Origin of the sequence: Pseudomonas sp. 1928-m (assembly GCF_029269135.1) — a bacterium.
Lineage (GTDB): Bacteria > Pseudomonadota > Gammaproteobacteria > Pseudomonadales > Pseudomonadaceae > Aquipseudomonas.
The window spans coordinates 112,901-228,243 of the sequence record NZ_JARIXO010000005.1 but is presented as its reverse complement, the minus strand read 5'-3'; the positions used below and the strand labels follow the sequence as shown (position 1 = coordinate 228,243).

The following is a 115,343-nucleotide window of genomic DNA, read 5'->3' as shown; positions in this document are numbered from 1 at the left end:
ACCAACTCCATTGATTGAGATCAGCGTTACATGACTAGCCCAGTGAAAGCCTACCGCGCCGCCATCCTGCACAGCATTGCCGACCCTGCCGTGGTGGGCGTTGAGCAATCCTATGAGTATTTCGAAGACGGTGTGCTGGTCGTCGAGAACGGCCAGGTGGCCAAAGTCGGCCATGCCGCCGACCTGCTTCCAACGCTCAAGGGCGTTGAAATCACTGAGTATCGCGATGCCCTGATCACCCCCGGCTTTATCGACACCCATATCCACTACCCGCAAACCGGGATGATCGCCTCCTACGGCGAGCAGCTGCTGGACTGGCTGAACACCTACACCTTCCCCACCGAACAGCAGTTTGCCGACAAGGCCCATGCCGCCGACGTGGCCGGGATCTTCCTGAAAGAGTTGCTGCGCAACGGCACCACCACCGCGCTGGTATTTGGCAGCGTGCACAAGCAATCGGTGGACGCCTTCTTCGAAGCCGCCGAAGCGCTGAACCTGCGCATGATCGCCGGCAAGGTGCTGATGGATCGCAATGCCCCGGATTACCTGACCGACACCCCGGAATCCGGCTACGCCGACAGCAAAGAGTTGATCGAACGCTGGCACGGCAAAGGCCGTCTGCATTACGCGGTGACCCCGCGCTTCGCCCCCACCAGCACCCCGGAGCAACTGACTCTGGCCGGCAAGCTGCTGGGCGAGTACCCGGACCTGTATATGCACACTCACCTGTCCGAGAACCGCAAGGAAATCGAATGGGTCAAGGCATTGTTCCCTGAGCGCAAGGGCTACCTGGATGTGTACGACCACTACAAGCTGATCGGCGCGCGCTCGGTATTCGCCCACGGCGTGCACCTGTGCGACGACGAATGCAAACGCCTGGCCGAAACCGGTTCGGCCATAGCCTTCTGCCCGACCTCCAACCTGTTCCTTGGCAGCGGCCTGTTCGATCTGAATAAGCTGGAACAGCACGGCGTGCGCGTCGGCCTGGGCACCGATGTCGGCGCGGGTACCAGCTTCAGCCAACTGCAATCGCTGAACGAGGCCTACAAGGTGATGCAGCTGCAAGGCAAGAAGCTCGACCCGTTCAAGTCGCTGTACCTGGCCACCCTCGGCGGCGCCAACGCGCTGTACCTGGACGACAAGCTGGGCAACTTCGAAAGCGGCAAAGACGCCGACTTCGTGGTGCTCGACTACAACGCCACGCCGCTGATCAGCTACCGCATGCAACAGGCCAAGACCCTGGACGAACGACTCTTCGCCCTGACCATGCTCGGCGATGACCGCGCCGTGAAGGAAACCTTCGCCGCCGGCCAGTCGGTGCACCGCCGCGACTAAACCAGACAGGTTAAATCCCGGCCAAGAAAAAGCCCGCTCAGTTGAGCGGGCTTTTTGTTTATACCGATGACACCAATCAGCGGCTTGCGGCCTTCTTCTTACTGCCTGGCAGCAGGTGTGAGAACACCGCGTGCAGGTCATCGGAGGCGGTTTCGCCATCCAGGTTGAGTTTGGCGTCAACGCTGTCCATGTGGCGCATCATCAGGTCCACCGCCACTTCAACGTTGCCAGCCTCGATGGCGTCGATCACCTGGTCGTGCTCGGCATCCGAACAATGGGTGCGGCTGTTGCTTTCGTACAGGGCGATGATCAGCGAGGTCTGGGAAATCAGGCTGCGCAGAAAGCCCAATAGGGTCAGGTTGCCGGCCGCTTCCGCGAGTTTCAGGTGGAATTCACCGGACAGGCGAATGCCCATGCCGCGATCACCACGTGCGAAGCAGTCACGCTCATCAATCACCATCTGGCGCAGCGCGGCAATCTGTTCCGGCTTGGCGTTCTTGCAGGCCAGTTCGGTAATCGCCCGTTCGATCATGCGGCGCACATAGAAGATCTGCCGCGCCTCTTCCGCACCTGGGCTGGCCACTACCGCGCCACGGTTAGGCCGCAGCAGCACCACGCCTTCGTGGGCCAGGCGCGACAAGGCACGACGAATAATGGTGCGGCTGACGCCGAAGATTTCACCGAGCGCCTCTTCACTGAGCTTGGTGCCCGGAGCCAGACGCTGCTCGAGAATGGCATCAAAGATATGGGCGTAAACGACATCGTCCTGAGTCCCGCTGCGAGTGCTCTTGCCTTCGCGCGTCTGCTTCTTAAGGGGCTGCAATTGTTCGTTCATTGGGGCTCGCGTGATCAAGGTTCGGCGGTTGCTGATGCAACTCTACTGTGTATTACCCGCCCTCTGGCAAGCAGCACATCAGCAAAAGTCACAAATAAAAAGCCCTTGCATTGTACACAATGTGACCAGTGCGTACACCGTTAGCAGCACATAACGGCCGCGCAAACGGGCATTTGCGCGCGCTTTCCAGCTGCACTTTTCAGCCGCATAAGGCGCAGCCGGCAGATTCATTTCTTATATGCAGTGCTTTTCTTGTTCGAGAATCTGCTTAGCAGCGCTTAAACAATGGGCGCCGCTGCTCCGTCAAATATTAGCGAAACCCTGAGAACCACGGCGCTGTCAGCGCCTTACCAGGCTGTATTGACGAACGCTGCGGTACACAGCGTAAAAGTCACGGGTAATCCATAGGTGAAAAAACCGAGTACATACGGGATTTTAACCAGAAACATTATTTGCTTTTTTTGTATACAACATCATAATCGGCCTCAGTGTTATTTCTTGACCGTTAGGTCAGCTAAGCACGCCAGCAAGGCAAAAAAACACCACCTACCTCAAGAGTCGAGCAGTGCGCAGCACAGGCTCTGGGTGGCACACAACAAGAGATGAGGAGTACCCCTGTGGAAAGCGCTAAACAAGAACAACAGGCGACGCAGATGCAAGACCTGATCAAACCCGGTCTGCTTGACCGCTTCTTCAAGCTGACCGAACACCGCACCACAATCAAAACCGAACTGCTGGCGGGCCTGACGACTTTCGTCACCATGGCTTACATCATCTTCGTTAACCCCAACATCATGGCCACAGCCGGCGTCGATCACGGTGCGGCGTTTGTCGCCACCTGCATCGGTGCGGCCATCGGCTGCTTCCTGATGGGTCTGTACGCCAACTGGCCAGTCGGCCTGGCACCCGGCATGGGCCTGAATGCCTTCTTCACCTACACCGTTGTCGGTGAAATGGGCTATAGCTGGCAGATCGCCCTTGGCGCGGTGTTTATCTCCGGCGTGCTGTTTATGATCATGAGCCTGTCACGCATCCGCGAGTGGCTGCTTAACAGCATCCCCATGAGCCTGCGCTTTGCCATGGGTGCGGGGGTTGGTCTGTTCCTCGGGCTGATCGGCCTGAAGACTGCGGGCATTGTTGTCGACAGCCCGGCCACCCTGCTGACCATGGGCTCATTCGGTGAACCGAATGCAATCCTCGCCGCTGTGTGCTTCCTACTGATTGCCGTGCTCAGCCACCGCAACGTGTTCGGCGCCATCCTGTTCAGCATGCTCGGCGTCACCGCCATCGGCTGGGGCATCGGCATCGTTGAATACAACGGCCTGGTTTCCATGCCGCCAAGCCTGGCACCAACCTTGATGGCACTGGATATCGCTGGCGCATTCAACATTGCCATGATCAGCGTGATTCTGGCCTTCCTCTTCGTCAACATGTTCGACACCGCCGGTACCCTGATGGGCGTCGCCCATCGCGCCAACCTGGTGGATGAGGACGGCAAGATCCAGAACCTGTCCAAAGCGCTCAAGGCTGACAGTACCTCCAGCGTGGTCGGGGCCTTTGTCGGTTGCCCACCGGTCACCAGCTATGTGGAAAGTGCTGCGGGCGTTGCTGCCGGTGGCCGTACTGGTCTGACGGCTGTTGCGGTGGGTGTGCTGTTTCTCTGCGCGATGTTCTTTGCCCCGCTGGCTGGGATGATCCCCGCCTACGCCACCGCAGGCGCGCTGATTTATGTGGCAATGCTGATGATGAGCGGCATGGCGCATATCGACTGGAAAGATCACACCGACACCATCCCGGCGATCGTCACCGTGGTCATGATGCCGCTGACCTTCTCCATCGCCAACGGTATTGCCCTGGGCTTCCTGACCTACGCGACGCTGAAACTGCTGACCGGTCAGCGCGACAAGGTATCGCTGAGCCTGTACGTTCTGTGCATTATTTTTATCGCCAAGTTCGCCTTCCTGTAATTGAAAACTACTGCGCTCGACTATGCAGCGTTGAAGTCAGGCTCAAAATGCTCATGTACAGTCGTACACTCCGCTTTTTCGCCTGACTTCGCCTTGCCTAGTCATCGCTCGCTACGTTTTCAAAACAAAGGAACATGAACCAAGCAAAACCTAAGCCCTGACATGGCGTCGGGGCTTTTGCGCATCTGGAGAATCGCTAATGAGTCTGGAAACCTGGCTGTTGTTCGCAAGTGCTGCACTGGTGGTGATTCTGATCCCGGGGCCGCTATCACTGTTGATGGTCAGCAACAGCCTCAACTACGGCCTGCGCCGCTCGGCACCGGCCTTTATTGGTGGGGTGTCAGCTTCTATCTGTTTATTAAGTGCTTCGGCGCTGGGCCTTGGCGCACTGCTGCTGGCCTCCGAGCAGCTGTTCAGCCTACTCAAACTGGTCGGCGCGCTGTACCTGTTCTACCTCGCCTGGCAGAGCTGGCAGGAATCACGCAAAGCCGCCAAACCGGTGACGGCCGAAGAGCAGCCGGTCAACCCAGGCTTTCGCAGCATGTTCTGGAAGGCCTTCGGCTTGGGCGCCAGCAACCCCAAGGACATCCTGTTCTTCGCCGCCTTCTTGCCGCAGTTCATCAGCGCCGAGCGGCCTATGCTCAGCCAACTGCTGGTGATGATCGCCACCTGGGCGGTGTTGGACTTGGCCTGCAAGCTGTTCTACGGCCTTAGCGCCCAGGGCGCTGCGCGCTACCTACGTTCGGGCAAGGGCCAGGTATGGTTCAACCGCATCAGCGCTGCCTTGTTTGGCGGGGCCGGCGCAGCCTCACTGCTTAGCCGCTGACAGCGACAACCTGCCAAGGCTTATCCACGTCACGACCTGTAGGAGCGGGCCATGCCCGCGAACCGATATCGCGGGCATGGAACTGCGCGCCCCGCCCGCTCCTACTCCAGCGCTTGAAACCCGACAAATCGCAGGCAAAAAAAAGCCCGCAGTGTGTACGGGCTAAGGACTCTTAAATTGAGTCAGAGGGTGACAAGCATTCGGTTCAGCTACCGCGGTAGGTGGAGTAGCTGTAAGGGGAAATCAGCAGCGGTACGTGGTAATGCTCCTGCCCGGCATCGATGCCGAAACGCAGCACCACAACATCCAGAAAAGCCTGTTCAGGCAATTTGACGCCGCGCGCGCGGTAGTAATCGCCGGCATGGAAATGCAGCTGGTAAACGCCGCTGCGGTAATCGTCACCCTGCAGCACCGGCGCATCACAGCGCCCGTCGTGGTTGGTGACAACGCTATTGAGCAGCTCCAGCTGAGCCCCTTCAACGCGATACAACTCAATCTTCAATTCGCTGCCTGGGCAACCGTGGGCGGCATCCAGTACGTGTGTGGTCAATCGTCCCATCGCTTATGGGCACCTGTGCAGACAAGCCAACACAGACGCCGCACCTCCTCTACTTTTATTGAATTCGGCAGATTTATCAGGCTAAGCAGCCTCGACTGAGCTGAAGCATAGCATGCTGAAATTCAAAAATAAGACACTTTCATAAAAAACTGTACACAATAAATCGATCATTACGCCTGCTTAGCGCACCGTAAACGGGCAGCAAATCAGCCATAAGTGCTTGCGAGCACTGCTTTTGCACAGCAACAGCTGACGCACTGGACAGATTCAGCATTAAGGCAAAATTTCGCAAAATAAGTGAATTTTAGATTTACAAGATGCAAAGCACTTTGTATACAATTAGCCAATCACGGTCGTGCAACGCATTCATGCCTGCCCAATGACCGCCACAAACAGCAAGAAGGAAGACTGCAGTGAGCGCTGACTACCCACGCGACCTGATCGGTTACGCCAACAACCCGCCCCACCCGCATTGGCCGAATGATGCGCGCATCGCCCTGTCGTTTGTTCTCAATTACGAGGAAGGCGGCGAGCGCAACATCCTGCACGGCGACAAGGAGTCCGAGGCGTTCCTCTCCGAGATGGTTTCCGCGCAGCCGCTGCAAGGCCAGCGCAACCTGTGCATGGAGTCGCTCTACGAGTATGGCAGCCGTGCCGGCGTCTGGCGTTTGCTGAACCTGTTCCAGAAACACAACATCCCGCTGACCATCTTCGCCGTGGCCATGGCCGCGCAGCGTCACCCGGATGCGATCAAGGCGATGGTCGCCGCCGGTCACGAGATCTGCAGCCACGGCTACCGCTGGATCGACTACCAGAACATGAGCGAAGCCGAAGAGCGCGAGCATATGCTCGAAGCCATCCGCATCCTCACCGAACTGACCGGCGAACGCCCGGTGGGCTGGTACACCGGCCGCCTCGGCCCGAACACTCGCCGCCTGGTGCGTGAAGAAGGTGGCTTCCTGTATGACAGCGACACCTACGACGACGACCTGCCCTACTGGGACCCGGCCAGCACCGCGGCCAAACCGCATCTGGTGATTCCTTACACCCTGGACACCAACGACATGCGCTTCACCCAGGTGCAGGGTTTCAACAAGGGTGATGACTTCTTCGAGTATCTGAAAGACGCCTTCGATGTGCTGTACGCCGAAGGCGTGGCCGGCGCACCGAAGATGCTTTCGATCGGCATGCACTGCCGCCTGCTTGGCCGCCCCGCACGCCTGGCGTCACTGGCGCRGTTCCTTGAATACGTGCAGAGCCACGAAAAAGTCTGGTGCGCCCGCCGCGTCGACATCGCCAAACACTGGCACGCGACCCATCCGCTGCAAGAGCCATCCAAGGAGAGCTCGAAATGAGCCGTTTTCAAACCCTGACTCCATCCCGTTTGAGCCGTGAAGACTTCGTCAACGTCTTCGCCGACATCTACGAGCATTCGCCCTGGGTTGCCGAGAAGGCTTTTGACCTGGGCCAGGACGACAGCATTAACGAAATCGACGGCCTGCATCAGCGCATGGCCGACCTGTTGCTCAGTGCCAGCCACGCCGCACAGCTGGCATTGATCAATGCTCACCCGGATCTGGCCGGCAAGGCAGCCGTACGCGGTGAGTTGACCGCCTCCTCCACGTCGGAGCAGGCAGGTGCAGGCATTCACGCCTGTACCGCAGAAGAGTTCGCCCGCTTTACCGAACTGAACGATGCCTACAAAGCCAAGTTCGGCTTCCCCTTCATCATGGCGGTGAAAGGCAGCAATCGGCACCAGATCCTGGCGGCCTTCGAGGAGCGGATTCACAACTCCCCGGAGCAGGAATTCGCCTGTGCCCTGGCCGAGATCAACAAGATCGCGCTGTTCCGCTTGCAGCAGTTGTAGGCCGCAAGCCCACCGCCCTCCCCAACGCCATCATCTAAGGCAGACATTTCATGAAAGCTTACGCCGTACCCTTTGAGAAATACGTCAACCTCGCCGACGCACGCCTGGGCACCAAGGCCATCTCGGTCACCGACGACTGGTTCGCCGATGTTAATCGTCTGTTCCAGCCGACCCCGGCCGTATGGAAGGAGGGCGTGTTCGATGACAACGGCAAGTGGATGGATGGCTGGGAATCGCGCCGCAAGCGCTTCGAAGGTTACGACAGCGCGGTAATCCGCCTGGGCGTACCGGGCTCGATCAAGGGTGTGGACATCGACACCAGTTTCTTCACCGGTAACTTCCCGCCGTCGGCGTCCCTGGAAGGCTGCTTCGTCGCTGAAGGCGACCCGAGCGACGCCACCGAGTGGACCGAAGTGCTGGCCGCAGTCGAACTGCAAGGCAACAGCCACCACTACCATGAAATCGCCAATGCTCAGGCCTTCACCCACCTGCGCTTCAACATCTACCCAGACGGCGGCGTCGCTCGCCTGCGCGTTTACGGCGTGCCGTTCCGCGACTGGAGCAACGTTGGCGACAACGAAGAAGTTGACCTGGCTTCCGCACTGAATGGCGGTCGCGCCCTGGCTTGTTCGGACGAACACTTCGGCCGTATGAGCAACATCCTCAACCCAGGCCGTGGCATCAACATGGGCGACGGCTGGGAAACTGCACGTCGTCGTACCCCAGGTAACGACTGGGTGATTGTCGCCCTCGGCCATCCGGGCGAGATCGAGCGCATCGTCGTCGACACCCTGCACTTCAAAGGCAACTACCCGGACAGCTGCTCAATCCAGGCGGCCTTCGTCAAAGGCGGCACCGACAGCCAGATCGAAACCCAGAGCCTGTTCTGGCGCGAGCTGCTGCCAAGCCAGAAGCTGCAGATGCACGCCGAGCATGAGTTCAGCGAGCAGATCAACGCGCTGGGCCCGATCACCCACGTACGGGTGAACGTGTTCCCGGACGGTGGTATCAGCCGCCTGCGCCTGTTCGGCAAAGTCGCCAAGTAAAACGCGCAGATGCCTCTGTGGGAGGGGCTTCAGCCGCGATAGCTTGAAACGCTCGCGGCTAAAGCGGGATGCCGCCCAACCCCTCCCACACAAATGCACAAGCAACCGAACTAATAAACAGAAGACCAACATGCGCACATTGATCATCGAGCCGCTGAGCAAAGAAGCCTTCGCCCCCTTTGGTGACGTTATCGAAACCGAAGGCAGCGAATTCTTCATGATCAACAATGGCTCCACTCGCCGTTATCACAAACTGGCCACGGTCGAGACCGCACAGCCAGAGGATAAGGCGATCATCAGCATCTTCAGTGCCGAGGCCCTGGATATGCCGCTGACCATTCGCATGCTGGAGCGCCATCCGCAGGGCAGTCAGGCGTTTATTCCGCTGCTCGGCAACCCCTTTCTGATTGTGGTCGCGCCAGTTGGCGATGCACCTGAATCGGAGTTGGTCCGCGCCTTCCGCAGCAACGGCAGGCAGGGCATTAATTACCATCGCGGCGTTTGGCACCACCCGGTGCTGACGATCGAAAAGCGGGATGACTTCCTGGTGGTTGATCGCAGTGGCTCTGGCAATAACTGCGATGAGCATTTCTTTACCGACGACGAGCAACTGCTCCTCGCCCCCCACCAATAAGAGAAGCCCAGCACCGGCGTGTCGGCACTGGGAAAGAGGTACTGATTGTGGAAGCGCATTTGACTGAATGGCTGAACCTGGGTATCCGCTGGATCCATATGATCACCGGCATCGCCTGGATCGGCGCATCCTTCTATTTCGTCTGGCTGGAAAACAACCTCAACCGCAGCAATCCCCGCGAAGGCCTGTCTGGTGACCTGTGGGCGATTCACGGTGGCGGTATCTACCACCTGGAAAAATACAAACTGGCCCCACCAAAAATGCCGGAGAACCTGCACTGGTTCAAATGGGAGGCCTATGCCACCTGGCTGTCGGGCGTGGCCTTGATGCTGGTGGTCTACTACCTCAACCCAAGCCTGTACCTGGTCAAACCGGGTGTTGATCTGGCGCCGGAAATGGCCATTGCCATCGGTTTCGGTTCGATGGTCGCCGGCTATGTGGCCTATCACTTCCTCTGCGATTCGCCGCTGGGCAAGCGCCCGGCCCTGCTTGGCGCCGTGCTGTTCGTGCTGATCATTGCTGCCGCTTATGGCTTCAGCCAGATCTTCAGCGGCCGCGCGGCCTATATCCATGTCGGCGCGATCATCGGCACCATCATGGTCGGCAACGTGTTCTTCACCATCATGCCGGCCCAGCGCGCGCTGGTTAAGGCCATCGAAGACAACACCACGCCGGACCCAACCCTGCCGGCCAAAGGCCTGCTGCGTTCGCGCCACAACAACTACTTCACCCTGCCGGTGCTGTTCATCATGATCAGCAACCACTTCCCGAGCACCTACGGCAGCCAATACAACTGGCTGATTCTGGCGGGCATCGCGATGCTGGCGGTACTGGTGCGCCACTACTTCAACACCCGCCATGACAGCAGCAAGTACGTCTGGACCCTGCCTGCTGCGGCACTGGGCATGATCTGCCTGGCGTTCGTCACCGGCCCGAGCATGAAGGCTGCTGCACCGCAGGAGCCAAAAGCCGCAGTGATCAAATACGCCCCGGTACCGGCCACTGGCATCAGCGGCCACCCGGAAGTTGCCGCCAAGGCTGCCGAAGCCGCTGCCAAACCGGCAGAAACCGCAGCGGCCCCTGAGGCCAGTGCTCCAACTGAAGCCGCAGCTGGCGCGGGCGACTTTGCCCAGGTCAACAGCGTGATTCAGGAACGCTGCAGCGTGTGCCACTCGGCCACCCCGAGCAGCCCGATGTTCAGCGCGCCGCCTGCTGGGTTTGTCCTCGACACGCCGGAGCAGATCAAGGCGCAAGCCGCGAAGATCCACGCGCAAAGCGTTGCTTCGCAGATCATGCCACTGGGCAACATCACCCAGATGACTCAGGAAGAGCGTGAACTGATCGGAGCCTGGATCGATCAGGGCGCCCAGCTCAACTGATCCACCCAGATGCCGCGCCCGCAAGGGCGCGGCATTTGTTTATCTGCACCCTGCAAGAATTCTCCGGTACAGGCCGATAAAGGCCTGCGCCGAACAGCGACTTACAACAATAAAAGCGCCTGAGGTATTTGCATGACCCAGTTGAATTCAACTTCGACCTGCGCGGTCGACCAACGCCTACCCCTGCTGCAGATGATTCTGGTAAGCATGCAGCATGTGCTGCTGATGTACGGCGGCGCGGTTGCGGTGCCCTTGATCATCGGTGAAGCCGTCGGCCTGTCCCGTGAAGAAATCGCCTTTCTGATTACCGCCGACCTGCTGGTGGCGGGCATTGCCACCCTGGTGCAGTCACTCGGTATCGGCCCCATGGGCATCCGCATGCCGGTGATGATGGGCGCCAGTTTTGCCGCCGTAGGTAGCATGGTGGCCATGGCCGGCTCGCCCGGCATCGGCTTGCCGGGGATTTTCGGTGCGACCATTGCCGCAGGCTTCTTCGGCATGCTGATTGCGCCCTTTATGTCACGCATCGTGCATTTCTTCCCGCCGTTGGTGACCGGCACGGTGATTACCGCCATCGGTTTGTCACTGTTCCCCGTGGCGCTCAACTGGGCCGGCGGTGGCAGCGCTGCCACTGAGTTTGGCGCGTTGCAGTACCTGGCGATTGCCGCCCTGGTGCTGGGCACCATTTTGTTGATCAACCGCTTTATGCGCGGTTTCTGGGTCAATGTCTCGGTGCTGATCGGCATGCTGGTCGGCTACCTGGTAGCGGGCGGCCTGGGCATGGTCGACCTCAGCGGCCTTAATCAAAGCGCCTGGTTTGCCGTGGTCAAACCCATGCATTTCGGCATGCCGGAGTTTCATCTGGCGCCGATCCTCTCCATGTGTCTGGTGGTGGTGATCATCTTTGTCGAGTCCACCGGCATGTTCCTCGCCCTCGGCAAGATCACTGGTAAGGAAGTCACCCCGGTCATGCTGCGCCGTGGCCTGCTGTGTGATGCCGGTGCGTCGTTCTTCGCCGGCATTTTCAACACCTTCACCCACTCCTCCTTTGCGCAGAACATCGGCCTGGTGCAGATGACCGGTGTACGCAGCCGTTACGTTACTGCCGCCGCCGGGTTGCTGCTGATTGGCTTGAGCCTGCTGCCCAAAGCCGCCTACCTGGTGGCCTCGATTCCGCCGGCGGTACTCGGCGGCGCGGGGATTGCCATGTTCGGCATGGTCGCGGCGACGGGCATCAAGATTCTGCAGGAAGCGGATATTGCCGACCGGCGCAATCAGCTGCTGGTCGCGGTCAGCATCGGCATGGGCCTGGCCCCGGTAGTACGTCCGGAGTTCTTCGCGCACTTGCCGCACTGGCTGGAGCCGATCACCCACAGCGGCATCGCCATGGCCACCATCAGCGCGGTGCTGCTTAACCTGCTGTTCAATATCCTCGGCGGACCGGAACGCGCTGGCGCAACCCATCCACACCCGCAGCACTGACCCCCGTTGCTCACAAGAGCGCAGCCCGGTACGCCGGGCTGCTGGTCGCTGCGCGCCATCTGCAAAAACCAGTAAACCCGTCTAGAACAGGCCGCCTCAGCGCATAACGAGCTCGCTGCAGAGCTATCTGACTGACGGTTCATTTTTTGTGCACAATCTGAAAATAAATTGTTTTTATCACTGTGAACAAGTTGCTATAGTCGATTCATTCTGACCAGGTGGACAACTTCTACCCGGTACAGAACAGAGGCGCCGTGAAGCCTCGCCAAGCCCATGACCGTATAAAAACAACTGGCAGGCTCTGATATGACCACGACTCGCAGCACAGAGACCACGGCTCCGCCTGTGGCAAACAACGACCTGATCTACCAACTGCACGACACCCCGGCCTTTGCTCCGGCGATCTTCGCCGCGTTGCAGCACGTACTGGCCAGCTTCGTCGGCATCATCACCCCTACCCTGATTGTCGGTGGCGTCCTCGGCCTCGGCGCTTATGTGCCGTATCTGGTTAGCATGGCGCTGTTCGTGTCCGGCCTCGGCACCTTTATCCAGGCCAAGCGCATTGGCCCGGTCGGCTCCGGCCTGCTGTGCCTACAGGGCACCAGTTTCGGTTTTCTCAGCGTGATTCTCAGCGCCGGGTTTATCGTCAAGGGCCGCGGCGGCAGTGAGGAGGAAATTCTCTCAACGATCTTTGGCGTGTGCTTCTGCGCAGCCTTTGTCGAGATCGCCTTCAGCCAGTTCATCAACAAGCTGCGCCGGGTGATCACCCCGGTCGTCACCGGCACCATCATCTGTCTGATGGGCTTGTCGCTGATCAAGGTCGCGATGACCGATATCGCCGGCGGTTACGGCGCAGCGGACCTTGGCGCCCTGCACCACCTGGGTCTCGGCGGCCTGGTGCTGGTCAGCATCGTTATTCTCAACCGCTTCCCGTCACAGGTCGTACGCCTGTCGGCCGTGATCATCGGCTTGGTGCTGGGTTTCAGCGTGGCCTGGTTCACCGGCAAGGTGGACTTCGCCAACATGGCTCAGGTGCCGCTGATCAGCGTGCCGGTGCCGTTCAAATACGGCTTCAATTTTGACTGGGTGGCGTTTGTGCCGATTGCGGTGATCTTCCTGATCACACCGTTGGAAACTGCAGGCGACCTGACGGCCAACTCGATCATCTCCAAGCAACCGGTCAAAGGTCCGCTGTATATGCGCCGGATCAAATCCGGGGTCTTGGCCGACGGTTGCAACTCGGCCATGGCGGCGATGTTCAACAGCCTGCCGATGACCACCTTCAGCCAGAACAACGGGGTGATCCAGCTGACCGGCGTGGCCAGCCGCCACGTGGCCTTCTATATCGCCGGCATTCTGGTGCTGCTGGGCCTGTTCCCGGCGGTGGGTGCGGTGCTGCAGCTGATGCCAAAACCGGTTCTCGGCGGCGCCACGCTGATCATGTTCGGCACCGTGGCCGTGGCGGGTATCAAGATCCTTACCGAGGCCGGCCTGCACCGTCGAAACGTGCTGATCGTGGCCATCTCCCTGGGCCTCGGCCTGGGTGTTGCAGCCGTGCCGGAAGTGCTCTCGCAGATGCCAGATGCGCTGAAAAACATCTTCGGCTCACCCATCACCATCGGTGCCTTCAGCGCGATTCTGCTGAACATCTTCCTGCCGGAAGAGCATCTGCAGCTGGAAGAAAACGACTACGACCCCGAGGCGCACCTGCACACCGTGCTGCAAAACCCGCAGGACGACAGTACCGAAGATGCGCCCAACAGCAGCCGTAACGAGCTCAACGTGGCCCCGCGTACCAGTTGAGTCACCGCCCCTTTGCCTGACAGATCCTGCGGTTCGCCGCAGGTTCGAGAAACCTTGTAAGTCCAATAATAAGGAAACCATGATGAAACTGAAGCACCTGCCCCACGGCATCGCCCTCTCGGCTGGACTGTTTTCCGGTCAACAGGCCTTGGCCAGCGATGCCTTTCTCTGGCAAGACACCAGCCTCTCCTACCTCTACGGCAGCAACTTCCAGCGCTTGAACAATAACGCTGAAGAGCAGCGCTCGCAGACCACCTTCACCCTGGAAAACGCCAGCGGCTGGACCTGGGGCGACACCTTCTTCTTCCTCGACTACATCGACGCCGACAACGCCCAGGCACGCGGCAGCAACTTCGGCAACCTGAGCGTCAAAGAGAAGAACAGCTTCTATTACATGGAATTCTCGCCACGCGTCAGCCTCAGCTGGTTGACCGGCCAGGACCTCTCGGTAGGCCCGCTGAAGGATGTCTACGCAGCCTTCACCTATGAAAAAGGCAACGGCGGCCCTGGCACCGAAAACTACCTGTACGGCATCGGCACCGCCTGGAATGCCCCAGGCTTCGCCTACCTGAACGCCAACCTGTATGCGGTGAAGATCAATAACCACATCTTCTTCGACCATGGCTTCAAGGCATCGGACAAGGGCAACGGCCACACTTATCAGCTGACCGTAAGCGGCGCCTATCCGTTTGCCATTGGCGAACAGGACTTCGTGGTCGACGGCTATATCGACTGGCGCGCCCCATCCAAGGATGCCGGCACCCAGACCTCAGTCGGTTCCTCGATCCAGATCAAATGGGATGCCGGCAAGGCGTTGTTCGGTGAAGGCCGCAAGCTGTATGTCGGTACCGAGCTGAACATGTGGCACAACAAGTACGGTATCCGCCCAATCGACGGTTCCACCGATGGTTTCGATCAAACTGCCGTACAAGCGCTGGTGAAGTACCACTTCTAAGCCTATGCGCTTGATGCGGATCGCCGGGTAGGCGGCACCCGCACAAAAAGGGGATGGCCTTGTTGCCATCCCCTTTTTTATTGAGCCAAGGCCACAAGCAGCCTGCTATTGCGCGCAGAAAAAAACCGCTCACTGGAGCGGTTTTTGTTCGCTTAGCACATTACTGCGATTGTGCGTCTTTGCGCTTCTGCCGCTCGATAAACTCCAGCTTCCACTGCTCCAGGCCGATGCGCTCGGCATCCAGATTGGCCTCGACCTTATACTGGCTTTTCAGCGCGGCAATTTCACTCTGCTGCTCGATCAGGAAGCGGTCAAAACGCTGCATAAACGCCGCATGCTTGAGGGTCGACAGCTTGAAGCTGCCACGGTTATGCGGCAACTGTGCATCGAAAATCAGTGCGCCCGGTCGTGCGCGGATGTTGTCCAGATAATGGGTGGCCACCACCACGTTGAAGTAAGCGCCGTCAGTGTCCTTCTTCAGCGCCTGGCGAATCATCTGACGCAGATCATCGCTGTAGGTCAGCTCGATCTGCCCGGCATCAATCCGCTCCTGATAACCCCAGGGCGTCCAGCCATTGACCATAGCCAGGCGCTTGATCTGCTCAATAGGCTGACCATGGCGCTGCGGCGCCACCAGTACACCATCAACATACTCGACCACGCCCTGGCTGTAGCTCAGGGCCTTACCGGCCTTTTGCGCCTGCGCCCAGGTTTCGCTGTCGGGGTATTTGAAATCCACCTGGCCGCTGAGCAGCGCGGGCAACAGCTGCTCCACGGGCAGCACCTTGTAGCTCAGCTCCACCCCGCTGGTCTGTGCGAACAGATCAAACAGCTCACGGGCAAAGCCCTGGTACTGGCCTTGCGCATCGATGCTGTAGTGCGGCGCAAAGGCTAGTTTCTCTACACCAATCACATAGCTTTCAGCGCTGACCGCGCTGGAACAGACAACGGCGAACAAACTGCAGACGTGCGAGGGCTTCACAGCAAACCTCCTGTTTAAAGTGAGAGAGAGGAACGAATAAAACCGCCCAAGGCGGTGAGGAAGCGGCTAGGGGCTAGCCACCGGTCATGCTCATAAAGCGAATAACCTGCACCTGGGCATCGCTCTCGAAGTGATGACGCTCGGGTTTCAGTTGTAGGGCTTGCATCAAGGCTTCACTCAGGCGCTGGCTATCACCGGGGTGGGCACGCATCAGGCCTTTCAGGTCCAGGGCATTTTCATGGCCCAGGCAAAGCACCAGCTTGCCCTCGGCGGTGACCCGCACGCGGTTGCAGTCACCGCAGAAGTTGTGGCTGTGCGGTGAGATAAAACCAACCTGGGTATCGCTGCCGACCACCTGCCAATAGCGCGACGGCCCGCCAGTCAACTTGCTGCTGCGCACCAGGGCATAGCGCTGTTCGATGCGCTCACGCACCTCGTCGCTGGAGCAGAAGGTCTGTTCGCGCTGGTGGCTGGAAATACTGCCCAGCGGCATTTCTTCGATAAAGCTGATGTCCAGGCCGCGCGCCATGGCGAATTCGACCAAGTCGAGCACTTCGTCATCGTTGCGGCCTTTCTGCACCACGGCGTTGAGTTTGATCTTGCGAAAACCCGCCGCGCGCGCCACCTCGATGCCTTCCAGCACCTGGTCGAGCTTGTCGCGCCGGGTAAAGGCAGCAAAACGCTCGCGCTGCAGGGAATCCAGGCTGACATTCAGGCGCTTGACCCCGGCCGCTTGCAGTTGCGGCGCCAGGTCAGCCAGCTGTGAGCCATTGGTGGTAATGGCCAGGTCTTCCAGCTCCGGGCGCTGGCCCAGGCGGGTCAGCAGGCTCAGGAGGTTCTTGCGTACCAGCGGCTCGCCACCGGTGATGCGGATGCGTTTGACCCCGAGGCCGATAAAGGCGTCCGCCACTGCATAGAGTTCTTCAAGGCTGAGGATCTGCTCGCGCGGGGCGAACACCATGTCCTCACTCATGCAGTAGGTGCAGCGGAAATCACAGCGATCGGTAACCGATAACCGTAGATAGGTGATGCGCCGACCGAAGGGGTCAACCAGCTGATTACTCACTACGTGTCTCCTGGAGCTCAACGAGCCGAGACTTTTTGTTATGAATGCATAGGGCAAGATAAAAACAGAAAAAATAAATTTTGTATACAACAACCTGACCTGCAAGTCAGATAGCCCGCCAGAGCCCAGGCCACAAGCCTTGAGCGCCGCGCAAAGCCGGTGCTACCATCCCGGCGCTGCCCTGCGACGGGCGTTCGACAGAAGCAAAGAGGCTTATGACCAGTATTCGCGAGCGTAACAGAGAGCTGATTTTACGCGCAGCCAGTGAGGAGTTCGCCGACAAAGGCTTTGCTGCCAGCAAAACCAGCGACATCGCCGCCAAGGCCGGGGTGCCCAAGCCCAACGTCTACTACTACTTCAAGTCGAAAGAAAACCTCTACCGCGAAGTGCTGGAAAGCATCATCGAACCGCTGCTGGAAGCCTCTTCGCCGTTCAACCAGCCCGGCAAACCCGCCGACGTGCTGCGCGCCTATATCCGCTCGAAGATCCGCATCTCCCGCGAACTGCCCTCCGCCTCCAAGGTGTTCGCCAGCGAAATCATGCACGGCGCGCCGCATCTGTCCGCCGACCAGACTGCGCAGCTGAATGCCCAGGCCAAACACAACATTTCCTGCATCCAGGGCTGGATCGACCAGGGACTGATGGCCAAGGTTGACCCGCATCACCTGCTGTTCAGCATCTGGGCCGCAACCCAGACCTACGCTGACTTCGACTGGCAGATTTCCACTGTCACTGGCAAAGCCAGCCTGGATGAAGCCGACTACGAAGCCGCCGCGCAAACCATCATCCGCCTGGTGATCAAGGGCTGCGAAATCGACGAAACCCAGCCCAGCTCATCCGAGCAGGTCACCAACGCCTAAGCTTGGTTAGCCGCCCTGCCCCTGGCTTAAGGCAGCCATAAATAAAAACGGTGAATGCCGCAAAGCATTCACCGTTTTTTATTGCCTGCGAACACCGTGGGAGGCGCTTTAGCGGCGAGCTTTAAATCTTTGCAATCGCGGCTAAAGCCCCTCCCACAAACCCCGCACTATCAGGCGGCGATACCCGCATCCGCCTTCAGCCCGACCGACTCCACAGCGCTCACCGCGCACTGCTCATCGATATCAGAGGTATCGCCAGTGATGCCCACTGCGCCTATCACCTCGCCACGCTCATCACGAATTAGTACACCGCCCGGTGCCGGCACCAGCTGACCGTCTGCCAGGTTGTTTACCGCACCGATAAACGCCGGGCGCTGTTGCGCGTCGGCGGCGATCAGGCGCGAACCCTTGCCCAGCGCCAGCGCGCCCCAGGCCTTGCCGATGGCGATTTGCGGGCGCAGCAGGCTCGCGCCGTCTTCACGCTGCAGGCTGATCAGGTGTCCGCCAGCATCCAGCACAGCCACGGTCAGCGGTGCGGCGGAGATTTCCCGGCCGACGGCCAGGGCACGGTTACTGATGGTGGTGGCGATTTGCAGATTCAACGTACTCATGTTGGGTCTTCCTCGATGCTGATAAATCCTACGAAACACCCGGAACCACAGCGCCTGCAGGGCGATTGATAGTTACCGGGCAATCCAAAGCTCAACACCACTATCCCACTAGAAACAAAAAACTCAATAGACGAATACAATGCAAACACTATTTGTATACAGTTATTCACATGCGTTTCTGCAGCAGATCAAGCGCCCCAGCTAAAACGGTTGTTTTAAAAGATTTTTTGCCAGACAGCGCCTCGGCGACAAAACGTGTTGACCAGAAGGTCAGGCCATGAATAGAATCCAAGCCAGCTGTTTTGTATACAATCTGATAACAAACGAGGCACAAGACAATGGCCAAAATGAGAGCAATCGAGGCCGCCGTACTGGTGATGCGCCGCGAAGGCGTTGACACTGCGTTCGGCATCCCCGGCGCCGCCATCAACCCCCTGTACGCTGCACTGAAGAAAGTTGGCGGTATCGACCACGTCCTGGCTCGCCACGTCGAAGGTGCCTCGCACATGGCTGAGGGTTACACCCGCACCAATGCCGGCAATATCGGCGTGTGCATCGGCACCTCCGGCCCAGCTGGCACCGACATGGTGACCGGCCTGTACTCGGCATCGGCCGACTCCATCCCGATTCTGTGCATCACGGGCCAAGCGCCGCGTGCTCGCATGCACAAGGAAGACTTCCAGGCCGTCGACATCACCAGCATCGTCAAGCCGGTGACCAAGTGGGCGACCACGGTAATGGAGCCGGGCCAAGTGCCACGCGCCTTCCAGAAAGCCTTCTATGAAATGCGCAGCGGCCGCCCAGGTCCCGTGCTGATCGACCTGCCGTTCGACGTGCAGATGGCCGAGATCGAGTTCGACATCGACGCCTACGAGCCTCTGCCACTGGCCAAGCCGGCGGCCAACCGTGTGCAGGCTGAAAAAGCCCTGGCCATGCTGAATGACGCTGAGCGTCCGTTGCTGGTTGCCGGCGGCGGTATCTTCAACGCCGACGCGGCCGACAAGCTGGTTGAATTCGCTGAGCTGACCGGCGTGCCGGTTGTACCAACCCTGATGGGCTGGGGCGCGATTCCGGATGACCACAAGCTGATGGTTGGCATGGTCGGTCTGCAAACCTCGCACCGTTACGGCAACGCCACCCTGCTGGAATCCGACCTGGTATTCGGTATCGGTAACCGCTGGGCCAACCGCCACACCGGCAGCATCGATGTCTACACCGAAGGTCGCAAGTTCATTCACGTCGACATCGAACCGACGCAGATTGGCCGCGTGTTCAACCCAGACCTGGGCATCGTGTCCGATGCTGGCGCCGCTCTGGACGCCTTTATCGAAGTGGCCCGCGAATGGAAAGCCGCTGGCAAGCTGAAAGACCGCAGCGCCTGGGTTGAGTCCTGCCGCGAGCGCAAGCGCACCCTGCAGCGCAAGACCCACTTCGACAACGTGCCGGTCAAGCCGCAGCGCGTTTACGAAGAGATGAACGAGTTCTTCGGCAAGGACACCTGCTACGTCAGCACCATCGGCCTGTCGCAGATTGCCGGCGCGCAGTTCCTCCACGTTTACAAGCCGCGTCACTGGATCAACTGTGGCCAGGCCGGCCCGCTCGGCTGGACCATTCCGGCAGCGCTGGGTGTGGTCAAGGCTGATCCGACCCGCAACGTCGTGGCGCTGTCGGGCGACTATGACTTCCAGTTCATGATCGAAGAACTGGCTGTGGGTGCTCAGTTCAACCTGCCGTACATCCACGTCGTGGTGAACAACTCCTACCTGGGTCTGATCCGTCAGTCGCAGCGCGGTTTCGAGATGGACTACTGCGTGCAGTTGGCCTTCGAGAACATCAACGCACCGGAGATCAACGGTTACGGCGTCGACCACGTTGCCGTGGTGGAAGGCCTGGGTTGTAAAGCTGTGCGCGTGTTCGAGCCGAACGACATCCAGGCGGCATTGGCCAAGGCCAAGGCGCTGATGGAAGAGTTCCGTGTACCGGTGGTGGTGGAAATCATCCTGGAGCGTGTCACCAACATCTCCATGGGTGTGGAAATCAACGCGGTCAACGAGTTCGAAGAACTCGCCGAACGCGGCGCCGACGCCCCGACTGCGATCTCGTTGCTGGACTAAGACCAACCCCGTAGCCCGGATGCAATCCGGGGAGCTTTAAAGGCCACCCCCGGATTACATCCGGGCTACGAAAATAGGAGCATCACCATGCCCCGTTTTGCCGCCAACCTGTCCATGCTGTTCACCGAAGTGGATTTCCTGGACCGTTTCGACGCTGCCGCCACCGCAGGCTTCAGCGGTGTCGAATACCTGTTTCCCTATGACTTCGCTGCTGAAGTGATCAAGGCGCGCCTGGATGCCAACCGTCTGGAGCAGGTGCTGTTCAACCTGCCTGCCGGCGATTGGGCCAAGGGCGAGCGCGGTATCGCCTGCCACCCCGACCGCGTTGAAGAATTCCGCGCCGGTGTCGACCAGGCCATCGCCTACGCCAAGGTGCTGGGCAACACGCAGATCAACTGCCTGGCCGGTATCCGCCCGCAAGGTCTGGATTGCGCCACCGTCGAGCAGACCTTTGTCGACAACCTCAAGTTTGCCGCCGGCAAGCTCGAAGCTGCGGGCATCAAGCTGGTCATGGAAATGATCAACACCCGCGACATCCCCGGCTTCTACCTGAACACCACGAAACAGGCGCTGGCCATTCGCGACAAGGTCGCAAGCCCCAATCTGTACCTGCAATACGACATCTACCACATGCAAATCATGGAAGGTGACCTGGCGCGTACCGTCGAGGCCAATCTGTCTGTGATCAACCATGTGCAGTTGGCCGACAACCCGGGCCGCAACGAGCCGGGCACTGGCGAGATCAACTACCGCTTCCTCTTCGAGCACCTGGATCGCATCGGTTACCAGGGCTGGATCGGCTGTGAATACAAGCCGGCAACCACCACCGCTGCCGGCCTCGGCTGGATGAAAGCGCACAACGCAATCTGAATCAGAGGATATTTCTCATGGCAAAAATCGGATTTATCGGCACCGGCATCATGGGCAAGCCTATGGCGCAGAACCTGCAGAAAGCCGGGCACACCCTGTTCTTCTCCGAGCACTTCGACAAGGCTCCGGCCGACCTGCTGGGCGACAACGGCATCGGCCTGGCCAACCCGCGCGAAGTGGCGCAGGAAGCCGAATTCATCATCATCATGGTGCCGGATACCCCGCAGGTTGAAGACGTACTGTTCCGCGCTGACGGCGTTGCCGCAGGCGTGTGCGCTGGCAAAGTGGTGATCGACATGAGCTCGATCTCCCCTACCGCCACCAAGGTCTTCGCCGAGAAGATCAAAGCCACTGGTGCTGCCTACCTCGACGCGCCGGTATCCGGCGGTGAAGTGGGTGCCAAGGCGGCCACCCTGTCGATCATGATCGGCGGTTGCCCGAATGCCTTCGAACGCGCGTTGCCGCTGTTCCAGGCCATGGGCAAGAACATCACCCGCGTTGGCGGTAACGGTGACGGTCAGACCGCCAAGGTCGCCAACCAGATCATCGTCGCCCTGAACATCCAGGCAGTGGCTGAAGCCCTGCTGTTCGCTGCGAAGAACGGCGCCGATCCAGCCAAAGTGCGTGAAGCGCTGATGGGCGGTTTCGCCGGTTCGAAGATCCTTGAAGTGCACGGTGAGCGCATGATCAAGGGCACCTTCGACCCAGGCTTCCGCATCAGCCTGCACCAGAAGGACCTCAACCTGGCACTGGCCGGCGCGCGCGAACTGGGCCTTAACCTGCCCAACACCGCCAACGCCCAGCAAGTGTTCAGCACCTGTGCGGCCATCGGCGGCAGCAACTGGGATCACTCGGCGTTGATCAAAGGCCTGGAACATATGGCCAACTTCAACATCCGTGGTGAGTAAGTAACAGGTTTCAGGGCGGGGTCAGCCGCACTGAAACAACCCTTTCGATCTGTCCGGCAGGCGGTGTCACGGCCTGCCTGCCGGGTGGGTCGATTCTAGTGCGCAGCGTCTTGGCCCAGGGCGCTGCGCACTAGAATCGAATTTGCTTCAGTAATAAAAGCTGCTCCGGCCCTATCAAGAGAGATCGCCATGTCCATCGATCCGTCTTTCAACCCAACGTCTCTGCTGCGCGAGTTGTTCGCCAGCGCCATCGACGCCGCCCACCCGCGCCAGGTTCTGGCTGATTACCTGCCGGAAGATCGTAGCGGCCGCGTTATCGTGATCGGCGCTGGCAAAGCCGCCGCAGCCATGGCCGAAGTGATCGAGCAGGAATGGCAAGGCGAAGTCTCCGGCCTGGTGGTCACCCGTTACGAGCACGGCGCCAACTGCAAAAAAATCGAAGTGGTCGAAGCTGCGCACCCGGTGCCGGACGACGCCGGTGAACGCGTGGCACGCCGCGTGCTGGAGTTGGTCAGCAACCTCAGCGAAGCCGATAAGGTGATATTTCTGCTGTCCGGCGGCGGCTCTTCCCTGCTCGCCCTGCCCGCTGAAGGCATCAGCCTGAAAGACAAACAAGCAGTGAACAAAGCCCTGCTGAAATCCGGCGCCTCGATTGGCGAAATGAACTGCGTGCGCAAGCACCTTTCCGCCATCAAGGGGGGTCGCCTGGCCAAAGCCAGCTGGCCGGCCAGCGTCTACACCTACGCGATTTCCGATGTACCGGGCGATGAAGCCACGGTGATTGCCTCCGGCCCAACTGTGGCTGACCCGACCACCTCGGCTGAAGCGCTGGCGATCCTCGCGCGCTATAGCATCGAGATCCCGGCCAATGTGCGTAGCTGGCTGCAAAACCCAGCGTCGGAAACCGTCAAACCGGGCGACCCGTGCCTGGCGCGCAGCCACTTCCAGCTGATCGCTCGCCCGCAGCAATCCCTTGATGCCGCTGCTGCCAAAGCCCACGCCGCCGGTTTGCCGACGCTGATCCTTGGTGACCTGGAAGGCGAATCGAGGGAAGTCGCCAAGGTGCACGCCGGCATCGCCAAACAGGTGCGTCTGCATGGTCAGCCGATAAAAGCGCCCTGCGTGATTATTTCCGGCGGTGAAACCACCGTGACCGTGCGCGGCAATGGCCGTGGCGGGCGCAACGCGGAATTTCTCCTGAGTCTCACCGACAGCCTCAAGGGCCTACCTGGGGTGTATGCCCTGGCTGGCGATACCGACGGCATCGACGGCTCGGAAGACAACGCCGGGGCCCTTATGACCCCCGACAGCTATGCCCGCGCTGCGGCGCTGGGGCTAAGCAGCAGCGATGAGCTGGATAACAACAACGGCTACGGCTACTTCGCCGCCCTCGATCAACTGATCGTCACCGGGCCGACGCGTACCAACGTCAACGATTTTCGCGCCATTCTGATCCTAGAGACCCCTGCCAAATGAACGCCGACAAGAAAGTAAAAATCCTCGCCACCCTTGGCCCAGCGATCAAAACCATTGACGACATCCGCCAGCTGGTGGAGGCCGGGGTCAACCTGTTCCGCCTCAACTTCAGCCACGGCGAACACGCCGACCACGCCCAGCGCTTCGACTGGGTGCGCGAAGTCGAGCAGCAGCTGAACACGCCAATCGGCATCCTCATGGACCTACAAGGGCCGAAGCTGCGCGTCGGCCGTTTTGCCGAGGGCAAGGTCAACCTGCAACGCGGCCAGACCCTGCGCCTGGACCTCGACAGCACCCCGGGCGACGTTAATCGGGTCAACCTGCCCCACCCGGAAATCATCGAAGCACTGCAGCCGGGCATGAGCCTGCTGCTCGACGATGGTCGCCTGCGCCTGCAGGTCACCGCCAAGCACAGCGATGCGGTGATCACCGAAGTGATCGCCGGTGGTGAGCTGTCCGACCGCAAGGGCGTCAACGTGCCGGAAGCAGTATTGCAACTTAGTCCGCTGACCGAGAAGGACCGCCGCGACCTGAGCTTCGGCCTGGAACTGGGTGTGGACTGGGTGGCGCTGTCGTTTGTGCAGCGCCCGGAAGACATTATCGAAGCCCGCCAGCTGATCGGTGATCGCGCCTTCCTGATGGCCAAGATCGAGAAGCCGTCTGCGGTGATTCACCTGGAAGAAATCACCAAGCTGTGCGACGCGATCATGGTCGCCCGTGGCGACCTGGGCGTGGAAGTGCCGGCCGAGAACGTGCCGCGCATCCAGCGCGACATTATCCGCACCTGCCGCCAGCTCGGTAAGCCGGTGGTGGTGGCCACGCAGATGCTCGAATCCATGCGCTTCTCCCCTGCGCCAACCCGCGCCGAGGTCACCGACGTGGCCAACGCCGTGGCCGAAGGTGCCGATGCGGTGATGCTCTCGGCGGAAACTGCCTCCGGCGATTACCCGCTGGAAGCCGTACAGATGATGAGCAAGATCATTCGCCAGGTGGAAAACGGCCCGGACTTCCAGGCTCAGCTCGATGTCAGCCGCCCGCAAGCCGAAGCCACCGCCTCGGATGCGATCAGCTGCGCGATCCGCCGCATCAGCACCATCCTGCCGGTAGCCGTGCTGGTCAACTACACCGAATCGGGCAATTCCAGCCTGCGCGCCTCGCGCGAGCGGCCGAAAGCACCGATCCTCAGCCTGACCCCGAGCCTGGATACCGCGCGGCGTCTGAGCGTGGCCTGGGGCGTGTATTCGGTGGTCAACGCGCGCCTGCACAAGGTTGAGGAAGTCACCCGCACCGCCCTGGAAACCGCCCGCTCAGCTGGGCTGGCGAAAACCGGCGACACCGTGGTGATCACCGCTGGCGAGCCATTCGGTCAGCCTGGCAGTACCAACAGCCTGCGGATTGAAATCCTGCACTAAACAGCTACAGCCTCGTAGGGTGGATGACGCTTCACCCATCCACCAACCGCAAAGGTGGAGGAAAAAGCGTCATCCACCCTACAGCACTATCCCACGCTGGCTTTGCCAGTTTGAAGGCACTCACTGTTCCCGCGGTGGGTGCCTCTTTTTATTCCCGCACTGGTGATTGTTATCTGTATGTCGCCATTACCGCTCCCCACCCACGCCTTGCAGGGCTTTCGCGCCCTGCTTAACGGCTTTAGCCAGATCTTTCTGCAAACCCACCCCGGTTGCGGCCTGCTCGTGCTGCTGGCCATTGCCATTGGCGCGCCGCAGCTGCTCGGCGGCGCCCTGCTCGGTTGTCTTAGCAGCACGCTGACGGCGCAGCGTCGTGGTTATGCCAAAGCCGATATCGATCTCGGCTTATATGGCTACAACGGGGTGCTGCTGGGCATGCTGATCAGCCTGCAATTTGCCTGGTCGGCGTTGCTGCCACTGCTGATCATCGTCAGCGCTGGGGCTTCCAGCCTGTTGCTGGCGGCCTGGATGCAGCGCATGCGCAAGCGTCAGTGGCTGCCCGCCTTTACCTTCCCCTTTGTCGGTTTGAGCTGGTTGCTGTTGTGGCTGGCACCCGCTCTGCAGCTAGAGTTACAGCCGGCCGTGCCTAGCCAGACGCAACCGCTCGACTGGTGGGCCAGCCTGATCGCCATGGCGCGCGGCTTGGGCCAGGTGATTTTTCTCGATCAGCCGTTGGCCGGCGTTTGCCTGCTAATCGGCCTGCTGTTGGCCGATCGTCGCGCTGCCTGCTGGGCGCTACTGGGCTCCACCGGCGGCCTGGCTCTGGCGCTGTATCAAGGCTTGCCGCAGCACAGTGCGCTCACCGGCCTATATGGCTATAACGCCGCGCTGGCGGCTATCGCTCTCAGCCAGGTGCATCGCCGCCCCTGGTTACCGGCCCTCGGTATCGCCCTGGCGCTAGTGCTGCAACCCGGCTTTAGCGCCCTAGGCCTACCGGCGCTAACCATGCCGTTTATTCTCACCTGCTGGCTGATCAGCGCCACCCAGCGTCTGCTGCGCAAAGCGGCGGCAGACTGCACGCCGCTGCCGCCTAATGAGGGCAAAGGCTTGCATCAGCGGGATAAAACTCCCTAGGCTGCCTGCCTGTTCGCGTTATCGGCGAACACCGCATACGGAGCAGCCAGAGCACCATGGACACGCGGCAAAACCTCTACAGCATTATTTTCCACACCGACACACCCGCCGGGCAGCGCTTCGACCGCTACCTGCTGCTGACCATCATGGCCAGCCTGGTGGTGGTGATGCTCGACAGCATCGACAGTATTCACAGCCAGTACGCCGGGCTGCTGGCCGGTATCGAGTGGGGCTTTACCGCGCTGTTCGCCATCGAATACGCGGTGCGCCTGTACTGCTCGCCGAAACCGCTGCGCTACGCCTTCAGCTTCTTCGGCCTGATTGACCTGCTGGCGATTCTGCCGGGCATCCTCGCCCTGTTCTACGCCGACGCGCAGTACCTGCTGATCATCCGGGTGATTCGCATGCTGCGGATCTTTCGCGTGCTCAAGCTCAGCCCCTACCTGCGCCAAGCCAACTTTCTGCTGACCGCGCTGCGCGGCAGCAAGCAGAAGATCATCGTGTTTTTCGCCTGCATCGCCATCCTGGTGACGGTGTTCGGCACCCTGATGTACGTGATCGAAGGCCCGGCGCACGGTTTTACCAGCATTCCCAAGGGCATCTACTGGGCCGTGGTGACCCTGACCACCGTCGGTTTCGGCGATATCGTCCCGCAAACCCCGCTGGGCCAGGCGCTGTCTACGCTGGTGATGATCACCGGTTACTCGATCATCGCCGTGCCCACCGGCATCTTTACCGCCGAACTGGCCAACGCCATGCGCGGCGGCGAGCAGCTGACTCATGATTGCCCAAGCTGCGCCAAAAGCAGCCACGAACACGGCGCGGCCTTCTGCACCCGCTGCGGCAACCCGCTGTTTCCACGGCAAACCGATAAAAGCTAAGTAAGCTTTCCGCCACAAAAAAACCGCAGCAAGCTGCGGTTTTTTATGTGTTCAAGGTTAGCCTCAACCACGTTCGATGGGCGTCGAGGTCAGCTCAAACGGGCTGTTGCTGCGGCGCTGGTTACGGTCTTCGCGTGGCGTGGCACCGAAAAAGTTGCGGTAGGCGCTGGAGAAATGCGGGCCGGAGGAGAAGCCGCAGGACAGGCCGATCTGGATGATCGATTTGCTGGTTTGCATCAGCAACTGGCGAGCTTTATTCAGGCGCAGTTCCAGGTAGTACTGGCTGGGAACGCGGTTGAGGTACTGCTTGAAGATGCGTTCCAACTGACGCCGCGATACGCAGACGTGCTGGGCAATTTCGTCGGTGGTCAGCGGCTCTTCGATATTGGCTTCCATCAGCAGCACGGCCTGAGTCAGCTTGGGGTGGCTGGACCCCAGGCGGTTCTGCAGCGGAATACGCTGGCGTTCGCCACCTTCGCGGATGCGCTCGACCACCAACTCTTCCGACACAGCACCGGCCAGCTCGGCGCCATGATCACGGGCGAGCAAGGCCAGCAGCAGATCGAGCACGGCCAGGCCGCCACAGGCGGTCAGGCGATCACGGTCCCAGTCAAACAGGTGGCTGGTGGCGATCACCTTGGGGAAGCGCTCAGTGAAATCATCCTGCCAGCGCCAGTGCACCGAAGCGCGGTAACCATCGAGCAAACCGAGTTGCGCCAGCGGATAGACCCCAGCGGCAATCGCGCCGATCACGCAGCCGCCGCGCACCAGCTGCTTGAGTGCACCGGAGAGCGCCGCAGGCATCGGCCCTGGCGGCTCGTCGGCGAGTAGAAAGAGCTTCTGGCAGCCTTCCAGCTTGCCCACCCAGGATTCCCCCGGCAGCCGCCATGCGCCTTCAAGCGGCGCTTCGGCCTGCAAGAACACCAGCTCGTAGACCACCTCGGGGTGAACGCGCTGGGCAACGCGCAGCGCTTCTTCCGCCAAGGCCAGGGTCAGGGGCTTGGTGGTGGGCCAAAGCAGGAAGCCAATTCGGTGGGCATTCATGGGGGGCAGTTTAGGCTCTGTTGGCGATTATGGGCATAGCGCGGGTGCGTGCAGATGTTGCCGCTGGTTACTTGAGACTGCCAGAGAGGAACTGCTGCAAACGTTCGGATTGCGGGTTGGCCAACACTTCTTTCGGGCAGCCGCGCTCTTCCACCACGCCTTTGTGGAGGAACACCAGCTGGTTGGAGACTTCACGGGCAAAGCCCATTTCGTGGGTGACCACGACCATGGTGCGGCCTTCCTGGGCCAGGTCCTGCATGACTTTCAGCACTTCGCCGACCAGCTCTGGGTCCAGCGCCGAGGTCGGTTCGTCAAACAGCATCACCTCAGGCTCCATGGCCAGGGCGCGGGCAATCGCCACACGCTGCTGCTCGCCGCCGGACATGTGCGCGGGGTAGGCATCTTTACGATGGGCCACGCCGACTTTGTTCAGGTAATGCTCGGCCTTTTCCAGCGCTTCTTTCTTGCTCATGCCGAGCACGTGCACCGGGGCTTCCATAACGTTTTCCAGGGCGCTCATATGCGACCACAGGTTGAAGTGCTGAAACACCATGGACAGGCGCGAACGCATGCGCTGCAGCTGCTTGGGATCAGCGGCTTTCAGGCCACCGTCCTTGTTGGCCACCAGTTTCAGCTCTTCGTTGTTGAGCAGAATCTTGCCACCGTGGGGCTGCTCCAGCAGGTTGATGCAACGCAGGAAGGTACTCTTGCCCGAGCCGCTGGAGCCGATGATGCTGATCACGTCGCCGGCCTTGGCCGCCAGTGACACGCCTTTCAATACTTCGTGGCTGCCGTAGCGCTTGTGCAGATCCTGAACTTCAAGTTTGTACATGGTTTCCACTCTCTTGAATCAGTCGCTGAGCAAGCGACCCTGGCGAATAGGGGTACGACCGGCCACTTTGGCCAGCCACAAACCGGGCTGAGCAAAACGCAACCGCTCGCGCGCATAGAGCACACCATCTGTAGCGGCACAGACAGTTGTGTGGCGATCATCCAGCGGATCGATCACTTCAAACAATGGATCGCCGGCCAAGACCCGCGCACCCACCGGTTGCAGAAAACTCACCACCCCTGCATGCGGGGCATAGGCGTATTGCGCGCCGTTAAACGGCGTGGCGTCACAGCTTTCAGCGGGCGCTGGCGGCCAGTCACCGGCAATCAGGCCCTGCTCGGCGAGGAACGCCAGAATGCTTTCGGCGCTAGCTTCGGCTTCGGCTTTGCCGGTATCGGCCATGCCGCCCAGCTCGACTGTTACGGCCAGACAAGCCAACGGCACAGCGGCCTGCGGAAATTGCCGGGCCAGATGCACCCAGGGCAAGGCACAGGCTTCATCGAAAGAGCTGCCGCCGGAATCCTCGACGGTCAGCGCCGCACCGGCCTGCAGGCGAGCAGCCAGGGAGCGCAATTGCGGCCACTGCTGCGGCAGCAGGTACAGATGCACTGCAGCATCGAAATCACAGTGCAGATCGAGCACCACGTCGGCATCGCAGGCATGTTTGAGCAGCAGGCGTTGCATGCCTTGCAACTCCGAGCCGGCTGGCGGCAAGGCTTCCAGTGCAGCCTGCATGGCGGCGCGAATCAGCCGCACATTGCTCGGGCCGTCACTGCCCAGGCAGCCTTCCAGCGCAGGCGCAATGGCAACGGCCAGGTCAAAGAAATCGCGATTGAAGTTCTTCCCGCTGCCCAGCTCGAAACGGCCCTGATGGGTCGCCTGAAACATCTGCCCCAAGCCAACCGGGTTGGCTACCGGCACCAGCTCGATCACCCCAGTCAGGCGCCCCTGGGCTTCCAGCTGACGCAAGCGGCGCTTGAGTTCCACCGCCACACGCATCCCCGGCAACTCATCGGCATGCAGCGAGGCCTGGATATAGGCCTTGCACGGGCCATGACCGAAACGGAACACGCTCAAGCGACGCTCGGTTCCGGGGCAGCCCCAGGGCAGTGGATGATCGATACGCTGCATGCTCTGTTCCTCAGGCCTTGCGCGGGGCTAGGTAGGCCAGCCAGCGGCGTTCGGCCAGCTTGAACAGGCGTACGAGGATAAAGGTCAGGCACAGGTAGAACAGGCCGGCCGTGATAAACGCCTCGAACGGCAGGTAATACTGCGAGCTGACGGTGCGCGCCGCGCCGGTGATGTCGATCAGGGTGACGATCGAGGCCAGCGAGGTGGTGTGCAGCATCATGATCACTTCGTTGCTGTACTGCGGCAGCGCGCGGCGCAGTGCCGACGGCAGCAGAATGCGGCGGTACAGTTTGAAGCGCGACATGCCCATGGCCTTGGCGGCTTCGATCTCGCCATGCGGCGTGGCTTTCAGGCTGCCGGCGAGAATCTCCGCACTGTAGGCGCTGGTATTGATGGCAAACGCCAGGCAGGCGCAGAAGGTGGCGCTGGAGAAGTACGGCCAGAGGAAACTCTCACGCACCGCTTCGAACTGGGCCAGACCGTAGTAGATCAGAAACAGCTGCACCAGCATCGGCGTGCCGCGAATCACGTAGGTGTACAGCCAGGCCGGAAAGTTAACCAAAGGCGACTTGGAGACGCGCATCAAGCCCAGGGGAATGGCCAGGGCCAGACCGCACGCCAGGGAGATCAGCAGAATTTTCAGGGTGACCAGTACACCGCCGAAGTACAGCGGCAGGTTCTGCAGAATTACGTTGTAGTCAAAAATCATCGCTGCGCTCCCCGCTTACAGATCAGCGGCTTTGGTGCCGACCGAGTAACGTTTTTCCAGGTAACGCAAAGCCAGCAGCGACACGCTGGTCAGCACCAGATACAGGGCCGCCACGGCCAGGTAGAAGGTGAACGGCTCGCGAGTGGCATCAGCAGCGCTTTTCGCCTTGAACATCATGTCCTGCAGACCGACCACGGAAATCAGCGCGGTGGCCTTGGTCAGCACCAACCAGTTGTTGGTGAACCCAGGAATGGCGAAACGAATCATTTGCRGCACGAGGATGCGGAAGAACACCCGCATGCYACTCATGCCATACGCCGCGCCCGCTTCAGCCTGCCCCTTGGGGATGGCCATAAAGGCGCCACGGAAGGTCTCCGACAGGTAAGCACCAAAGATAAAGCCCATGGTGAACACGCCGGCAATAAAGGGGTTGATATCGATGTAGTCGTCGTAGCCAAACATCGGCGCCAGACGGTTAACCATGTCCTGACCGCCGTAGAAGATCAGCAGGATCAGCACCAGGTCGGGAATCCCGCGGATCACCGTGGCATAGGTTTCACCCAGCAGCGCTAGCCACTTGATCGGCGACAGGCGAAACGCCGCCCCCAGCAAACCCAACACGATGGCCACGGCCATCGACGTCAGCGCCAGAATCAGGGTGAGCCAGGCACCCTCCAGAATGGTCGAGCCGTAGCCGTTGAGCATGCTCTGCTTACCTCATGCAAACGCCGGGCGGCGCCTGGGAGTACAACGAAAAAGTAGCGCAGGCCTACGGGCTGCGGGTCTGCGCCACTTTAAGTGAAGACGACGCGGTAAGAAAAATCAGTCGCCGTAGACGTTGAAGTCGAAGTACTTGTCCTGCACTTCCTTGTACTTGCCGTTGGCACGGATGGCCATGATGGCAGCGCTGATCTTGTCAGCCAGGGCCTTGTCACCCTTGCGCACGGCGATGCCGGCGCCCATGCCGATATATTTCTCGTCGGCGTAGTCTGGGCCTACCAGGGCGAAGCCTTTACCGGCGTCGGTCTTGATAAAGCCATCGTCGATATTGACGACGTCAGCAAAGGTGGCGTCCAGACGACCGGAAGTCAGATCGAGAAAGGCTTCGTTCTGCGAGCTGTAACGCACGATCTCGATACCGGCAGGGGCAAAGATATCGGTGGCGTAACGGTCGTAGGTGGATGCGCGCTGTACGCCGACTTTTTTGCCTTTCAGATCAACCAGCGGGTCATTGAGAACGGTACCCGCTTTCATCGCCAGCTTGCCCGGGGTCTGGTAGTACTTGCTGGTGAAATCAACCGACTTCAAGCGATCTTCGGTGATGCTCATCGACGACAGTACAGCGTCGAACTTACGCACTTTCAGGGCTGGGATCAGGCCGTCGAACTCCTGCTCGATCCATTTGCATTCCACTTTCATCTCTTCGCACAGGGCGACGCCGATGTCGTAGTCGAAACCGCTGATGGCACCTTCAGCAGTTTTGAAGGCGAACGGTGGGTACGCTGCTTCGATACCGATACGCAGAGGCTTGGCCTCTTCAGCCATGGCCAGCGGCGACAGCATGGACAGCGCCAGTGCGCCGAGAAGTGCAATCTTCTTCATTTTGTGACTCCTTCGAATGGGAATGGCATCGGTTGGCAGAGATTGTTCGGGTATGCATCCAGCCTTGCATGAATTGTAGTGAGTCGCCGTCAAGCTGCGCGCTGCGCAGAAGCCAGACGGCCCCAGCCGGGTGAGCGGCATTCTAGCGACAGCTCGAAAGTCGATATTTCTTCAATGCGACAAGTAATTACAAAAGGCCCGGACGGGTATAGCGAGGATATTGACAGCCCCTGGGATTTATGCAGAGACAGAAAAGACAGTTAACCATTGGTTAAAGCAATTAACGCGCCCATTTCTAACCAGGCCTTTATCTTCGCGGCCTGGTGGTGTTTTTTATTTTCACAGCCGCTCTGAGCAATGCGCCATCCTGGCGCAAAACGTTCCCGCACACCCCATAAAAGTGCGCGTTGTTACGCCCAGGTGACAAGCAAATACCCAGATGAAAATCGATAACACCACATAAAGCACAACGCCCTGCCCGGCTTGTGGCCGAAACAGGGCGTTGCTTACAGGCGGTCCAACCGAAGTCAGGCAGCCTGCATCTCGCGGTGAGTATCGATAAGGTGCTGCACCACGCCAGGATCGGCCAGCGTGGAGATATCGCCGAGTGCATCGTATTCGGCGGTGGCGATCTTGCGCAGGATACGGCGCATGATCTTGCCCGAGCGGGTTTTCGGCAGGCCTGGGGCCCACTGAATCACGTCCGGTGAGGCAATCGGGCCGATTTCCTTGCGCACCCAGTTTTTCAACTCCTGGCGCAATTGTTCGGACGGCTGCTCGCCACCATTCAAGGTGACGTAGACATAGATGCCCTGCCCTTTGATGTCGTGCGGCACGCCAACCACGGCGGCCTCGGCGACTTTCGGGTGAGCGACCATGGCGCTTTCGATCTCGGCGGTACCCATGCGATGGCCGGACACGTTCAACACGTCATCAACGCGGCCGGTAATCCAGTAGTAACCGTCCTCGTCACGGCGCGCGCCGTCACCGGTGAAATACATGCCCTTGAAGGTCTTGAAGTAGGTATCGACAAAGCGGTCGTGATCGCCGTACAGAGTCCGCGCCTGACCCGGCCAGGAATCGATGATCACCAGGTTGCCTTCGGCAGCGCCCTCGATCAGGTTGCCCAGGTTGTCTACGAGCGCCGGCTGCACGCCAAAGAACGGACGGGTCGCCGAGCCTGGCTTAAGTGCGGTGGCGCCTGGCAGCGGGCTGATCAGAATGCCGCCGGTTTCGGTCTGCCACCAGGTATCGACAATCGGGCAACGCTCTTTGCCGACGGTCTTGTAATACCAGTTCCAGGCTTCCGGGTTGATCGGCTCGCCGACCGAGCCGAGCAGGCGCAGGCTGGAGCCATCGGCACCGGCTACCGCCGCATCGCCCTGGGCCATCATGGCGCGAATTGCAGTCGGCGCGGTGTAGAGGATATTGACCTTGTGCTTGTCGATGATCTTCGACACCCGGGTGATATCCGGATAGTTCGGGATACCCTCGAACAGCAGCGTGGTCGCGCCATTGGCCAGCGGGCCGTAGACGATATAGCTGTGGCCGGTAACCCAGCCGACGTCGGCGGTGCACCAGTAGATGTCGCCCGGTTTGTAGTCGAACACCCGCTCATGGGTCAGCGCGGCATACACCAGGTAGCCGCCAGTGGTGTGCTGCACGCCTTTCGGCTTACCGGTGGAGCCGGAGGTGTAGAGGATAAACAGCGCTTCCTCGGCGCCCATTTCCTTCGGCGCGCAATGGCTGGAAGCAACGGCCATCAGGTCTTCGTACCAGATGTCGCGGTGCTGGTTCCACTTGATCGGGCTACCGGTGCGCTTGCACACGATAACCTTCTGGATGCTCGCGGTTTCCGGGTTGGTCAGCGCGTCGTCGACGTTAGCCTTCAACGGGGTTTTCTTGCCGCCGCGCAGGCCTTCATCGGCGGTGATCACCACCTTGGACTGGCAATCGATAATGCGCCCAGCCAGCGCCTCAGGAGAGAAGCCGCCGAACACCACAGAATGGATCGCGCCGATACGGGTACAGGCCAGCATCGCCACCACCGCCTGCGGAATCATCGGCATATAGATGGTCACCACGTCGCCGCGGTGCACGTCCTGGCCACGCAAGGCGTTAGCGAACTTGCAGACTTGCTCGTGCAGCTGGCGGTAGGTGATTTCCTCGTGCTCGGAGGGGTCATCGCCTTCCCAGATAATCGCCACCTGATCGCCACGCTCTGCCAGGTGACGGTCCAGGCAGTTGTAGGAAACGTTGAGGGTGCCGTCGGCAAACCATTTGATATCGACATGGTGATCGTCGAAGGACGTCTGCTTGACCTTGGTGAACGGCTTGATCCAATCCAGGCGCTGAGCCTGCTCACGCCAGAAACCGTCAGGGTTGATCACCGACTGCTGGTACATGGCTTTATAGGTGGCCTCATCAGTCAGCGACTGGGCCGCCACCTCAGGGCGCACGGGATACAAGGACGCAGCACTCATCAGAAACACCTCGGTGGGTAGTTGTTGTTCTATGGGCCATTTTGTAGCCAGGACCCCACCTTTGAGCCATTCGACCATGGTCTTAACGCTCTACGACCATGGTTGCAGAGGGAAATCGCGAACAAAAATAAGGCGGTCATCTGACCGCCTACCCAAATCATTCCAGGGAGAGGAATGGAGAAACGCTTGCATCCAAACCACGCAGGATTGGAACGCCGCCACTTTCGCCCAGCACGCTGCGCTGGGCTATTGCACCTTGGTCGTAGGCTACGGCGCGCTCACCTGCCTGGCGCTCAAATCAACAAACCAGGGCTCCAGCCGCCGGCCAAAGGCAACTTCTGCGCTAAACAGCTTTTGATAACTCGGGTAGTCAGCACCGGGCTGCTCGCCCTGCTGTGGCAGGCTGTCGAACGTTGCATGCCAGCGCTGTGGCAGGTTGAGGCTCTGTATTCCTGGAGTATCGGCCGAGCCACCGAGTTGCCAGGTCCAGCGTTGGTTGTCCGGGCGCGGATCATCACCCTCACCCGTCCATTTGCTTGCAACGCTACTGGCCTGCACTTCGATGATGCTGCGCACAATGGCGTAGCGCGCACGGTCCGGATAACGCGCGCGCAACGCCTGCTGATCCAGCCCAACATCGACCACCAGCAGGCGGCTGGCGCGTCGTTGCTCGTAATCCAGGGCATTCGCGGCATGCTGAGCCGCCTCACGCAGCTCTTTGCTGTCCGGCACCGACTTCTGCAAACGCAGCGCCTCGGCATGGGCGGCAATCAGCAGCGCGACTTCACGCTGATAAGCCGGGCCATCGAGTTCCAACACCAGCAGCGCATCACGGTCCAGCTGACGACGGTAGCGCCGCACTGTCTGCTCGTTCAATTCTGTGGGTACATGGAAGCCCAGCTCGGCCATCTTCTCGGCACTGATCGAGAGGTAGTAATGGTCGTCATCCGCCTGACTCGGCCAACGGTAATCCAGGCGCAGCGCCAGGCTGCTGTTGTCCTTGCGCCAATAGGCGTAGGTAGCGGCCAGCTCGCGTTCAGACAATTGCAGGCGGCTTTCCTCAGGCTGCTGACGATTCCAGGCCACACCCGCCAGGACGATGGCATTGACCAAGCCAATCAGCGCCAGACCGGTGATCAGGTAACGCGGGCGAATGCCGTTCATTGCCCACCTCCCAACAAGCCATGGCGGCTACGCAAACGGCGCAGCACCAGCAGAATCAGCACCGCACTCAAGCCCAACACCAGGAAGAACAGGTATTTGGGCATGCTCTCCCACCACCAGTCGAACAACTTGGTGTAGAGGAAGATCACAAAAAAACTCAGCCCGGTGTTCACCACATCCGCCCATTCGCGGCGCACACCCAGCCAGATCACCAGGGCCGCGAGGATAAAACCGCCGATATGGTAGGCATTCTCGATGTACTCGGGCGGGTAATCGAAGTAACTGCCTGCGCCCCAATGCGCCAGCACCAGTACCGGTATTAACACGCCAAGTAGACCAAAAAACCGGTAGATCACGGCAAAGCCATCAAAACGGCGCTGATCAATCAGCAGCGGCAGCACGAAGATCAGCAACGCCGGCAGGATGAAATTCTCCGGCCGCTGAGCAAACCCCAGCCAGTAAATACCATCCCAACTGCCAATCCGCGCCGCGACAAAAGCCAGCAGACAGCTAAGCCCGGCCGCCAGCAGCAGGCGCGCACCGCAGGCATAAGCCAGCAGCAGCGCATAGAGCGCCCAGGGCAGCAAAGCATTGTTTGAGGGAGTGATATTGAAGATCTGCCCGAGCATGACGATGTTCAGCACAAAGCAGGTAAAGGCCACCAGCGCCGCCAACTTGCTGAAATAACCCGAACTATCGAGGCGCTGCACCCATAGCGTCAGGCCGAATGACGCGATGCTCGCCGTCAGCAGAATCGCCACCTGACTCTGAGTGCCGAACAGCCCCCAGAACTGATAAAACAGAAAAAACACACTGGCCGCCAATGCCAACGCACCGAGAAACGAGGCAATGCGCATGCCCAGCGACAACTGCCGGGCTTGGATGTCGTGATCGATATCGAAAGCCGCCAGGTAACTGTTGAGCAATTGCTGCTGGTAGCCGTGCAGGCTGGCGCGCTGGCTGTCACTCAGATTCAACACCTGCTCTGCCTCAAGGCGCGCCAATTCACGGTTGAAAACGCCAATGTCATCGGCACGTTGCTGGGCATCACTGCGGTTTATATTCGGCATGGCAATCCTTGCTGCGGGTCCATCGGGTCAGGTGGCTGATTGAGCACACTCTAGCGCTAAAGTTTCGGCCGTGGGCTGACCGAGTAGAGGGTTCACAAAGGCAAACAGCGCTCGCGACTAAAGCCCCTCCTACAAACAGCATGTCCACGACTAAACTGCCCTGAGCATTTAGCTCACGGAAACCCGATGAAAAGCGCACACGCTGATCTGCTGCAACACGCCCCTCCCAGCCAAAAACCAGCCGACACCTGGGCCAGGCTTTGCTGTGAACAGGCGCTGCTGGCGGTGGAGCAAGGCTGTTATGGCGTAGGGGCCGTGCTGGTTAACCAGAACCAGGAGCTGCTGTGCAGCGCGCGCAATCAGGTATTTATCGATGGACACTACAACAGCGCCGCTCACGCCGAAATGCTGCTCCTCGACCAACTGGAAACTGAGTACTCCGAGCAGGACCGTAGTGCCCTCACCCTGTACGTCAGCCTGCAACCTTGCCTGATGTGTTACGGCCGTATCCTGCTGGCAGGCATCACTCGCGTGCGTTACCTGGCCCAGGACAAACCCGGCGGCTTTAACGGCAAACACCTGCCCGCAGCCTGGGCCGACCTGGCCGCACACACCTCGGTGTACCAAGCCGATGTGGACCACTACTGGATCAACCTGGCTGAACAGGCGATCAACCAACTGCAGAATCGACAGGCATTGCGCGAGCGTGTCGTCGCAGCCTGGCGTGGTGCGCCAAAAACCTAGGCAGCCCGTAGGCTTGCCATTAACACCCGCAAGACTCCGTACGCGTGCTCCTGCCTCTGCAATCTGGTGCTCCAGGTGCGGATATACCGGCTGAATATCGAAGCGATCACACCGTCACGACATGCTTAACATCAAATAGCCAGCATTTCTGGCAAAGCGCTCTGATGCCGATTAGAATCGCCGCCGCAGGACGCACCCTCCCCACCTTCTGGACTTACCGTCATGGATAGACTTATGCCGTCATTCGCGCTCAGCACATGCGGCAGCACGCGCCCCCAGCGTTAGCACCTTGCGAAAACCCTGACGGCTCCGACCCGGTCTTGCTTTCCCCTGTCTATTAATCCAATGAGATTCGTATGAACAAAATCATCACTGCCAGCCTCGCAGGCTTGCTTGCACTGCTTAGCGGCTGCGCCACTGAGCAGTCGCGCACCCTGGAAGTTGCAAAAGTCACCACTGCCAGCAGCCACTACAGCGGCCCACGCAGCCCGATTGCCGTAGGCAAGTTTGATAATCGCTCCAGTTATATGCGCGGCATCTTCAGTGACAATGTCGACCGCCTCGGCGGGCAGGCCAAAACCATTCTGATCACCCATTTGCAGCAGTCCAACCGCTTCAACGTGCTCGACCGTGACAACCTGGCCGAGCTGCAACAGGAATCGGGCTTTTCCAAACAGGCTCAGCAAGTGCGGGGGGCAAACTTTGTCGTCACCGGCGATGTAACCGAATTTGGTCGCAAGGAAGTAGGCGACCACCAGCTGTTTGGCATTCTTGGGCGCGGCAAACAGCAGATTGCCTACGCCAAGGTCAACCTGAATATCGTCGATGTGCTGACTTCCGAAGTGGTCTATTCCGCCCAGGGCGCGGGCGAGTACAGCCTGTCCAACCGGGAGATCGTCGGTTTCGGCGGCACTGCCAGCTATGACTCGACACTTAACGGCAAAGTACTGGATCTGGCGATTCGTGAGGCCGTGAATAACCTGGTCAATGGTGTCGACAGCGGCGCTTGGCGCCCAGCCAAGTGAGCCCGGAGAAATCGCCCATGAACCTCACTCGCCCTGCTCTTTTTCTAGCCGCCTTGATGGCTGCAGCCACTCTGGGTGGCTGCGTGACTCAGCCGCAGCCGCTCTATTACTGGGATGGCTATCAGCAACAGGTTTACCAGCGTTTCGAGAGCACCAGCAGCGCTGAAGAGCAGATTGCCGCCCTTGAAGAAAGCCTACAGAAGGCCCGCGCTGCGGACCGTGCGCTGCCGCCTGGCTTTCACGCTCATCTCGGCATGCTGTATGCGGAAATCGGCAAAGCCGATCAGGTGCGTCAGCAATTCGAGACCGAGAAAACCCTGTTCCCCGAGTCCGCTCAGTACATGGACTTCCTTATGCGCAAATTTGCCAAGTGATCAGCATGCCCTTTCTAACCCCACTTAAAGCGCTCGCCGCGCTGGCTTTTGCCGCGCTATTGGCTGGTTGTGTCACCAAACAGCCATACGATTACAGCGCCTTTAAAGAGAGCAGCCCGGCTTCTATCCTGGTTCTGCCACCAGTCAATAAGTCGCCTGATGTCAAAGCGTCTTACAGCGTTTACTCGCATATAACCCTGCCGCTGAGTGAGGCTGGCTACTATGTGTTGCCTGTTGCAGTGGTCGATGAAACCTTCAAACAGAACGGCCTGATGAATGCCGACGAAATCCGCGAAGTCTCGCCACAGAAACTTCACGAGATTTTTGCTGCGGATACCGTGCTGTATATCGACGTCACCGAATACGGCAGCAGCTATATGATCATCAGCAGCGAGGTTGCGGTCGCGGCCACAGCAACGCTGGTCGATCTGCGCAGCGGCAAAGAACTGTGGAAGGGCGTCGCCCGAGCCAGCACCGCAGAGCAGCAGCAGAACAGTGGCGGCGGGCTGGCCGGTATTCTGATCACCGCACTGGTCAACCAGGTTGTGAATACCCTGAGTGATCGCGGCCATGAAATCGCCGGTATCGCCAGTAACCGTCTGCTCTCGAGCAATCCGGTAAGTGGCATTCTACCTGGACCAAGAGCGCGGCCGACGACTCCTCGCTAGAACGACAACATAGCAAGCCCCGCCGGCAGCGCTGGAGGGGCTTGCTATCGTCAAGCGCAGCGTCTGGCTGCGCTACTCCTTCCCCAACCCATGCTGACGCAGCTTGTTGGCAATCGTGGTGTGCGACACGCCAAGACGCTTACCTAACTGACGGCTGCTGGGGTGGTCGTGGAATAGGCGCTCCAGCACGGCTTTTTCAAAGCGGCCGAGGATATCGTCCAGGCCGCCTTCCACCGAGAACTCACCCAACGGCTGCGGCGCGCCGTAGTCCGGCAGGCGGATATGTTCACCTTTGACCACGCCGCCGTCGCACAGTGAAACGGCCTGAAACAGTACGTTTTCCAGCTGACGCACGTTACCCGGCCAGTGGTAATGGCTGAGCTTGTCCAACACCTGCGGGGCCAGCTTGGGCAGCGGGCAGCCGATCTGCCGGCTGGCCTGGTCGAGAAAGTGCTCCACCAGCGGCGGCAGGCCATCCAGGCATTCGCGCAGCGGCGGGATATGCAGGCTGAGCACGTTGAGGCGGTGATAAAGGTCCTGGCGAAACTCGCCCTTGGCGCACAGCTCGGACAGATCGACCTGGGTGGCGCAGATCACCCGTACATCCAGATACACCTCCTCGTCGCTGCCGACCCGGCGGAAGCAGCCATCCTGCAAAAAGCGCAGCAGCTTGGCCTGCAGGCGCGGGCTCATCTCGCCGACGCCATCAAGAAACAGCGTGCCGCCAGCGGTCAGTTCGAGCAGGCCGAGTTTGCCTTCCGGGCGTGCGCCTTCGAAGGCCCCGGGGCCGTAACCGAACAGCTCGGTTTCGGCCATGGATTCCGGCAAGCCGGCGCAGTTCAGCGCCATAAAGGGCGACTGCCCGCGCGGGCTGGCCAGGTGGCAGGCGCGGGCCAACAGCTCCTTGCCGGTGCCGGTTTCTCCCTCGATCAGCAGCGGCGCATCCAACGGGGCCATACGCCGCGCTTCGCGTACCACGGCGGCCATCACCTTGGAGCTCTGGAAGATCGAATCGAAGCCACGCAGCTCCTGCTTGCGCACGTTGTAGATGCGCTCGCCTACGCGATCCGCCCGGTGCAGGGTCAACACCGCGCCGGCCATGGCATCACTCTCTTCATGCTCGGTTTGCAGCGGCGCGATATCGGCGAGAAACACATCGCCCTTGACCTTGACCCGCAGGCCATTGATCCGCGACTTGTTGGCGCGTACCAATTCCGGCAGGTCGAAATCCTCGGCGTAGCGCGACAACGGAATGCCCGGCACCTCGTCCACCCGCACACCGAGCAGCTGCGCCGCGCTGCGGTTGGCGGCGACAATGGAGCCGCCCATATCAATCGACAGCACCGGAAAATCCAGCGCACCGAGCAGCGCATTCAGCTCCAGATGCCGGCGTTCGCTGGGCATCAGCCCCACGCGCTTGACACCGAACACCCCGGAAATCGCTTCGAACTTGGGGCGTAGTGACTGGAACTGCAGGTTGATCAGGTTCGGGCAGTGCAGGTAGATGGCATTGCCCTGCTCGCCACCGACCTCACCACGGGCGACGTTGATGCCGTATTCGACCAGCAGGTTGAGGATGTCGCGCAGGATGCCAATTCGGTTCTGGCAGTGGACTTTGATACGCATGGCAGGGCTCTTGTGGGTCTTGTTATGGCCGCCAACGGTGAACAATCGATGAAGGCAGCGGATTATTCGTCAAGAATATGTGACAGATCAGCGCAGCAGCAAGACGATAGTTCGCCGTACTGCCGCTCACGTAACCAATTCTTTACGAATTATCCGTATCTCTCGCCAACCTCAAGCCCTGCCTAGGGCTGCGCAAGCGCACTCACTGGAGTATTTCTGGTTCAAACACAACAACAAAGCCCCAGCAGGAGGCAGCAGCATGACCCAATACGTGGCGCGCGAACCGGATGACAGCGGCTTTATCCATTACCCGGAGGCCGAGCATCAGGTGTGGAATACCCTGATCACCCGCCAACTCAAGGTGATTGAAGGGCGTGCCTGCCAGGAATACCTGGACGGGATTGAGCAGCTCGGCCTGCCCCATGAGCGTATTCCGCAGCTCGGCGAGATCAACCAGGTGCTGCAAGCCACCACTGGCTGGCGCGTGGCGCGGGTGCCGGCGCTGATTCCCTTTCAGACCTTCTTCGAGCTGCTGGCCAGCAAGCAATTCCCGGTCGCGACTTTTATCCGCACGCCTGAGGAGCTGGACTACCTGCAGGAGCCGGACATCTTTCACGAGATCTTTGGCCACTGCCCATTGCTGACCAACCCCTGGTTCGCCGAATTTACCCACACCTACGGCAAACTCGGCCTGGCCGCCAGCAAGGAAGAGCGCGTGTACCTGGCGCGGCTGTACTGGCTGACCATCGAGTTCGGCCTGGTCGACACCAGCCAGGGCCAACGCATCTACGGCGGCGGCATCCTCTCCTCGCCGAAAGAAACCCTCTACTGCCTGTCCGATGCGCCGCAGCGTCTGGCTTTCGACCCCATCGAGGCGATGCGCACGCCGTATCGCATCGACATCCTGCAGCCGCTGTACTTTGTTCTACCGGAGCTTAAGCGCCTGTTCGAACTGGCCCATGAAGACATCATGGCCATGGTCCAGCAGGCCATGCGCCTGGGCCTGCATGCGCCGAAGTTTCCGCCGAAAGCCGCCTAGGCTTTGGCTCCCCTCTCCCATTTATGGGAGAGGGGCTGGGGGAGAGGGTCGAACCTGACAGCACCCTCTCCCTAACCCTCTCCCGCACGCGGGAGAGGGAACGAATTAGCGATCAACCTAACCATCTATGCTCTGACGACACACGCGAAAGGACCTGACATGACTACCCTTGCCCAAGCCCAATGCGAAGCCTGCCGCGCCGATGCGCCGAAAGTCAGCGATGAGGAGCTAGCCGAACTGATCCGCGAGATCCCGGACTGGAATATCGAAGTACGCGGCGACCATATGGAGCTGGAACGGGTTTACCTGTTCAAGAACTTCCGCCACGCCCTGGCCTTTACCAACGCGGTCGGCGCCATCGCCGAGGAAGTCGGCCACCACCCGGCGCTGCTCACCGAATGGGGCAAGGTCACCGTGACCTGGTGGAGCCACGAGATGCGCGGCCTGCACCGTAACGACTTCATCATGGCCGCACGCACCGATGTGTTGGCTGCAGGTGCCGAGGGCCGCAAGTGAGCCATTTCCACAGCATTGTGCGAGTGCCGGGCGATCCGATTCTCGGCCTGATGGACGCCTACCGCGCTGACCGTAACCCGGCCAAGCTCGACCTCGGCGTGGGCGTGTACAAGGACGCCCAGGGCCTGACGCCGATTCCCCGCGCGGTAAAGCTCGCCGAACAGCGGCTGGTGGAAAGCGAAACCAGCAAAAGCTATATCGGCGGTCATGGCGACCCACTGTTTGGCAGCCTGCTCAGTCAGCTGGTACTGGGCGCCGAAAGCCCGCTGCTAGCCGAACGCGCTGGCACCACCCAGACCCCTGGCGGCACCGGGGCGCTGCGCCTGTGCGCGGACTTTATCGCCCACTGCCTGCCGGGCCGTGGTATCTGGCTGAGTGACCCGACCTGGCCGATCCACGAGAGCATCTTTGCTGCCGCAGGCCTGCGCGTTGGGCATTACCCCTATGTCGGCGCGGACAACCAGCTGAATGTCGAGGCGATGATCGCCGCCCTCGCCCACGTGCCCAAAGGCGATGTGGTGCTGTTGCACGCCTGCTGCCACAACCCCACCGGCTTCGACCTCACTCCGCGTGACTGGAAGCGCGTGCTGGAGGTGGTAAAAGCCCGCGAGCTGCTGCCACTGATCGACTTCGCCTACCAGGGCTTTGGCGACGGCCTGGAGCAGGACGCCTTTGCTGTGCGCCTGTTTGCCGCCGAGCTGCCCGAGCTGTTGATCACCAGTTCCTGCTCGAAGAATTTCGGTCTGTACCGCGAACGCACTGGCGCGCTGATCGTCTGCGCCGAGACTGCAACCAAGCTGCAGGATGTGCGCAGTCAGCTGGCTTTTATCGCGCGCAATCTGTGGTCCACCCCGCCGGCTCACGGCGCAGCAGTGGTCGCCACTGTCCTGGCTGACACCGAGCTGAACAACCTCTGGGTCAGCGAGCTGGAAGCCATGCGCCAGCGTGTCGCCAGCCTGCGCGCCGGCCTAGTTGAAGCCTTGCAGCCTTATGGCCTGAATGAGCGCTTTGCGCATATCGCGCTACAGCGCGGCATGTTCTCCTACACCGGCCTGAGCCCAACCCAGGTGCAACGCCTGCGCGATGAATTCAGCGTCTACATGGTCGGCTCAGGCCGGGCGAATATGGCCGGGCTGGACGCCGAGCGTCTGGATCAGTTGGCCAGCGCGATTGCCCGGGTCTGTGGCTGAGCGAACTGCGAAAAGCATCGCGGCTAAAGCCCCTGCCACAAGTGGTCGCTGATCCTGTGGGAGGGGCTTTAGCCGCGACAGGGGCTGCCCCAAAGCGAGAGTCATGGTGGTGCAACAGGGTTTATCGGCGCCCACGGCACGCGCATAAAGAGCGGCCGGAAATATCCACCGACCGTTTATCTATAAAATTAACCTTTAAAAAACAACAGCTTAATTCGTTACCTGGCTAAGCACTGGCACCCTTCATGCTTGCACTCAGCGGCATAGTTCCCTAGGGTAGGTCGCCATGTGGTCCCTGATTGCCCCTATCAGCTCGTTGCTCGGTGGGGTTGCTTTACTCCTCCTCGGCAATGGTCTGCTCAACACCCTACTGACCTTGCGTGGCGTCGCCGAAGGCTACTCCACCTCGATGCTCGGCCTGATTATGTCCGGGTACTTTGTCGGTTTTCTCCTTGGCACCTGGCTAGCGATTCCGCTGGTCCGCCGCGTTGGGCATATCCGTGCGTTTGCCTTTTGCGCCGCCCTCGCCGCCATCACCGCCCTGCTGCATGTGCTGATCGTCGACCCCTGGGCCTGGCTGGGCCTGCGCGTGCTTTACGGCCTGGCGCTGGTCAGCCTGTATATGGTGATCGAGAGCTGGCTTAACGCGCAGGTGCCCAACGACAAACGTGGCCAGGTGTTTGCCGTATACATGGCGGTCAACCTCGGCGCACTGGCCGCTGCGCAGCAGCTGCTCAATCTGGCCTCGCCGAGCGACTTCGTGCTGTTCGTGCTGGCCGCCATGCTGATCAGCGCGGCCTTGATGCCCATTACCCTCACCCGGCAGATCCAACCCAGCGTGCCGGATACCCTGCACACCAACCTGCGGCAGATCGCTGGTATCGCCCCGCTGGCGCTGGCCGCCGCTGGCTTATCCGGCCTGGCCCTCGGCGCGTTCTGGGGCATGGCGCCGGTATACGCCAGCCTGAACGGCTTCGATGCCACCGGCGTGGGTTTGCTGATGAGCAGCACGATTCTCGGCGGCGCCTTGCTGCAATGGCCGATTGGCATCTACTCGGATAAACACGACCGCCGTCTGGTGCTGTTCTGGGTGGTGGCGCTGGCCGTAGTGGTCGCCCTGCTGATGAGCCTGCTACCGGCCGGTCGCCTGCTGCTCGGGCTGATATTTATCTGGGGCGGTTTGGCCTTTGCCATCTACCCGATTGCCGTGGCGCAGCTGATTGACCAACTGCACAGCGATGAAATCCTCGCCGGTTCCAGCAGCCTGTTGATGGTCAATGGCATCGGCTCGGTGTGCGGCCCGCTGCTCGCTGGCCTGCTGATGCAGCACCTGGGCGCTCAGGCGCTGCCGCTGTATTTCGCCGCCACGCTCGGCCTGCTCGCGGCTTACACGCTGTACCGCCTGCGCCATGTCAGCGACCTGGTCAGCGAACCCGCCGGGCACTTTATGCCCATGCTGCGGACCAGCCATACGGTGCTTGAACTGATGCCCGATGCACCGCCCACAGACGACCCAGACTCCACTGACTCACATGAGGACCCGCCCATCCCGGCGCCGCAGACGCCTGGGTAAACCCAGAGACGAACGCCCCGTGGCGCAATCGTCCATAGCTCGTCGGCCTTTGTCGGCGCGTCACTGCACCCACTTAACTGGACAGGAAGACAGCGCATGTTACTTGCCACCGATCTCGATGGAACCTTTCTCGGCGGCGATCCCAAGGATCGCTTAAGCCTCTATCAAACCATCGCCGCCCACCCGGAAATCCGCCTGGCCTATGTCACCGGCCGCAGCCTGGAGTCGGTGCTGCCACTGCTGGCCGACCCGACCCTGCCGCAACCGGATTTCATCATCTCCGACGTTGGCGCCAGCTTGGTGCATGGCGACACCTTGCAGCCGATTCAGCCGCTGCAAAGCGCGGTAGACGCGCTCTGGCCCGGCGACAGCCAGGTTGCCAGCGCCATCGAGCGCTTTGCCCTAGAGCGCCAGGACGTACCGCAGGTGCGCCGCTGTTCCTACTTCTGCAGCCCGGAACAAGCGGCCAACCCGGCGCTACTGGAAATAGCCGAAAGCCTGGGCTGCGACCTGCTCTACTCGGCCGAGCGCTACCTGGATTTTCTGCCCAAGGGCGTCAACAAGGGCAGCAGCCTGCAGGCGCTGATCGACTGGCTGGAACTGGACAACGATCAGGTTCTTACCGCTGGCGACACACTCAACGACCTTTCCATGCTGAGCGGTCAGTTCAAGGGCGTCTGCGTCGGCGCATCCGAGCCGGGCCTGTTGCAGGCAACACGGCAGTACTCGCGGGTATTCCACGCCGAGCGCGCCGGGTGCGGCGGCATTCTTGAAGCCTTTGTGCACTTTGGCTTTCTCGGCAAACAGGGCATCGCCGCCGAAGGCAAACAAGTCGCCGACCCGGGCAAGGCCGATCTGGTGATGGTCTATCACCGCCTGCCCTATGAAGAATTCCGCGGTGCCGATGGCAAGCTGCAACGCCGCCGCCCGACTTCACCCAACGGCATTATCCCGACCCTGCTGAGCTTCTTCGGCGATGGTCGCGCCGGCTCCTGGGTGGCCTGGGCAGAGCATGACGAAAACAGCGGGGAAACCTTCGACAGCCACACCACGGTGGATGCCGAACGCTATCCCAAGCTCACAGCCGCGCGGGTAGCGCTGAGCAAGGAAGAAGTCGATATCTTCTACAAACGCTTCTCCAAGGAAGCCTTCTGGCCGACCCTGCACACCTTCTGGGAGCGGGCGCAGTTCCGTGAGGACGACTGGCAGGTATTCCTCAAGGTCAACCGCGCCTTTGCCGAACGCACCGCCCTGGAGGCCGCCGAAGGCGCCACGGTGTGGCTGCACGATTACAACCTGTGGATGGTGCCCGGCTACCTGCGCGAACTGCGTCCGGACCTGCGCATCGCCTTCTTCCACCACACCTACTTCCCCTCGGCGGACGTGTTCAACGTGCTGCCCTGGCGCCGGCAGATCATCGGCAGCCTGCTGCAGTGCGACTACATCGGTTTTCATATCCCGCGCCAGGTGGAAAACTTTGTCGATGCCGCACGCGGCGTAATGCCCCTGCAAACCATCAGCCGACAAAATTGCGCACCGCGCTTTATCACCTATGGCTGTGCCGTGGGCCTGGAGCGCATGACCACCGCCGTGGACACCGGCAACCGCGTGGTCAAACTCGGCGCGCACCCGGTGGGCCTGGATATCGAGCGGGTACGCAGCGCCCTGGCCGCACCGAAGATCAGGGACATGATGGAACGCCTGCGCAGTGAACTTGCCGGGGTCAAACTGATTCTCTCGGTGGAACGCCTCGACTACACCAAAGGCATTCTGGAAAAGCTCAACGCCTATGAGCGCCTGCTGGAAGAAAACCCCGAGCTGCTGGGCAAAGTCACCCTGGTCACCGTGTGCGTGCCGGCGGCCAAGGAAATGACCATTTATGACGAGCTGCAAGGGCAGATCGAGCAAGCCGTAGGCCGTATCAACGGCCGCTTTGCCCGCATTGGCTGGACGCCGCTGCAGTTCTTCTTCCGCAGCCTGCCGTTCGAAGAAGTCAGCGCCTGGTACGCCATGGCCGACGTAATGTGGATTACCCCACTGCGCGACGGCCTCAACCTGGTGGCCAAGGAATTCGTCGCCGCTCAGGGCTTGCTGGATGGGCGTGGCGTGCTGGTGCTATCGGAGTTTGCAGGCGCCGCCGCAGAACTCAAGGGCGCGCTGCTGACCAATCCGCATGACCCGGTGGATATGACGCAAACCTGTTATGTCGCGCTGAACATGCCCAAGGCCGAGGCCCAGGCACGCCTGCGTGAGCTGTTCGATATCGTCAACTACAACGATATCCGCCGCTGGGGTGATGAATTCCTCTCGGCCGTCAGCGACCCGCAGGATCAACTGGACCGTGCCCTCGGGCTGGTTGGTTAGGCGGTGCCTGAGGTGCGGTAAATCGTAGGGTGGGTTAGGCGCATGGCCGCACGCTATGGGCTAATGCGTAGTCCGTTGCGCCGTAACCCACCAAATAAGCCAACCAACTACCGCTTGGTGGGTTACGTGGCGCACACATCACGCCGTTAAAGCTGTCAGCCTCTCTGCGCCACTAACCCACCCTACAAAAGCGGTCTGTTAGCCCATCTGCGCATCAATATCGCAGTTGATCATCCAGCTCACGCCGAAGCGGTCGGTGAACATGGCAAAGCGCGTGGCCCAGAAGGTCTGCTGCAACTCCATCTGCACCGTGCCACCCGCCGACAGCGCCTTGTACAGACGCTCAGCTTCCGGCACGTTGTCCACCTGCAGGGAAATCGAACAACCCTTGATGCCCTCATACGGCATGCCAGACATGTTGTCAGACGCCATCAACAGCTGATCGCCTGCCGTCAGACAAACGTGCATCACCTGGTTGTGATACTGCTGCGGCACATTGCCGGCTTCCGGGCTTTCGCCAAAACGCATCAGCTCCAGGCGACCGCCCAAGCATTCGGCGTAATAGTTAAAGGCCGCTTCGCACTGACCATCGAAAATCAAATAGGCATGGATCTTCATTGCACTCTCCTTAGTACGGTTTTTTGGGGGTTACGATTCAAGTCGCGCGCGCAGGCGTTCTTCCTGCTCGCGCAGCTCGGGGGTAAAGGCTTCACCGAAATCTTCGGCGCAGTAAATTTGACGAATCTCAATCTCGGAGTCACCCGGCATCGGATTCGGGCAGCGTTTGACCCATTCGATGCACTCGGCCAGCGACGCTACCTCCCATAACCAGAAGCCCGCGACAAGCTCCTTGGTTTCGATAAAAGGGCCATCAGTGACGCTGCGCTGCTTGCCAGAGAACTTCACCCGCACGCCCTTGCTGCTTGGATGCAGGCCCTCACCGGCGAGCATCACCCCGGCTTCAACCAGCTCTTCGTTGAAACGTCCCATTGCCGCCATCAGTTCCTCACTGGGCATGATGCCGGCTTCGGAATCTGCAGTTGCCTTGACCATCACCATAAAACGCATGCCGCTGTCCTCGCGTAATTGATTGATCAGTCCACCACAAAGGTTTTTGCCTTACCCCGCAATGGCAGACCACAAACCCAAGGCTGGGTTCTGTACGGTAGTCGAACGGCAATTACAGGTATCGACAGACTCGCAAGAAATCTTTTCGATGGCCGGCACAGTGCTAAGCCAGCTGTGCACTCAAATAGTCGAGAAAACAGGTGATGCGCGACGCCAGCGCGGTGTTGCGGTAGTACACCGCGTGGATCGGCTGGCGCACCTCGACGGTGTCGCGCAGCAGCAGTTGCACCAGCTCACCGCTGGCGCGGTCGGCGATGGTCATAAAGTCCGCCAGACAGACAATCCCCGCATCGGCCAACGCCAGTTGGCGCAAGGTCTCGCCGCTGGAAGCGCTCAGGCTCGGGGTGATGCTGTAGGTATCGCCCAATGCATGGCGCAGCGGCCACTGGTTAAGGCTGTCGGGCTGGGTAAAACCGAGCAGGCTATGCCCRCTCAGTTCATCGACGCTTTTCGGCGTGCCGTGGGCCTTGAGATAGGCCGGGCTGGCAAGAATACGCAGGCGATTGCTGCCCAGCGGCCGCGCATGCAGGGTGGAATCGCGCAGCGGGCCAATGCGGATGGCGATATCGGTACGCTGCTCCAGCAGGTCGATAATCTGATCGCTGCTGTGCAACTCCAGCTGAATCTCCGGGTACTGCGCACGAAACCCCGCCACCAGCGGCACCACCGCATGCAGCATAAAAGGCGCCGCAGCATTTACCCGCAAACGCCCGGCTGGTTTCTGCCGGCGCACCTTCATCTGCTCTTCAGCGCTTTCCACTGCATCGAGAATCTTGCGCGCCTGAACCAGGAAGGCCTGGCCCTCCTCGGTCAGCTCCAGGCGCCGCGTGGTGCGGCGCAACAGGGTGACATCGAGCTTTTCTTCCAGCCGGCTAAGCGCGCGACTGACGCCCGAGGCGGTCTGCGTCAGTTGTTCAGCAGCGGCGCTGATCGAGCCGCTGTCCACCACGCTGACAAAGGCCAGCAGTTCATCGAGGGTCGTTTTCATTTGTGCATAGTAGTCAAATATGCCACCCAGAAAACCCTACTTGCCTCACGAATAATCGACACCCAAAACTGCCACACAGCAGTTGCTAGAAATCGACCTTGCCACGCCCTGCCTTGATCGTGCCGCGTATGCTCTTGCCTTCCAAACGGCGCTTTTTCGAGCCCAGGGTCGGCTTGGTTGGGCGGCGCGCTTTTCCAGTTTTAGCGGCGCTGCGAATCAGCTCAGCCAGGCGCTCCAGCGCGTCGGCACGATTCTGCTCCTGGGTGCGGTACTGCTGGGCTTTGATAACCACCACGCCTTCGGCGGTAATACGGCTGTCGCGCAATGCCAGCAGGCGCTCCTTGTAGAACGGCGGCAAGCTGGACGCCTGGATGTCGAAGCGCAGATGGATCGCACTGGACACCTTGTTGACGTTCTGCCCGCCCGCGCCTTGGGCGCGGATGGCGGTCAGCTCGACGTCATCGTCAGGCAGGTGAACGCTGTTGGAGATAACCAGCATGGGCAGGCTTCAGCACAGAAAAGGACGCTCAGGATAACGCGAACGCTGCGCAACTGCTGAATTGGCACATAGCCCGCAGGCCGTGGCGGGCTGCCACGGCCTGTGGGCTTGCGCGTTAAACGCGAAAGCGGCTGACCAGCGTTTGCAGCTGATTGCCCAAACGCGCCAGCTCGGCGCTGGAGGCGGCGGTTTCATCGCTGGCGGTGGCAGTCTGTTCGGACACGTCGCGCACGCTGAGGATGCTGCGGCTGATTTCCTCTGCCACCGCACTCTGCTCCTCGGCGGCTGCGGCAATCTGCTGGTTCATCGACTGGATGTTGGACACCGCATGGGTGATGTTGCCCAGTGAGTCGCCAGCCTTGCGCGTCAGCTCGACGCTGCTGTCGGTGAGGCTGCAGCTGTTGCGCATCGCCGCTGCCACCTGTTTGGTGCCGTTCTGCAGGCCGGCGATCAGCGCTTCGATTTCCTCGGTGGATTTCTGCGTGCGCTGGGCCAGGCCACGCACCTCGTCGGCAACCACGGCAAAACCGCGCCCGGCTTCGCCTGCGCGCGCCGCCTCGATGGCGGCATTGAGGGCGAGCAGATTGGTCTGCTCGGCCACCGCTTTGATCACGTCCATCACGCTGCCGATCTTGTTGCTCTCTTGCTGCAAGCCGTTCATCGCCTCGCTGGAGCGGCTGACCTCGGCGGCCAGGCGTTCAATCTGAGCAATCACCTCGCCCACTACTTGGTCGCCCAGGCGCGCCTGACCATCCGCCTCGTTGGCGGCCTGCGAAGCCTGTTCGGCGTTGCGCGCCACTTCCTGCACGGTGGCCGACATTTCATGCATGGCGGTGGCTACTTGGTCGGTCTCACTTTTCTGGCTGTTGGCGCCGGCACTGGTCTGCTCGGTTACCGCAGACAGCTCCTCGGCAGCGCTGGTGATCTGCGCCACGCCATCGCGGATGCCGCCGATCAACTCGCGCAGGGTCGCGGCCATATGCTGAATACCCTGCTGCAGCTGGCCCATCTCATCGCGACGGTCAACCTGCACAGTGGCGGTCAGGTCGCCTTCGGCAATACGCTGCACCGCGCTCAGGGTGTCCTGCAACGGACGGGTGATCTGCCGGGTGATAACCCAGGCGGCCAGTATACCGAAGAGCATCGCCAGCAACGTGGCGCCGATCTGCAGGCTACGCGCCTGGGCGCTCTCAACGGCCAGACGGTCCATCTGGAACTGGTACAGGGTTTCGCTGATACGCACGATTTCGCCCTGCTGCTCGGTCATTTCCTGACGGGTGCGGGCAATGTCGCCAGTGGCCAGCTTGAACGCCTGCAGCGTCTCCTGGTACTGACCCAAGGCCGTCGCGATGCGGCGTACCGCATCCTGCTGGGCGGCACCGAAGGCCTGCTCCAACGGGCCGAGGCTGGCGCGGGCGGCCGCGATACGCTCGACCAACGCCTGCTCGGTTTGCGCATCAGGGGCGCTGTCATAACGCTCCAGCAGGTAGCGCAGGCTCAGCAACTCGCCTTGGGTGCGGGTCAGTRCCTGCAACTGGGCAAAACGGCCGCCGTCGTACTCCGGCAGCAACTCAACGCTGCGCTGCATGGCGCCCAGCAATTCGCCGAGCTGCTGGGTCTCGCCGGCCACCTGGCGCCGCGCCGCGTCAGCCGCCGCATAGGCGGCGCGCATGCCGCTCAGCGAACGCTGGTAATCCTGGTTATAGCGGTCCTGCTCCTGCAGCAGCTTGACGTTGACCGGATTGGTAAAGCTGCCGAGCAGCTTCTTCTGCTGCTGCAAATAGATGTCCAGGTTGCTCAGCACGCGCTCACTGCTCGCGGCATCGCCCTTGGCCAGCATGAACTGCAGGCGGGCAATGCGCAGATTGGTCAGGGTGGTGTTGAGTTGGGTGATATCGCTCATCCAGGTGCTGCGCTGGATCACGCTGCCCAGGCCGGTCCAGGCGACCCAGGCCAGGGCGAGAGTCAGGGCCAGCACCAGGCCGAAGCCGAGGGCCAGCTTGCGGGTGACGCTAAGGTTGGCAAACCAGGTGTTCATAAGAATTCTCCAACTGTCGTTCTGACAGGCAGTTCAGGTTTCGCTGGAGAATTGTTTTTGTTGAAGCCAGCACAAGGCCTGTGCTGACGCTCTAACGCGGGGTTGCGGCACATATCTGCGGCGTTTTAGCGGGAAAACAGCAACAGCTAAAAGAACTTGAGGTCGCCACGCAGCAGCGCGGACGAGCAAAGCCGTGATCACTCACACACTCACTGCGGCGTGGCGGTTTCCGCTGCCCTGCCGCCATCCCACAGCCCGACCAACCGGCCATCCGCTGCCAAGGCATAAGCCAGCGGGGTTGCGCCGCCCCAATCGACGATCATCAGCCCACTGCTGTATCTGCCGCTGCCGTCATAGCTGGTATCACCAATGGTCCAATTCAAGCGGTATTCATTGCCTTCGCCCGCGAGCGTCATCTGGCCGGTATAGCGCGAACCATCACTGTTGTGCCCCTCGACCCGATACAGCCCCTGTTTGGGCATTGCGCCGCTGGCCTCGGCATACAGGCTGAGGCGCTCCGTCGCTGTGCCATCGGCCCATTCCCCGTCGAGCACGCCATCGGGCGCGAATGAATAGACCACCGGCAGCACATCGTTCCAGTTCACGACCAGCATGCGACCGGCCAGTTCGCCCCTGCCCTTGAATACATCACGACCGATCCACCAGGTGAAATCGTAAAACTCGCCACGTTGCGCCAGTGCCAACATACCCGTGTAACGGCTGCCGTTCGGGTTGGTTCCGGATACCTTGTACAGCCCAGTCAAGGTGCGCGCAGACGCCTCTTCCACGGCCTGAGCGCCGCTCGAATGCGGTTTAGGGGTAGAACCGGCCTCAGCCCCGCTATCGCCGCGAAACACGAAATCGCCAAAGAATGACGAAGACAACCAGGGCGTCTGCTGGCCACTGGTTTCCTGATAAACGCCCTTGAGGGTTTTCTTGAATGTCTCTTCGAGATTCAGGTTAGGCGTCGCCAGGGCCAGCGTCAGGTGTTTGGCATAGGGTGAATTGCGTCCTTCACCGTCCAGCGCCACGGCGCCGGGCGAGGTGGAATAGGAGACAAACAGGCTGGCGCTGGAGTCGATGCGCGACAGGCCGGACGTAACCTCAGTGAGCGGGTTGTCGCGACAGGCATCGAGAATGATGATGTTGAGATCGTTGCCCGACATGGCCATGGAATGAACCATCGCCGAGGCGCTGACGGCCTTATCCGCCAGCTCGGAGGCATCGGCAATGCCATCGCCGATGGGCAGCAGATAATTCTCGCCCGCAACTTGCACCCCATGCCCGGCAAAGAACAGCAGGCCGACACCGCCCGAAGACTTGAGCTGGGCAGAAAACTGCGCCACGCCATCCAGCATGGTTTGCCGGTCGGCGTCGATCAGCGTGGTGACCGAAAATCCGGCCTCGCGCAGGGTGCGGGTCACATCGGCAGCATCGTTGGTCGGGTTGAGCAGCGGCGCAAAGGCATAAGCGTTGTTGCCGATAACCAGCGCCGAACGCGCCTGGGCAAGCGCTGCACCCTGCGCCGCTAGGCAGACAAACAAGACGGTAACGAGCATTGCCATCAGACGGTGGGCGCAAGCTGCTTTCATCGATTCGCTCCGCACGCAATCAATGCCTGCAGCGTCGATTGCGCGGTTGGATGCCAAGTGAACCTGCGTGGGCCAACACATGACAGGCAGGTCCCACAACGGCTTCCAAAACCATAGATCAAAAAACTTGCGGCCACAGCGCCGCCATCTGATCCGCTTTTTATTGGAAAACCTGAGTCTGTTATCCAAACAGCTGCACTCGCATCATTCGCCTCGCCTGATAAAGCCCGACGAGGCCCGTAATGAGCGAACGTATTCCCGCGCAGATCATCGAAACCATCGACCCGCGCCAGCCTATCCGCCTGACGCCCTCCCAGGCCGGCGGGCCGATCCATACCCGCAGTTTTAGCGGCCGCTTTCGCAATCTGCGCCTGTATGGCGCCGGCTTGCTGTTTCTGATCTTTTTCGGCACCGCCTGGCTGGACTGGGACGGGCGCCAGGCGGTGTTGTGGAACCTCGCAGAGCATCGCTATTACATCTTCGGCGCGACCTTCTGGCCGCAGGACTTCACCCTGCTCTCAGCGCTGCTGATCATTGCCGCCTTTGGCCTGTTCACCATCACCGTGGTGGCTGGGCGGGTGTGGTGTGGCTACACCTGCCCGCAGAGTGTGTGGACCTGGGTCTTCATGTGGGCGGAGAAAGTTACCGAAGGCGAGCGCCATCAGCGGGTCAAGCTGGATGCAGCACCCTGGTCGCTGAACAAACTGGCGCGGCGCAGCGCCAAGCACGCGATCTGGCTGGGCGTCAGCCTGCTTACGGCGCTGACTTTTATCGGTTACTTCACGCCGATCCGCCCGCTCACCAGCGACCTGCTGCGCCTACAACTGGACGGCGGCACCCTGGTGTGGGTGCTGTTCTTTATGGCCGCCACCTACCTCAACGCCGGCTGGTTGCGCGAGAAAGTCTGCGTGCATATGTGCCCCTACTCGCGCTTCCAGAGTGCGATGTTCGACGACGACACCTTGCTGGTGGCCTACGACGCCAAGCGCGGCGAAGGCCGTGGCCCGCGCAAGAAAGACAGCGACCACAAGGCCGAAGGCCTGGGCGATTGCATCGACTGCACTATGTGCGTACAGGTGTGCCCCACCGGTATCGATATCCGCGATGGCCTGCAGATCGACTGCATCAGCTGCGGCGCCTGTATCGATGCCTGCGATTCGGTCATGGACAAGATGGGCTACGCCCGCGGCCTGGTCGGCTATCACTCCGAGCGTGAACTACAGGGTGGTAAAACCCACTGGCTGCGGCCACGGCTGATCGGCTATGGGATTGCCCTGCTGTTGATGCTCGCCGCCTTTGTCTGGGCCTTGAGCGCGCGCTCGATGCTGTCTATCGATTCGGCCAAGGACCGCAGCATGTTCCGCGAGAATCAGCTGGGGCAGATCGAGAACACCTACCTGCTCAAGGTGATCAACAAGACCCAGCAGCCGCAACGCTATGGCTTGGCACTGGTCGACAGCCCCGGCCTGCGCCTGGATGCACCGCAACAGCTGCAACTAAACCCCGGGGAAATTCTCGATGTACCGGTGACGGTGGTGCTGGAAAGCGAACAGGCCGAGTCCAGCACCCTGCCCGTGCACTTCGCGATCCACAACCTGGCCGATGCCAGCGAGCAGGCGCAGACGCAGAGCGTTTTTCTCTCGCCAAGCGGGCGCTGACAGTCGCATGGCCAAGCAACTCCCCGTAGAGTGGGGTCATCTACTGGCCGCCCCTACGGACCCGATGAAACGCTACGAGAAATTCGCCGACCAGATTGCCGAACTGATCCGCAGCGGCATGCTCGCCCCTGGCGAAAAGGTGCCCTCGGTGCGCCACGCCAGCCGCACCTATGGGGTCAGCCCCTCCACAGTGTTCCAGGCCTATTACCTGCTGGAAGACCGTGGCCTGATCCAGGCCCGCGCCCGCTCCGGCTATTTCGTCCGCGAGCTGGCGCGGCATTCCCTGGCCGAGCCGGAAACCAGCCAGCAGCCGACGCAGACCACCGAGGTGGATGTCAGCGAACTGGTGTTCTCGGTGCTCGCCTCACTGAAAGACCCCGGCACCGTGCCCTTCGGCTCGGCCTTCCCCAGCCCGCAGCTGTTTCCCCTGGCGCGCCTGGCCCGCTCCATGGCGCACAGCCTGCGCGATATGCAGCCGCAGGCGGTGATCGCCGATATGACCGAGGGCAATCCCAACCTGCGCCGGCAGATTGCCCTGCGGTATATGGTCAGCGGTGTGATGCTGCCGCTGGAAGAACTGGTGATCACCAGCGGCGCCATGGAGGCGCTCAATCTGTGCCTGCAGTKCGTGACGCAGCCGGGCGACCTGGTGGCCATCGAGGCCCCGGCCTTCTACGCCACGCTACAGGTGCTGGAACGCCTCAAGCTCAAGGCGGTAGAAATCCCGGTCAACCCGCGTGAAGGTATCGACCTGGATGTACTGGCCGAGCGCCTGAATGACCTGCCGATCAAGGCCTGCTGGTTTATGAGCAGCCTGCAGAACCCGCTGGGCGCGAGCATGAGTGATGACAAGAAGCGCGCGCTGTATGAACTGCTGCAGCGTCATCAGGTGCCGTTGATCGAGGATGACGTGTACGCCGAGCTGTACTTCGGCAGCCAGCCGCCCAAACCGGTAAAGAGCTTCGACCGCGACGGCCTGGTGATGCACTGCGGCTCATTTTCCAAATGCCTGGCGCCGGGTTATCGGGTCGGCTGGGTGGCGGGCGGGCGCTATGCCGAGCAGATCAGCCGGCTCAAACTGATGACCACCATCTCGCCCTCCGTACCGGCTCAGGCTGCCCTGGCCGATTATCTGCAACACGGCGGTTACGACCGCCACCTGCGCAAACTGCGCCATGCCCTGGAGGTGCAACAGGCATCAATGCTCGCCTCGGCGGCGCGGCACTTTCCGACCAGTACCAAGGTCACCCGCCCCAGCGGTGGTTATTTTCTCTGGTTCGAGTTCCCCGAGCAGGTCGATGCGCTGCGCCTGTTCCAACTGGCCCTGGCCCAGGGCATCAGCCTGGCACCGGGACCGATCTTCTCCGCCACCCGCCGCTTCGGCAACTGCGCCCGGCTGAATTACGGCCACCCCTGGGATGCGCAGAGCGAACAGGCGATGGCCGTGCTGGGGCGGATTATTGCCTCCTTCTGAGGCGTACAACGCAGGCAAAGCAACCGGCTGTCTTGATGGCTCTGCATAAGGTCTCTTTAGTCCCTCTCGCTCGACCTGTACAACTTTCGTATAAGCCTGACGATCCTCTTCCGCTCAGCTGAACAGGCCGACCTCACCGTTTCTACACCGTAATCAACCGCCTATTTACGGGCACTCCAGCCATTTCATGGACTCCTGCGCAGCGCCGATACCGGCCATCAGCCATTATGGCTAAAACCTAAAACAAAATTGTACAAACTGAATATTATGTATAAGGTTTGCACAAGAGAGTACTCATCACCTGCTGAGCCTCCCCTTCAACGCAGTAAGCAGTCGCCGCCCTAAGGGGCAAGAGGAGTCGATTTCATGCAATCACAACTGAGCATTGCGCAACGCCTGAGCCTTGGATTTGGGCTGATCCTGTCGCTGATGATCCTGATTACCCTTATCGGCGTGCAGCGCGTTGGCTTTATCGACGAGACCCTGACCTCGGTGAGTGAAGGGGCTTCGCTTAAGCAGCGCTATGCCATCAACTTCCGTGGCAGCGTGCATGACCGCGCCATTGCTATACGCGACGCGGTGCTGGTGGATAACGATGAGGCGCTGAACCGTCAGCTAGGCGAAATTCAACGTCTTAAAGACTTCTATCAAGAGTCGGCCCAGGCCATGGACAGCCTGCTGCGCGGAGAAACGCCAACGGCCACTGAACGGCGCCTGTTGGACGATATTCAGAACATTGAGCGCAGCACACTGATCTTGACGGAACAACTGATCAACCTGCGTCGCCAGGAGGATACGGACGCGGCGAAAAGCCTGTTGCTGGAACAAGCCTCACCTGCTTATAGCGAATGGCTCAAACGCATCAATGCCTTTATCGACCATGAGGAACAAGGTGTCGGCCAGGACATTGGTGCGGTGCGCGAAGCCGCTGGCGGCTTTCGCCTGCTGATTCTGCTGGTAACCGCTGCAGCCGTGCTGCTGAGCATCGGCGTATCACTGCTCATCATCAACAAGTTGAAATCCACGCTGGGCGCCGAGCCATACAAAGTCGCCGAGGTTATTCAGCGCCTGGCCAATGGCGAACTTAATCAGCGTATCCAGACCCGCTACCCGGACAGCGTCATGGGTGCCCTGCAGGACATGGTTAAGCACCTGACTGACACCATCACCCAGGTGCGCAGCGCCGCCAGTGAGCTGACCCTAGCCTCTGACCAACTGCTGACCACATCCGACAGCAACAATCAGCAAATCCGTCTGCAATCCAGCGAAGCCGAGCAGATGGCCACAGCCATCAATCAGATGGCCGCCACCGTCAATGAAGTGGCCAACTATGCCGCCAGTGCGGCCTCCGCCACCCGTAATGCCGATAGCGAAGTAGCCACCGGCAATCAGGTAGTCAGCGCTACCGCCAGCGCCATCCAGAACCTGGCGCGCACCTTGGAAAGCGCTGCCGAAAGCGTGCAGCAGGTGTCCACAGACAGCGAGAGCATTGAGAAAATCATCGAGGTGATTACCTCGATTGCCGAGCAGACCAACCTGCTCGCCCTCAACGCCGCCATTGAGGCCGCACGGGCCGGCGAGCACGGCCGTGGCTTTGCCGTGGTGGCCGACGAAGTACGTTCGCTGGCCACCCGTACCCAGGACTCCACACGGGAAATTCGCGGCATGATTGCCAAACTACAGGAAGGTGCCGGCAAAGCCGCCGAGGTAATGCGCAACAGCCGTCAACTGGCTCAGCAGACAGTCGAGCAAACCAGCCAGGCCGAAACGGCGCTGAACAAGATCCGCAGCGAAGTCACTGCCATTAACGAAATGAATGCACAGATCGCCAGCGCCTCGGAAGAACAAAGCTCGGTGGCCGAAGAGGTCAACCAGAATATCAACCGCATCCACAGCGCCACCCTGGAAACCTCGGCCGGCTCCGCGCAAGTGGCTTCCTCCAGCCGCGAACTGGCGACCCTGGCCAATCGCCTGACGGATAAGGTCAGTTTCTTCAAGCTCTAGCAGGCTGTTGCCAGGCATGCCCACTGAAACCTTTGCTCGAAAATTAGCCGCTGCCAAAACCTAGGCGTTCGGCTAATTTAGCCGCCTGTTCAATTCAGAGATCAGTCATGGACTCGATAACCCAGGCGGTACTTGGTGCCAGTATTCAGGGCGCACTGCTCGGCCGCTGGCAGGGGCGCAAGGCGCTGTTGTACGGCGCCATGCTCGGCACGCTGCCGGATCTGGATGTGATCATTGATTACGGCGACGCCGTGGCCGATATGACCTATCACCGTGGTTTCAGCCACTCGCTGTTTGTCCTCACTGGGTTGGCGCTGTTACTAACCTGGCTAACCCGACGCTTCCGGCATAACCCCGGTTATTCAGCGCAGCGGCTATTTATCACCCTGTGGCTGGTGCTGATTACCCATCCGCTGCTCGATAGTTTCACCAGCTACGGCACCCAGCTGCTCTGGCCGCTGACGCCAATTCCCACCGCCTGGTCGAGCATCTTTATCATCGACCCGCTGTACACCGTGCCGCTGTGCATCGCCGTGGCGCTGGGGCTGCTCTACGGCCTACGTGACCATGGGCAGCAGAACAGAGCGGCCAAGGCGCCGGCCCTGGCCTTGCTGGTTTCCTCGCTGTACCTGGGCTTTACCCTGGGCGGCAAATACATGGCCGAGCAGCGCGTGGAAGCCGAGCTGGCGCGCCAGGGCATCGAGGCGCAGCAAATCTTCAGCACCACCACGCCGTTCAACAGCCTGCTGTGGCGGGTAATCGTGCTCGATGGTGAGGATTACCACGAGGCGCTGGTCAGCTGGTTTGATGATGCGCCGCCGACGCTTGCGCGCATCCCGCGTGGCACGCACCTGGCTGCAGCCCTGGCCGACTCACCAGCGCATGCGCGGCTGGCCTGGTTTACCGATGGCGTGCTGCGCTATGACCAGTTGGGCGAGCAGCTGGTGGTCACCGATATTCGCCTGGGCATGACCGGCTTTCACCCCTTCCGCTTTGACTTCGCCACCCTGGAAAACGGCCAATGGCGCGTGCATGACAACATCCAGCGCCTGCCGATTGAACGCGGCGATTTCTCGCGCCTGCAACTGCTGTGGGCACGTATCTGGCAACCCGAAGTACAAGTACCGCTGCTGGCCTGGGCTAATGAACTGCGTAAAACGCCGCTAACCAGCAACAGCGCGCAATAGCAGCGCTTGCCGGCCCGCCGGGGCCGGCCCTACAGAGATGCTGCGCATAGGCTAGGCTGAATTCCAACCTATACCCGTTGGAGTCTGGCCATGAATATCCGGCAGAAAATGATCGCCTGTGGCGCGATCAGCGTACTGGCAGCCACCCTGCTGGGTAGCATCGGTTTCTGGGGGCAAACCCGCCTGGCCAGCGCCCTCAACGAAAACCAACTAAGTGTCAGCGCCCTGCGCAACCACCTGGAAGGCGACATGATGCACGACGCCCTGCGCGCCGATGTACTCGCCGCCTTCTATATCGACGCTGCCGACAGCGCGGCGGTAACCCAGGTACGTGATGACCTGCGCGAGCACAGCGAATGGTTTACCCGCACCCTCAACGACAACGCCAAACTGCCGCTCAGCGCGGATATCCGCCAGGCCATCAGCCAGTCGCAACCGGCCCTGGCCAGTTACATTCAACAGGCCGAAGGCATCGTCAACCTGGCCCTGACTGACCCGCAGGCCGCGCGCCAACAGATGGCCGCCTTCGATGCCAGCTTTGGCGATCTGGAAGAAAAGAACGAAGCCCTCAGCGGCCTGATCGAAGCGCACTCGGCCAAAACCCGCAGCGACGGCGAGGCTGCCGTGCAACAGGCTGCCTGGATGCTGATTGGCGGCATTCTGCTGGTCTGCTGCCTGCTCTGCCTGCTCACCACTCAATTGATGAAAGCGGTGTTGCGCCCACTGGAGAAAATCATCGGGGTGGCGCGCAACATTGCCCAGGGCAACCTGCGCAGCACCATCAGCGTCGACAGCAACGATGAAGCCGGGCAGCTGCAGCAGGCACTGGCAGATATGCAAGGCAATCTGCGGCAGATGATCGATGGCATCCGCGCCGAAGGTGAACAGCTGCAGCAAACCGCGCGCAACCTCAACGGCGCTTCACAAAGCATCGTGCACAGCACCACGGAAGAGTCGCAGAGCGCCAGCAACATGGCCGGGGCCATGGAACAGATGATGCAGAACATCGAACAGATCGCCGGCCACGCACGCAATGCCCAGGAAATTTCCTCGCACTCCGAACACCTGGCCAGCAACGGCGGTCAGGTGATCATGGGCGTGGTCGATGGCATGAGCCGAATCGCCGAAGCGGTCAACGAATCCAGCGCCACCATCACCGCGCTGGGCGAATCATCCGAGGAAATTCACTCGATCATCCAGGTGATCAAGAGCATCGCCGAGCAGACCAACCTGCTCGCACTCAACGCGGCCATTGAAGCCGCGCGCGCCGGTGAGGCCGGCCGCGGCTTTGCCGTGGTGGCCGACGAGGTGCGCAACCTGGCCGCACGCACCGCACAATCGACCCAGGAAATCACCGGGATGATCGAACGCATCCGCACCAGCACCGAACAGGCGGTCAACAGCATGCAAACCGGCGTTACCCGGGTGAACGATGGCGTGAGCCTGGCGCGCCAGGCTGGTGAGTCGATCAGTGAAATTCGCGGCGGCGCACAGCGCGCGGCCGAGGTGGTGGAAGAGATATCGCAGACCATCAACGAACAGAGCCGCGCCAGCAGCGAGGTGGCGCAGCAGGTCGAACATATCGCGCAGATGTCGCAGCAAAACAGCCGCACCGTGAGTGAACTGGCCAACGCGGCGCAAAGCCTCGACCGCGTGGCGCGCAGCATGCAGAGCGCAGTGCTGCAGTTTCAGACCTGAGCGCGACCGCTGACTAGCTGCGAAACTGCGCCACCAGCCCCTGCAGCTCAACGCCCAGACGCGCCAACTCGGCGCTGGATGCCGCCGTCTGCTGGCTGGCGCTGGCGCTTTGCTCACCAATATCACGCACCCGCGTCACGCTTTCACTGATGGTTTCCGCCACCGCGCTCTGCTCTTCGGCGGCGGCGGCGATCTGCTGGTTCATCTGTTCGATGGTGCTTACCGCCTGGGTGATACGGCCCAGGGCCGCACCCGCTTCACCCGCCAGGGTGACGGTGCGCTGGGTCAGGTTGCGGCTGCTGTCCATCTTCTCCACCGCGCCCTTGGCCAGGCGCTGCAGGCTGGCTATCAACCCTTCGATTTCTTCGGTGGAATCCTGCGCACGCTTGGCCAGGGCGCGTACTTCATCGGCCACCACGGCAAAGCCGCGACCCTGTTCGCCAGCCCGTGCAGCTTCGATGGCCGCGTTCAAGGCGAGCAGATTGGTCTGCTCAGCGACATTGCGAATCACCTCCAGCACACCGCCAATCCGCGCGCTTTCCTGATTCAGCGCGGCGATGGCTTCGGCGGATTCTTCCACCTCGGTGGCCAGGTGGCCGATCTGGCTGACCGCCTGTTGCACCACCTGATTGCCCTGCTGCGCTTCTTGGTCGGCAGCGCGGGCGGCCAGGGACGCCTGCTCGGCGTTCTGCGCCACTTCCTGCACGGTCGCGGCCATTTCATGCATGGCGGTGGCAGTCTGTTCGGTTTCCATCTTCTGGTTCTGCACGCCGGCGCTGGTTTGCGCGGTAATCGCCGACAGCTGTTCGGCAGCGGCGGCAATCTGGCTGACGCCACCACCAATGCGCCCGACCAGGGTACGCAGGCTCACGCTCATCACCTGCATGGCGGCCATCAACTGGCCCGGCTCGTCACGCCGGTCCTGCGGCAGGTCGTGGGTCAGGTCACCAGCGGCGATGCGCTGGGCAAACACCACGGTCTGCTGCAAGGGCGCAACAATCAAACGGGAAATAATCAGCGCCGCCAGCATGCCAATAATCACCGCCGCAATGCCCATGGCACCGAGCATCAGCATGGCCTGACGACTATCCGTCGCCATGGCGCGCTCTTCCTCAACCTTGGCTTCATCTACCAAAGCCAGCACCGCCTGGGCGCGCTCAACCATGGCGGCCTCGCTCTGCTGGTTCAGCCCACGCACCTGCTGATAATTGCTAAAAGCATGCTGATACAGGGTCAGCGCCTTCAAGGCAGTTTCGATGGCGCCTTTCTGGTCGTCGTCCAGCCAGACCATCAGGCTGCGTGCCACGGTTTGCAGGTCGTCGTTGATATAGGTCCACTCTTCCAGTGCTTCGGCCGAGCCATCGATGATGTACTGGCTCTCATGGCCACGCAGATCGAGCATGCGTTTGCTCAGGCCCGAGGCGGTTTCCGCCAGGGTCAGCGGGTCGCTGCCGCGCAACTTGTCCCCTTCCAGACGCAGTTCGCGCACGGCGTCGTACATGTCCAGCTCGATCACATCGAACTGATCACGCGCTTCGCCGGCCGCCTCACGCATCTGCGTGCGCGCCGCGCGGGCATTGTTCTGCTGCTCGACAAAGCTGTCGAACTGGCGGCGATAGTCGTCGATGGCTTGCTGCATGCTTTTCAGACGCGCCTGATCGGCGCCGGAAGCTGCGGCCAACTGTTGGGCGACTGCGGCGCCGACTCGGTCCAGCTGCTCATGCACCTGGGTAGCCGCCTCGCTGGTCTGCCGCAGGGCAAAATCGCGCTCGGCGCGGCGCGCCTGCAGCACCTGGGCATCGATTAGCGACAGGCCGCTGGTGCTGGCATGCCCGTCCAACACGGCTTGCACCGCCAGAAAGCCACTGCCAGTGACGGCTACCGTGAGCAACAGCACCAGGCCGAAGCCACACATAAGCTTTTTACCGACAGACAGGTCGGCGAACAGGCGAGCGGCAGAAGAGGACATAACAACAACTCCGTTTTTATTATCGAGCGCAGCGAGGCGGCAGATGGCGACCCGGCAAGCGCATGAACTACTGGTGGCAGTTTAGCCTCGCTTTATTGCAACCCTTGCGCCAGAGGCCTGGCCTGGGCTCAGGTAACAGCGCCAAGGCCCAGGCCAGAGGCGTTGGCGGCGAATCAGGGCGATAAAGCCAAAAGCCGAATGCTGCGGATAACCCGGTTTATCGGCAGGTTTCCGCTGATGCTTTATCGCGAATGGCGAGTTATCGCCAGAAAGCCCGCGCCAAGGATATGACGACCATAAGAAAGGCTATGAACCCATTACGTGTTGCGAAACTACAAATCGTAGGTTGGCGTTGAGCGCAGCGAAGCCCAACAGGCAGCGGCATGTCTTGTTGGGCTTCGTCGCGTTGCTCCTCAACCCAACCTACCCGCATCGTAGGTAGATTCCGGATGGTGGTCGGCACCGCTACCCCGCGCATAGGCAACATGCATTCGAACATCGCCAATAAAAAGGGCGCACGGCTTTGGCCCGTGCGCCCTTCTCTACTGCGGCTCAGCTTGGCGTGATTAACGCCCGGCGAGCGCCGGTACGACCCTTGGCCTGAGCACTTCACCGAGCACCGCGAGCAGGCCGATGGCGCCGGCAATCCAGTACCACTGGGCCACCGGGTCAAACATCAACCAACCCAGGGCGTGCAGGAACACCACCATGATCAGCACCGGGCTGACGTAGCGCACCATAAACAGCCACAGGGCATAGCCCAGCGGCGGTAGGTTCAGCTCATCACGCATGATCTCGCTGCGCAGCGCATAACCGGCCAGCAGCACCATAAAGATCCCGCCCAGCGGCATCATCCAACGTGAAGTCAGGTAATCCAGCCAGTCGAAGAAGTTCTTGCCCAGTGGCGTCCAGCCGGCCAGCAGGTTGAACGAAAGCATCGCCAGCAGACTGATCAGCAACAACACGCTGCCCGCCAGAGCGGCAGACTTGATGCGGCTGATGCCATGCTTTTCATTCAGGTAGGCCACCGTGGCTTCGATCATGGAAATGGCCGACGTCAGCGCGGCAATCGACACCATGGCAAAGAACAGCACGCCAAACGCGGTGCCGAACGGCATCTGCTGGAAGGCCAGCGGCAGGCTCATAAAGATCAGCCCTGGCCCGGCGCCCGGGTTCATGCCATTGGCGAAGATAATCGGGAAAATCGCCAGCCCCGCCAGCAGCGCCACGCAGGTGTCGCAGATGGCCACCATAAAGGTGGTGCGGGCTATCGACTGGCCGTCGGGAATGTAGGAGCCATAGGTGAGAATCGCCCCGGAGGCCAGGCTCAGGGTGAAGAACGCATGGCCCAGCGCGGCCAGCAACGCTTCGCCGGTGATTTTCGAGGCATCGAAGCTGAACAGGAAATCGAAACCGGCGCTGAAACCGCCACTGGTAAAGGCGTAGCCCACCAGAATCAGCAGCATCAAGGCCAGGCCCGGCATCATCCAGCGCACGGCATTCTCGATGCCCTTCTGCACGCCCTTGGCGACGATCCACAGGGTCAGCAGCGCCACCAGCACGCTCCAGCCGCCGAGCTGCCAGGGATTGGCGTTATGCGCTTCGAACACCCCACCGAGCGCCTCGACACTGGTGGCAGCGAGCGAGCCGTCGAGCATTTTCACTGTGTAGGCAAAGGCCCAACCGGCCACCACCACGTAGAAACACAGGATCATAAAGCCGGCCAGCATGGCCATGCCGCCGACCGCTTTCCACAGCGGGTTGCCGTTGTTTTCCTTGACCACCCGACCGATCGCATCGATGGGGCTGCCACGGCCGCGGCGGCCAATGGCGATCTCGGTCATCATCACCGGAATACCGATGGCCAGGATGCAGGCCAGGTACATCAGCACAAACGCACCACCGCCGTATTCGCCAGTGATGTAGGGGAACTTCCAGATATTGCCCAGGCCCACAGCGGAGCCAGTTGCAGCAAGAATAAAGCCCCAGCGCGAGAGCCAGAGGTTCTTGGGTTTTTCACGGGTCATGCGTCACCTGTTTGTTTTTATCTGTGACGAAATAGAACCCGCAGCGCTTGTGGCGCGGCGGAGTGGCAAGGCACGCAGAGTGTGAAGGCAGCCGATCTGGCCACCTGGCTCGCTCTGCAAAACCGGATTCGCCTGACCCTAGCGGCGGCGAAGCCGGCAGGATCACTGGGCGTCGGGTTGCACCTCCGGCGCGGCCTGCTTAAAGGCATCCAGAGATTCACAACGCGCCGCCATGGCGAGGATGCGCGGGTACGCATCAAGGTCACAGTTAAAACGGCGCGCATTATACAGCTGTGGAACCACACAGGCTTCCAGATATCCAGGCCGCTCGCCGAGCGACAGGCGATCATTGAACACCGCCAGCCCCGCCTCGACTGCAGCCAGGCCCTTGTGCAACCAGTGGCGATACCAGGCGTCCTTGGCCGCCTCGCCAACGCCCAGCTCACCGGTCAGGTACTGCAGCACCCGCAGATTGTTCAGCGGGTGCAGGTCGCAGGCGATATGCAGCGCCAAGGCACGCACCTGGGCGCGTTGCGCCGCATCACTGGGCAGCAACGCTGGCACGGGGAAGACCTCTTCGAGGTATTCGAGAATCGCCAGCGACTGGGCGATGCGCACCCCGCCATTGCCTTTATCCACCAGCAAGGGCAGCAACTCCTGCGGATTTAGCGCCTGATACTCGGCTAAATGCTGCTGCCCACCGTCCTTGATCAGGTGCACGGGTACTTGTTGGTAGGCCAGGCCCTTGAGGTTCAGCGCAATACGCACCCGGTAGGCCGCGCTGGAGCGCCAGTAACCGTAGAGCGTCAACTCAGTGTTCATAGCGCTCCACCGCCTGGTCGATAGCGCCGAACAGGCTATGGCCAGCGGCGTCGAACATTTCGATACGCACCCGGTCACCGAACTTGAGGAACGGGGTTTTCGCCTCGCCGCTCTCGATGATTTCCAGCATGCGTTTCTCTGCCAGGCAGCTGGAACCCGCGCTGCGGTCGTAGTTCGACACGGTGCCGGAACCGATGATGGTGCCGCAGCACAACGGCCGGGTCTTGGCGGCGTGGGAGACCAGGGTCGGGAAGTTGAAGGTCATGTCCACGCCGGCATCCGGCTGGCCGAACAGCGCGCCGTTGATATGCGACACCAGCGGCCGATGCACCTTGCCATCACGCCAGGTATCGCCCAGCTCATCCGGGGTAATTGCTACCGGCGAGAAACTAGAAGACGGTTTGCTCTGGTAGAAACCGAAGCCCTTGGCCAGCTCGCCAGGGATCAGGTTGCGCAGCGATACATCATTGACCAGCATCAGCAGCTGGATATGACCAGCGGCCTCGGCAGCGGTCGCGCCCATCGGCACGTCATCAGTGATCACCGCAATCTCGGCTTCCAGGTCGATGCCCCAGGCCTCGTCGGCCATCTGGATCGGGCTGTGTGGCGGGATAAAGCAGTCAGCACCGCCCTGGTACATCAGCGGGTCATGCCAGAAGCTTTCCGGAATTTCGGCACCACGGGCCTTGCGCACCAACTCCACATGATTGACGTAAGCGCTGCCGTCGGCCCAGTGATAGGCGCGCGGCAACGGGCTGTGGCAGGCGCCCTGATCGAAAGCAAATGCGCCCGCTTCCAGACCATCATTGAGGCGCTGATACACCGCCTCCAGCTTGGGTTTGGCCACCGTCCAGTTATCCAGCGCCGCCTGCAGGGTGGCAGCAATCGCCGGGACTTCAGTAGCGCGGCTTAGATCGCGCGATACCACGACGAGTACGCCATCGCGGCCTTGCTTCAGTGATGCGAGTTTCATGGTTCAACCTTCAATTTATCTGTAGGAGCGGGCCATGCCCGCGATGCTTTACACCGCTTATTCGCGGGTATGACCCGCTCCTACGGCTGTTAGCTGTCTTTCCCCGGCGCACGCCAGGAATTCACATATTCGGGAACATCCACACCTGCAGCGGCTTCGCCGACTTCCAGGGCGCGGCGGGTATCGATCATCACCGCCACTTCATCGATAAAGGTCGCTGGATCGGTCTGCGCCTTTTTCAGTGCCTTGGGGTGCGGGCCGTGGGGGAAGCCGCACGGGTGCAGGGTGACCATGCCCTGCTCGATATTGTCGCGGCTGAAGAAGTTGCCCCGGTGATAGAACAGCACTTCGTCGTAGTCATCGTTGTTGTGATAGAACGGCACTTTCAGCGCGCCGGGGTCGCTTTCCACCGGGCGCGGGGTGAAGGTGCAGATCACAAAACCGTTGGCCACAAAAGTGGTGTGCGCCGAGGGCGGCAGGTGATAACGGTGGCTCATCAGCGGGCGGATATCACGCCAGTTGAGACGCACCACGGTGTTGTCGCCATGCCAGCCGACCACATCCAGCGGGTTGTAGGGGTAGGTCACGGTGCTGATCTGGCCACGGCGCTTGATGCGAATCTGCCAGGTGCTCTCATCCTGCTGGGCCTTGAATGCGTCATCGATACGCGGATGATCGAGCACCGCCGGATCGAAGATCGCCTGCGGGCCGAGCAGGCCCTTGTCCGGCAACTGATAAGCGCCGTCGGTGCTTTCGATCAGCAGCATAAAGGTTGGCTCGCTGGCCTCGATGCGCCAAGCGGTGCCACGCGGAATCAGCAGGTAATCGCCGTCGCGGTAGCTCAGGTGGCCGAAGTCGCAGTAGAACTCCCCTGCCCCCTCATGGATAAACAGCAGGTCATCGCCATCGGCGTTGCGCACCAGATGACGCATGGCCCCAACGGTTTTCCATACGCGCAGCTTCACATCGCTGTTATGCAGGGTCAGCGGCGCGGCCAGCGGGCAGTCACGCTCGCTGGAAATATCATTGAAGTTGAACGCATGCGGGCGCAGCGGCCCCTGCCAGTCGATCCAGCCGGTGGGCGGATGCTTGTGATGCAGATGCGCGGTGGGGCCGAAGAAGCCCTCGCGGCCCATCTCGCGCTCGTAGGTGCCTTCGGGAAAGTCGCAGTGCGCCTGGCGCGAACACTCGCCTTCACGCAGGGGAAAACTGATCCAGTTACGGCTCATAACAGAACTCCATCGTGGATAAACCCGGCCCCGGTCGCAGGGCCGAACCCGCTATCAGTCCGCGGAAATCACGCCGCGCTTGATCTGGTCTTCCTCGATGGACTCGAACAGCGCCTTGAAGTTGCCCTCGCCAAAGCCCTGGTTGCCCTTGCGCTGGATGATCTCGAAGAAGATCGGGCCAATCACAGTATTGGTGAAAATCTGCAGCAGGATGCCGTCATCACCCGGCGCGCCGTCGATCAGGATGCTCAGATCACGCAGCACATCGGTCGGCTCGCCATGCCCGGCCACGCGGGTGTCGACCTTGTCGTAATAAGTGCCGGGGGTGACCATAAACTGCACGCCATTGGCGCGCAGCTGGCGCACGGTGGCGTAGATATCCTCCGTACTCAGGGCGATGTGCTGGATGCCCTCGCCCTGGTATTCGCGGATAAATTCCTCGATCTGCGACTTGTCGTCGGCCGACTCGTTGATCGGGATGCGGATCTTGCCGCACGGCGCGGTCATGGCGCGTGACAGCAGGCCGGTGAGCTTGCCTTCGATATCGAAGTAGCGGATCTCGCGGAAGTTGGCGATGCGCTCGTAGAAGCCCGACCACACGTCCATCTGCCCGCGTTTGACGTTATGGGTCAGGTGATCCAGCTCTTTCAGGCCGACCGCGTTATCGTTCGGCGTGCGCCCTTCGATGTACTCGAAGTCGACGTCGTAGATGGTCTTGTCGCCGAAKCGATCCACCAGATACAGCAAGGAGCCGCCAATGCCCTCGACACAGGGGATATTCAGCTCGCCGAAGTTGGCGTGGCTGCCCACCAGTTTGGCACCTTGGGATTCCACATAGGCCGCAGCCTGAGCGGCGTTCTGCACGCGGAAGGCCATGGCGCAGGCACTCGGGCCGTGCTTCAGACCGAACTCGCGCACGTGCCCGGTGGGGCTGCCGTTAAGCACGAAGTTGATGTCGTTCTGCTGGAACAGCCAGACCTCTTTCGAGCGGTGCTTGGCCGTTTCGGTAAAGCCCATGGCAGTGAACAGCTCACGCAGCTGCTGGATGCCTTCCGGGGTCGGCGCGGTGTATTCAACGAACTCAAAGCCGTCGGTACCGATGGGGTTGTGCTGTTCGATCTTGTTCACGGCGTTCATTGCGCCTCCTCGTTGTTGTTTTGATCAGCCGCTGCGTCAGCGGGATTGACCTCATAACAACCGAGCGCAGGCCCACTCACAAGCCAGCCTAGAGCGCCCTGCCCCAGACTTGGCCAAGGCTTTCGGCAAGTTTTTAATACAGCTAGAGAAACAGCGGGAATGCTGACCGAAAGCACCCACCATGCGTAACGATAAATTTACAAAGCGGTCGATTTAACTGCCAGGTGCGAGACCGCATTGCCCCAGGCCTGATTGAAATCCACAACAAATCGCGGGCATGGCCCGCTCCTACGGCTCGTGCTGTCCCGCAGGAGCGGCGGGGACGCCTAGTGCATGCCCGCGAGAAAGTGTTGTTTTCGCCAGGAGCCGTAGGGTGGATGACGCTTTTTTCATCCACCGCAAGACTGCGCTGGTGGATGGGTAAAGCGTCATCCACCCTACTGATTTGCCCAACGCAGTTATCAGTGCTGCAGATGACCGTAGAGCTTGGCGTAGAGCCCGCCGTCAGCGATCAGCTGCTGGTGGCCGCCGTCTTCGGCGATGCTGCCGCCGTCGAATACCAGCACCCGATCAGCCTGCTTAACCGCACTCAGGCGGTGAGCGATTATCAGCGTGGTGCGGCCATGCAGAAACTGATTGAGCGCCTGGTGCAAGGCGTATTCGGTGGCGGCGTCCAGGGCCGAAGTGGCTTCATCGAGAATCACCACTTTCGGCTCAGCCAGCACCATCCGGGCAATCGCCAGACGCTGACGCTGGCCGCCGGAGAGGCGCACGCCGGAGCGACCAACGATGCTGTCCAGGCCTTGTGGCAGGCCGTGAATGGTGTCAGCCAATTGAGCAATCTCCAGGGCACGCCAGCAAGCGTCATCGCCCCGCTCACGGCCCATGCACAGGTTGGCGCGCACCGTGTCGTTGAACAGCGCCGGATGCTGCAGCACCACCGCGACGTGTTCACGCACGCCTTCCAGACCGATTTCTTCCTGACTGCTGCCGCCAAACCGAATAGTCCCGGCCTGCGGCGTATAAAGCCCAAGCAGCAACTGCACCAGGGTGCTCTTGCCGCCGCCGCTGGCGCCGACGATGGCGACCTTCTCACCGGGTGCAATGCTCAGGTTGAGGTGATCCAGCACCGGTTCATCGTTATAGGCGAAGGTCAAATCGCTGACCTCGATACCCACCGTATCGCGGCCCTTGAATGGGTCGACGCGACCGGGGTATTGCGGCTCGTCCTTGCGTGCCAGCAGCTCATTGATCCGCGTCAGCGCGCCGCCGGCGGCGTAGAAGGCATATTGCAGGCTGAGCAGTTGCTCGACCGGGCCGATCATAAACCACAGGTAGCTGAACACCGCGAGCATCTGGCCAATCGACAGGTCGGAGAACAGCACGGTGAGCATGGCGGCGGCGCGGAACACGTCGATGCCAAACTGGAACAGCAGGCCGCTGGCGCGATTCGAGGCGTCGGTCTTCCATTGCGAGGCCACGGCGTAGTCACGCACTTCCTTGGCGCGGCCGCCGAGGCGACCGAGGAAGAAGCCCTGACGGTTGCCCGCGCGGATTTCCTGGATGGCTTCGAGGGTTTCGGTCAGCGCCTGGGTAAAGCGCGAGGTGCTGTCGTTTTCCAGTTTTTTCAGGTGTTTGACCCGTTTGCCCAACAGCACCGTGGCGTAGATCACCAGCGGGTTGAACAGCAGAATCAACAGCGCCAGCTGCCAGTGCATCCAGATCAGGATCGCCGAGGTGCCGGCCAGGGTCAGCACCGCCACCAGAAAGCGGCTGAGGGTTTCGCCAACAAACTTGTCCAGGGTGTCCAGGTCGGTGACCAGGTGCGTGGTCACGGTGCCGCCGCCGAGGCTTTCGTATTCGCCGAGGGAAATGCGCTTGAGTCGCTCGATCAGGCGCATGCGGATGCGGTAGACGATGTCCTTGGACAGCCGGGCAAACAGCCGCGCCTGCAGCACGTTGAAGATCAGTGCACCGCCGCGCAGAAACAGGGTCAGCACCAGCATCAGGCCGATATAGCCGGCGGCAGTTTCCCAGTTGGCCGGCAGGAAGTTGTCCATTACCTTGAGTGCGGCATCACCGTCGTTGAGCAGCACTTCGTCGACCAGCAGCGGCAGCAACAGCGGGATCGGCACACTGCACAGGGTGGCAAACACCGCCACCAGATTGGCCAGGATCAGGGCTTTTTTATGCTGCAGGGCCAGCCGACGAATTTCCGCCCAACTCAAACGATCAGGCATGGGTAACCCGCTCCAGCCAACGCGCGAGCAAAGGCTGCAGCACATCCAGAGGTTGATAGCCGTTGGTCAGCAGCGCCAGTTGGCCGTTACGTTCGGCCAACAGGGTGGGAAAGCCGGCGATGCCCAGATCCTGAGTCCAGCTGAAGTCAGCGGCAGTGGCGGCGCGCTGCGCGGCGCTGTCGAAGGCTTCGGCAAATACGATGCGCGGAATCCCGGCGCGCTCGGCCAACTCCACCAGCACGCTGGCGCGGGTGACGTCCACGCCCTCGGTATAGAACGCGCGCTGGATCAACTGAGTCAGCGGCCAGACCAGCTCGGGGGCCAGGTTGCGCGCCGTGACCAATGCACGGCAGGCCGGCTCGGTGTCATAGATCAAGCCTTCGGGCAAGCCGGCGTTGAAGTTGAACAGCTGGCCGGTACTGGCATTAACCGCCTGCCAGTAGCCCAGGTAACGCACGCGGGCGGCAGCATCGATGGCCACACCATCACGGCGCAAGCCACCCAGTACCAACTGCAGGCCGACGCCTTCCGCAGCGGCCTGCTCGGCGAGGGACTCAAGCACCGGGGCAAAGCCCCAGCACCATGAACACATCGGGTCCATCACGTAGAGCAGGCGTGCGTGCATGCTTAAGCCTCGCGGTTTAGTCGGGGGTTGTAGCCCAGTGGATGTGGCTGATTGCGCTCTTTCGCCAGCTCAATCTGGCGCTGACGCTCACGGGCGCCGGCGCGGGTTTTCTCCGGTAGCGAATCCCAGCAGTGCGGGCAACTGACGCCCGGGGTATACAGCTCGGACTGACGATCTTCCACCGACACCGGCGTGCGGCAGGCGTGGCACTGGTCGTAATCGCCTTCGCTGAGGTCGTGACGCACAGTAACCCGGTTATCGAAAACGAAGCAGTCACCCTGCCACTTGGTCTGTTCCTGCGGCACTTCTTCCAGGTACTTGAGGATGCCGCCCTTGAGGTGGAAAACCTCCTCAAACCCTTCACCGAGCATATAGCTGGAGGCCTTCTCACAACGGATGCCACCGGTGCAGAACATTGCGACTTTCTTGTGCTTGGCCGGGTCGAAGTGCGCCTTGATGTAGTCGGGAAACTCGCGGAACGACTTGGTTTTCGGGTCTACCGCGCCTTCAAAGGTGCCAATCGACACTTCGTAATCGTTGCGCGTATCGATCAGCAGCACTTCCGGGTCTGAGATCAGCGCGTTCCAGTCCTTGGGCTCAACGTAGGTGCCGACCTTCTGGTTCGGGTCCACGCCGGGCACGCCCAGGGTGACGATTTCCTTCTTCAGCTTGACCTTGGTGCGATAGAACGGCTGCTCGTCGCAGTAAGATTCTTTGTGGTCGATATCGGCCAGACGCGGATCGAGATCAAACCAGGCCATCAAGCCATCGATAGCGGCACGCGAACCGGAGACGGTGCCGTTGATGCCCTCTTCGGCCAGCAGCAAGGTGCCTTTGACGCCGTTATCCAGCATGCATTGCAGCAGTGGCTCGCGCAGGTCATGGAAGTCCGGCAGGGAAACGAATTTATACAGCGCGGCGACAACGATCTTGTCAGTCATGTGCAAGTCCTTCAGTAGTCGCCCACGTAAAGGGCGGACCGGGATACAAAAAAATACGCCGGCCCAAGTTGTTCACCTAGAGCCGGCGGGGGCGGCAGTTTACTGTCGTTCAAGCAACCCGTGTAGAGGCGAATTGCCTCAGGACCGGCGCACAGCCGGTCAGTGGCCGCCCTTGCAGGTCGGCGAAGCCGGAGCAACGCCCTGCTGCGACCATTCATCGGGCGTGTAGGTGTGCAGCGCCAGGGCGTGAATCTGCCCCATCAGCTCACCGACAGCGGCATAGACCTTCTGATGACGCTTGACCGCATTCAGGCCAGCAAACTGTTCACTGACGATCACCGCCTTGTAATGGGTTTCCAGCCCCCGGCTGTGCATATGGCTTTCATCCAGCACATCGAGCTGCAGGGGCTGCAGGCTTGCCAGAGCAGCCTGCAACAAATCGATCTTCGGCATAGGGACTGTCACTCAGGGCTTCTTTGGAGTCAGCTTGCTGGTCATTTCCGCCAGCAGCTGGTTGACCTTGGGTACGGCGGCTTCCAGCTTGCCCTGGGTCAACTGCGCCGACTGTGCGGTCAGTGTCGGCATCTTCTCCAGGACTTTCTTGCCCAACGGCGACTCGTAGAAACGAATCAGGTCCTGCATTTCCTGCTCGTTGAAGTTGCTGGTGTAGAGCTTGACCATATCCGGCTTAAGCTTGTCCCAGCCTACGGCCTGCTCCAGGGCGGCATTGGCCTGGGCCTGGTAGGTTTCCAGCACAGCCTTCTCGCTTTGCGGCGCATTGCTCTCGGCAAACCGCTGGGCAAACATCTGCTGCACCTGGGCATACACCGGTACCGCCAGCTTGTCGGCGCGAGCCAGCAGCAGGAAACGCTCGGCATCGGCGGCGTGGCTTTTGGCATCGGCAAGTACCTGAGCACTACCGCACGTCAGTATTAAGGCAGCGCAAAAGGCAGGTAAACGTGACATGTACTACTCCTGAGGAAGGGAATGAGTGCTGTTGGACTCAATTGCCGGCATTTTGTGCCCAAGCGCGGGTCACACTCAAGTCAGTGAGCGCGTCGATCAACTCACACTACAACTGTGCACTGGCGCACTGCCTGGTTAAAGGCCAAAATGCCAGCACTTGCCGAGCAGGCCAATGCCTGTGCATGCTCGGCCAGATAAGCCATCTTCTGCTTCAGCGTGCCGGCGCTCAAAAGGCGAGGCACCAGCACACACATGGACGTGTCGATGAACAGCTTCACTCACCCAGAGCCTCTTGCCGCCATCGCGCTATGCGATAGCCACGGCCTGCTTAACCCGCAGGCCATCGGCTGGTCGCCCAGACCGATGATTGATTGCGCGATACCCGGGCACTTCGGCCGGCGCAAACGCTGGAACCATTGGTGCATCACCACCCCGCAGTGGATGCTCTCGTTTACCCAGGCCGACCTCGACTACCTGGGTTATGCCGCTGCCTACTTCCTTGATCTGCAAAGCGGCCAAGCCGTCGCCTACAGCCAATACCGTCTATTCGGCCGCGGCTGCGACCTGCCAGATCAGCCGCAGGCCAGCCACGAATTCAACCACCCACGCCTGCAACTGCGCGTGGCTGAACACACCGGGCGCACGCGCATCACCATCAATGCGCCAGATATTGGCGGCCAACCGCTGCAAGTCGCCCTGGATATTCAGCGCCCTGCCCACCTGGACTCGGTCAACCTGGTCGCCCCGCTCGGTCCGCATAGTTTTCACGCCACCAGCCGCCAGCTGGGCCTGCCCTGCAGTGGTAGCGTGCAACTGGGCAAACAGCATTACAGCTGCGTCACTGGGCAAAGTTTTGCCTCACTGGATTTCGGCCGTGGCGTCTGGCCACTCAACAGCCACTGGACCCGCGCCGCCTTTGCTGCACCGGGTGGTATCGCCGGCAACTTCGGCGCCGGCTGGACGGATCACAGCGGCCTGTCGGAAAACACCCTGTGGTTTGGCGGCGAACTGCAGCATCTGGACACCCCCATAACCATTACCCAGGCGCCGCACAACCCACTGGCACCCTGGCAACTGCGCAGCCCGGATGATGCCGTACAGCTGACCTTCAGCCCACGCCAGCGCCACCAGGCCTACCGTCGGCTCGGGCCGTTCTATGCAGATACGCAGCAGTGGTTCGGACATTTCGAGGGTGTTCTGCGCGGCCCGGAAGGTGAGCGCGTGCCGGTCAACAACGCCCTTGGCTGGCTGGGTGAGACCCGCGCCCGCTGGTAATCGGCCATCGATGTTGAACCTCTACTGATGCATAGCGACCTAAGCTGAGATACGCCCAGGCTGGCAATCGCCGGCCGGGCAACTCGTTTGCTGCATGCGCAACCATCAGGAGAGCCGCCATGAGCCGCACTGAAACCGACAGCCTGGGCCCGATTGAAGTCCCTGAAGAGGCGTATTGGGGGGCACAGACCCAGCGCTCACTGATCAATTTCGCCATCGGCCAGGAGCGCATGCCCTTGCCGGTGGTACACGCCCTGGCGCTGATCAAGAAGGCTGCCGCGCGAGTCAATCAGCGCATTGGTGAATTGCCGGCCGATCTGGCCCGGCTGATCGAGCAAGCGGCCAACGAGGTGCTGGCCGGCCAGCATGATGAGCAATTTCCCCTGGTGGTCTGGCAGACCGGCAGCGGCACGCAAAGCAATATGAACGTCAATGAAGTGATCGCCGGGCGCGCCAATGAACTGGCCGGCAGCGGCCGTGGCGGCAAAACGCCGGTGCACCCCAATGATCATGTCAATCGCGCGCAAAGCTCCAACGACAGCTTCCCCACCGCCATGCATATCGCCGCCGTGCAGGCCGTGCAGCAGCAACTGCTGCCCGCCGTGCGCGAACTGCGTGATGGGCTGCAGGAACAAGCTGAGCGCCATGCGCGGCTGGTCAAGACCGGGCGCACACACATGATGGACGCCACACCGATGACCTTCGGCCAGGAGCTATCAGCCTTTGTCGCGCAGCTGGGTTATGCCGAACGTGCCATCCAGGCCGCTCTGCCGGCCGTCTGTGAACTGGCCCAGGGCGGCACGGCAGTCGGCACCGGATTGAATTCACCGCAAGGTTTTGCCGACGCCATGGCCGCCGAACTGGCCGCTTTAAGTGGCCTGCCGCTGGTCAGCGCACCGAACAAATTTGCCGCCCTGTCCGGTCACGAGCCGCTGGTGGCGCTATCAGGCGCCTTGAAAACCCTCGCAGTCGGCCTTATGAAGCTTGCCAATGACCTGCGTTTACTGGGCTCCGGCCCGCGCGCAGGCTTTGCCGAGGTGCGCTTGCCGGCCAATGAACCGGGCAGCTCGATCATGCCGGGCAAGGTCAACCCCACTCAATGCGAGGCGCTGTCGATGCTGGCCTGCCAGGTTCTCGGTAACGACACCACGATTGCCTTTGCCGCGAGCCAGGGCCATCTGCAGCTCAACGTGTTCAAGCCGGTGATCATCCACAATCTGCTGCAATCGATACGCTTACTCGCGGACGGCTGCCATAACTTCCAGCAGCACTGTGTGGCTGGCCTGCAACCCGATGCGGCGAAAATGGCCGAACACCTGGAGCGTGGCCTGATGCTGGTAACCGCGCTGAACCCGCATATCGGCTACGACAAAGCCGCACAGATCGCCAAGCAGGCCTATCAGGACGGCACCACCCTGCGCGAAGCAGCGCTGCAACTGGGCTACCTGAGCAATGAACAATTCGACGCCTGGGTGCGTCCCGAAAACATGCTGGAGGCGGGTCAACATGAGTGAAGCGGCAAAGAGCGGCGCAACACCACTGGAAGGTGATGGCAAACGCATCCTGATGATTCTCGGCACACCGAAGGGCAACAGCTTCTGCCATGCCCTCGGTGAAGCCTATGCCCAGGGCGCCCGTAGCAAGGGTCACGTGGTGCGCCAGTTGAAGCTAGGCGAGATGAGCTATGACCCGGTGCTGCGTGATGGCTACGAGCAAAGCCAGCAACTGGAGCCCGACCTGCTGGAGGCGCAGCGGCAGATTCACTGGGCTGAACACCTGGTATTCGTCTACCCGGTCTGGTGGGGCGGCATTCCCGCGCTACTCAAGGGCTTCTTCGACCGCACCTTTCTGCCGGGCTTTGCCTTCAAGTACCGCAACCGTTCGCAACTCTGGGACAAGCTACTGACCGGACGTACCGCCGATCTGCTGGTGACCATGGATACACCGCCCTGGTACTTCCGCTGGATCTATGGCGCCCCCGGACATCGGCAGATGACCCGTACCATCCTCGGTTTCAGCGGCATCAAAACCCGCCGCCTGGCCGAATTCGCCCCCGTGCGCCCCTCCAGCGAAGAACAACGCCAGAGCTGGTTGCGCCGCGCGGAAAGCCTCGGCGTGAAAGCCTAGTCGCCGAGGTACTCACGGGCTTTAAGGCCGACAAAACGGCGGCCTGGGTTGTCATCGCAGGCACTCCACTCCTCGGGTGAGAACAGCTGAAACAGACCAATGCGGCAAAGTGTGGGTACGGCCAGTTCCAGCTCACGCTCGACCTCGCCGCGCTCACCCTGGTTGTACAGGTCGATGTTGTGCAGCATGGTGGCCACCGTTCCCGTCTGTACACGGCTGCCATCGCGCAAGGTCACTGCCGGCAAAGATTGCTCCCCGGCAGCAAGGATCTTGCCGTTAATCCGTGCCAATTCATCATTGCTCATTCAAGACTCCTAAAGGAACCACGCCGCTCTTGCGGGCTTTCCAGCTGGCGACCAGCGATGGGCCGAGCGCCGTCAACGCCGAGCCCAGCACCACCAGCACCGCGCCGCCATAGGCCAACCAGTTGATCTGCTCGGGCTGCACATGGTCAGGCCACCAACTGGCGGCCAGCGCCACCGAAGCAAACGTCACCAGCGGGGTAATCGCCAACGCTGCGCTTACCCGTGAAGCCTCCCAGTGAGCCAACGCCTCGGCAAACGCGCCATAGGCCACCAGGGTATTCAGGCAGCAGGCAAACAGCAGCCAGCCCTGCAGCGGGCTTAACTCAAGTGCTTGCAGCGGGTGCGCCCAGGGCGTCAGCAATACAGCGCAGGCCAGGTAGATCACCATCATCACCTGCAGCGAGTTCCACACCGTCAGCAGCTGTTTCTGCGCCAAGCCATAGAACGCCCAGACAAACGCCGCCAGCAGCACGATCAGCACGCCAGTGGTGTAGGCCGTCAGCGAAGTCAGCAGCTCATCCAGACGTTGGTTGAAGAACAAGACAAAACCGATCAGCAGCACCAGCAAGCCCAGCCCCTGGCCGAGGCTGAAACGCTCGCGGAAGATAAAAATACTGCTGACCAGCAGCAGAATCGGCGCCACCTGAATCACCAGCTGGGTCGTGCCGGGGCTGAGTAAATTGAGGCCAACCAGATACAGCACATAGTTGGCGGTCAACCCGGCTATCGCCAGTAGCAGAAGCCAGGCGCCCTTCTTGCCCAATGGGCGGAATGCCGGCAGACGTTTGCTGGCAGCCAGGTAGGCGAGCAGGATGGAACCGGAAACCAGCAGGCGAAACCAGGTCACCGTGACCGGGTCCATCACCTGCAGCACTTCCTTGAGTTTGATCGGCAGCACGCCCCACAACACCGCAGTCAGCAGCGCGAGAAACAAACCATAGAGCCAGCGACCGGAAGAAATGTGCATAAACGCCTCGCAACAGCACCGCAACCTTTGCCCTATGCAGGTTGGGGCAGCAACACAGCATTCTAGGTCGCCACTAATAACCGGCACAGCCACAGCCAGGCACAGCTATTCACGGCAACTGTACTGATGGCCGCACAGCATCAAGTCAGCCTTATGGCGTCAAAAAATATGAAAACCGGAAAAAACACGCCAAATTTCGGCAAAAACGACCATTTGTCGTTATTTAGTGCAGCCAGAAAAACGCCGTTTAGACTGACCTCAGCAGCTCATTTTGCGGGAGGTTCATTTATGTTCGGCCAACGCAATATCGACCATAACCCAGGCACCCACTACCGCAGCGAACGCGTTAGCGCGGTCAACGGCCAGTTTTTCTTCTCCACCCGCGAGGGCACCCTGGAAGGCCCCTACTTCAACCGAACGGATGCCGAGCGCGAGATTGCCTTCTATATCCGCCGGATGATTCAGGCTAACGAGATCATCGAGAGCCGAGCGTTCTAAAACGCAAAACTCCAGCTAATAAAAAACCGCGAATAGTCGCGGTTTTTTATTAGCTGCCACTTATGGCGACGCTGATCAGCGCACCGCTTCAAACAGCCCGGTTGCGCCCATACCGCCGCCCACACACATTGTGACGATGCCGTAGCGCAGCTTGCGCCGTTGTAGCTCACGTACCAGATGGCCGACCTGACGCGAACCGGTCATGCCGAACGGGTGGCCGATGGAGATCGAGCCACCATTGACGTTGTACTTGGCGTTGTCGATTTCCAGACGGTCGCGGGCATACAGGCATTGCGAAGCAAACGCCTCATTGAGTTCCCACAGGTCGATATCGGCAACGCTCAGGCCCTTGGCCTTGAGCAGTTTGGGCACCGAGAACACCGGACCGATGCCCATTTCATCCGGCTCGCAACCGACGGCAACAAAGCCACGGAAGAACGCCAGTGGCTTGAGGCCCAGCTCGATGGCTTTTTCCAGGCTCATCACCAGGGTCATCGACGCGCCATCGGACAGCTGCGAGGCATTGCCTGCAGTGACCGAACCGTCGTCGGCAAATACCGGTTTGAGCGCAGCGAGGCTTTCCAGGGTGGTGTCGGCGCGGTTGCAGTCGTCGTGGGCGACGATGCCGTCAACGATGCTCTTCTCGCCGGTGGCTTTGTCTTCAACCTGATACTTGACGTGCATCGGCACGATTTCATCGTCAAACATGCCTTCGGCCTGCGCTCGCGCAGTGCGCTGCTGGCTCTGCAGGGCATAGGCGTCCTGGGCTTCGCGGCTGACGTTGTAACGACGGGCAACGATCTCAGCGGTCTGCCCCATCGGGTAATAGATACCCGGCACCTCTTTTTGCAGCAGCGGGTTGAACAGGTTCTGCATGTTCTGGCTTTTCAAAGTCATGGTGATCGACTCGACGCCGCCCGCCACGATCACATCGCTGCAGCCGGACGCCACCTGGTTGGCAGCAATCGCGATGGCCTGCAGACCCGAGGAGCAGAAACGGTTGAGGGTCATGCCCGCCACGTTGGTGCCCAAGCCGGACAGCACCGCAACGTTGCGGCCGATGTTCATGCCCTGGGCGCCTTCATTGGAACCGGCACCGACGATGCAATCATCCACCAGCGCCGGATCAATGCCGGTACGCGCCAGTAGCGCATTGACGCAATGAGCCGCCATGTCGTCTGGACGGGTCAGATTGAACTTGCCACGGAAGGACTTGGCCAAGCCAGTCCGCACGCTGTCAACGATCACCACTTCACGCATGTCGCACCTCATTGTTATTGGGTTGAGTTGCCAACAAGAATAAAGCCGGACAATCTCACTCAGCGACGATCATTCATCAGCCGTATGCGCGACCATCCTGTTGCCCACGTAAAACACTCACTCAGCCTTTGCCGAATGCCACCTCAAGCGCCTGATTGATGGTGCGCAGTACCTTGATTCGGGCGAAGCGCTTGTCATTGGCTTCCACCAGCGTCCAGGGCGCGATTTCCGTGCTGGTGCGGTCGACCATATCGCCTATCGCATCGCGGTACAGCGGCCATTTTTCGCGGTTGCGCCAGTCTTCTTCGGTGATCTTGAAACGCTTGAAGGGAATCTGCTCACGCGCCTTGAAGCGCTCCAGCTGGGTTTGCTGGTCAATCGACAGCCAGAACTTCACCAGCACCACGCCGGCTTCGCTGAGCTGCTCTTCAAAGTCGTTGATCTCGCCATAGGCGCGCAGCCAGTCGCCGGTGCTGCAAAAGCCTTCGACCCGCTCCACCAGCACCCGGCCATACCAGGAGCGATCAAACACGGTGAACTTGCCGCGCGGCGGAATATGCCGCCAGAAGCGCCACAGGTAAGGCTGCGCGCGCTCTTCTTCGGTCGGCGCGGCAACCGGGACGATGCGGTACTGACGGGGATCGAGCGCGCCGATCACCCGACGAATCGCCCCGCCCTTACCCGCCGCATCGTTGCCTTCGAACACCGCGATCAGTGAATGGCGGCGCATGCGCTTGTCACGCATCAGGCTGGACAGTCGCGCCTGCTCAATCACCAGCTGCTCGTTGTAGCTGTCCTTGTCCAGCGCCTGGGTCATGTCCAGGCTGTCGATCAAGCCACGCTCATCCAGGCTGGAAGTCAGCGGCGCAGCATGGGGATGGGGCACGGGGCGGCTCTTGGCCTTCAGCGCCGCCTGCAACCCATCGAGCAGGATGCGCCCGACCGTCAGGCTGCGGTAATGCTCATCCACACCCTCCACCACATACCAGGGCGCGTAATCACGACTGGTGCGGCGCAGCACACGCTCGCCGACCCGCACAAACTTGTCGTAGGTTTTCGACTGTTGCCAATCCAGCGGGCTGATCCGCCAGCTGTGCAGCGGGTCGTCCTGCAAGGCTCTGAGGCGCGCCTTCATCTGCTGCTTGGACAGATGGAACCAGAACTTGAAGATCAGCGTGCCCTCATCGCAGAGCATGCGCTCCAGCCCCAGGGTGGTGTCGATGGCCTGGTCGAGCACGGCGTTCTTGATCCGCCCATGCACGCGTCCCTGCAGCATCTGACTGTACCAGTTGCCGAAAAAGATACCGATGCGCCCCTTAGGCGGCAGTTGCCGCCAATAGCGCCAAGCCGGCGGGCGCGCCAGTTCTTCATCAGTCTGCTGATCGAAGGTGTTGACCTGAATCAGCCGCGCGTCCATCCACTCGTTGAGCAGCTTGACCGTCTCGCCCTTGCCAGCGCCCTCGATGCCATCAATCAGGATAAGCACGGCAAAACGCCCTTGCTGCTGCAACTCGTACTGCGCCTCCAGCAGCGCTTCGCGCAGCGCTGGAGCCTCGGCCTCATAGGTTTCTTTATCGATGCTGCGGCCGATCTCGGCGGATTCGAACATAGCCCACTCCCTGACAATATCGGTTGAGCCTAGCGGATCGGCAGTGGCTTTGGCCAAAGCTGTTGCATCATTCAACTGCAGGCCGTTGAAAACGTAGGCGAGGCAGGCAAGACAAGGCGAAATCGGCCGCTACGCAGCACAGCGGAGTTTACCTGTTGTAAATGAGCATTTTGAGGCCGATTTCAACGCAGTATTGCCAACGCAGGTAGTTTCTCAACGGCCTGTCAGCGCCGCGTGATCAGTCCCTGCTTGGCCACCCGCGTCAGCTGACGCACAGTCTCTTCCAACTGCGCGGCGCTTGGCGCCTGGATCACCGCCATATCGAAGTGATTGCTGGCAAAGCGCGCCAGGGATTCGCCATCGCGAACAAAGTTGATCAGAAAGGTACGCGGGCCCGGCCAACGCTTGGGCCAGCCGTCGAGGTAGCGCAGCAGGGTCGGCTGATGGCTGCCGCCCAGGAGAATTTTCGGATTGTGCAGGGTTAGCCCAGATGTGATCGGGGCCAGGCGAATAAGCGGTTGGGGACAGTGCATCGATATGTCTCCGCCTCATTGAGTCCGCTGGGCAGCGGTGAGAGGCGACACCGAACCAGCGTTTTAGCGGAATTTCAAAGCCTCCGAAGAGTGCTTCTCAGGGCGCTGCAATCAGCAGTTAACCCGGCGCCCCGCAAGTAGCTGTTTAAATCGGCGCATGGGTCGGCATCCTAGAGAAGCCTGCGCAGCACTGTCAAGGCGCTCGGCTGCGGCCATACCCAACCACCCCAACCTTTGATTGGTGGCACCTCTCATCAGCCTGCCAGCCTGGCTTTTTGCCGCCGGCGCGCAGGCCGCTGCTCCGTCATCTGGGGCCTGAATCCAGGCTCGCGCCGTTTCACCCCGTAACAAACCCGCAGCACTGCGCCTGCAGCGGATTGCGCATAACTTCGATGTAGCGCCCGTAGCAGAGGGCTACACGGCTGTTTACGGCTACTGGCATGGTTCCTGCCAATACCCCTGGGCTGATGTACACGCCACGGGATKGGCGTTTTGGCTGCATGGACTGCCTTGAACTGCCCGATCAACCCTAGCGAGAGCACCAATGAACAACAATAAAACCCTGCTCGCCCTCTGCCTGGGCGCCGGTTTACTGGCCTCCGGCAATACTCATGCTTTCTGGTTCGGCTCCTCCGGCTACACCCAGACCAAATACCCGGTTGTACTGGCCCACGGCATGCTCGGTTTCGACAGCATCCTCGGGGTCGACTACTGGTACGGCATCCCCGCCGCGCTGCGCCGTGACGGCGCCAGTGTGTACATCACCGAAGTCAGCCAACTGAACACCTCGGAAGCTCGCGGCGAAGAACTGCTGGCCCAGGTAGAAGACATTGTCGCCATCAGCGGCAAGCCCAAGGTCAACCTGATCGGCCATAGCCATGGCGGGCCGACCATTCGCTATGTCGCCGCCGTCAGCCCTAATCTGATTGCCTCGGCCACCAGCGTCGGTGCGCCGCACAAAGGCTCGGCCACCGCCGACTTTATCCGTCAGGTGCCAGCAGGCTCGGCCGGGGAAACCTTGCTCGCCGGCATCGTCAACGGGCTCGGCACGCTGATCAACTTCCTCTCCGGCAGCTCCAGCACCAGCCCGCAGAACGCGCTGGGCTCGCTGGAATCGCTCAACAGCCAGGGCGCGGCGCGCTTCAACGCCAAGTTCCCGCAGGGCATTCCGACCACCGCCTGCGGTGAAGGCGCCTACAGCGTGAATGGCGTGCGCTACTACTCCTGGAGTGGCACCAGCCCGGTGACCAATATCATCGACCCGAGCGACCTGCTGCTAGGCGCCACCGCGCTGACGTTCAAGGGCGAAGCCAACGACGGCCTGGTTGGCCGCTGCAGCTCGCGCATGGGCAAGGTAATCCGCGATAACTACCGGATGAACCACCTCGATGAGGTCAACCAGACCCTGGGGCTGACCAGCCTGTTCGAAACCGACCCGGTCACGGTCTATCGCCAGCACGCCAACCGCCTGAAAAACGACGGTCTGTAACAGCTTCGCCAGGGGCTACCCTCAGCCCCTGGCGTTTCTGCCCACCTCGCCGAATCCGTTTGTCCGTCCGAAGAGTGCCTGTGAAAAAATTTCTGCTGTTGTCCCCGCTGTTGTTCGCCGCCTGCCTGGCCCTCGCGCTGTACCTGCAACCCGTGGATATTCCCGCGCAGCTCAGCGGCGATGCGCCACAACCAATACAACGCCCGGATACACCGCCCGCCACACCAAGCCAGACCGACGCGCGAACCAAGGCCGAGCCATTAAAAACCCTGCCCGCCTCATTCGGCGGCACCACGGTGGATGGCGTCTTTCGCCTGGATGCCAACGGCAATCTGCTGATCAGCGAAGACATCCGACGGATCTTCGACTATTTCCTTGCCGCAGCTGGTGAAGAACCGCTGCGCACCAGCGTCGAGCGCCTGCGCGCTTATATCGCCGCAGAGCTGCCGGCCAATGCCCGCGAACAGGCTCTGGCCCTGCTCAACCAGTACCTCGACTACAAACGCGAGCTGGTGCTGCTCGAACGCGAGCTGCCACAGATGGCCAATCTGGATGCCTTGCGTCAGCGTGAAGCCGCTGTGCAGGCGCTGCGCGCACGGATTTTCGATAGCCAAACGCAACAAGCGTTCTTTGCCCGCGAAGAGGCCTACAACCAGTTCACCCTGCAACGCCTGGCGATTCTGCATAACAGTCAGTTGGACGATGCCGGCAAAGCCGCCGCCGTCGACCAACTGCGCAACAGCCTGCCTGCCGAGATGCAGGACACCGTGCTGCCGCAACTGCAAAACGAACTGCGCCAGCAAACCGCGCAGCTGCAAGCCGCCGGCGCCAAACCGGAACAGATCCGCCAGCTGCGTCAGCAACTGGTCGGCGCCGAAGCCACCCAGCGCCTCGAAGTGCTCGACCAGCAACGACAAACCTGGAAGAAACGCATCGCCCAGTACAGCACTGAAAAAGCCGCCATCGAAAACAACCCCGGCATGAGCGCCAGCGACAAACGTGCCGCCATTGCCCAACTGGCGGCGGAGAACTTTGATGAGCGCGAACAACTGCGCCTGGAGGCTGCCGAACAGCTGGCGACGCAGAACAAACCCAAACCCTGAAACGTAAAAAGCCCACCGAAGTGGGCTTTTTACTGGTTGCTGCCGAGTCGCTTAACCAGCGATGCGCTTGTCCAGCGACAGCTTGCCAGCACCTTCAATCAGGATCGCTACGCTGATCGCCAGCAGGGCCAGGGCAAACTCATAACCGTTGTTGCTCATAAAGAAACCATTGGCCAGGTGTACCGTGGCAATCGCCACCACCATGGTCACTGCCAGCACCGCAGCCGCTGGGCGCGCCAGCAGACCGATGATCAGGGCAATACCACCGAAGAACTCGGCGCTACCGGCCATCAGCGCCAGCAGGTAACCCGGCGCCAGGCCGATGCTTTCCATCCACTGGCCTACGCCTTCCAGGCCGTAACCGCCAAACCAGCCAAACAGCTTCTGCGCGCCGTGGGCGGCGAAGGTGATGCCGGCGATGATGCGCAGCACGGTCAGGCCATAGCCAGCTTGAGTTGCAACAACAGATTTGATCAGAGCGTTCATGTGCAGCAGTCCTTGTAGTGGGGAGTTGATGGAACGAAGATTAAACCAATTAACCAATATTTAAAGCGGATAAAATCGCTATAAAATATCGAATAAATTAATAAATCTACATTCTCAACCTGCGCGCTAAGGCTCCAATAGATAGCGCTCACGGTCATAAGCAAGGTAGTACTTATTCACGCTATTCACATAGCTGACCACGCCCATGCCCATCTGCTCCATCGCCACCCGTTCAACCTGAAAGAACCACTGGTTGGGGTTCAGGCCACGCCTGCGTGCTTCCGCACGCAGGCTCTGCACCCGTTGCGGGCCCATGTTGTAGCCGGCCAGGATAAAGGCCATGCGCTCGCGCTCATTAAGCTGCGGGCTGTTGAAGTAGTTGCGACGAATCATCGCCAGGTACTTGGCGCTGGCTTGCACATTGTTATCCAGCACGCCGATATTGCTTACGCCCACGCTGCGCGCCGCCGCCGGGGTGATCTGCATCAGCCCGGTGGCGCCACCGGCCCCGCGCGCGGCGGGGTTAAGGGTCGACTCCTTAAAAGCCACAGCAGCCAGGGCCAACCAGTCGAAATCATGCTGAGTGGCATAGCGTTGCAGCACCGGGCGGACTTTTTCCAGGCGCTGCCGCTCGGTGCGGCCCAGCGGATAATGCACCTTGTACAGGCGCCGGTAGACGCGCTGGAACGCCGCATCCTGGTCCGCCGGGTCACGGTAACCCTTGAGAAAGCGGTCGATGCTCGCACCRARCATGGGCGTGTCGCGGCGCACGTACCAACGCATATCACCGTCGCTGGCCAATTGCAGATGACGGTCCAGGCGCAGCTTGGGCATCACCTTGGCCCAGCGCTCGGCAATTGGCTGCTCGACTGCCGTGACGCTGAAGATGCCGGCCTGGACCATTTCCAGCACGTCCTCGACTGCCAGGCTCGGGTCGACCCATTCGACAATAATCGGCGAACGCTTGCTGTCGATCAGGCGCTGGTTGACCGCCCGCACCGCTTCCCCCGCCACGCTGCCCGCAGGCAAGGCCAGACTGCGCCCGGAGAGCTGTTCGAGGTTCTGGTAACGGCGGTTACCCTGTTTGGCGACGATGATCAGCGGCACATTGCTGCGGATCGCCGTGCTGGCGCTGAGCTTGCTGCCGCGCGGAATATTCAGCAGTTCACCGGGGGCAACCAGATCACCCTCGCCGCGCTGCAAGGCAGCCAGCAGCTGATCCTTGGCGCGCGGAATGATCTTCAGTTTGAGCGTGCGGCCATCGCGCGAGTTGCGATTGAGGTACTGCTCAAAGGCGCGCATACGCTGGTACTCGACGCCAATGCTCTGGCCCTTGACCTCACCCGAGCTGTTGCGGCTCTGGTTGACCAGCACGCGCAACTCACCACTGCTGCGAATGCTCGCCAGGTCACGGGCGGCCTTGGGCTGTTCGACTTCCAGCGGGCCAGCCACGCGCGCCACCGCTGTACACGACAGCAGCAATAGGCAGCAGGTGAGCAGCACTCGCAACATCAAGGCTCCAGGGGCGGAATCGGCCGACAGATCAGTGCAGCGGCTCGTCTGAACAGGCTGGGTATAAGGCAACTGACCCCTCGCGCGGGGCGCGGAGGTTGGCACAGCCCGCCCATGGATGCCAGCCGACAATCATATGCAACATCATGTATAGGCTTTAACTAACTGTATTTATTGGCTTTTAATCTATTAAAAAAGCTCTGCTATGCTGCCCAATCAATTCAGCAGGTAGCACCATGCAACTCATCGACATCGGCGTCAATCTGACTCACCCAAGCTTTGCCGAACAACGCGAAGCACTCCTCGCTCGCGCTTATGCGGCAGGCATCCAGCAAATGCTGCTGACCGGTACCAGCCTGACGGAAAGTCAGCACGCCCTGGAGCTGTGTCGGCAGTTGGATGACAGCGCCGAGCATTTGTTCAGCACCGCCGGTATTCACCCTCACGATGCCAGCAGCTGGAACAGCGACAGCCATGCGCAGCTCAAGGCCCTGCTGGCCGATCCCAGGGTGCGTGCGGTGGGCGAATGCGGGCTGGATTTCAACCGCGACTTCTCACCCCGGCCGCAACAGGAGCAGGTGCTGGAGCAGCAACTGGCCCTGGCGGTAGAACTGCAACTGCCGGTGTTTCTGCACGAACGTGATGCTGATGAGCGCCTGCTGGCGATCCTGCGGCATTTCCGCGACCAGCTGCCGGCGGCCGTGGTGCACTGCTTTACCGGGGAAAAGCGCGCGCTGTTCAATTACCTGGATATGGACCTGCATATCGGCATCACTGGCTGGATCTGCGACGAGCGCCGTGGCAGCCACCTGCATCCACTGGTCAAGGAAATCCCCCGTGGCCGGCTGATGCTGGAAAGTGATGCGCCCTTCCTGCTGCCACGCAGCCTGCGACCGAAACCGAAGAGTGGCCGTAACGAGCCGGCGTTTCTCGTGGAGGTGTTGCGTGAAGTGGCGCTGCACCGCGGTGAAACCGAACAGGTAGTGGCGGCCCATACCAGTGCTGCGGCCCAGGCCTTCTTCAACCTGCCTGCATTCAAGGGCGCGGTCAGCTAGTTAGTCCAATTAGCGCAGTGCGGTTGATGAGGATCAATAGATCCACTGTGAGGCTGAGCGACACTACTGGCACTTTGCCAAGCCTTCACCTCACACAGAGACACCTGCATGGGCCATTGGATCAGCGACCTTTCCCTGAAGTACAAATTCTGGGCCGTAAATGCCGTAGCGTTCTTTACTACGCTGCTGCTGGTGCTCTACGCCCTGCACCTGGAACAACAGGTGCACCAGCACGCCGCCAAGCAGGCTGCGCAGCAGCAGGCACGTTTATTAAGCCAATGGCCGCAGGAGCTGGCCTTGCCGAAGGTCGACAATCTGCTGAGCGTTGCCGGCGGGCAGACGCCACGCCTGCCTGACAATCAGGGCAGCGCCCTGGGCAACGCACGTGGTTGGGTCGATTTGAACGGTAGCGATGGGCTGATCGGCGCCGAAGTCATCGTCCGTGAAGACGGTCAGCGCCTGGCCATCACCGCTTCGGCCCCGAGTCTGACCGAGGTATTTTTCGACCGAGCCCCTAGTTACGCCCTGGTCGTTGCGCTATTGATGCTGCTGTTGCTGGCGGCCTCGCAGTTGCTGATTCGCTTTCTGCTCAGCCACCTCAACACCCTCAAGGACGTGATGCTGCAGGTGGAAAAGAGCGGCGACCTCCGCGCCCGTGTGCCGCTGGACTGCAAGGATGAAGTGGGCCAGATGGCCAGCGCCTTCAATGCCATGCAGGCTGGCTATCAACGGGTGGTCGGCATTGTCGCCCAGTCGGCAGCGCAGCTGGATGAGGGTGCCGAGCGTCTGGCCGGCAATATGCGCGACGTGCGCCAGGGCATGCTCGAACAGCAGAGCGAAACCGAACAGGCGGCCACGGCGATCAACGAAATGTCAGCCACCGTGCACCATATCGCTGAGCACACGGCTGATACCCGCGACCAGTCAAAAAACGCCGAACACCTCGCGCACAGCGGCCAGCAGGCGGTCAACCGCGTGAGCCTGTCGATTTCCGGGCTGTCCAGCGGCGTGCAGCAGACCGCGCAGATGATCGAACAGCTGGCGGTCGACAGCCAGAAGATCGGCGGCGTAGTCAGTGAGATTCACGGCATTGCYGAACAGACCAATTTGCTCGCCCTGAACGCTGCCATCGAAGCCGCCCGCGCCGGCGAAATGGGCCGCGGCTTTGCCGTGGTCGCCGATGAAGTGCGCAACCTGGCCAGACGCGTGCAGGATTCCACCGACGTGATCACCCAGATGATCAACACCCTGCAAAGCGGCACCCGGGATGCCGTGGACTTTATGCAGGACAGCTCGATCAAGGCCGATGAATGCGTCAAACAGGCCAGTGAGGCCGGCCAGGCGTTAGTCGCCATCACCGAATCCGTGGCGCTGATGCGGGAAAGCAATACGCAGATCGCCGTGGCGGCGGAGCAGCAGAGCCAGGTGGCCGAAGAGATGAACCGCGCGGTGATCCGCATCCGCGACGTGACCGAGCAGACCGTCGGCCAGACCGGTCAGTCGGCCGTTACCAGCAGCGAGCTGGCCAACCTGGCTGGCGAACTGAACAAGGCGATTCGCCAGCTCAAACTATAAGAGCTGGCGCAGGACGCTTAACCGAACACGGCGACCGTCTGCCGACTGATCGCCAGCAGCTCACCGGCCGGTGACCACAGCGCCGCCGCGACATGGCCATAACCATCACGGGCATGCTCGATCTGCGCGCGGTACAGGCACCAGTCCTGGGTACTCAGCGCGCTCATCGGCTGGACGAACTCGATGGTCCAGGTCAGTGAGCTGCCCGGCGCCGGCGCGCTCAGGTGCGGCAACACCGCAGGTGGCCAGGCATCGACCAACGCTAATAGATGGGCCTCATTGGCAGGTTCCGCGCTGCCTTGATCACGCAGGCGCACCCAACCGCCCATTTCCCGCGAAGGATTATTGGTAAACGGCATGCCGCCAAACGCCCAACGCATGGCCAGAAAACGCGTGAACTCAGGGGTGACGTTAGGGATATACGGCWGCTCCTGGCACTCCTCCACCGCCTTGGCTTGCGGCGCGGGATCGGCCTGCACGGCGATGCGCGACTCACGCCCGGCACCAAAACTGCCCTGCACCAGGGTCACCACCTGGCCATCCTGGATCGCCCGGCCGAGCACCTGGCTGACGGCCTTGCCTTCGCGCAGCACTTCCACTTCAAAGCGTACCGGCACATCGGGGGCGGCCGGGCCGACAAAGGTAATCGCCAGGGAACGCGGCGGTCGCCCGCGCGGCACCTGAGCGCGCATGGCCTCGTACACCAGCGCCGCCACCAGCCCGCCAAAACTGGCGCGACCTTGCCCCCACTGCGCGGGAATCAGCACCGCCCGAGGATTGTCGCGCACCGCCTGGAGTAATTCGGAAAAGCCCATAACCACCTCGAACACTGAAGATGCCGGTGATCTTAGGGCAAAGGCGAGCACAGATGACACGACATTTCGGCCAAACAAGCCGAATGTATAACGACTTTTCCGCCAATTCAGCCACTGCTGCGAGCAAAACTTGCGGTCAATGCCTGCAGGGCCAGATCAGCCTGCTGCTCGGCACTCTGCATCGCCTCACGCCAAACCGGTACACACGGCTGCAAATCCGCTTCGGCCTCGGCGCGCAACAGCCACTGCCAATGGTCGTGCCAATCGCCCAGGGCCGACTGCGCCTGTTTCAGCTGCAGGCGCATGCGCCCGGACAACTCGGCCAGCTGCGGATAGGCCTCGGCGGCATAACGCAGACGTTTAACCAGCAAGCGCAGGCGGTGACGGTCATGGGCGGGGTCAAGCAGGGCCTTGGCCAATTGCTTGCGATCCTTGCGCAAGCGCTGCCTGATCAGCTTGTGCAGGCCACGCAGTTGCCCACTGCTGGCCGCCTGGCGCCACTGCTGCGGCCAGTCATCCAACGCACTCAGCAGATGCGCCAACGGCGTACTGTCCAATAGCTGCAGATAACCCTGCTGTAACAGTGGCTGGCGTGATTGTGCGGCGCTATCGAGCCCTTGCTGCTGCAGATAGCTCAACAGTACCTCAAGGTCGCGTAGTGGGCCGGTCAAGCGACCCAACTCGGCTGCGCGCTGCTGCAAGCCCTCACAGACGGCGACCGAGGATAACGGCCGCAACAGGCTGCGCAATTGACGCAAGGCGATACGCAGATCGTGCAGGGCCTCGTCGTCAGTGGTCACCCGCAGCCGTTCACGGCAGGCAAACAAGCGCATCTGAATGCGCAGTACGTGTCGCGGCACCTCATCAATCAAGCCTTGCATCGCCTCACTCCTGTGAAATTGCTCCCCAGCTTATGCGCTTATTGCTTAGCCACAAGTGGCCAATGGTCGCTATGAATCCAAACGGGTAAGCCGCCAAGGCAACGCCCGCCGCAGCGCCTTCAAATGCTGACGTAACTGCACGGCAGAAGGTTCCTGCCCGGCATAACGCTGCGCCTCGAAGGCCGCCGCAAACTCGCCAATCACCTGCGCTTGGGCCGGCATCAGCAAGGCTGCCCGTGCGGCATAGTCGCGCGGCCCTTCGCCGGGCTTACGCGGCACACCATGGCGCGCCAGCAACCCCTCGAAACGACGGAATAGCCGCTGCTGCACATCGCGCTCACGCAGCCAGGGCTTGAACAGCCAGAGTGATAGCAGACCAAGCAGCAACGCCCCGCCGCCGACCAAGCCAATCACCAACGACAGGGCATCCACACGGCCCAACCAGCGCTGGAGAAACTCCAGCTGCTGCTGGCTCTGATAGCCCAGCACCCAGCGTTGCCAGCCGTAATTGACGTTGTCCCAGGCCAGCCGCACCTCATTCAACCAACTGAGATTGCGGTAGCGCAACGGGGAAAAAAGTGAGTCCTCCAAAAAGCTCTGCTCATCTGCGAGAGCCTCCTCCAGCCCCATTTCTATCCGCTCGGGCGCCACCTGGAAGGTCGGGTCGACGCTGACCCAGCCCTGCCCCTCTTGCCAGTACTCAACCCAAGCATGGGCATCAAACTGACGCACCTGCACATAGTTGCCCGCCGGGTTGTACTCGCCGCCCTGATAACCGGCCACCACCCGCGCTGGGATACCCGCCGCGCGCAGCACATAGGTCATGGCTCCGGCGTAGTGGGCGCAGAAACCTCTGCGGGTTTCAAACAGGAAATCATCAATATTGTTCACCCCCAACCTTGGCGGACGCAGGGTGTAAGCAAAGGGCTCACGATTGAAATAACTAAGCAGCGCCTGCACCAGTTGCTCGGACTGCGGATGATCGCGTTTGAGCTGCTCGGCCCAGGCGCGACTGCGCGGTTCACCTCGTTGTGGCAACTGCAACACGCGACGTAGGGTTTCCTGCGGCGGCTGTGACTCACGCAGCGCCTGCGGCCAGGAGGTGACCTGATAGATCAGCGAGCGATCAATCGGCTGCTGGCGCTGCAGACGGAAATCGCTCATCTGCCGAGTCTGCTCCAGTGGGGTTTCCGCCACATCCAGGGCAAACAGCCAGCGCTGCGCGCTGGGCTGCATAACGATGCTGTAACTCAGGGCTTCACCGCGTTTCTGCCATTCCACGCTCGGAGTATGTTGAGCATAGGGTGATTGCGCCCAACGCCGCCCATCGAAGTGATCCAGGGTTAGAGCACGCCAGTACAGCTCACTACGCGGCGGTGTTTCGCCAGTAAAGCTGGCGCGAAACACCAAGGCGGCAGAGCGACTTAGATTGGCAATATCCGCCGGGGCCATGCTGTCTGAGAGACCAGTGGTGGCCTTGTCATTGGACATGGGTAATGACCACAACGGGTCCAAGCGCGGGAAGAATACGAACAGCAGCAACATCACCGGCAGCGCTTGCAGCAGCATCATCCCGGCCAGGCGCGCGGTCGGCCAGGGTTGAGTGGCCAGGCTGCTCTGTTGTAGACCGACCAACGCGGCGAGCAAAGCAGCGACCGGCAACAGACTGTAGAACGCCATCAGCATGCTGTCGTCGAACAGGTAGGCAGTGACCACAACGAAAAAACCAAGAAAGATCAGCAGCAGCGCATCACGCCGCGTATGCATCTCTAGCAGTTTGAGGACAAAAGCAGCTACTAAAAGCACTGTCCCGGCATCCAGACCGATCAGGCTGCCACGAGAGAAAAACACCCCGAGCGCCGCCGCCAGCATCAAACCGCCCTTGGCCCAGGCATTCGGGTAGCGCGCACGCATGCGGAAAATCTGGATGCGCCAGGCCGCACTGCCCAGCCACAGGCCGATGATCCACAGCGGTAAATGCGTCAGATGGGGAATGATCACCAGCACCTGTGCCACCAGCAGCCAGGTCAGACTGATCCGCGGAATCGCCGTAACCCGGCTCATGGTGCACGCCCGAATAGCGCCAGGGCGCGCAGACAGGCATCGCGGTGCAGCTCGCCGCTATCGGCGCCCAGCACCTGGCCAGGCAAGCTCAGGGCAAACGGCTGCTGACGTTCGGACAGCTGCAGCACCCAGTGGCAGAGCAGCGACAGTCGGGTTTCGACATCACCGGCCAAGGCGTCGAAATCCAGGTACAGGTCACGCCCGGTGATCGAGGCAAAGTCCTTGACCAGCAACCCCTGACCACGGGAATAGGCTTTCCAGTGCAGGCGGCGCTTGGAATCACCCGGCTGGTAGGTTTTCAGCCCCTGGTAATCGTCCACGCCCTGACCATGGGGCCGACTGCCCTCCTCGTCCTGATCCTCACTGGCGCCAGCGGACAGCGGCAGATCGCCAGGCAAGGGCCGTGGATAAACCAACACGCGCTGATCCAGATCGACCCAACTCCAGGCCACCAGAATACCCAGCGGGAAACGGCTCTCGACCCGCAGACGACCGGGTCGTAGCCAACCGCGCTGCAACGCCGGCAGGTTGAGCTGGCACTCACTCACGCCCTCGGCTGGCACATCCAGCGTCTGCAATTCGGCCGGTGGCCAACCCAGGCTGACGGCCTGATGGGGCCGCTGACTGCTTTCCAGACGCACGCGAAAACCGGCGGGTTCGCCGACAAACACTGCCGGCGCACTGCCGGCCTTGAGGATCAACCCCGCCAGGTTGCGGTAGGTGTGCAGAATGGCCACGACAAACACCGAGGCCAACAGAAAGGTCAGGCCATAGGCCAGGCTGTTCTGGTAGTTGATCGCCGCCAGCAGCATCAACAGCAGCGCCAGCGTAAAGGCCGCGCCAACCCGGCTGGGGATGATAAAGATCCGCCGCTGGTTGAGCCGCACGCTGCTGGCAGGCGGAATACGCCGGGCCAGCCAGCGGTTCCAGCGTGGTCTGAGCTGGGCGATCAAAGCGCCGGCACCTCACGCAGCAACCACTGCACCAGGCTGCCGGCGCCATGCCCGGCAGGATCGGCGCGCTCACGCAGACGATGGCCGACCACCGACGGCAGCACGGCCTGCACATCTTCCGGAATCACATAATCACGCCCGGCGAGGAAGGCCCAGGCCCGCGCCGCTGCCAGCAGCGCCAGGCTGGCCCGAGGCGACAGGCCCCAGGCGAACTGCGGCTGGGTGCGGGTGGCATCGACCAGGCGCAACACATAGTCGATCAGCGCATCGCTGGCGCGCACTTTCGGTACTTCGGCCTGCAGCAGGGCCAATTCAGCGTGATCCAACAGCGCCGGCAGAGTGGGCAGCACAGAGCGCCGCGAGTCGCCCAGCAGCAGGGCTTTCTCCGCCGCCTTACCCGGGTAGCCAAGCGACAGGCGCATCAGAAAGCGATCCAGTTGCGACTCGGGCAAGGCGAAGGTGCCGCCCTGGCTCACCGGGTTCTGCGTGGCGATTACAAAGAACGGCTCGGGCAAAGGCCGGGTCGCGCCTTCGATGGTTACCTGGCCCTCTTCCATGGCTTCGAGCAGCGCACTCTGGCTTTTCGGCGTAGCGCGGTTGATCTCATCGGCCAGCACCAGCTCGGCGAAGATCGGCCCTGGGTGGAAGATAAATTGCCCGGTGTCCTTATCGAACACCGAGGTGCCGAGGATGTCGCCGGGCAGCAGGTCAGAGGTGAACTGGATGCGCTGAAAACTCAGGCCCAATACCTTGGCCAGGGCGTGGCTGAGGGTGGTTTTGCCCATGCCGGGCAAGTCTTCGATCAGCAGGTGGCCCTGGGCCAACAAACAGGTCAACGCCAACCGCACCTGCGGCTCCTTGCCCAGAAGCACTTGATTGACCGTCTGCAGCACAGTTTCCAGTTTGGCGCGCATGTATCACTCCTTTAAGACCGATTGGCGATGCTACTGCGCCGCGCTGCCACGGCATAGCGGCTGGAAACCTTTACTGACGAACTTGTGAGCCATTCAATTGATCCAAGCCAACACTCACCTCGTTTGTGGTGTTTAGGCTAAAGACCCGAACAGCGCTGGAGCACATCGAATGCAAGCGCCATCTGGTCATGACTGGCACGCCCTGCCAGCGCAACAAAGCCTGCAGCACCTCAACAGCAGCGTCCAAGGCCTGGACAGTGCCGACGCCGCCCAGCGCCTGAGCGAGCACGGCCTCAACCTGCTGCCGCAACAACAGACCAGCGGGCCGTTAATGCGCTTTGCCCTGCAGTTTCACAACCTGCTGATTTACGTTCTGCTCGGCGCCTGCCTGCTCACCCTGCTGCTGGGCGAATGGCTCGACAGTGCGGTGATCTTTGCCGTGGTGCTGATCAATGCCCTGGTCGGCTTTGTTCAGGAAGGCAAAGCCCAGCACGCCATGCTGGCGATTCAGCAGATGCTCAGCCTGGAAAGCCGGGTGCGCCGCAACGGCCAGGTGCACAGCATTGCCGCCGAACAACTGGTGCCCGGCGACTGGGTGCTGCTGGAAGCCGGTGACCGCGTGCCCGCCGACCTGCGCCTGCTGGAAACTCGCGATCTGCGCATTGATGAGGCCGCACTGACCGGTGAATCCCTGCCCGTGGCTAAACACCAGGATGCCGTTGACGCCGCAACCAGCCTGGCCGACCGCCACTGCATGGCCTACTCCGGCACCCTGGTGAATGCCGGTAGCGCTGCAGGCGTGGTGGTGGCCACGGCCAAGCAGACCGAGCTGGGCAAGATCAGCCATATGCTGGAAAACGTGGTCAGCCTGCAGACCCCATTGCTGGTCGACATGGCCAAATTTGCCCGCCACCTGACCCTGGGCATTCTCGTTCTGGCGCTGCTGACCTTTGCCTTTGGCGTACTGCTGCGGGGCTACAGCGCCGAGGACATGCTGCTGGCCGCAGTCAGCCTGGCGGTGGCGGCCATTCCCGAAGGCCTGCCGGCGGTGCTGACGATCATCCTTGCCCTCGGCGTGCAGCGCATGGCCAAACGCAGGGCGATCATCCGCCATTTGCCAGCGGTGGAAAGCCTCGGCGCGGTGACGGTGATCTGCTCGGACAAGACCGGCACCCTGACGCGCAACGAGATGACCGTGCAGCAGGTGTTTACCGCCGCCCACCATTACAGCGTCGATGGCGTCGGCTATGCACCGCAAGGCAGCATTCACTGCGATGACGGCCAGCTGTGCCAGCTGGACGCCGCCGATGACCTGCGCGAGCTCGCGCGTGCCGGCCTGCTGGCCAATAATGCCAGCCTGCGCAGCGGCGAGAACGGCTGGTGCATCACTGGCGATCCCACCGAAGCCGCCCTGCTGACCCTGGCCGGCAAAGTCGGCCTGGAACTGCAGCATGAGGCGCGCAACCTGCCGCAGGTCGATGCCATCCCCTTCAGTTCCGAGCAACGCTGCACCGCCAGCCTGCACCATGACCATGCCCGCCATGGCCTGATCTATATGATCGGCGCCCCGGAACGCCTGCTCGAAGCCTGCAACCACCAATGGCGCGACGGTCACCCCGAACCGCTCGACCCACGCCACTGGCATCAGGYGTTGGACAGCGGCGCCAGCCAGGGGCTGCGCATGCTCGGCCTGGCCATTCGGCCGCTCGGYGAACCGCAGCAGAGCCTCGATTATCAGGACCTGGACGGCGATTACGTGCTGCTCGGTCTGGTCGGCATGCTCGACCCGCCCCGCGAGGAAGCCATTGCCGCCATCGCCGACTGCCACAGCGCCGGCATCGCGGTGAAGATGATTACCGGCGACCATGCCGGCACCGCCAGCGCCATTGCCCAGCGCCTCGGCCTGGGCGATGGCAAACCGCTGACCGGGGCCGAGCTCGACAGCCTCAGCGACAGCCAGCTGGATCAGTTGTTGCCCACCACCAACGTATTCGCCCGCACCAGCCCGGCGCACAAGCTACGCCTGGTTGAACGCTTGCAAGCCTGTGGCGCGCGGGTGGCCATGACCGGCGACGGCGTCAACGACGCGCCAGCGCTGAAACGTGCGGACATCGGTATCGCCATGGGCATCAAGGGCACTGAGGCGGCCAAGGAAGCGGCGCAGATGGTGCTGGCCGACGACAACTTCGCCACCATCGCCCACGCGGTCGAGGAAGGCCGCACGGTCTATGACAACCTGAAGAAGACCATCCTGTTTATCCTGCCCACCAATGGCGGTGAAGCGATGATCCTGCTGGCAGCCATCGCCCTGGGCCTGACCTTGCCCATAACTCCTTTGCAGATTCTCTGGATCAATATGATCACCGCCGTAACCCTGGCGCTGGCCCTGGCGTTTGAGCCGGCAGAAGCCGACCTGATGCGCCGCCCGCCACGCGACCCCAAGGTCAATCTGCTCAGCCGGCATCTACTCTGGCGCGTGCTGTTTATCGGCACGCTGATGACCCTGGCCAGCCTGGGCCTGTTCCTCTACACGCAGATGCTGGGATGGAGCCTTGAAAGCAGCCGCACCCTGGCGGTCAACGCGCTGGTTGCCTGCGAAATCGGCTACCTGTTCAGCAGCCGGCGCCTCGCAGGGCCGGCGAACTTCGGCCTACGCGACAACCCAATGATCTGGGGCATGATCGGCCTGTTGCTCAGCCTGCAACTGTTGCTCACCTATTGGCCGGCCATGCAGCAGGTGTTCGCCACCGCCGCCCTGCCGGCATTCGCCTGGGGTTGGTGCCTGCTGGTAGCGCTAGKGGTATGCGCCTGTGTTGAAGCGGAGAAGTGGCTGTTGCRGCGACTAAAACGCAGCCAGGAGTCACGCTAAACGCCGCCTATGTCCTTGCCTAAATGCTCTCGGCAGCCGCTCGCGGGCGCTTTTACAAGCGAAAGCGCCCCGCCATGCCCTGCAGCTCGCGGCCCAGTTCTGCCAGCTGAATGCTCGAGCTGGCGGACTCGTCCATGGCCAACGCGGACTGATCGGCAATATCGCGAATCGAGGTAACGCTGCGGCTGATTTCCTCTGCCACCGCCGTCTGCTGTTCGGCGGCAGCGGCAATCTGCTGGTTCATCTCGAAAATCTGGCTGACTGCTGCGGCGATTTCCGCCAGCGCGCCTTCGGTCTGGTTGGCATCCTCTACAGTCTGCGTCACCAGCACGCCACTCTGGTGCATGTCCGCCACGGAGCGCCGCGTACCTTCACGCAGGGTGGCGATCAGCCCCTCGATTTCCGCCGTGGACTGCTGGGTGCGCCGCGCCAGCGCGCGCACCTCATCGGCCACCACGGCAAAACCACGGCCCTGCTCGCCTGCCCTGGCGGCCTCGATGGCCGCGTTGAGTGCCAGCAGGTTGGTCTGCTCGGCCACGCTCTTGATCACATCCAGCACCGAGTCGATGCGCTGGGTGTCCTGGCTGAGGCGTTCGATACTCTGCGTGGTGGTCTGCATGGCACTGGCCAACTGGTTGATCCGCCCCAGGGTCTGCTGCACCACGGCCACGCCGCTGTTGACGCGGCGATCCGCCTGTTCGGTGGAAGACGCCGCAGCCTCGGCATTGCGCGCCACCTCATGCACGGTGGCAGTCATCTCGCTCATGGCGGTGGCGACCTGATCGGTTTCGACCTTCTGTCCATTCACTCCCAGACGCGTTTGCTCGGTACTGGCTGACAGCGACTGCGCCGACGCAGATATTTGCAGCACCCCGCCCTGCAGGCGCCCGACCATCTCGCGCAGGTTGCTGGACATGCCCTGCATGGCCGCCTGCAACTGGCCGATCTCGTCGCCACGCTGCACCTCGACCTGCACGCTGAGATCGCCGTCGGCAATGCGCCGCGCCTGCTCGATCACCTGCTTGAGCGGACGCACGATCAGCAGGGTGATGGTCAGCGTCGCCAGCAAACCAATCAGCAGCGCCAGTGCCGTGGCCAGCACAATCAACCAGGTACTGGCCTGCAATTGCCCATTCAGGCTGGCCTTCTGCCGCCCATAGGCCTGATCGACCAGGGCCAGAATGCGCTCAGCCTGCTGCACCAGGTTCTGGTATTCGCGTTTTTGCTGCTGCAGCAGCCCGGTGTATTCATTGAGTCGGTCATTGAAGGAATTGACGTTGCCGATCACCTCGGCCAGCACCGCCGCATAACCGGGGTCCTCCATGGCATCACGCAGCTCACCGGCTAGTTTCTGGGCGTCAATGGCTTCCTGAATGCTGGTCGGGGTCGCCTCGCCACTGCTGCGGCTCTGCTCCAGCAGCACACGGGCCTGATCCAGGGCACGCAACAGCAACTGATGCACTTGGCTGATCTGCCCGGCCTGCAGCACGGACTCAGCACCCTGCAGACCCTGGCTGCTTTTCAGCAGATCAACGCCGTCTTCGGCCAAACCATCCTTGAGCAGATCCAGGCTGTTGGACGCGCTCACCACCAGCCAGGTGGCGGCTTCCAACGACAGGTGCATATTGTCGCTCTGCTCGACATAGCGATCGAAGGCCGCGCGATAGGCCGTCATGGCCTCGGCCACCTGCTCCAGCCCGGCGCGCTCGGCTTGCGGTAATTGGGCCTGCAACGCGGTAGTGGCATCGAGAATCTGCTGCGCCTGTTCGTGCAGCCGGGTGGCGTGCTGCTTGTCGCTGCTGAGGACGAAATCCTGCTCGCTACGGCGGATCTGCATAACCTGGCTATTGATCGCGCTCATGCGTTCGAGCAGCGTCGAACGCGCACTGACATCGCGCAACGCCAGAAACCCGGTGGCCGCCACCAGCGCGGTGAGCGCCAGGACAATGCCAAAGCCCGAAGCCAGTTTGCTCGCCGTGCTCAAACTGGCGACCCGCCGCTGCACCACAGTCCACATAGCTCCCCCTGCCGAATGACCACAAGGCAGCCCGGCGCTGCCTGCATTCAAGGTTGGCAACATAGGAGCACAGCCGTGCTGGCGACAAGCCAGCAGGCTGGTGCGTGGTGCTAACAGCTAAACGGAGGTCGTTTTTGCGTCGATTCGTGCGCCTAGGCGTGGCCGCAGGCAGCCACGCGCATCAGCCAGGGCGGCGCATCTCGAAGGTATCGCGGGTACGGCTATAGGCCATGCCGCCCAGACGCCCAACCAGATCGAGCTTGTGCGCATCGATACGGCCCTGCTCATTGAGCACCGCATCGTCGATATGCGCCAACAGCACTTCGGCAAAGATCAGGTGGCAATTGGGCTTGTCTGCCGGGTAGGCCTGAATCTGCGCCACCCGGCACTCAAAGGCCACCGCCGCACCGGCCACCCGAGGCGGTGCGACTCGCTGCGAAGGCTGGCTGGCGATGCCACACTGCTCAAACTCGCTGATGCCGTAGGGCAGCACAGCCGCGCTGGCATTCATCGCCTCGGCCTGGGCAAAGGACACCAGCTGAATCACCAGCTCGCCGCTGGCCTGCACATTCAGCAGGGTGTCCTTGAGGCCACCATCGGCGCGGTGATTGACGTTGACCATCAGGGTCGGCGGGTCATCGCTGATCACCTGAAAGAAGCTGAACGGCGCCAGGTTGTTAACACCCTCGGCCGATTGGCTGGAGACCCAGGCAATCGGTCGTGGGGTGATGGTCGACGCCAGCCAGCGGTAGCGTTCGAGCGGTTCGAGTGCGCTGAAATCCAGTTGCATCAGCGGCCTGCTCGCGACTCACGGATATAGAAACGGGCACGCTCGGACTTCGCCGTACAGCCCTTGTAACCCTCGAACTGCTGCTGGGTTTTCGCCGCCGTCAGCAGCGACAACGCCTTGGAGTAACTCACCGTACCGGCAAAGCCCTCAGCCTTGGCCAGGTCCAGCTCGCGCCAGGCGGCGTCCAGCTGATTGGCGCAGCTGTTGCGATAAGCCGTTTTCCCCGCACAACCGCTTAGCACCAACAGCAGCATGGGCAACACGATCCACAGTTTCATCAGGTAACTCCTGCAAATAGACAGACGATTGACTCGGCAGCACAACGCATCGCCGTCAATGTTCGCGATGCATCAATACAGCCAGTAAGACGCGTAGAACAGAGAAAAGTGCCGACACTGCTGAAACCGCTCTAGCCAGCCACAGCGGGTAAACTCGAATGCGCTGGATACTAGCAAATCGCGCCTTGGCGGCGCGCGGCACGGCGCGTATGTTCGCGAGATAAATAGTGATGGGGGACGTCAGGATGAGTAAGCGCATTGCCCTGGTACTGGGCTCCGGTGGTGCGCGCGGTTATGCGCACATCGGCGTGATTGAAGAGTTGGAAGCCCGTGGTTATGAAATCGCCTGCATTGCCGGTTGTTCCATGGGCGCGGTGGTCGGCGGCATCTACGCCGCCGGCAAACTCAATGAATACCGCGAATGGACGCAGAGCCTGGATTATCTGGACGTGCTGCGCCTGCTTGATGTGAGTTTTCGCCTGGGGGCGATTCGCGGTGAAAAGGTCTTCGGCAAGATTCGCGAAATAGTCGGCGAGATCAATATCGAAGAGCTACCCATCCCCTTCACCGCCGTGGCCACCGACCTGACCAACCAGCAGGAAATCTGGTTTCAGGAAGGCTGCCTGCACCAGGCCATGCGCGCCTCGGCGGCGATTCCCAGCCTGTTTACCCCGGTGGTGCAAGGCAAGCGCATGCTGGTCGATGGCGGCCTGCTTAACCCTTTGCCCATCGTCCCGGTGGTATCCGCGCACTGCGACCTGATTATCGCGGTCAACCTCAACTCGGCCCATCAGCAGCACTACGAGCTGCCGATTATCGAACGCGCGCCGGCGCTCAAGGGCCGTTTCGACCTGCTGATGAGTTCACTCGGCTCGCGCCTGCCCTCGTTCAAACGCAAACCTGGGGAAGACGACGAACTGCTTCTGCTGGAAGACCAGAGCCATGCAGTACAACCCGAAGCCATCAACCCCTGGCAGCAGAACGCTCGCGGCAGCCTGGACAAACCCGCCGCGCCGAAATCCGCCAGCGGCTCGCGAGTCGCCGACCTCAGCGGCCCCGCCTCACTGCTGGAGCTGATCAACCAGAGCTTCGAAGTGATGCAGACCTCACTGGCGCAGTACAAGATCGCCGGCTACCCGCCGGATATCCTGATCAACGTGCCCAAGCGGGTGTGCCGTTTCTTCGAGTTCTACAAGGCGCCGGAGCTGATCATGCTCGGCCGGCAGATCGCCAGCGATACCCTGGATAAGTACGAGCGCGGTGATCGTTAGGCTTCACGCAGGCGATAGCCGACTCCCGCCTCGGTAACGATAAAACGTGGCGCGGTGGGGTCGTCGCCGAGTTTCTGCCGTAAGTGGCCGACCACCACGCGCAGATAGTGGCTGTCCTCGCCGTGGGTTGGGCCCCAGATGTCTTTGAGCAGTTGCTGTTGAGTCACCACCCGGCCGATATGCCGCGCCAGTTGCGCCAGCACCGCGTATTCCTTGCGCGTCAGGCTGATTTCCACACCATCCAGGCTGACTCGGCGATAAGCGAAATCCACTTGCAGCGGGCCGCTGCTGACCGCCGCGCTGGCCTGCTCCACACCGCCGGCCAGGCGCAGCAACACGCGCACGCGGGCGAGGAATTCCTGAATACCGAACGGTTTGGTCACGWAGTCATTGGCGCCGCCATCCAGCGCCAGGACCTTTTCACCTTCGCTGGCGCGCACTGACAGCACCAGTACCGGCACCTGCGACCAGGCGCGCAGCTCGCGCAGCACCTGTTGGCCGTCCATATCCGGCAGGCCGAGGTCGAGTACCACCAGGTCCGGTTTGCCCAGCGCGGCTTGGGCCAGACCTTCCTGCCCAGTAGCGCCTTCCAACACCTTGTAGCCCTGAGCCGTAAGGCTAATGCGCAGAAACTTGCGAATCTGTGCTTCGTCGTCGATGACCAGAATGGTCGCGGGGTTTTGGCTCATCGGCTATCCATCACTGTTCTTCTTCCATCTGCGGCTGGGCGTGCAACGGCAGGTGCAGGGTCAGGCTTGCGCCCAGGCCATCCAGCCCTTCGCCCACCGTCACTCGGCCACCATGGGCGCCGAGCATGCCCTGGCAGATCGCCAGACCCAGACCAGTGCCCTGCCCGCCGCGATCACCCCGGGCAGCGGTGTAGAACATATCGAAAATCTTCGTGCGCTCATGCTCGGGAATACCCGGCCCCTGGTCACTGACAATAAAGCGCAGTTCTTCGGCATCCGCCTCGATGGCCACACGCAAACGCCCCTGGGGCGGGGAAAAACGCGCCGCATTCTCCAGCACATTAACCAGCGCCTGTTCGATCAGCGCTGCATGCACATAGAGCAGCGGCAGCTGTTGCGGCACCTGTATTTCCAGCTGCAAGGCCGATAACACCGGGCGCAGGCGCTGGGTCGCACTGGCGACGATATCCGCCGGGGCCACCCAGTCACGCGCCAGCTTCAGCCCGCCGTGGCCCAGGCGGGTCATGTCTAGCAGGTTCTGGATATAGCGGTCGAGGCGCTCGGCCTCATCGCGGGTGCCTTCCAGCAGCTCACGGCGATCCGCCAGGGGAATCTGCTCACCCAGCGCCAGCAGGCTGTCGATCGAGCCGCGCATGGCGGTCAGCGGTGTGCGCAGATCATGGGACACCGACGCCAGCAGCGCGCTGCGCAGTTCCTCGGTCTGCCCGTGCAGGCGCGCGGCTTCCAAGTCCTCGGCCAGTTGCGCGCGCTCCAGAGCTTGGGCTAAGGGCTGACCCAACGCCGTAAGCAAGCGCCGCCGTTCGGCCGGCAAGGCCCTGCCATCCTTGGGGCTGATACCGAGCAGCAACAGCGGCCCTTCTTCACCGGACAATGGCAACCACCACCAGCGCCCGTCCGGCAAGGTGCCGGTGCCCAGCCCCGCCGGCTGATCGTGCTGCCAGGACCAGTCCGCCGCCGCTCGCTCCAGATCAGTGAGCAGGCGCTGCGCCCCCGCCTCCACCTTCCACAGCGCGTCCGGGCTACGCGACAGCAGGCTGACCTCGACGTCCTGCCACAGCCCCAGCTGCTGCATGGCGGCGGCCAATACCGCCTGGCGGTCGGTGGCCGCCGTCAGCTTACGCGACAGCTCCAGCAGTGCGCTGGTTTCTCGCTGCGTCTCACGCAAGGCCTGCAATTGCTGGCGCTGGCGGCTGGCCAGATTACCGGTCAGCCCGGCCATCAGCAGAAAGAACAACAGGGTCAGCACGTCCTGCTGACGGTCGATGGTCAGGGTCAGGGTCGGCGGAATAAACAAAAAGTTGTACGCCAGAAACGACAGCCCGGCGCACGCCATGGCCGGGCCCAGGCTGCTGCGCACCGCCACCACCAATACCGCTGCCAGCAGGATCAGCGAGATATTCGGCAACTCCAGTACACGGGATAAACCCAGCGCCACGGCCGAGGCCAGCAGCGTAGCTATTAACGCCAGCAGATAGTCACGCCAGACCACCGGCTGGCGCCGCCGCGACAGGGCCGGGGCATTGCTTGCCTCGGTATCCAGCACGCTGATTTCCAGGCCCTGCCCGCGCTGCAGCAGACGCTCAGCCAAGCCCCGACCGAGGTGCCAGATACGCCGCAGACGTTGCCGGCTGCGGCCGACCAGAATCAGGCTGGCGCGGCGTTCGCGGGCATGCTCGATCAGGGTTTTCGCCACCTCGCTGCCGCGCAGACTGACCACCTCGCCGCCCAGGCGCTCAGCCAGTTGCTGCGCGCCTTGCAGGTGGCTCAAACGGGTTTCATCGCGCTCACCGCCGGTGTCCACATAGACCACCGACCAAGGCAGATGACGGCGCTCGGCCACCCGGCAGGCATGTCGCACCAGCCGTTCGGCCTGAGCATCGCCGTCGATGCCGACCAGCAGGCGGCCACGCAGCGCAGGCGCTTGCTGACCTTGCTGGCGGTAGCGTCGACTCAGGTCCGCATCGACCCGCGCCGCAGCAGTCTGCATCGCCAGTTCGCGCAGCGCGGTGAGGTTGGTCTGGCTGAAAAATGCATCGATGGCGGCGCGCGCCTGTTCCGGCACATACACCTTGCCCTCACGCAGGCGCTCCAGCAGCTCGCGCGGCGGCAGGTCGATCAGCAGAATCTCGTCGGCTTCCTGCAACACCCAGTCCGGCAGGGTTTCACGCACCTGCACGCCGGTGATGTCGCGCACCTGATCATTCAGCGCTTCGAGGTGCTGCACGTTGACCGTGGTGTACACGTCGATGCCGGCATCCWGCAGCTCCTGCACATCCTGCCAGCGTTTGCTGTGGCGGCTGCCTGGGGCATTGCTGTGCGCCAGCTCATCGACCAGCAGCAGCTTTGGCGGCTTGGCCAGAATGCCGTCGAGGTCCATCTCGCTCAGCGCCACACCACGGTATTCCAGACGCCGCTGCGGCTGTTGCGGCAAGCCGGTAAGCATCGCCTCGGTTTCCGCGCGGCCATGGGTTTCCACCACACCCACGCGCAGGTCGACGCCCTGGCGCAATTGCGCCTGCGCCGCCTGCAACATGGCGTAGGTTTTACCTACGCCAGGTGCCGCACCGAGAAAGACCTTTAGCCGGCCACGACCCTCTCGCGGCATCTCATCGAGCAGGGCATCGGCGCGTACAGCATCACTCATGCAGGTTACTCAGCTTTGGCGGGAGGCGAATTGTCGGCCAGCGCCAGGTTAAGCGCCAGCACGTTGACCACTGCCGGGCCAACCAGTGGCTTTTCCACATGCTGCTCAATCAGCCGTTGCAGACTGGCCGCAGGAATGCCCCGCGCCGTGGCAATACGCGTTACCTGATAACTGGCGGCCTCGGGTGACAGATGCGGGTCGAGACCGCTGCCGGAGGTGGTCACCAGTTGCATGGGCACGGCGCCCTGGCCTTCAGCCTGCAAGCGCTGCGCATCTGCAGCGATCCGCTCAGCCAACGCCGGGTTGCTCGGTGCCAGGTTGCTCGCGCCACTGGCTACGGTGGCGTAATCACCGGCCGATAGGCGCGGCTGAAACCACTGTGCGCCCTCGAAGGGTTGCGCCAATAACGCGCTACCGAGCACCTCGCCTTGTTGATTGTGCAGCAGGCTGCCATTGGCCTGCGCCGGGAACGCCAGCTGCGCCACGCCGGTAACGGTCAGGGGGTAAACCACACCGGTGACCAGGGTCATAAAGGCCAGCACGCTAATGGCTGGGCGGAGTTGTTTGAGCATGATAAATCTCCAGATTCTGTGTAGCCGGATGCAACCCGGGCCCGGAGTTCATCCGGGCTACGGATTGCGCTTGGTTAAACGAGGCCGATGGCCACCAACAGCAGATCAATCAGCTTGATCCCGACAAAGGGCGCCAGCAGGCCGCCCAGGCCGTAGATCAACAGGTTGCGGCGCAGCAGGCTGGCAGCATCGGCGGCCTGCACGCGCACCCCACGCAGGGCCAGCGGAATCAGCGCGACGATGATCAGCGCGTTGAACACGATGGCCGAGAGAATCGCGCTCTGCGGGCTGTGCAGCTGCATCAGGTTGAGTGCGCCGAGCTGCGGGTAGATGCCGGCGAACAGCGCCGGGAGGATGGCGAAGTACTTGGCCACATCGTTGGCCACCGAGAAGGTGGTCAGCGCGCCGCGGGTCACCAGCAGCTCCTTGCCCACCTGCACCACGTCGAGCAGCTTGGTCGGATCACTGTCCAAGTCGACCAGATTCGCCGCCTCACGCGCGGCCTGGGTGCCGTCATTCATCGCCAGGCCCACATCGGCCTGGGCCAGGGCCGGGGCGTCGTTGGCACCGTCGCCGCACATGGCGACCATCTTGCCTTCGGCCTGCTCACTGCGGATGCGCTGCAGCTTCTTCTCCGGGGTAGCTTCGGCGATCACGTCATCGACGCCCGCTTCGGCGGCAATGGCGGCGGCGGTCAGCGGATTGTCGCCGGTCACCATCACGGTGCGGATGCCCATGGCACGCAGCTCGGCAAAACGTTCGCGAATGCCCGGTTTCACCACGTCCTTGAGGTGAATGGCGCCGAGCAACTGACCGTCACCGGCTACCAGCAAGGGTGTACCGCCGCTCTGGGCGATTTTCTCGATTTCACGGGCCAATACCGGCGGCACGTCGCTGCGCTGGATGCCCAGATACAGCAGCACCGCATCCACTGCGCCCTTGCGGTAACTGTGGCCGTTGTAGTCGGCGCCGGACAGACGCGTCTCGGCACTGAAGGCAATCGATTTGATCGCACTGCGCTCAGGCTCAACCATGGTATTCAGCGCACGCAGGTATTCGACAATCGACTTGCCTTCGGCGGTGTCATCCGCCAGAGAAGCCAGCAATGCCGCGTCGCTAAGCTGCTTGCCGGAAACCCCCGGCGCCTTGTACAGCGCGCTGCAACGGCGGTTACCGAAGGTGATGGTGCCGGTCTTGTCGAGCAGCAGCACATGCACGTCCCCCGCCGCTTCCACCGCGCGGCCGGACTTGGCGATCACATTCAGACGCACCAGGCGGTCCATGCCGGCAATACCGATGGCCGAGAGCAGGCCGCCGATGGTGGTTGGAATCAGCGTTACCAGCAGCGCCACCAGGTACACCAGCGGCAAGTCGCCGCCAGAGTAACGGGCGAACGGCTGCAGTGTGGCCACCACCAGCAGGAAGATCAGGCTCAGGCCGATCAGCAGAATATCCAGCGCCACTTCGTTAGGCGTCTTCTGCCGCTTGGCGCCTTCGACCAGGGCGATCATCCGGTCCAGAGTCGACTCGCCGGGGTTGGCGGTGATCTGCACCAGCAACCAGTCGGAAACCACCCGGGTGTTGCCGGTGACGGCCGAACGGTCACCACCGGACTCGCGGATTACCGGCGCGGATTCGCCGGTAATCGCCGCTTCGTTGACTGCGGCGATACCTTCGACGACTTCGCCGTCACCGGGGATCAGCTCGCCGGCCTCGACCCGCACGATATCGCCCCGGCGCAGGCTGCTGGCTGCCACGGTTTCGAACTGCTGACCATTCTTGCGCCGCGCATTCAGGCCCTGGCTACCGGCCTTGAGGCTGTCAGCACGGGCCTTGCCACGGCCTTCAGCCAGCGCTTCGGCGAAGTTGGCAAACAGCACGGTAAACCACAGCCACAGAGCAATCTGCACGGCCAGGCCGGTGGAGACCTGAGGGTTGGGGATAAAGCACAGCACGGTGGTCACCACAGCTGTGAGTTCAACCACCAGCATGACCGGCGAACGCAACAGCTGGCGCGGATCAAGCTTAACGAAAGCCTGGCGCAGCGCCGGCCTCCACAGTGCGGCGAGGGAGGTTTTCGGCTGTGCCTGGGCGCTGTTCAGCGCCGGGCTTTTTACTTGAGTTTGGGCATTCATCATGGTTCTCCCTTAGAAGCCCTGGAACAGAGTCAGGTGTTCGGCAATCGGGCCGAGGGCCAGTGCCGGCAGGAAGGTCAGACCGCCGATCAGCACAACGGTCAAGGTCAGCAAGGTGACAAACAGCGGGCCGTGGGTCGGGAAACTGTTGCTGCCCACCGGCGAGCGTTTCTTCGCTGCCAGGCTGCCGGCAATCGCCAGAATCGGCAGGATGTAACCGAAGCGCCCAAGCAGCATGGCCAGGCCAATCATCAGGTTGTGGTACGGGGTGCCCGCGCCAAAGCCGGCAAAGGCTGAACCGTTGTTGCCKGTACCCGAGGTGTAGGCATAGAGAACCTGGCTAAGGCCATGCGCGCCTGGGTTGGTGATGGATTCAGCAGGTCCTGGCAGAGTGGCTGCTAGGGCACCCAGAACCAGCACACCAAGCGGCATCACCAGCAAGGTGGCCACCAGCAGGCGTACTTCGCGGGCTTCAAGCTTCTTGCCGAGGTATTCCGGGGTGCGGCCGATCATCAGGCCGGCGAGGAAGACCGCGATCAGCACAAACAACAGCATGCCGTAGAGGCCAGCACCGACACCGCCGAAGATCACCTCACCAAGCATCATGTTGAACAGCGGGATCATCCCGCCCAGCGCGCTGAAGCTGTCGTGCATGGCGTTGACCGAGCCGTTGGAGGCGGCCGTGGTGGTCACCGCCCACAGCGCCGAGGCCGTGGTGCCGAAGCGGCTTTCCTTGCCTTCCAGCGAACCGCTCTGCTCAATCGGCAATGCGGCCAACGCAGGGTTCGGCTGATGCTCGGCATACAGAGTGCCGCCCAGACCGACACTGAACAAAATCAGCATGCAGGCCAGCAACGCACGGCTCTGGCGCAGGTCTTTGACGTAATGACCGAAGGTGAACAGCAGCGCAGCGGGAATCAGGATGATCGAGGCCACCTCGAACAGGTTGCTCCAGGCCGTGGGGTTCTCGAACGGATGCGCCGAGTTGACGCCGAAGAAACCGCCGCCGTTGGTGCCCAACTGCTTGATGGCAATCTGGCTGGCTGCCGGCCCAAGTGGCACAACCTGATCGGTGCCGCCGATGGTGTGCGCAGTGACGTATTCGAGGAAGGTTTGTGGCACGCCCTGCCACACCAGAAACAGCGCCAGAACCAGGCAGAACGGCAGCAGGCCGTAGAGCGTGGCACGGGTCAGATCGACCCAGAAGTTGCCGACGCTATTGCTCGAACGCCGCGCTATACCGCGGCAGAACACCACCAGCACGGCCAGGCCAACCGCCGGGCTGACGAAGTTCTGCACGCCCAGGCCAACCATCTGGCTGAAATAACTCATCTGCGCTTCGCCGCTATACGCCTGCCAGTTGGTATTGGTGACGAAACTCACGGCAGTGTTGAACGCCAGCGTCCACTCCAACCCCGGCAATTGCTGAGGGTTGAGCGGCAAACTGCCTTGCAGCATCAGGATGGCGAACAGCGTCAGCAGGCTGATCAGGGTGAAGGCCAGCAACGCCAGGCTGTAGGTTTTCCAGTCCTGCTCGCGGTTGCTATCGACACCGGCGACTCGGTAGCACAGCCGCTCGACCGGCTGCAGCACGGGGCTGAGCCAGGTTTTTTCGCCTTCCATCACGCGGTACAGGTAACGCCCGATAAAGGGCGCCGGCAGCAGAACCAGGACGAAGAACGCCAGGATCAAGGTGAAATCGTAACTGTGCATATGCGCCCCTACGCCTGATCAGCGCGCAGTAGCGCAACCAACAAATAGATGAAAAGTCCCAAGGCCAGGCCTAGGGACACCCCGTCGAGAATGCTCATGTGTTTGCTCCTTGTTACGGTGGCTACCGCTTGGGGCAAATTGTCGGCAACCAGGGCGTAAAGGAACGAGTGCGGGCGGTGCCGCCCGGCATAAAGAAAGCGTAAAGATCGCAGGCCGCGGACAAACAAAAACGGCCAGGCGCCCTGCTTTACAGGTCGTCTGGCCGTTTTTACCGCGCAGGCTACGCCGGTGGCGTAGCGCTGAAGGCTTTACTGAAGGGTACTTTCAACCTCGCTGTCGTCCAGCAGCACTTCATCGGCCGGGGCTTCATGGCCCATGCCAGCCAGACCGCCGCCGCTGCTCATGGCCAACGCCACGAACTGGTCCACGGTCATCTGCTTGCCGTTGAAGGTCACCTGGTCGTTGGCGTAGTGCAGGCTGGAGCTGATGTCCTCGCCCTGCAGCACGGCCAGCTCGCTGGCCACCGCCATACCGCTGGCCATTTCACCGACCATTGCAGCCTGCTGAGCAATCGCTTCCTTGTCCGTTTCCCCGGCCAGGGTGGCCTGCACGCCAATCACATCAGTAATCATCGCCTTGGACACCAGCAACTTGACATCCAGCTGAGCGATCAGCTGCTTGGCCAGCTCAGGCGCCGGCAAGTCAAAGGACGCCGGCTTATCCATGTCCAGACCAAAGCTGAAACTGCTCTCGCCGTTGGCKGTCTTGAACGCGAGTTTTTCCAGGGCCAGGCCCGGTTTGCCGGCCAGGAGTTTTTCCAGGTCGGTCTTGAACTGCGCGGTCTGCTCGTCGGTCAGCTGCGGCATACCGCTTTCACTGTCGACCTTGCCGCTCTGCAGCAGCGTGCCGTACAGCTCGACCATCGATTGCAGAGCCGCCGCGTCGAGGTTCTTCACGGTCCAGAGCATCTGCGAAGAGCCGATGTCGTTGCCCTGGTAGCTGATCATGCCGACGTCATAGCTGTAACGCGCCGACAGCTGCTGGTTGGCTTCGCTGGTTTCATCACGCTGGACGAAATCCTTGAACAGGATGGGCGCGCTCTCGCCAATCTGCAGCTCGATCTGCTGCAGACGCACCTCGTTCTGCCCCAGGTAAAAATCGCTGACGCCCTTGCGGGTGTTGCTGGTGAGGTTCATGCCCTTGAACTCAAGGCGCATGCTTTCATCGGTGGCCAGGGTTGAGGTGACTTTGAAGCTTTCCATCACGCCGCTGGCGCTGATTTTCTCGACATTGGCGCTGCTGTCGAAGTCGATTTCCAGGCCGCTGAAATCGATATTGGTCTGCTCATCCAGCGCCATTTGCAGCGGTTGCACACGCAGGTTGCCACTCAGCGAACGGTCATAACCGAGGCTGACCTGGCCCTGCAGCGGCGCACCGCCCTGGCTGCCGGCGAACCACTTCTCCAGCTCCGGACTGCGTTCCAGCGCATAGTTGCTGGTGGCCATAACGGGCAGCAGCTTGAGGGTTTTCAATCGCGAAAGCGGGAATGGCCCATGCTCGATGCGGTCGGTGACGAACCACTCGAAGTTGCTCGGCGATTCGCCATCCAGGCTGCCGGCAAACTGAATGCGGTAGCGCGCGTTGCTGCTGAACAGCTGACGCTCCAGGGAAACCAGCTCGATGGTGGCGCTGAGGCCCAGGGCCGGCAGGGTTTTGCCCATATCCTGGTTGGCTTGCTGAATCGAGGTTTCCAGCACCGCTGGAAGCTGCTGACCGGTATACCAGGCGCCTGCGGTGCTCAATGCGCCGAGAACGACAACTGCGCCAAGGGCGCTGCCTGCAATTTTCTTCATGGGGGGTAATCCTGCGTGTCCGTTAAAGGTGTGGGGCTTCCCTGCTACCGCCTATGCCACTGCAAAGCAGTGTTGCGGCTTGAGGCGCGGCGTTGGGCTTGCGGCCAACGCCTGGCTGCGCAAGCCGTGGAGCGGCCGCGAAGCGCAGCAAGGCTACCACCGCGGCCACAGGCGACCAAGACGCCGCCGGGGAAATTTGCCGAGAATGCCAACCGGCTCGAACTGCAGCGCGGTCTTAGCTGAGCGGCTTATCGGCCGCCTCGGTGCTTCTCGCAGCGGTGTTTACAACCGGGCTACCGACCCAGTCACTGAGCAGGCTGTAGGCCACGGCCAGTAAGGTTGGGCCGAGAAACAGCCCCATAAAACCAAACGCCAGAATGCCGCCAAACACCCCGAGCAGCACCACGATCAATGGCAAGTTGCCGCCACGGCTGATCAGGTAGGGTTTGAGGATGTTGTCGACGCCGCTGATCACCAGGAAGCCCCATATCAGCAGGAATACACCCATGCCGACTTCGCCCTGCCAGAACAGCCAGGCCACCGCCGGGCCCCAGATCAGCGGCGGAACCATGATCAAGCTAAAGCCGAAGGTCATGATGCCGAGCACCAAGGCCCCGGGGACACCGGCGATGGTGAAACCGATCCAAGCCAGAATCGCCTGCGCGGCGGCAGTACCGATCACCCCGTTGACCACCCGCTGCACGGTGCCGGCGACCAGCTCCAGATAATGCTCGGCGCGATCACCAATCAGACGCTGCAACAAGCTTTCGGCAAACGCGGCCAGACGCGGCCCGTCACGGTAGAAAAAGAACACCAGAATCAGGCTCAACGCCAGCTCCAGCATGCCACCACCGATCTGCGCACTGCGCGCCAGCAGCCAGTTGCCGACCTGCCCCAGATACGGCCGCACGGTGGCGAAAAACGCCGCGCCCTGCTGGTCAATGGTCATCCAGAAGCCCACCAGACGCTCACCAACAAATGGCACGCCGGCCAGCCAGGCGGGTGCCGGCGGCAAGCCGTCGACCTGGAAATCCTTGAGCAAGGCGGTGACATCCTTGATGTGGTCCGCCAGATTGAAGCCAAGCATCACCAACGGCACGGCCACCACCACGGTCCAGGCCAGGGTCAGCAGCCCCGCCGCCAGCGCCTGACGACCGCCCAGCAGGCGGGTCAGCACGCGCATCACCGGCCAGCTGGCAAACGACAACACTGCCGCCCAGAACAGCGCCGACCAGAACGGTGCCAACACCCACAGGCTGGCGCCCAACAGCACCAGCAGCAGTATCTGCACCAGCAAACGATCGTTATTGGCCATTCAAGCAGCTCCCTGCACAACGCAAAAAGGCTCTGCCACAAGGGACAGAGCCGGATCAATTAACAACAGAGTACCGACAGTGGCGTCTTAGCGCAGCACGTTGAGTTGCACGCCGCTCACATCTACGTCACCCAGCTCCAGGCGGCTGGCGCGCACGCGCTGCTCAACCAGCGCTTCACGCCAGGCTTCGGCTTGAGCGCCGCTGATGGTCACACGCAAAGTGCTGTCGAGCTTGAGGCTACGCGCCAGCAGCTCAACCCAGGCAGCGCTGGGTTCGACCTGCTTGGCCAGGCGCAGTTCACCGGTGCTTTTCAACTGGCGCTGCAGGGTGGCTGGGGTCGGCAACAGTTCACCCAAGGTTGCATTGGCCGTTAGCAACTCGGCATGCAGGTAGGCGCGCCTGTTGC

100 protein-coding genes (1 of these 100 cut by a window edge) are annotated in these 115,343 nt (G+C 61.3%); 43 read left to right on the top strand and 57 right to left on the bottom strand.

Annotated elements, in window-relative coordinates; all coding sequences use genetic code 11:
- Window positions 1–30 precede the first annotated feature (30 nt).
- Window positions 31–1,335, top strand: coding sequence for a guanine deaminase (gene guaD, locus P3C18_RS16420; RefSeq protein WP_275962913.1), 1,305 nt, complete (start codon window positions 31–33; stop codon window positions 1,333–1,335).
- Between the two features lie 76 nt (window positions 1,336–1,411).
- On the opposite strand, the gene P3C18_RS16415 is transcribed toward guaD, so the two are convergent.
- Window positions 1,412–2,170: a GntR family transcriptional regulator gene (locus P3C18_RS16415; RefSeq protein ID WP_090253579.1), complete on the bottom strand. Its 759-nt coding sequence runs from the start codon at window positions 2,168–2,170 to the stop codon at window positions 1,412–1,414.
- 653 nt (window positions 2,171–2,823) lie between these two features.
- On the opposite strand from P3C18_RS16415, the gene P3C18_RS16410 reads away from it, so the two are divergent.
- Both P3C18_RS16410 and P3C18_RS16405 read left to right on the top strand, forming a co-directional pair.
- Window positions 2,824–4,137 (top strand): NCS2 family permease, encoded by a 1,314-nt coding sequence (locus P3C18_RS16410; RefSeq protein ID WP_275962986.1) that lies wholly within the window; start codon window positions 2,824–2,826, stop codon window positions 4,135–4,137.
- Window positions 4,138–4,336: 199 nt separating this feature from the next.
- Entirely contained in the window at window positions 4,337–4,963 is a 627-nt protein-coding gene (locus P3C18_RS16405; RefSeq protein WP_275962912.1) for a LysE family translocator, read from the top strand.
- Between the two features lie 205 nt (window positions 4,964–5,168).
- Here the strand turns inward: P3C18_RS16405 and uraH are convergent, their stop codons facing one another.
- A complete protein-coding gene (uraH, locus tag P3C18_RS16400; RefSeq protein ID WP_275962911.1) occupies window positions 5,169–5,522 on the bottom strand; it encodes a hydroxyisourate hydrolase in 354 nt (117 codons plus the stop codon).
- A 413-nt stretch (window positions 5,523–5,935) separates the two neighbouring features.
- Here uraH and puuE point away from each other — a divergent pair, with 413 nt between their 5' ends.
- From puuE to P3C18_RS16360, 8 genes are all read left to right on the top strand, one after another.
- On the top strand, window positions 5,936–6,877 hold the full coding sequence (gene puuE / locus P3C18_RS16395) for an allantoinase PuuE (protein WP_275962910.1): 942 nt from the start codon (window positions 5,936–5,938) through the stop codon (window positions 6,875–6,877).
- Complete coding sequence (gene uraD / locus P3C18_RS16390; RefSeq protein WP_275962909.1) at window positions 6,874–7,389, top strand: 2-oxo-4-hydroxy-4-carboxy-5-ureidoimidazoline decarboxylase; 516 nt, start codon at window positions 6,874–6,876, stop codon at window positions 7,387–7,389. The genes puuE and uraD overlap by 4 nt, the downstream gene beginning before the upstream one ends.
- Window positions 7,390–7,439: 50 nt before the next feature.
- Window positions 7,440–8,435 carry an allantoicase gene (gene alc, locus P3C18_RS16385; RefSeq protein WP_275962908.1) on the top strand — a complete coding sequence of 332 codons (996 nt, stop codon included), beginning with the start codon at window positions 7,440–7,442 and terminating at the stop codon, window positions 8,433–8,435.
- Between the two features lie 130 nt (window positions 8,436–8,565).
- The gene (locus tag P3C18_RS16380; RefSeq protein WP_275962907.1) at window positions 8,566–9,069 is read left to right on the top strand and encodes an ureidoglycolate lyase; all 504 of its coding nucleotides are present in this window, start codon (window positions 8,566–8,568) and stop codon (window positions 9,067–9,069) included.
- Window positions 9,070–9,116: 47 nt separating this feature from the next.
- Entirely contained in the window at window positions 9,117–10,448 is a 1,332-nt protein-coding gene (locus tag P3C18_RS16375) for a urate hydroxylase PuuD (RefSeq protein ID WP_275962906.1), read from the top strand.
- Between the two features lie 132 nt (window positions 10,449–10,580).
- Window positions 10,581–11,930 (top strand): nucleobase:cation symporter-2 family protein, encoded by a 1,350-nt coding sequence (locus tag P3C18_RS16370; RefSeq protein WP_275962905.1) that lies wholly within the window; start codon window positions 10,581–10,583, stop codon window positions 11,928–11,930.
- Window positions 11,931–12,236: 306 nt separating this feature from the next.
- Window positions 12,237–13,733: a nucleobase:cation symporter-2 family protein gene (locus tag P3C18_RS16365; protein ID WP_275962904.1), complete on the top strand. Its 1,497-nt coding sequence runs from the start codon at window positions 12,237–12,239 to the stop codon at window positions 13,731–13,733.
- 82 nt (window positions 13,734–13,815) lie between these two features.
- On the top strand, window positions 13,816–14,688 hold the full coding sequence (locus P3C18_RS16360) for an outer membrane protein OmpK (protein ID WP_275962903.1): 873 nt from the start codon (window positions 13,816–13,818) through the stop codon (window positions 14,686–14,688).
- Window positions 14,689–14,848: 160 nt separating this feature from the next.
- Here P3C18_RS16360 and P3C18_RS16355 read toward each other — a convergent pair whose 3' ends face one another.
- On the bottom strand, window positions 14,849–15,670 hold the full coding sequence (locus tag P3C18_RS16355) for a transporter substrate-binding domain-containing protein (protein WP_275962902.1): 822 nt from the start codon (window positions 15,668–15,670) through the stop codon (window positions 14,849–14,851).
- Window positions 15,671–15,743: 73 nt separating this feature from the next.
- Window positions 15,744–16,757: a GTP 3',8-cyclase MoaA gene (gene moaA / locus P3C18_RS16350; RefSeq protein WP_275962901.1), complete on the bottom strand. Its 1,014-nt coding sequence runs from the start codon at window positions 16,755–16,757 to the stop codon at window positions 15,744–15,746.
- A gap of 194 nt (window positions 16,758–16,951) precedes the next feature.
- Between moaA and P3C18_RS16345 the strand changes: the two genes are divergently transcribed.
- Window positions 16,952–17,596 carry a TetR/AcrR family transcriptional regulator gene (locus P3C18_RS16345; RefSeq protein ID WP_275962900.1) on the top strand — a complete coding sequence of 215 codons (645 nt, stop codon included), beginning with the start codon at window positions 16,952–16,954 and terminating at the stop codon, window positions 17,594–17,596.
- Window positions 17,597–17,766: 170 nt separating this feature from the next.
- On the opposite strand, the gene P3C18_RS16340 is transcribed toward P3C18_RS16345, so the two are convergent.
- Window positions 17,767–18,207: a heme-binding protein gene (locus P3C18_RS16340; RefSeq protein WP_275962899.1), complete on the bottom strand. Its 441-nt coding sequence runs from the start codon at window positions 18,205–18,207 to the stop codon at window positions 17,767–17,769.
- 338 nt (window positions 18,208–18,545) lie between these two features.
- Between P3C18_RS16340 and gcl the strand changes: the two genes are divergently transcribed.
- The 7 genes from gcl to P3C18_RS16305 all read left to right on the top strand — a co-directional run bounded on the left by gcl (window position 18,546) and on the right by P3C18_RS16305 (window position 26,999).
- Window positions 18,546–20,321 carry a glyoxylate carboligase gene (gene gcl, locus P3C18_RS16335; protein WP_275962898.1) on the top strand — a complete coding sequence of 592 codons (1,776 nt, stop codon included), beginning with the start codon at window positions 18,546–18,548 and terminating at the stop codon, window positions 20,319–20,321.
- Window positions 20,322–20,408: 87 nt separating this feature from the next.
- Window positions 20,409–21,191 (top strand): hydroxypyruvate isomerase, encoded by a 783-nt coding sequence (gene hyi, locus P3C18_RS16330; RefSeq protein ID WP_275962897.1) that lies wholly within the window; start codon window positions 20,409–20,411, stop codon window positions 21,189–21,191.
- Window positions 21,192–21,208: 17 nt separating this feature from the next.
- The gene (locus P3C18_RS16325) at window positions 21,209–22,099 is read left to right on the top strand and encodes a 2-hydroxy-3-oxopropionate reductase (protein WP_275962896.1); all 891 of its coding nucleotides are present in this window, start codon (window positions 21,209–21,211) and stop codon (window positions 22,097–22,099) included.
- A 189-nt stretch (window positions 22,100–22,288) separates the two neighbouring features.
- Window positions 22,289–23,575 (top strand): glycerate kinase, encoded by a 1,287-nt coding sequence (locus P3C18_RS16320; RefSeq protein ID WP_275962895.1) that lies wholly within the window; start codon window positions 22,289–22,291, stop codon window positions 23,573–23,575.
- Window positions 23,572–24,987, top strand: a complete 1,416-nt coding sequence (pyk, locus tag P3C18_RS16315; protein WP_275962894.1) for a pyruvate kinase — start codon at window positions 23,572–23,574, stop codon at window positions 24,985–24,987. Before P3C18_RS16320 ends, pyk begins: the two co-directional genes overlap by 4 nt.
- A 177-nt stretch (window positions 24,988–25,164) precedes the next feature.
- Window positions 25,165–26,118, top strand: a complete 954-nt coding sequence (locus tag P3C18_RS16310; RefSeq protein WP_275962893.1) for an urea transporter — start codon at window positions 25,165–25,167, stop codon at window positions 26,116–26,118.
- Window positions 26,119–26,174: 56 nt separating this feature from the next.
- Window positions 26,175–26,999, top strand: coding sequence for an ion transporter (locus tag P3C18_RS16305; protein ID WP_275962892.1), 825 nt, complete (start codon window positions 26,175–26,177; stop codon window positions 26,997–26,999).
- 63 nt (window positions 27,000–27,062) lie between these two features.
- On the opposite strand, the gene argR is transcribed toward P3C18_RS16305, so the two are convergent.
- From argR to P3C18_RS16260, 9 genes are all read right to left on the bottom strand, one after another.
- The gene (gene argR / locus P3C18_RS16300; protein ID WP_090253542.1) at window positions 27,063–28,043 is read right to left on the bottom strand and encodes a transcriptional regulator ArgR; all 981 of its coding nucleotides are present in this window, start codon (window positions 28,041–28,043) and stop codon (window positions 27,063–27,065) included.
- Between the two features lie 67 nt (window positions 28,044–28,110).
- Window positions 28,111–28,875: an ABC transporter ATP-binding protein gene (locus tag P3C18_RS16295; RefSeq protein ID WP_275962891.1), complete on the bottom strand. Its 765-nt coding sequence runs from the start codon at window positions 28,873–28,875 to the stop codon at window positions 28,111–28,113.
- Window positions 28,876–28,893: 18 nt separating this feature from the next.
- On the bottom strand, window positions 28,894–30,006 hold the full coding sequence (locus tag P3C18_RS16290; RefSeq protein WP_275962890.1) for a succinylglutamate desuccinylase/aspartoacylase family protein: 1,113 nt from the start codon (window positions 30,004–30,006) through the stop codon (window positions 28,894–28,896).
- Window positions 30,007–30,016: 10 nt separating this feature from the next.
- Window positions 30,017–30,715: an ABC transporter permease gene (locus tag P3C18_RS16285; protein ID WP_275962889.1), complete on the bottom strand. Its 699-nt coding sequence runs from the start codon at window positions 30,713–30,715 to the stop codon at window positions 30,017–30,019.
- A gap of 15 nt (window positions 30,716–30,730) precedes the next feature.
- Window positions 30,731–31,420, bottom strand: coding sequence for an ABC transporter permease (locus P3C18_RS16280; protein ID WP_275962888.1), 690 nt, complete (start codon window positions 31,418–31,420; stop codon window positions 30,731–30,733).
- A gap of 117 nt (window positions 31,421–31,537) precedes the next feature.
- Window positions 31,538–32,317, bottom strand: coding sequence for an ABC transporter substrate-binding protein (locus P3C18_RS16275; protein WP_275962887.1), 780 nt, complete (start codon window positions 32,315–32,317; stop codon window positions 31,538–31,540).
- Between the two features lie 527 nt (window positions 32,318–32,844).
- On the bottom strand, window positions 32,845–34,800 hold the full coding sequence (gene acs / locus P3C18_RS16270) for an acetate--CoA ligase (protein ID WP_275962886.1): 1,956 nt from the start codon (window positions 34,798–34,800) through the stop codon (window positions 32,845–32,847).
- A gap of 267 nt (window positions 34,801–35,067) precedes the next feature.
- A complete protein-coding gene (locus P3C18_RS16265; RefSeq protein WP_275962885.1) occupies window positions 35,068–35,964 on the bottom strand; it encodes a DUF4824 family protein in 897 nt (298 codons plus the stop codon).
- Window positions 35,961–37,034 carry a DUF2157 domain-containing protein gene (locus P3C18_RS16260; RefSeq protein ID WP_275962884.1) on the bottom strand — a complete coding sequence of 358 codons (1,074 nt, stop codon included), beginning with the start codon at window positions 37,032–37,034 and terminating at the stop codon, window positions 35,961–35,963. The genes P3C18_RS16265 and P3C18_RS16260 overlap by 4 nt, the downstream gene beginning before the upstream one ends.
- Before the next feature lie 186 nt (window positions 37,035–37,220).
- On the opposite strand from P3C18_RS16260, the gene P3C18_RS16255 reads away from it, so the two are divergent.
- The 4 genes from P3C18_RS16255 to P3C18_RS16240 all read left to right on the top strand — a co-directional run bounded on the left by P3C18_RS16255 (window position 37,221) and on the right by P3C18_RS16240 (window position 39,845).
- Window positions 37,221–37,778, top strand: coding sequence for a nucleoside deaminase (locus P3C18_RS16255; protein WP_275962883.1), 558 nt, complete (start codon window positions 37,221–37,223; stop codon window positions 37,776–37,778).
- 356 nt (window positions 37,779–38,134) lie between these two features.
- The gene (locus P3C18_RS16250; RefSeq protein ID WP_275962882.1) at window positions 38,135–38,803 is read left to right on the top strand and encodes a CsgG/HfaB family protein; all 669 of its coding nucleotides are present in this window, start codon (window positions 38,135–38,137) and stop codon (window positions 38,801–38,803) included.
- 17 nt (window positions 38,804–38,820) lie between these two features.
- Window positions 38,821–39,177: a DUF4810 domain-containing protein gene (locus P3C18_RS16245; RefSeq protein WP_275962881.1), complete on the top strand. Its 357-nt coding sequence runs from the start codon at window positions 38,821–38,823 to the stop codon at window positions 39,175–39,177.
- Window positions 39,178–39,182: 5 nt separating this feature from the next.
- Entirely contained in the window at window positions 39,183–39,845 is a 663-nt protein-coding gene (locus tag P3C18_RS16240; protein WP_275962880.1) for a DUF799 domain-containing protein, read from the top strand.
- A 72-nt stretch (window positions 39,846–39,917) separates the two neighbouring features.
- Here P3C18_RS16240 and P3C18_RS16235 read toward each other — a convergent pair whose 3' ends face one another.
- On the bottom strand, window positions 39,918–41,471 hold the full coding sequence (locus tag P3C18_RS16235; protein WP_275962879.1) for a sigma-54-dependent transcriptional regulator: 1,554 nt from the start codon (window positions 41,469–41,471) through the stop codon (window positions 39,918–39,920).
- 259 nt (window positions 41,472–41,730) lie between these two features.
- Here P3C18_RS16235 and phhA point away from each other — a divergent pair, with 259 nt between their 5' ends.
- The 5 genes from phhA to ggpS all read left to right on the top strand — a co-directional run bounded on the left by phhA (window position 41,731) and on the right by ggpS (window position 48,153).
- Window positions 41,731–42,510 carry a phenylalanine 4-monooxygenase gene (gene phhA / locus P3C18_RS16230; RefSeq protein ID WP_275962878.1) on the top strand — a complete coding sequence of 260 codons (780 nt, stop codon included), beginning with the start codon at window positions 41,731–41,733 and terminating at the stop codon, window positions 42,508–42,510.
- A 159-nt stretch (window positions 42,511–42,669) separates the two neighbouring features.
- Entirely contained in the window at window positions 42,670–43,026 is a 357-nt protein-coding gene (locus tag P3C18_RS16225) for a 4a-hydroxytetrahydrobiopterin dehydratase (RefSeq protein WP_275962877.1), read from the top strand.
- Window positions 43,023–44,216, top strand: coding sequence for an amino acid aminotransferase (locus tag P3C18_RS16220; protein WP_275962876.1), 1,194 nt, complete (start codon window positions 43,023–43,025; stop codon window positions 44,214–44,216). The genes P3C18_RS16225 and P3C18_RS16220 overlap by 4 nt, the downstream gene beginning before the upstream one ends.
- Before the next feature lie 286 nt (window positions 44,217–44,502).
- Window positions 44,503–45,789, top strand: a complete 1,287-nt coding sequence (locus tag P3C18_RS16215) for an MFS transporter (protein ID WP_275962875.1) — start codon at window positions 44,503–44,505, stop codon at window positions 45,787–45,789.
- A gap of 96 nt (window positions 45,790–45,885) precedes the next feature.
- On the top strand, window positions 45,886–48,153 hold the full coding sequence (ggpS, locus tag P3C18_RS16210; protein WP_275962874.1) for a glucosylglycerol-phosphate synthase: 2,268 nt from the start codon (window positions 45,886–45,888) through the stop codon (window positions 48,151–48,153).
- 198 nt (window positions 48,154–48,351) lie between these two features.
- Here the strand turns inward: ggpS and P3C18_RS16205 are convergent, their stop codons facing one another.
- The 6 genes from P3C18_RS16205 to P3C18_RS16180 all read right to left on the bottom strand — a co-directional run bounded on the left by P3C18_RS16205 (window position 48,352) and on the right by P3C18_RS16180 (window position 54,587).
- Window positions 48,352–48,771 (bottom strand): VOC family protein, encoded by a 420-nt coding sequence (locus P3C18_RS16205; RefSeq protein ID WP_275962873.1) that lies wholly within the window; start codon window positions 48,769–48,771, stop codon window positions 48,352–48,354.
- Between the two features lie 30 nt (window positions 48,772–48,801).
- Window positions 48,802–49,221: a YciI family protein gene (locus P3C18_RS16200; protein ID WP_275962872.1), complete on the bottom strand. Its 420-nt coding sequence runs from the start codon at window positions 49,219–49,221 to the stop codon at window positions 48,802–48,804.
- Between the two features lie 163 nt (window positions 49,222–49,384).
- Window positions 49,385–50,269, bottom strand: coding sequence for a LysR substrate-binding domain-containing protein (locus P3C18_RS16195; RefSeq protein WP_275962871.1), 885 nt, complete (start codon window positions 50,267–50,269; stop codon window positions 49,385–49,387).
- Between the two features lie 85 nt (window positions 50,270–50,354).
- Window positions 50,355–50,768 carry an alternative ribosome rescue aminoacyl-tRNA hydrolase ArfB gene (gene arfB, locus P3C18_RS16190; RefSeq protein ID WP_275962870.1) on the bottom strand — a complete coding sequence of 138 codons (414 nt, stop codon included), beginning with the start codon at window positions 50,766–50,768 and terminating at the stop codon, window positions 50,355–50,357.
- Between the two features lie 115 nt (window positions 50,769–50,883).
- Window positions 50,884–52,806, bottom strand: coding sequence for a methyl-accepting chemotaxis protein (locus P3C18_RS16185; protein WP_275962869.1), 1,923 nt, complete (start codon window positions 52,804–52,806; stop codon window positions 50,884–50,886).
- 209 nt (window positions 52,807–53,015) lie between these two features.
- Window positions 53,016–54,587, bottom strand: a complete 1,572-nt coding sequence (locus P3C18_RS16180) for a caspase family protein (RefSeq protein ID WP_275962868.1) — start codon at window positions 54,585–54,587, stop codon at window positions 53,016–53,018.
- A 53-nt stretch (window positions 54,588–54,640) separates the two neighbouring features.
- On the opposite strand from P3C18_RS16180, the gene ccoG reads away from it, so the two are divergent.
- The 5 genes from ccoG (at window position 54,641) to P3C18_RS16155 (ending at window position 62,419) form a co-directional block, all read left to right on the top strand.
- Entirely contained in the window at window positions 54,641–56,056 is a 1,416-nt protein-coding gene (gene ccoG / locus P3C18_RS16175) for a cytochrome c oxidase accessory protein CcoG (RefSeq protein WP_275962867.1), read from the top strand.
- 64 nt (window positions 56,057–56,120) lie between these two features.
- Window positions 56,121–57,530 (top strand): GntR family transcriptional regulator MpaR, encoded by a 1,410-nt coding sequence (gene mapR / locus P3C18_RS16170; protein WP_275962985.1) that lies wholly within the window; start codon window positions 56,121–56,123, stop codon window positions 57,528–57,530.
- A gap of 366 nt (window positions 57,531–57,896) precedes the next feature.
- Entirely contained in the window at window positions 57,897–59,534 is a 1,638-nt protein-coding gene (locus P3C18_RS16165; RefSeq protein ID WP_275962866.1) for a methyl-accepting chemotaxis protein, read from the top strand.
- Window positions 59,535–59,641: 107 nt separating this feature from the next.
- Window positions 59,642–60,721: a metal-dependent hydrolase gene (locus P3C18_RS16160; protein ID WP_275962865.1), complete on the top strand. Its 1,080-nt coding sequence runs from the start codon at window positions 59,642–59,644 to the stop codon at window positions 60,719–60,721.
- Between the two features lie 90 nt (window positions 60,722–60,811).
- On the top strand, window positions 60,812–62,419 hold the full coding sequence (locus P3C18_RS16155) for a methyl-accepting chemotaxis protein (protein ID WP_275962864.1): 1,608 nt from the start codon (window positions 60,812–60,814) through the stop codon (window positions 62,417–62,419).
- 13 nt (window positions 62,420–62,432) lie between these two features.
- On the opposite strand, the gene P3C18_RS16150 is transcribed toward P3C18_RS16155, so the two are convergent.
- From P3C18_RS16150 to P3C18_RS16095, 12 genes are all read right to left on the bottom strand, one after another.
- A complete protein-coding gene (locus P3C18_RS16150; RefSeq protein ID WP_275962863.1) occupies window positions 62,433–64,388 on the bottom strand; it encodes a methyl-accepting chemotaxis protein in 1,956 nt (651 codons plus the stop codon).
- A 566-nt stretch (window positions 64,389–64,954) separates the two neighbouring features.
- Window positions 64,955–66,415, bottom strand: a complete 1,461-nt coding sequence (locus P3C18_RS16145; RefSeq protein WP_275962862.1) for a sodium-dependent transporter — start codon at window positions 66,413–66,415, stop codon at window positions 64,955–64,957.
- A gap of 162 nt (window positions 66,416–66,577) precedes the next feature.
- Window positions 66,578–67,237, bottom strand: coding sequence for a maleylacetoacetate isomerase (gene maiA / locus P3C18_RS16140; protein WP_275962861.1), 660 nt, complete (start codon window positions 67,235–67,237; stop codon window positions 66,578–66,580).
- Window positions 67,227–68,210, bottom strand: a complete 984-nt coding sequence (locus tag P3C18_RS16135) for a fumarylacetoacetate hydrolase family protein (RefSeq protein WP_275962860.1) — start codon at window positions 68,208–68,210, stop codon at window positions 67,227–67,229. Before P3C18_RS16135 ends, maiA begins: the two co-directional genes overlap by 11 nt.
- 89 nt (window positions 68,211–68,299) lie before the next feature.
- Complete coding sequence (locus P3C18_RS16130; RefSeq protein WP_275962859.1) at window positions 68,300–69,439, bottom strand: homogentisate 1,2-dioxygenase; 1,140 nt, start codon at window positions 69,437–69,439, stop codon at window positions 68,300–68,302.
- 54 nt (window positions 69,440–69,493) lie between these two features.
- Entirely contained in the window at window positions 69,494–70,576 is a 1,083-nt protein-coding gene (gene hppD, locus P3C18_RS16125; RefSeq protein ID WP_275962858.1) for a 4-hydroxyphenylpyruvate dioxygenase, read from the bottom strand.
- A 461-nt stretch (window positions 70,577–71,037) separates the two neighbouring features.
- Window positions 71,038–72,816, bottom strand: a complete 1,779-nt coding sequence (locus P3C18_RS16120; RefSeq protein ID WP_275962857.1) for an ABC transporter ATP-binding protein — start codon at window positions 72,814–72,816, stop codon at window positions 71,038–71,040.
- A complete protein-coding gene (locus tag P3C18_RS16115) occupies window positions 72,809–73,441 on the bottom strand; it encodes a DsbA family protein (RefSeq protein WP_275962856.1) in 633 nt (210 codons plus the stop codon). The genes P3C18_RS16120 and P3C18_RS16115 overlap by 8 nt, the downstream gene beginning before the upstream one ends.
- A 2-nt stretch (window positions 73,442–73,443) precedes the next feature.
- Window positions 73,444–74,382, bottom strand: coding sequence for a rhodanese-related sulfurtransferase (locus P3C18_RS16110; RefSeq protein WP_275962855.1), 939 nt, complete (start codon window positions 74,380–74,382; stop codon window positions 73,444–73,446).
- 159 nt (window positions 74,383–74,541) lie between these two features.
- Window positions 74,542–74,835 carry a BolA family protein gene (locus P3C18_RS16105; protein WP_275962854.1) on the bottom strand — a complete coding sequence of 98 codons (294 nt, stop codon included), beginning with the start codon at window positions 74,833–74,835 and terminating at the stop codon, window positions 74,542–74,544.
- A 12-nt stretch (window positions 74,836–74,847) separates the two neighbouring features.
- Complete coding sequence (locus P3C18_RS16100; protein ID WP_275962853.1) at window positions 74,848–75,348, bottom strand: DUF2059 domain-containing protein; 501 nt, start codon at window positions 75,346–75,348, stop codon at window positions 74,848–74,850.
- 101 nt (window positions 75,349–75,449) lie between these two features.
- Window positions 75,450–75,626, bottom strand: a complete 177-nt coding sequence (locus P3C18_RS16095) for a hypothetical protein (protein ID WP_275962852.1) — start codon at window positions 75,624–75,626, stop codon at window positions 75,450–75,452.
- On the opposite strand from P3C18_RS16095, the gene P3C18_RS16090 reads away from it, so the two are divergent.
- The 3 genes from P3C18_RS16090 (at window position 75,613) to P3C18_RS16080 (ending at window position 78,750) form a co-directional block, all read left to right on the top strand.
- Window positions 75,613–76,623: a DUF2804 domain-containing protein gene (locus P3C18_RS16090; RefSeq protein ID WP_275962851.1), complete on the top strand. Its 1,011-nt coding sequence runs from the start codon at window positions 75,613–75,615 to the stop codon at window positions 76,621–76,623. The genes P3C18_RS16095 and P3C18_RS16090 overlap by 14 nt on opposite strands.
- Window positions 76,624–76,742: 119 nt before the next feature.
- Window positions 76,743–78,137 carry a class II fumarate hydratase gene (locus P3C18_RS16085; RefSeq protein ID WP_275962850.1) on the top strand — a complete coding sequence of 465 codons (1,395 nt, stop codon included), beginning with the start codon at window positions 76,743–76,745 and terminating at the stop codon, window positions 78,135–78,137.
- On the top strand, window positions 78,130–78,750 hold the full coding sequence (locus P3C18_RS16080) for an NAD(P)H-dependent oxidoreductase (RefSeq protein WP_275962849.1): 621 nt from the start codon (window positions 78,130–78,132) through the stop codon (window positions 78,748–78,750). Before P3C18_RS16085 ends, P3C18_RS16080 begins: the two co-directional genes overlap by 8 nt.
- Here the strand turns inward: P3C18_RS16080 and P3C18_RS16075 are convergent.
- Entirely contained in the window at window positions 78,747–79,055 is a 309-nt protein-coding gene (locus tag P3C18_RS16075; RefSeq protein WP_275962848.1) for a hypothetical protein, read from the bottom strand. The genes P3C18_RS16080 and P3C18_RS16075 overlap by 4 nt on opposite strands.
- Window positions 79,045–80,022, bottom strand: coding sequence for a DMT family transporter (locus P3C18_RS16070; protein ID WP_275962847.1), 978 nt, complete (start codon window positions 80,020–80,022; stop codon window positions 79,045–79,047). The genes P3C18_RS16075 and P3C18_RS16070 overlap by 11 nt, the downstream gene beginning before the upstream one ends.
- A 288-nt stretch (window positions 80,023–80,310) precedes the next feature.
- Here P3C18_RS16070 and P3C18_RS16065 point away from each other — a divergent pair, with 288 nt between their 5' ends.
- A complete protein-coding gene (locus P3C18_RS16065; RefSeq protein WP_275962846.1) occupies window positions 80,311–80,520 on the top strand; it encodes a DUF6316 family protein in 210 nt (69 codons plus the stop codon).
- Between the two features lie 75 nt (window positions 80,521–80,595).
- Here P3C18_RS16065 and P3C18_RS16060 read toward each other — a convergent pair whose 3' ends face one another.
- From P3C18_RS16060 to P3C18_RS16050, 3 genes are all read right to left on the bottom strand, one after another.
- A complete protein-coding gene (locus P3C18_RS16060) occupies window positions 80,596–81,780 on the bottom strand; it encodes a thiolase family protein (protein WP_275962845.1) in 1,185 nt (394 codons plus the stop codon).
- Between the two features lie 121 nt (window positions 81,781–81,901).
- Window positions 81,902–83,389 carry a polyphosphate:AMP phosphotransferase gene (gene pap / locus P3C18_RS16055; protein WP_275962844.1) on the bottom strand — a complete coding sequence of 496 codons (1,488 nt, stop codon included), beginning with the start codon at window positions 83,387–83,389 and terminating at the stop codon, window positions 81,902–81,904.
- Window positions 83,390–83,613: 224 nt separating this feature from the next.
- Window positions 83,614–83,922, bottom strand: coding sequence for a class I SAM-dependent methyltransferase (locus tag P3C18_RS16050; protein ID WP_275962843.1), 309 nt, complete (start codon window positions 83,920–83,922; stop codon window positions 83,614–83,616).
- Window positions 83,923–84,466: 544 nt separating this feature from the next.
- Between P3C18_RS16050 and P3C18_RS16045 the strand changes: the two genes are divergently transcribed.
- The gene (locus P3C18_RS16045; RefSeq protein ID WP_275962842.1) at window positions 84,467–85,411 is read left to right on the top strand and encodes a triacylglycerol lipase; all 945 of its coding nucleotides are present in this window, start codon (window positions 84,467–84,469) and stop codon (window positions 85,409–85,411) included.
- An 80-nt stretch (window positions 85,412–85,491) separates the two neighbouring features.
- Complete coding sequence (locus P3C18_RS16040; protein ID WP_275962841.1) at window positions 85,492–86,514, top strand: lipase secretion chaperone; 1,023 nt, start codon at window positions 85,492–85,494, stop codon at window positions 86,512–86,514.
- Between the two features lie 51 nt (window positions 86,515–86,565).
- Here the strand turns inward: P3C18_RS16040 and P3C18_RS16035 are convergent, their stop codons facing one another.
- Both P3C18_RS16035 and P3C18_RS16030 read right to left on the bottom strand, forming a co-directional pair.
- The gene (locus P3C18_RS16035) at window positions 86,566–87,000 is read right to left on the bottom strand and encodes a DoxX family protein (RefSeq protein WP_090253443.1); all 435 of its coding nucleotides are present in this window, start codon (window positions 86,998–87,000) and stop codon (window positions 86,566–86,568) included.
- A gap of 126 nt (window positions 87,001–87,126) precedes the next feature.
- Window positions 87,127–88,512, bottom strand: a complete 1,386-nt coding sequence (locus P3C18_RS16030) for a transglycosylase SLT domain-containing protein (protein ID WP_275962840.1) — start codon at window positions 88,510–88,512, stop codon at window positions 87,127–87,129.
- A 236-nt stretch (window positions 88,513–88,748) separates the two neighbouring features.
- Here P3C18_RS16030 and P3C18_RS16025 point away from each other — a divergent pair, with 236 nt between their 5' ends.
- Together P3C18_RS16025 and P3C18_RS16020 are read left to right on the top strand one after the other, a co-directional pair.
- On the top strand, window positions 88,749–89,567 hold the full coding sequence (locus tag P3C18_RS16025) for a TatD family hydrolase (RefSeq protein WP_275962839.1): 819 nt from the start codon (window positions 88,749–88,751) through the stop codon (window positions 89,565–89,567).
- 108 nt (window positions 89,568–89,675) lie between these two features.
- Window positions 89,676–91,142 (top strand): methyl-accepting chemotaxis protein, encoded by a 1,467-nt coding sequence (locus P3C18_RS16020; RefSeq protein WP_275962838.1) that lies wholly within the window; start codon window positions 89,676–89,678, stop codon window positions 91,140–91,142.
- A 17-nt stretch (window positions 91,143–91,159) separates the two neighbouring features.
- Here the strand turns inward: P3C18_RS16020 and P3C18_RS16015 are convergent, their stop codons facing one another.
- The 5 genes from P3C18_RS16015 to P3C18_RS15995 form a co-directional block, all read right to left on the bottom strand.
- Window positions 91,160–91,957: a thioesterase family protein gene (locus P3C18_RS16015; RefSeq protein WP_275962837.1), complete on the bottom strand. Its 798-nt coding sequence runs from the start codon at window positions 91,955–91,957 to the stop codon at window positions 91,160–91,162.
- A gap of 107 nt (window positions 91,958–92,064) precedes the next feature.
- Window positions 92,065–92,838, bottom strand: coding sequence for a CHAD domain-containing protein (locus P3C18_RS16010; protein WP_275962836.1), 774 nt, complete (start codon window positions 92,836–92,838; stop codon window positions 92,065–92,067).
- A 69-nt stretch (window positions 92,839–92,907) separates the two neighbouring features.
- The gene (locus tag P3C18_RS16005) at window positions 92,908–94,902 is read right to left on the bottom strand and encodes a DUF3488 and DUF4129 domain-containing transglutaminase family protein (RefSeq protein ID WP_275962835.1); all 1,995 of its coding nucleotides are present in this window, start codon (window positions 94,900–94,902) and stop codon (window positions 92,908–92,910) included.
- Window positions 94,899–95,855: a DUF58 domain-containing protein gene (locus tag P3C18_RS16000; RefSeq protein ID WP_275962834.1), complete on the bottom strand. Its 957-nt coding sequence runs from the start codon at window positions 95,853–95,855 to the stop codon at window positions 94,899–94,901. Before P3C18_RS16000 ends, P3C18_RS16005 begins: the two co-directional genes overlap by 4 nt.
- Window positions 95,852–96,769, bottom strand: a complete 918-nt coding sequence (locus P3C18_RS15995; RefSeq protein ID WP_275962833.1) for an AAA family ATPase — start codon at window positions 96,767–96,769, stop codon at window positions 95,852–95,854. Before P3C18_RS15995 ends, P3C18_RS16000 begins: the two co-directional genes overlap by 4 nt.
- A 169-nt stretch (window positions 96,770–96,938) precedes the next feature.
- Here P3C18_RS15995 and P3C18_RS15990 point away from each other — a divergent pair, with 169 nt between their 5' ends.
- Complete coding sequence (locus tag P3C18_RS15990; RefSeq protein ID WP_275962832.1) at window positions 96,939–99,638, top strand: cation-transporting P-type ATPase; 2,700 nt, start codon at window positions 96,939–96,941, stop codon at window positions 99,636–99,638.
- Window positions 99,639–99,690: 52 nt separating this feature from the next.
- Here P3C18_RS15990 and P3C18_RS15985 read toward each other — a convergent pair whose 3' ends face one another.
- From P3C18_RS15985 to P3C18_RS15975, 3 genes are all read right to left on the bottom strand, one after another.
- Entirely contained in the window at window positions 99,691–101,655 is a 1,965-nt protein-coding gene (locus tag P3C18_RS15985; protein ID WP_275962831.1) for a methyl-accepting chemotaxis protein, read from the bottom strand.
- A gap of 181 nt (window positions 101,656–101,836) precedes the next feature.
- Entirely contained in the window at window positions 101,837–102,445 is a 609-nt protein-coding gene (locus P3C18_RS15980; RefSeq protein ID WP_275962830.1) for a flavin reductase family protein, read from the bottom strand.
- Entirely contained in the window at window positions 102,445–102,723 is a 279-nt protein-coding gene (locus P3C18_RS15975; RefSeq protein WP_090386246.1) for a hypothetical protein, read from the bottom strand. The genes P3C18_RS15980 and P3C18_RS15975 overlap by 1 nt, the downstream gene beginning before the upstream one ends.
- A gap of 245 nt (window positions 102,724–102,968) precedes the next feature.
- Between P3C18_RS15975 and P3C18_RS15970 the strand changes: the two genes are divergently transcribed.
- On the top strand, window positions 102,969–103,994 hold the full coding sequence (locus P3C18_RS15970; RefSeq protein ID WP_275962829.1) for a patatin-like phospholipase family protein: 1,026 nt from the start codon (window positions 102,969–102,971) through the stop codon (window positions 103,992–103,994).
- Here the strand turns inward: P3C18_RS15970 and P3C18_RS15965 are convergent.
- The 9 genes from P3C18_RS15965 to P3C18_RS15925 form a co-directional block, all read right to left on the bottom strand.
- Window positions 103,991–104,683: a response regulator gene (locus tag P3C18_RS15965; RefSeq protein WP_275962828.1), complete on the bottom strand. Its 693-nt coding sequence runs from the start codon at window positions 104,681–104,683 to the stop codon at window positions 103,991–103,993. The two genes, P3C18_RS15970 and P3C18_RS15965, sit on opposite strands and share 4 nt — an antisense overlap.
- A gap of 10 nt (window positions 104,684–104,693) precedes the next feature.
- Window positions 104,694–107,348, bottom strand: a complete 2,655-nt coding sequence (locus tag P3C18_RS15960; protein WP_275962827.1) for a sensor histidine kinase KdpD — start codon at window positions 107,346–107,348, stop codon at window positions 104,694–104,696.
- 5 nt (window positions 107,349–107,353) lie between these two features.
- Window positions 107,354–107,920 carry a potassium-transporting ATPase subunit KdpC gene (kdpC, locus tag P3C18_RS15955; protein ID WP_275962826.1) on the bottom strand — a complete coding sequence of 189 codons (567 nt, stop codon included), beginning with the start codon at window positions 107,918–107,920 and terminating at the stop codon, window positions 107,354–107,356.
- Between the two features lie 74 nt (window positions 107,921–107,994).
- A complete protein-coding gene (gene kdpB, locus P3C18_RS15950; protein ID WP_275962825.1) occupies window positions 107,995–110,055 on the bottom strand; it encodes a potassium-transporting ATPase subunit KdpB in 2,061 nt (686 codons plus the stop codon).
- Window positions 110,056–110,067: 12 nt separating this feature from the next.
- Window positions 110,068–111,768: a potassium-transporting ATPase subunit KdpA gene (kdpA, locus tag P3C18_RS15945; RefSeq protein ID WP_275962824.1), complete on the bottom strand. Its 1,701-nt coding sequence runs from the start codon at window positions 111,766–111,768 to the stop codon at window positions 110,068–110,070.
- Between the two features lie 8 nt (window positions 111,769–111,776).
- On the bottom strand, window positions 111,777–111,866 hold the full coding sequence (kdpF, locus tag P3C18_RS15940) for a K(+)-transporting ATPase subunit F (protein ID WP_090253391.1): 90 nt from the start codon (window positions 111,864–111,866) through the stop codon (window positions 111,777–111,779).
- Between the two features lie 210 nt (window positions 111,867–112,076).
- A complete protein-coding gene (locus P3C18_RS15935) occupies window positions 112,077–113,621 on the bottom strand; it encodes a YdgA family protein (protein WP_275962823.1) in 1,545 nt (514 codons plus the stop codon).
- A 235-nt stretch (window positions 113,622–113,856) separates the two neighbouring features.
- Window positions 113,857–114,936, bottom strand: coding sequence for an AI-2E family transporter (locus tag P3C18_RS15930; RefSeq protein WP_275962822.1), 1,080 nt, complete (start codon window positions 114,934–114,936; stop codon window positions 113,857–113,859).
- An 87-nt stretch (window positions 114,937–115,023) separates the two neighbouring features.
- Window positions 115,024–115,343 carry the end of a DUF4892 domain-containing protein gene (locus tag P3C18_RS15925; RefSeq protein WP_275962821.1) on the bottom strand. 493 nt of this gene lie beyond the right edge of the window, so 320 of the gene's 813 nt are visible here — the last part of the coding sequence; the start codon falls outside the window, past its right edge; it ends in the stop codon at window positions 115,024–115,026.

Excerpts from the sequence above, each read along its gene's own strand:
- P3C18_RS16025 (WP_275962839.1), top strand. The coding sequence starts at position 88,749 with ATGCAACTCATCGACATCGGCGTCAATCTGACTCACCCAAGCTTTGCC.
- P3C18_RS15980 (WP_275962830.1), bottom strand. The coding sequence starts at position 102,445 with ATGCAACTGGATTTCAGCGCACTCGAACCGCTCGAACGCTACCGCTGG.
- P3C18_RS16240 (WP_275962880.1), top strand. The coding sequence starts at position 39,183 with ATGCCCTTTCTAACCCCACTTAAAGCGCTCGCCGCGCTGGCTTTTGCC.
- P3C18_RS16340 (WP_275962899.1), bottom strand. The coding sequence starts at position 18,207 with ATGAGTACGTTGAATCTGCAAATCGCCACCACCATCAGTAACCGTGCC.
- P3C18_RS16010 (WP_275962836.1), bottom strand. The coding sequence starts at position 92,838 with ATGCAAGGCTTGATTGATGAGGTGCCGCGACACGTACTGCGCATTCAG.
- P3C18_RS16285 (WP_275962889.1), bottom strand. The coding sequence starts at position 30,715 with ATGATTTTTGACTACAACGTAATTCTGCAGAACCTGCCGCTGTACTTC.
- P3C18_RS16130 (WP_275962859.1), bottom strand. The coding sequence starts at position 69,439 with ATGAGCCGTAACTGGATCAGTTTTCCCCTGCGTGAAGGCGAGTGTTCG.
- P3C18_RS16380 (WP_275962907.1), top strand. The coding sequence starts at position 8,566 with ATGCGCACATTGATCATCGAGCCGCTGAGCAAAGAAGCCTTCGCCCCC.
- P3C18_RS16085 (WP_275962850.1), top strand. The coding sequence starts at position 76,743 with ATGAGCCGCACTGAAACCGACAGCCTGGGCCCGATTGAAGTCCCTGAA.
- P3C18_RS16370 (WP_275962905.1), top strand. The coding sequence starts at position 10,581 with ATGACCCAGTTGAATTCAACTTCGACCTGCGCGGTCGACCAACGCCTA.
- P3C18_RS16075 (WP_275962848.1), bottom strand. The coding sequence starts at position 79,055 with ATGAGCAATGATGAATTGGCACGGATTAACGGCAAGATCCTTGCTGCC.
- maiA (WP_275962861.1), bottom strand. The coding sequence starts at position 67,237 with ATGAACACTGAGTTGACGCTCTACGGTTACTGGCGCTCCAGCGCGGCC.
- P3C18_RS16360 (WP_275962903.1), top strand. The coding sequence starts at position 13,816 with ATGAAACTGAAGCACCTGCCCCACGGCATCGCCCTCTCGGCTGGACTG.
- P3C18_RS15995 (WP_275962833.1), bottom strand. The coding sequence starts at position 96,769 with ATGCGCGCCAAACTGGAAACTGTGCTGCAGACGGTCAATCAAGTGCTT.
- P3C18_RS16160 (WP_275962865.1), top strand. The coding sequence starts at position 59,642 with ATGGACTCGATAACCCAGGCGGTACTTGGTGCCAGTATTCAGGGCGCA.
- pap (WP_275962844.1), bottom strand. The coding sequence starts at position 83,389 with ATGTTCGAATCCGCCGAGATCGGCCGCAGCATCGATAAAGAAACCTAT.
- P3C18_RS16290 (WP_275962890.1), bottom strand. The coding sequence starts at position 30,006 with ATGCAGCGTATCGATCATCCACTGCCCTGGGGCTGCCCCGGAACCGAG.
- P3C18_RS16245 (WP_275962881.1), top strand. The coding sequence starts at position 38,821 with ATGAACCTCACTCGCCCTGCTCTTTTTCTAGCCGCCTTGATGGCTGCA.
- ggpS (WP_275962874.1), top strand. The coding sequence starts at position 45,886 with ATGTTACTTGCCACCGATCTCGATGGAACCTTTCTCGGCGGCGATCCC.
- P3C18_RS16310 (WP_275962893.1), top strand. The coding sequence starts at position 25,165 with ATGTCGCCATTACCGCTCCCCACCCACGCCTTGCAGGGCTTTCGCGCC.
- P3C18_RS16150 (WP_275962863.1), bottom strand. The coding sequence starts at position 64,388 with ATGTCCTCTTCTGCCGCTCGCCTGTTCGCCGACCTGTCTGTCGGTAAA.
- kdpB (WP_275962825.1), bottom strand. The coding sequence starts at position 110,055 with ATGAATGCCCAAACTCAAGTAAAAAGCCCGGCGCTGAACAGCGCCCAG.
- P3C18_RS16155 (WP_275962864.1), top strand. The coding sequence starts at position 60,812 with ATGAATATCCGGCAGAAAATGATCGCCTGTGGCGCGATCAGCGTACTG.
- acs (WP_275962886.1), bottom strand. The coding sequence starts at position 34,800 with ATGAGTGCTGCGTCCTTGTATCCCGTGCGCCCTGAGGTGGCGGCCCAG.
- P3C18_RS16165 (WP_275962866.1), top strand. The coding sequence starts at position 57,897 with ATGCAATCACAACTGAGCATTGCGCAACGCCTGAGCCTTGGATTTGGG.
- kdpF (WP_090253391.1), bottom strand. The coding sequence starts at position 111,866 with ATGAGCATTCTCGACGGGGTGTCCCTAGGCCTGGCCTTGGGACTTTTC.
- arfB (WP_275962870.1), bottom strand. The coding sequence starts at position 50,768 with ATGCTGGTTATCTCCAACAGCGTTCACCTGCCTGACGATGACGTCGAG.
- P3C18_RS16305 (WP_275962892.1), top strand. The coding sequence starts at position 26,175 with ATGGACACGCGGCAAAACCTCTACAGCATTATTTTCCACACCGACACA.
- P3C18_RS16260 (WP_275962884.1), bottom strand. The coding sequence starts at position 37,034 with ATGCCGAATATAAACCGCAGTGATGCCCAGCAACGTGCCGATGACATT.
- P3C18_RS16250 (WP_275962882.1), top strand. The coding sequence starts at position 38,135 with ATGAACAAAATCATCACTGCCAGCCTCGCAGGCTTGCTTGCACTGCTT.
- P3C18_RS15975 (WP_090386246.1), bottom strand. The coding sequence starts at position 102,723 with ATGAAACTGTGGATCGTGTTGCCCATGCTGCTGTTGGTGCTAAGCGGT.
- P3C18_RS16100 (WP_275962853.1), bottom strand. The coding sequence starts at position 75,348 with ATGTCACGTTTACCTGCCTTTTGCGCTGCCTTAATACTGACGTGCGGT.
- P3C18_RS15985 (WP_275962831.1), bottom strand. The coding sequence starts at position 101,655 with ATGTGGACTGTGGTGCAGCGGCGGGTCGCCAGTTTGAGCACGGCGAGC.
- gcl (WP_275962898.1), top strand. The coding sequence starts at position 18,546 with ATGGCCAAAATGAGAGCAATCGAGGCCGCCGTACTGGTGATGCGCCGC.
- P3C18_RS15970 (WP_275962829.1), top strand. The coding sequence starts at position 102,969 with ATGAGTAAGCGCATTGCCCTGGTACTGGGCTCCGGTGGTGCGCGCGGT.
- P3C18_RS16235 (WP_275962879.1), bottom strand. The coding sequence starts at position 41,471 with ATGCGTATCAAAGTCCACTGCCAGAACCGAATTGGCATCCTGCGCGAC.
- P3C18_RS16145 (WP_275962862.1), bottom strand. The coding sequence starts at position 66,415 with ATGACCCGTGAAAAACCCAAGAACCTCTGGCTCTCGCGCTGGGGCTTT.
- P3C18_RS16365 (WP_275962904.1), top strand. The coding sequence starts at position 12,237 with ATGACCACGACTCGCAGCACAGAGACCACGGCTCCGCCTGTGGCAAAC.
- P3C18_RS16060 (WP_275962845.1), bottom strand. The coding sequence starts at position 81,780 with ATGCGTGAAGTGGTGATCGTTGACAGCGTGCGGACTGGCTTGGCCAAG.
- P3C18_RS16115 (WP_275962856.1), bottom strand. The coding sequence starts at position 73,441 with ATGCACGCACGCCTGCTCTACGTGATGGACCCGATGTGTTCATGGTGC.
- P3C18_RS16070 (WP_275962847.1), bottom strand. The coding sequence starts at position 80,022 with ATGCACATTTCTTCCGGTCGCTGGCTCTATGGTTTGTTTCTCGCGCTG.
- P3C18_RS16405 (WP_275962912.1), top strand. The coding sequence starts at position 4,337 with ATGAGTCTGGAAACCTGGCTGTTGTTCGCAAGTGCTGCACTGGTGGTG.
- P3C18_RS16255 (WP_275962883.1), top strand. The coding sequence starts at position 37,221 with ATGAAAAGCGCACACGCTGATCTGCTGCAACACGCCCCTCCCAGCCAA.
- P3C18_RS16320 (WP_275962895.1), top strand. The coding sequence starts at position 22,289 with ATGTCCATCGATCCGTCTTTCAACCCAACGTCTCTGCTGCGCGAGTTG.
- P3C18_RS16080 (WP_275962849.1), top strand. The coding sequence starts at position 78,130 with ATGAGTGAAGCGGCAAAGAGCGGCGCAACACCACTGGAAGGTGATGGC.
- P3C18_RS16345 (WP_275962900.1), top strand. The coding sequence starts at position 16,952 with ATGACCAGTATTCGCGAGCGTAACAGAGAGCTGATTTTACGCGCAGCC.
- P3C18_RS16105 (WP_275962854.1), bottom strand. The coding sequence starts at position 74,835 with ATGCCGAAGATCGATTTGTTGCAGGCTGCTCTGGCAAGCCTGCAGCCC.
- hyi (WP_275962897.1), top strand. The coding sequence starts at position 20,409 with ATGCCCCGTTTTGCCGCCAACCTGTCCATGCTGTTCACCGAAGTGGAT.
- ccoG (WP_275962867.1), top strand. The coding sequence starts at position 54,641 with ATGAGCGAACGTATTCCCGCGCAGATCATCGAAACCATCGACCCGCGC.
- P3C18_RS16035 (WP_090253443.1), bottom strand. The coding sequence starts at position 87,000 with ATGAACGCTCTGATCAAATCTGTTGTTGCAACTCAAGCTGGCTATGGC.
- uraH (WP_275962911.1), bottom strand. The coding sequence starts at position 5,522 with ATGGGACGATTGACCACACACGTACTGGATGCCGCCCACGGTTGCCCA.
- P3C18_RS16090 (WP_275962851.1), top strand. The coding sequence starts at position 75,613 with ATGAACAGCTTCACTCACCCAGAGCCTCTTGCCGCCATCGCGCTATGC.
- P3C18_RS16045 (WP_275962842.1), top strand. The coding sequence starts at position 84,467 with ATGAACAACAATAAAACCCTGCTCGCCCTCTGCCTGGGCGCCGGTTTA.
- P3C18_RS16005 (WP_275962835.1), bottom strand. The coding sequence starts at position 94,902 with ATGAGCCGGGTTACGGCGATTCCGCGGATCAGTCTGACCTGGCTGCTG.
- pyk (WP_275962894.1), top strand. The coding sequence starts at position 23,572 with ATGAACGCCGACAAGAAAGTAAAAATCCTCGCCACCCTTGGCCCAGCG.
- P3C18_RS15930 (WP_275962822.1), bottom strand. The coding sequence starts at position 114,936 with ATGGCCAATAACGATCGTTTGCTGGTGCAGATACTGCTGCTGGTGCTG.
- P3C18_RS16265 (WP_275962885.1), bottom strand. The coding sequence starts at position 35,964 with ATGAACGGCATTCGCCCGCGTTACCTGATCACCGGTCTGGCGCTGATT.
- P3C18_RS16120 (WP_275962857.1), bottom strand. The coding sequence starts at position 72,816 with ATGCCTGATCGTTTGAGTTGGGCGGAAATTCGTCGGCTGGCCCTGCAG.
- P3C18_RS16295 (WP_275962891.1), bottom strand. The coding sequence starts at position 28,875 with ATGTACAAACTTGAAGTTCAGGATCTGCACAAGCGCTACGGCAGCCAC.
- P3C18_RS16410 (WP_275962986.1), top strand. The coding sequence starts at position 2,824 with ATGCAAGACCTGATCAAACCCGGTCTGCTTGACCGCTTCTTCAAGCTG.
- P3C18_RS16205 (WP_275962873.1), bottom strand. The coding sequence starts at position 48,771 with ATGAAGATCCATGCCTATTTGATTTTCGATGGTCAGTGCGAAGCGGCC.
- P3C18_RS16215 (WP_275962875.1), top strand. The coding sequence starts at position 44,503 with ATGTGGTCCCTGATTGCCCCTATCAGCTCGTTGCTCGGTGGGGTTGCT.
- P3C18_RS16275 (WP_275962887.1), bottom strand. The coding sequence starts at position 32,317 with ATGAAGAAGATTGCACTTCTCGGCGCACTGGCGCTGTCCATGCTGTCG.
- P3C18_RS16200 (WP_275962872.1), bottom strand. The coding sequence starts at position 49,221 with ATGCGTTTTATGGTGATGGTCAAGGCAACTGCAGATTCCGAAGCCGGC.
- phhA (WP_275962878.1), top strand. The coding sequence starts at position 41,731 with ATGACCCAATACGTGGCGCGCGAACCGGATGACAGCGGCTTTATCCAT.
- alc (WP_275962908.1), top strand. The coding sequence starts at position 7,440 with ATGAAAGCTTACGCCGTACCCTTTGAGAAATACGTCAACCTCGCCGAC.
- P3C18_RS16065 (WP_275962846.1), top strand. The coding sequence starts at position 80,311 with ATGTTCGGCCAACGCAATATCGACCATAACCCAGGCACCCACTACCGC.
- guaD (WP_275962913.1), top strand. The coding sequence starts at position 31 with ATGACTAGCCCAGTGAAAGCCTACCGCGCCGCCATCCTGCACAGCATT.
- P3C18_RS16135 (WP_275962860.1), bottom strand. The coding sequence starts at position 68,210 with ATGAAACTCGCATCACTGAAGCAAGGCCGCGATGGCGTACTCGTCGTG.
- P3C18_RS16050 (WP_275962843.1), bottom strand. The coding sequence starts at position 83,922 with ATGCACTGTCCCCAACCGCTTATTCGCCTGGCCCCGATCACATCTGGG.
- P3C18_RS16415 (WP_090253579.1), bottom strand. The coding sequence starts at position 2,170 with ATGAACGAACAATTGCAGCCCCTTAAGAAGCAGACGCGCGAAGGCAAG.
- P3C18_RS16110 (WP_275962855.1), bottom strand. The coding sequence starts at position 74,382 with ATGACTGACAAGATCGTTGTCGCCGCGCTGTATAAATTCGTTTCCCTG.
- P3C18_RS16225 (WP_275962877.1), top strand. The coding sequence starts at position 42,670 with ATGACTACCCTTGCCCAAGCCCAATGCGAAGCCTGCCGCGCCGATGCG.
- uraD (WP_275962909.1), top strand. The coding sequence starts at position 6,874 with ATGAGCCGTTTTCAAACCCTGACTCCATCCCGTTTGAGCCGTGAAGAC.
- P3C18_RS16325 (WP_275962896.1), top strand. The coding sequence starts at position 21,209 with ATGGCAAAAATCGGATTTATCGGCACCGGCATCATGGGCAAGCCTATG.
- argR (WP_090253542.1), bottom strand. The coding sequence starts at position 28,043 with ATGAATGCCCACCGAATTGGCTTCCTGCTTTGGCCCACCACCAAGCCC.
- kdpC (WP_275962826.1), bottom strand. The coding sequence starts at position 107,920 with ATGCTCAAACAACTCCGCCCAGCCATTAGCGTGCTGGCCTTTATGACC.